Genomic DNA, 99363 nt, shown 5'->3' on the forward strand with positions numbered 1-99363 from the left:
TGAGCTAACCAGTTCTAAAGAGATTGATCTAAAAGCTGGTGGTTCACAGCTAAAAGTGAATAAAGACGGCGTATTTATCACTACGGGTGACTATTTCAAGGTAAAGAGTGGGCAGAATGTGTTTATGAGTGGGGCACAGGTTAAAGCTGAAATTCCCTTATTCCCAACTTCTTGTGCTGTGAATACATTTACCAATAAGTGGGATATGTATGAACTTTTTTATGAACATGATTTGTCAAAAGTGGAATACAAGATAATTAGTAAGAAAAATAATACTTATATTTCAGCAAGTTTAGATGAAAATGGCAGAACTCAACGTGTTTCTAAAAACGATAACGAAGATTACGATATTTTGATTGGAATAGATGATGACTGGACCGTTTCTTTAGATAATGAAACTGAAAACGAGGATTTTCAATATATTTGCAATTGTGGCATGCATGATGATCATGAGAAGGAGATTTAGTAATGGATTGTTTAGCCAATATTAAGTTTTTAGATGCGTTTGATCAACCTATCAATGGATTAGTTCACCAACTCTGGGTTGGCTCATCACTTATATCTGACTATGTCACTCCCGAGAGCGGTGAATCGGTCTGGATTAAGCCATAATCAAAAGTTAAGAGTTTATGATCGTCAAGTAAAAACTATTGCTATAACATCTCAAACAGAGAAAAAACCTGCAACACAACCAAAGGTAAACCAAGAAGCTTCTAAAAATAAAGAAAATACGCCCGTTGCTAAAGTTGAATCTTCTGTTGCAGTCAAAGCAGATAAATTATTGCCAGAGGCGTGTGGTGGAGAAAAACATTACAAAAGGGCGTTAGCCAGGATAGAGGAACTTCATCCAGTTTATCAGCCTTATGTGATTAAGTTGATTAATACAGGTTATCAAAAACTGGGTATTTGTTGGACAATTACAGATGGTTATCGTAGTCCAGAAGCGCAAGGTGCTTTATCTGGTGGTGTAACTAACGCAGGGCCATTGCAAAGTTATCATCAATATGGGTTGGCTATTGATATTTGGTCAGTTAGGGACGGAGAAATTGTTGCATACAATCCAAGTTTAAATAAAAATGCACGTGAAAAACTAGCTAATGAAGATCATAGAAAGTTAGGACCCATTGGAGAGCAACTTGGTCTTGAATGGGGTGGTCATTGGACATCTTTTCAAGATTATCCACATTTTGAAATTCATCCGAATGGCAAAAAATGGCGTGATTTAAAACCTCAGCTTATAAAACTAGGCATAACTAACTATAAAAAAATAACCTTTTAATTAAGATAACTAAGGATTTTTTAATGCGACTAAATAAATTTTTTTTAATACTTTTTTTATCGTTGATTTCAGCATATTGCTATTCAAAAATTATTATTAAAAATGATATTAATCAATACACGGGGCAACAAATAGAAAAAAAATTTGAAAAAATTCAAAATTTTATTACGGAATTTGAAATAGAAAATGGTGGTCCAGTTTTTGAAGATATTATTAACATATATAAAATTGATAAAAGTTCATGTGTTATTGTTTCTCAAATAGATGGTGACTCTGGCATGTACGGTATGGAACGAATTATCTATTTTAGTAATTCAAAAATTTCAAAAAGTTATCAATTAGATTACAGTTATACTTTTTTAAATAGCGAAGGTACGAAAAAATCGACTATATTAAATTATAAAAAACCTATAAATAATAACAGGACTAGAAATGAAATAAATACAGATTTTAAAAAGTATTTTATAAGGTTGAATACAGATACGTTAAATCGGTGTTCATCAGGTATCAAAATGGCAGGATCAAATAATTTACCAATTAAAATATTTGAATTGAGTTTAACTGGTGAAGTGAATGCTACTCAAGGTGGAAGATTGGAATTGTTAAAAGCAAGAAATTATTGCATATTGGAAGTGAAGTTGTTTGGTGAAATGGGACAAGAGAAATATGCGTTTAGATTTAATAACAAAGGTTTAATCAATACTAGGAACGTTGCATACACCTATCCAATGAGTATTTATGAGCTGAAGCCTGATACTAAGTTTAGATTAGATTTTGATAAAACATACAAAGCAAATGAAAATAAAGAGTTACTTTCAGAGTTTCATCTTTATAAAAAAAGAATACCTAAATCAATTTTAGAAAAGGATTGTCAATGAAATTTTTGAAAAAAAGTAATAATATTTACTATTGGTTTAGTAGTATCAAGTTGTGGTTTCTCTAAAGAAAATAATAAAAATCTTGATATCGAAAATAAGAGCATTTTTAATGGTATTGTTACACGAGAAAAAGTTTTAAAGTGTAAATTTGAACAAGGATATATTGATTTTTGCTCTGATAATTATTTAAAACTTTATAATAATGCATTGAGTAAGAAAGTAAACTTTTCTCAAAATAAGGTTGCTTTAGTAATTGATGAAAAAAGAGATACTGAAAAAGGTATACCTAGGAAAGTTAAATACTTTGTTGTGCTGGATCCGACGACAAAAAAAGTATATCCATTAGAGCAATCTGTTGGTTATTTTGTTAATGATAACCTGAATCGCGGATAAGAAATTGACTTGAAAAAAGAAGACTAGAGCCATCAGCTGAGTTACTACACAAAACTCACAGCATCAGTAAATTCGGCTAACACAGAATTTTTGAATGTTCTCATATATATAACTGTATGTATTAGTTCAGATCTAATCTGACATAGGTCTTGAAAAAGAAGAAGTTACCGATTTTGATTAAAGGTGTCGAATCTCAATCAATAAAGGTAACTTCTCATGTTGCATACTAACAATCAAATCATTAAACACAAAGTGGGTCTACTCAATCTGGCAGAAGAACTTCAGAATGTATCGAAAGCCTGTAAGGTGATGGGCGTTTCCAGAGATACCTTTTATCGCTATCAGGAACTCGCCAGTACAGGTAATGTTGATGCCTTAATCAATCGGAGTCGTAGGACTCCCAATCTCAAGAATCGTGTTGATGAGCAAACAGAACAAGCTGTCATTGATTATGCAATCGCTTATCCAGCTTATGGTCAGCATCGCACCAGCAATGAATTACGACAGGTTGGTATCTTTGTATCTGGTAGTGGTGTGCGTTCTATCTGGCTTCGGCATAATCTGGAGAACTTTAAAAAGCGTTTAAGGGCATTGGAATAGAAGATCGCTCGTGAAGGTATCCAACTCAATGACCATCAAATAGCAGCCCTTGAGCGTAAGCATGAAGATGATGTGGCTTGTGGTGAAATTGAAACTCATCACCCAGGGTATCTTGGCGCACAGGACACGTTCTATGTCGGCAATCTTAAAGGTGTTGGGCGTATCTACCAACAAACCTTTATTGATACCTACAGTAAGGTGGTTCACTGCAAGCTCTACACCACAAAAACACCGATCACTGCTGCTGATCTGCTTAATGATCGGGTTCTGCCATTTTATGCCCAGCATGGTTTACCAATGCTGAGAATCCTGACAGATAGAGGTACGGAATACTGCGGTAAGGTGGAACACCATGACTATGAGCTTTATTTGGCATTGAACGATATTGATCACACAAAGACCAAAGCGGCATCGCCACAAACAAATGGTATCTGCGAACGGTTCCATAAGACGATTTTACAGGAGTTTTATCAAATCACGTTCCGTAAGAAGTTATATGATTCACTTGAAACATTGCAGACGGATCTGGACGAATGGCTGGTATTTTATAATACTGGTCGGACCCATCAAGACAAAGTGTGCAACGGCAGAACGCCAATCGAAACATTACTTGATGGAAAACTCATTTGGGCTGAAAAGAATTTAGCTCAAATTTAACCTGACAGCCTGGATCAAATATCGGTAACTGTCAGATCAGGTTTGAACTACTACACTGTACAATTTTTTTTTTGCAAAAAGTCTATTGTTTGATTAACTATTTTTCTTATGTTCTTAATTCAAACTCCGCCTCACACCAGCCCTTGTCTAGGATCTATTAACCCGCAGTTTCAATAAAAAAACGCAGAATAATCTGCGTTTTTAAATCTATTGTTTTAAAGACTCAATTAATAGTCAAAACTAAAATGCTCTGATTCTAAAGAAGTCAAAGTACGAGATGGTGTTACCATCGACTCGGCATGACCTTGTGCACGTGGCAACAAACGATCAAAGTAGAAATCAGCAACTTTAATTTTGGCTTTATAGAATTCAGGTGTTTCCTTACCATCACCAGCTTCTAATCTTTCAGATGCAATCACAGCCTGTTGAGCCCAGAAATAAGCCATCATGGCATAACCAGAGAACATTAAATAATCGACTGAAGCAGAAGAAACGATGTCACGGTCTTTACGTGCAGCTAGCATGATGCGGACAGTTAAAGTATTCCATTGCGCACAGATTTTGGTGAGATCCCATGCAAAACGACGTAGATATTTATTACGTGCATGACGACCACAGAATTTCAAAATCTCAGCAGTATAGTCACGCACGACTTTACCTTTAGAAGATAACAACACTTTACGACCAATTAAATCGAGTGCTTGTACACCAGTAGTACCTTCATAAAGGGTAGAAATACGCGCATCACGTGCGATTTGTTCCATGCCCCATTCACGGATATAACCGTGACCACCATATACTTGCATACCATGATTAGCAGCTTCTAAACCAAGCTCAGTCAAGAAACCTTTTAAAATCGGGGTAAAGAAGCCAAGTTTGTCGTCATAGTCTTCAAATTTAGCTTGGTCACCTGTAATTAATGCATCAGTCATTTTATCTGCAAGCTGTGCTGCATGATAAATCATTGAACGACCACCTTCAGCAATTGCTTTTTGGGTGAGTAACATACGACGTACATCGGCATGGTGAATGATTGCATCAGCCACTTTGTCTGGATCTTTTTTACCTGAAAGTGCGCGCATAGACATACGGTCTTTTGCATACGGTAGCGCACCTTGGAAAGAAAGTTCAGCATGAGCGATACCTTGAACAGCTGTACCAATACGAGCTGTATTCATGAAGGTAAACATTGCATGTAAACCTTTATTCACTTCACCGATCAGGTAGCCTGTTGCACCATCAAAGTTAAGCACTGCTGTCGCAGAAGCTTTAATCCCCATTTTGTGTTCAATTGAACCACACACGACCCCGTTACGCTCACCTACACCGCCATCGGCAGTAGGGAGAAATTTAGGTACAATAAACAATGAAATACCACGTGTACCAGCAGGTGCATCTGGAAGACGAGCCAATACAATATGAATGATATTATCAGTTAAGTCATGCTCACCAGCAGAAATAAAGATTTTGGTGCCAGAGATTTTATATGTGCCGTCTGCCTGTGGTTCTGCTTTAGCTTTAACTTGTCCCAAATCTGTACCACATTGTGGTTCAGTTAAACACATGGTGCCAGACCAAGTACCTTCAACTAGTTTTGGCATGTAAGTGGCTTTTTGCTCATCTGTACCAAATTGCATGATGGTGTTCATACAGCCCATGCTCAGACCTGGATACATCGTAAATGACCAGTTCGCAGTTCCCATCATTTCAGATTTGATCAGATTCAATGACATTGGCAGACCTTGACCACCAAACTCTTCTGGATAAGACAAACCTTGCCAGCCGCCTTGTACGAACTGATCGTAAGCTTCTTTGAAGCCTTTTGGTGTTTTTACTTCACCATTGTCAAAATGACAGCCTTCTTCATCTCCAGATTGGTTCAGTGGAGAAAGTACGTTTTCACAATAGTCGGCTGCACCTTCCAAAATCATGTCTACAGTATCAGCATCGGCATTTTCACCGTTGGATAATGTTTTGTAATGAGAAGCATAGTCAAATACTTCATTCATCAAGAAGCGAATGTCACGGAGCGGGGCTTTATACGCTGGCATAGTCTTTAATCCTAATTTAAAAATAGTTTTGGATTATCTGTATCGATGTTAGGGATTATTCCTACTCATCTTTAAAAATACATTGATACTCGGTTATGAAAAAAATGTCAGAAAAGCGAATTTTGAAGAATCGGCATAGAGCAAAGCAACGGTGAACTGCTAAAGTTTAGAGGCATTGTTTCGATCTAAAAACAATCCGATTAAACTCGTAACTATAACTATATTAAAGGTGTAAAGCGTGAAGGTACGTTTAAAATATTTAACATATTGTTTATTTGGTTTAAGTTTTTCAGAGTCTACACTATATGTCAGTAAAACCAATTCATTGAATCGGGTCATTACAAAATGAGTCTTATTTAATTGTAAAATGAGTCGGTTAAAGTATTTTTACGATCATAAGGAATAACGACCGTAACTACTTGATACTTCCTTAAGCATAAGTGAAGCAGTAACAGCAATCCGTTTGCTGTCACTGCTTTCTAGCTTAAAGAAAATCTTTAAGTTCTGGTTTGACACCATGCCAAATGGCAAAAGATTCTACAGCCTGTCCGACAAGCATGCCAAAACCTTCAGTGGTTGGTACACCACGGGCTTTGGCTTGCTCAATAAATGTAGATGGTTTGCCGTATGCCATTTCGTAGGCATGATGAAATTTGAGTTCAGGCGGTAAAATGATGGCTTCACCACTTAAGCTGGCAGATGTTGCATTGATGACCAAATCATACTCACCCGATAGTTTTGCCAGTTCAACGATGTCCAATTCTGCTTCAGGCACAGCATGTTTTAAGTCATCAATCAGTTGTTCTGCGCGTACTAAAGTTCGATTAGCAACAGTAATATGTTTTGCACCTGCCTTAACCAAGGGATAAATTACGCCACGTGTTGCGCCACCAGCGCCGAGTATTAAAATTCTCGTATTTTTGAGTGACCAATTCAGCGCTAAAATGGCATCGACCAGACCTTGCCCATCAGTATTGTCACCATATAACTGACCGTCTTTTTGCCATAATGTATTGACTGCTTTGGCAATCTGCGCACGTTCGGTGAGGACATCACACAAAGCATAGGCTTGCTCTTTAAAGGGGACAGTCACATTCATACCTGACCCGCCCTGTGCAAAAAATTCTGTCACACTTGATTCAAAACCATCTAGCGGAGCCAGTCGCTTTTGATAACTCAATTCAATCCCTAATTTTTCAGCAAAAGCATAATGTAACTCTGGAGAACGTGATTGCTCAATCGGATTGCCAATCACTGCAAATAGTCCAGCCATTACTCACATCCATTCATATAAAAAATGGCATCACTATACGCTAAAAACTGCTGCAAAATAAATCATCTATGCAACGCAATGTTTGAAATTGATTTTATAGATGAGTTTGTAGCTTTATGGTGTGTTTGTGTTTCTCATGATTGCCTAATTGTTTTTATGTGATCAAAATGTAAGCGCGAATTAGTAATTCTTCTTATAAATAACTGATTTAATTTTAAGTCGTAACACAACAAAAATGGAGAACAATAATGACATCAAATTTCAACCCGCTAGAGCTCCTAGCGGAAAGAGTGACGCCGCTTGTCGTTGATCAGACGCAACTCGAAATCGATATAGATAAGAAATCCTCATTACTTAAACAGTTTTACCCCATTGTTCTATCTTTATTCCATAAATTTCCTGATCGACTCAAAGGTATATTACATGGCAGTCAAGCACCTTTGCAGGAGTTATTAGGCAATCATCAAGGTGTATTAAATGAAATGCTCAATGCATTTTCCAAACATCATAGTCTGCAACCTGCCACAATCGAGTCTCTTTTTAATCATGCGATTCCGCTAAGTGCAAGAGCATTAAAAGAGGAAGTAGGTGAGGAAAATATCGTTTCTTATATCGGATCTTATCTCCCTCAAATTGCGAGTCAGCTTCCTGCTTGGGCAGCACCGATTTTATCGGGTTTAGGTTTGGGGAGTTTGCTCCATGGCACAACAACGAATCAGTCTTTAAAAGCTGCACCTGCGGATACGGGTGGCGGTTTTAAAAAGTTTCTGCCGTGGTTGGCTTTAATTATTTTGGCTTTACTGCTGCTGTTTTTTTGGCGCTCTTGCCAGAAACAGACGCCTGCGACCAATAGCGTGGCAGAACCTGCCGCAACTTCCGAAGTAGCAAATACTGCTGCTGCAACTCCAGCATCTTTAAGTCTGACTTCTGGTACGGGTAATCAGGTACTAGGTTGTCAGTCAAATGTGGGAGACAGTGGTCTTGCATCTGTTCTACAGGCTGGAATAGCCAAAGTCTTTGGTACAGGTGTAAATTGTAATATTGCCACAGATTCAGCCTATGCCACACAGTTACCAGCGCAGGAGAAACTGGATGCCATTTTAAATCTGGTGAAAGAAGTTCCGAATGCAAGCATTGAGTGGGTGGGTGATCAGTTAACTGTGAATGCACCAGATGCAAATGCTCTAAAAGGTTTGATTGAAAAAATTAAAGCATTGGCGCCTGAATTAAATGTCGTTTCAGCAGCTCCTTTAAATGTTGAGCAGTCTGTAAATAACAGTATTGATGCGAGTACTCAAGCTTTAACAGGATTAAATGAATCCTCAAGTCCAGAGCAAATTGTACGTGCCTTAAATATGCAGATTATTAATTTTGCTAGCGGTTCTGCAACTATTCCAGATGCCAATAAAGCCGTGTTGGATCAGGCTGCTGCATTGTTGCAAAAAGTTCCAAACCTTGCATTAAATGTGGAAGGCTATACCGATTCTACTGGGAATGCAGATGCCAATAAAACACTCTCACAAAAACGGGCGCAAGCTGTAGTGGATTATTTAACTGGAAAAGGCGTAAATAGTTCAAGTTTGAAAGCAGTAGGCTATGGTTCTGAAAACCCAGTAGCGGATAATGAAACTGAACAGGGTAAATTCCGTAATCGCCGTATTGAGTTTAAATTAGCAGGTTCTTAATTTAAATCATGCTTGATGTAATGTATGAAAGTCGTCTGAATTAGGCGGCTTTCTTTTTTTATTAGGGCATTTAAAAAAGAGATAAAGAAGTGGGCAAGATTTTGTATGTATATAGGTGAATATGTCTACAATTAAGGGTTACAGATAGACTCAATTTCTTCAATAAAGAAAATAACAGCGGCCAGAAATAAGCCAATAGCAGCAAGCACAGTCACAGAGATAGAAATACTGTCTGAATAGACATTTTCATATTCGATAGTAACCCCAGAAGAAATTACTACAGTAGCGATCAAGGTGTATAAAACCAACATGCGATGGTTTTCTATAATATTAAGCATAATTTGCCTTTGTATCTTTTCTACATTAGATCAGAACAATATTAAATCAATATGACAAACAGTGGCAGCTTTACTGTGTGACTATCTTTTTCAATTTTGTAATGACATGAGCTTTCATGTATAAGCAGCATAATACATAACACGAAACATACAAGAGACGAATTAATAATAAATAGTCTCATTTGCAAGTGAATATTACAATTCGGTTAGCCAATCGTGAGGTTTTAGATAATAATCAGTGAGTTGCTTTTCTATTGAGTTTTCATCCCATTCTGGGCGATAAGACCATGCTGCCAGATTGGGTAGGCTAACCAAAATAGACTCAATCCGCCCGCCCGTTTGTAAACCAAATAAAGTGCCGCGGTCATATACAAGATTGTATTCTACATAGCGACCACGTCGATATAACTGAAACTCGCGCTGCGCTTCGGTATAAGGCTGTTCACGATGCTTTTCAAAAATTGGGATAATTGCCTCTAGATAACCATTGCCCACCGCTTTAATGTAATCAAAACAGGTGTCAAAGTCCCATCGATTTAAGTCATCAAAAAATAAACCACCAATGCCACGTTGTTCATCACGATGCTTCAAATAAAAATAATCATCGCACCATTTTTTATGTTCAGCATAAACCTTTTCACCAAAAGGTTGGCACAAATCAAAAGCAGTTTGATGCCAATGTTTAATGTCATCATGGTCTGGATAAAAAGGGGTTAAATCAAAACCACCACCAAACCACCAGATGGGTTCCTGACCTTCAGGTTCAGCCACGAATAAACGGACATTGGCGTGTGAGGTAGGAATGTTTGGGTTTTTAGGATGAATCACCAATGAAACACCAAGTGCTTGAGCTTTAGCACCAGCAATATTTGGATGACGTTGTGTTGCCGATGCAGGAAGTTGACGAATATCAATATGCGAAAACATGACTCCGCCTTTTTCAATCACTTCGCCATCCTGTAGAACACGCGAGCGCCCACCGCCACCTTCTGCACGTTGCCAGTCATCAATCATGAATTGTGCAGAGCCGCCCCCTAGTTGTTCTTGTTGTTCTAAGGCAGCACAAATTCGTGCTTGTAAATCGAGTAAGAACTCACGTACTTGTTGAATATCAGCCGAAGTCGGACGCTGCATAATGAGCCTCAAATAAATCTTGTTTTGTTTAAATTAAGCATAAAGAAATAGCAGGAATAAGTAAAAAAGGATTTTATTAAGCACATTAATAAAACCCTTTTTCATTCAAAAATAATCATGAATTCACTTTAGAAATCATCTTTTTTATAGAGATGATCCATACGTTCACGTTTAGTTTTCAAGTAATGCTCATTAAATGGGTTGCGGCCGACTGTTAACGGAACGCGCTCAACCACATTAATTCCAAGATCAGTCAGGGCTTTTAATTTAAGCGGATTATTTGTGACCAGTTTGACTTCTCTGACCTGTAAATGATCTAGCATAATGGTACACATATCATAGTGACGTGCATCAGCAGGAAGATTCAATAAAAGGTTGGCATCGACTGTGTCATGTCCCTGATCTTGTAGGGCATAAGCACGAATTTTATTGGTCAGTCCAATGCCGCGACCTTCCTGACGCAAATATAAAATGACACCTTTACCTGTATCGTTAATCAACTGCTGCGTGGCTTGTAACTGTGGTCCACAATCACATTTTAATGATCCAAATGCATCGCCTGTTAGGCATTCTGAATGAATACGAACCAGTACGGGTTCATTCGGCGCGATCTCTAAACCTTTGGATAATGCGACGTGTTCCTCACCTGTTTTAGGGTCTTGAAACACAGAAATATTGAAGTCACCAAACTTGGTCGGGAGCTTTGACGTTGCGACAAATTCGATAGCCACTAATTACATATCTCATCAGGAAAACGGCTAAAGTATAGCGTACTGGTTATATATTGGTAGAATTGAACTGCTGAATTTATGCATAATAATTTCTTTTTTGTATAATGCACACGATAATAGTTGATAAACAGTAAGATTATTCTGGATAATCTAGCCAACCACGCCGCAGAGAAAATCCTCCCTGCGACCTTGTTAGACATGTGGCTGATTGAAGGTGACTTTAATTCGATACGATTATGATGTTGTTCATCATATCGAATCCCATTTACCCAGCTTAGGATTTGCCAGGCTTAAGAAGGCTTTGCCACATATGTTGTATACCGAAATACCAACTCAACGCCCTGTTACGCCATTGTTAGATGAAATTGATCATCCAAAACAATTACGTCAGCTCGAGCAAGGCCAATTGTCTCAAGTGGCTGATGAGTTGCGTCAGTTTATTTTATATGCGGCAGGACAAAGTGGTGGACACTTTGGCGCAAATCTAGGCGTGATTGAGCTTACCGTTGCGCTTCATTATAGTTTTAATACCCCACACGATCGTTTAATTTGGGATGTGGGTCATCAGGCCTATCCGCACAAAGCATTAACAGGTCGACGTGAACAACTCATCACCATTCGGGCGCAAAATGGTTTAGCTGCATTTCCTGCGCGTGAAGAATCAGTATTTGACACTTTTGGTGTTGGGCACTCTTCGACTGCAATTTCGGCAGGTTTGGGAATGTCTTTAGCACGTCGCTATCAAAAAGACCCATGTGAGGTTGTCTGTATTGTTGGTGATGGAGCCATGACCGCTGGCATGGCTTTTGAAGCCATGAATGATGCAGTGGCGCATGATGCTGATCTTATTGTCGTTCTAAATGACAACGACATGTCTATTTCCTGTAGTACAGGTGGCTTTGCCAAACATTTAGCTGCCATTTGGGAACATGGTCACTCAGTCAACATTAATGATAGCGGTGAGGCGTATATTCAGCCACATCCGCAATGGACTTATAATTCACGGTTACATCAGTCTGCTACCGATGCTGCAGATAATTTGTTCAAGGCAATTGGTTTCGATTATTTCGGCCCTTTTGATGGTCATGATGTCGAGCAACTGGCTTATGTTTTTAATGCGTTGAAAAAACGTAAAGGGCCACGTTTGGTTCATGTTTATACTAAAAAAGGCAAGGGGTTTCAGCCTGCCGAGGCCGATCCAATTACCTACCATGCAATTACCAAAATCTCACCTGTTGCAACGGCTCCAATTGTAAAAGCGCCTCCAAAATATTCTGATGTATTTGGTCAATGGCTATGTGACGAAGCAGCACAGGATCATCGTTTATTAGCGATTACCCCTGCGATGTGTGAAGGTTCAGGTATGGTGAAATTTGCCAAACAGTACCCAGATCGCTTCTTTGATGTTGCCATCGCTGAGCAACATGCAGTCACTTTGGCTGCGGGAATGGCGTGTGAAGGGCTAAAACCTGTCGTGGCAATTTATTCAACCTTTTTGCAACGTGGTTATGATCAATTTATTCATGATGTAGCCTTACAGAATCTGGATGTGACTTTTGGTATTGATCGTGCGGGGTTAGTGGGTGAAGATGGTCCGACCCATGCAGGGGCTTATGATTATGCCTATATGCGTACCGTGCCAAATATCGTGATCATGGCGCCTAAAGACGAAAATGAATGTCGTCAAATGTTGCATACCGCGTATTTACACGTAGGGCCTGCTGCTGTGCGTTATCCGCGCGGTAATGGAATAGGTGTCGATATTCAGCAAAAACTCACTGCAATGGAAATTGGTAAAGCTGAAATTGTGGGTGAATACAACGCTGGATATGATGAACAAATTAGCATTTTGGCTTTTGGTAGTCGAGTAACCGCTGCAATAGTTGCTGCTGAGCAATTGAGCAAAACGCATGATATTGGGGTGCGTGTTGTGAATATGCGCTATGTGAAACCATTAGATGAGCAAATTATTCGTGATTTAGCCATTAACACTGCTTTATTTGTTACGGTTGAAGAACATGCGGTCATGGCGGGTGCAGGTAGTGCGGTGAATGAGTTTTTGGTTAAGGCACAAATTCTTAAACCTACACTCAATTTGGGTTTACCCGACAGCTTTATGGCACAAGCAACTCATGCACAAATGTTGCATAGTTGTGGACTAGATGCTGAAGGAATCCAAAAATCCATTGAAAAAGTATGGTTAAAGCTTGTACAACCTGTCTAAATGCCTCAGTTAAAAAAAAACTAACATTTTTTACCTAAAAGCGCGTCAATTTGATAGAATTGCCGCGCTTTTATGCATTATTCTTTGTCAAAATCTTCAAATTTGTAGTGGGTGTTCAATGGAACCTATGGTGGTTATGGCTGCGCGTGCAGCTCAGTTAGTTGGTCAAGAGCTTTTAAAAGCACATCAAAATCGTCATAAACTCGATCTACAAGTTGAAGAAAAAGGCATCGAAGGCCCAGTGACGCGTGTTGACCGTTACTTAGAACAACTTACAATAGATACTTTGAAAAAAAGTTATAAAAATCATAGCTTTTTGGGTGAAGAATTTGGCTTGCAAGAAGGCAAAGGTCATGACGCTGATTGGTGCTGGGTGATTGATCCTCTAGATGGGACACAAAACTTTATCAATGGTTTTCCGCATTTTTGTATTTCCATCGCTGTACAGCATAAAGGCATCACTCAACACGGTGTAATTTACGATCCAGTTCGCGATGAATTATTTTCATCGAGTCGTGGTCGTGGTTCGGTCATGAATCAGCGTCGTATCCGTGTCAATGTCCGTGACCATCTGGAAAATACTTTTTTAGCCGTGGGTCATCCATATCGTGCCATGCGTAACGGCGAAATTGTGTCTTATGCAGAGCAACACTTTGCATCACTCTTGGCTGTCACAAAAGCAGGCGCGCATATTCGTCGTGCAGGTTCTGCTGCATTAGATTTGGCTTATGTTGCTGCGGGTCGTTTTGATGGATTCTTTGAAGTTGGTTTAAAACCGTGGGATATTGCAGCGGGTGAGTTGATTATCAAAGAAGCAGGCGGTGTTGTTGTAGATGCTCGTGGTGGCAATGATTCAATGGAAAATGGTCAGGTTCTGGCATCTTCATTAAAAATGTTAAAACCATTGATGCAAACAGTTGTTCCTGCTTGGGGCGAAATGGCTAAGTAAGTCAAACAGATCAGTAAAAAAGCTCTCATGAAAATTTGAGGGCTTTTTTTTACAATAAGAGAAATTTCTACAATAAGAGAAATAGAAATTAAAGTCATGATGATTTATTTGATTGGTCTAGACAAATTCGGAAAATGAGAATGAACTTGTAAAATTATCTTTACTTATATTGAGCCATATTAGGTCGAAAAATATTATAAAATTTAGATATATCATGATGTTATGTTTTGTGTTTCTGCTTTAATAGTTTTGCAAATGTTATCGATTAGTGTACTTTTATGCAAAAATAATCAAAAACCTATTAAAAAAGGTGACTTTTAAAAACTTTCTGCTATACTCTCGCCACGCACTTAAATTTCCGTTCATTACCTGAACATTCTGTTCTATTCATTGTATGCGCACGCCGTCCATAGAGAGGACCATTCATTGCGCCCAAATCGCTCAGCGATTCTTCAGGTTCCGGCCGTAATCATGCGTGCGTATAGTCTACATCGTCGTTATTCGGATTGCTGTTGAATGTTAACTCATTCAGCCTAAGATGCCGTGCCGCCTTTTGTCGATGTCCATATTTGTATTTATTAAAATGGAGCACCCATCAGGGTGAAACTCTCTATGAGCAAAAATTTTGCCGATTTCTCTCTACATGAATCTTTACAACAAGCACTACAGGATCTAGGTTTTACTAGCCCAACACCTGTACAAGAACAAGCGATTCCTGCTGCTTTAGAAGGTAAAGACCTCCTTGTTTCAAGCCAGACTGGTTCTGGTAAAACTGCTGCATTCTTATTGCCGACATTACATTCTCTTGCTGGACAAGATACTTTCCTTCCTTTTAAAGAACGTATGAAAGCGGTAACGCAACCAAATATTTTGGTGATTTCACCAACGCGTGAATTGGCTCAACAAGTGAGTCAAGATGCGATTGCACTTGTACGTCACATGAAAGGTGTTCGTATTGCTGCCATTATGGGCGGTATGCCATTTGCAAAACAAATTCAACAATTAAAAGGCGCACAAGTTGTTGTTGCAACTCCGGGTCGTTTGTTGGACTTGGTTAATCGTCGTCAAATCAAATTAGACAAAGTGGATGCTTTGATTGTTGATGAAGCAGACCGTATGCTTGATCTTGGTTTCTCAGAAGATCTTGAAGCAATCAGCGAGTTAGCAGCAAACCGTAAGCAAACTTTGATGTTCTCTGCAACATTTGCAGATCGTATCATTCGTCTTGCAGAATGCATGATGCAAGATCCAATGCGTATTGCGATTGAAACTGGTCATTCAACCAATACTGACATTACCCAGACTTTACACTGGACTGATGGTTTTGAGCATAAGAAAAAACTGCTGACTCACTGGTTAAGTGATGAAAGCATGGATCAAGCGGTTGTTTTCGCAAGTACTCAAGAAGACACAGATATGCTAGCTGAAGAACTTGCAGAAGCAGGTCACTCAGTTGTAGCACTTCATGGTGCTATGCCACAAACAGTACGTAACCGTCGTTTACGTAGCATTCGTGAAGGTAAAGCTAAAATTTTAGTTGCAACTGATGTTGCTGCGCGTGGTTTAGATGTACCGACTATTTCTCACGTGATTAACTTTGGTTTGCCAATGAAACACGAAGACTATGTACACCGTATTGGTCGTACAGGTCGTGCTGGTCGTACAGGTCAGGCAATTACTTTGGCAACTTATCGTGAGCGCGGTAAAATTCGTGCCCTTGAAGATTATTTAGAAGCGCGTTTAAGTGTTTCTGAAATTGAAGGTTTAGAGCCTTCTCCACCTCCAGCACGTTCAGGTCGTGATGGTGGCGGTCGTGGTCGCGGTGGTAATGGCGGTGGTCGTCGTGAAGGTGGTCGCGGTGGTTTTGGTGGCGGTCGTCGTTTTGAAGGCGAAAGCAACTTTAAACGTCGTGAAGGTGGTCGTGATGATCGTCCACGCCGTAGCTTTGATGATAAGCCACGTGGTGAGCGTCCTGCATTTGCTGGTGAAGATCGTCCGCGTCGCGAGTTTAATTCAGACCGTCCGCGTCGTGAAGGTGGTTTTGAAGACCGTCCAAAACGTAGCTTTGGTGGTGAAGATCGTCCACGTCGCGAGTTCAACTCAGATCGTCCACGTCGTGAAGGTAGTTTCGAAGACCGTCCAAAACGTAGCTTCGGTGGTGAAGATCGTCCGCGTCGCGAGTTCAACTCAGATCGTCCACGTCGTGAAGGTGGTTTCAATGATAAACCGCGTTTCGACTCAAATGATGACAACCGTGGTAATCGCGTAGATTACAAACCACGTCGTGAGGGTGGTTTCGGTGATCGTCCAAAACGTGATTTTGGTGATCGTCCTGCACCACGTCGTGAAGGTGGTTTTGGTGACCGTCCACAACGTTCATTCACTGAAGACCGTCCAAAGCGTAGCTTTGGTGGTGAAGATCGTCCAAAACGTACTTTTGGTGGTGAAGACCGTCCGAAGCGCTTTGGTGATGATCGCCCACGTCGCGGTGTAAATGAAGAAAGCTTTGGTCGTGACCGTTCGCGTAAAAATGACCGTTAAGATTTAACTGTCTTATCGCTTTAAAAAAGCCGATACTTTTCAAGTATCGGCTTTTTCTTGTAATAAAACTATCAAAAACTATATAATGTGAGAACTGAGTCAGGTTTTTGTTGTAAGTATGAAAGAAAGAAAAAATTTTAATGTCAGGCTTCTATTAAATTTACGTCACTTTAATTTGCGTCAATTAGGGGCAGCACTTGTAATTGGTAATGCGTTATATTTTTCTTATAGTACTTACTTTCATCATGATATTTCTTCCGAAACTTTTGCAATACCGCATGACCAAAGTGATAACATTCAATTGATTAAGTAATTGGTCGTTTCATTGTTAAATAACAAGAATTACCTAAACATTCAATGCTATATTATGCAAGCTTAAAAATATGCAGGAACATATACTGCTATGAATAATCCAATACTCTCGACGGCTCAGGCACTCATAGAAGTGAAAAATCTGGGTTTCAATCGAGGGGAACGTATCATCTATGAAAATGTTGATTTAACCATTCGACGTGGTCAAATTACAGGCATTATGGGCCCATCTGGAACAGGAAAAACAACACTATTACGTCTGATTGGTGGTCAATTGACCCCAGATCGTGGCGAAGTTTTACTGGATGGTAAAGATATTGCCAGCATGTCACGTCAGGAATTATTTGCTGCGCGGGCACGTATGGGGATGTTGTTTCAAAGCGGTGCTTTGTTTACCGATATGTCTGTGTATGAAAACGTTGCATTTCCAATTCGTGCGCATACAGATTTGCCTGAACATTTGATTGCAGAGTTGGTCGGACTTAAATTAGAGTCAGTTGGTTTGCGTGGTACAGAACATTTAATGCCAAGTGAACTTTCAGGCGGGATGAACCGCCGAGTTGCATTGGCTCGTGCTATTGCCCTTGATCCTGATTTGATTATGTATGATGAACCTTTTGCTGGACAAGATCCGATTGTAAAGGGTGTGCTGACTCGTTTGATCCGTTCACTGCGTGAAGCACTTGATCTAACTACAATTATTGTCTCTCATGATGTCGCTGAAACACTGGAAATTTCAGATTATATTTATGTAATTGCAGAAGGCAAAATTCAGGGTGAAGGCACACCTGCCCAATTACAGGCTTCAGCTTCACCCTTTGTAAAACAATTTTTGACAGGTTCCCCTGAAGGGCCGGTTGAATATCAATTTAGTCATCAAGCATATTTAAATAACGAGGTACATCCATGAATGCGATTGCCTGGTTAGGTCGAGTTGTAATTGAGCGGATGCGTGGAATTGGTGAAGCAACTGTAATGTTGCTGCAAATTATCTTTTCTTTACCTTCTGCGGGTGGTTTTAGCCGATTCGTATATCAAATGTACCGTGTCGGTGTAATGTCCTTATTAATCATTTCAGTATCTGGATTATTTATTGGGGCAGTTCTTGGTTTGCAGATGTATAACATTCTGGTGACCTTTGGTAGTGAAGCAATGTTGGGTACAGCAATTGCGTTGACCTTATTGCGTGAGCTAGCGCCAGTTGTGGCAGCTTTGTTATTTGCTGGTCGTGCTGGTTCTGCACTAACCGCTGAAATTGGATTAATGAAAGCGACTGAACAACTTTCCAGTATGGAAATGATTGGGGTTGACCCATTAAAACGTGTGGTTTCTCCAAGATTGTGGGCGGGTATTGTCAGTTTACCCATGCTCTCGATTATTTTTGCTGCAATTGGTATTTTTGGCGGTAAAATTGTGGGCGTTGATTTTCTGGGGGCTGATGATGGCTCATTCTGGAGTGGCATGCAAAACTCGATTCAGTTTATGCATGACATCTTTAATGGAACAGTAATTAAAAGTATTGTATTTGCCCTGATTTGTACATGGATTGCGGTTTATCAGGGCTATGCCTGTGAACCGACTTCAGAAGGTATTGCGACATCAACCACTCGTACAGTGGTGTATTCATCGCTGTGTGTTTTAGGTTTTGATTTTGTGTTGACTGCGGTCATGTTCGGAGGTGTTTAATGAAATCACGTACTAGTGAGCTGGCCGTAGGGATTTTTGTCATTATCTTTGGCGTGGCTTTGTTTTTTTTGGCGATGAAAGTCAGTGGCCTTGTCGGTACAAATTTAAATGACAGTTATCACATGACAGCACGTTTTGATAACGTGAACGGTCTTAAGCCACGCGCCAAAGTCACCATGAGTGGTGTTACAGTGGGGCGGGTTGAGTCGATTACGCTTGATCCAGTTACACGGTTGGCAACAGTCAATTTTGATCTTGATGGAAAGTTGACTTCATTTAATGCCGAACAGTTAAAAGCAGTTCAGCAAAATGCATTGGATGAATTACGTTACAGTTCTGACTACACGCAGGCAAATGCTGTGCAACAAAAAGAAATGGAACAGAAACTGATTGCCAACATGAAATCCATCACCAATATCGATGAAGATGCTTATATAATGATAGCTACCAATGGTCTTTTGGGTGAAAAGTATCTCAAAATTGTACCAGGCGGTGGATTTAACTATTTAAAACGTGATGAAACCATCACCAATACTCAAGGTACAATGGATCTTGAGGATCTGATTAGCAAGTTCATTACTGGTGGTGCCAATAAATCATCATCGGGTAGCCCGGCAGAAGACTCGGCATCACAGCCGCAGGCAGCTACATCTAACAGTGCCGAACCTTCTTTTGTTGAGTAATTTTTAAGGAGCGATTCTTGTGAAGACGTTGTTCAAACAAACCCTAACGGCAAGTGTATTATCAACTTTACTTGCTGGCACTGCATTTGCTGCGCCTGCGGAAGCGCCTCCTGCGTTTATCAAACGTGTTGCTGATAATTTTATTTCGCGTTTACAAGCAGACCACGCTAAGTTGCAGAGCAATCCTACTGCTGTAAAAGCGATTGTACGTCAGAACCTTGATCCCTATATCGATTCACAAGCGTTTACTCGTATCGTGATGGGAACTTATGCGACTAATCAAAACAGTACAGCGGCACAACGTGCGCAGTTTGAAAAGAACTTTCGCGAAACTTTGATTGAAAACTATGGCACAGCGTTTGCAAAATACAGCAATCAAAGCTATACCATGCGTCCTTATAAAGAAACTGGTAGCCGTAATCCTGTGGTAACCATTGATTTCAATAACAAAGGCGAAAAGATCCCTGTTTCTTTCCAATTAAGTGATGCGGGAAGCCAATGGAAAATCCGTAATATTAATGTTTCGGGTATCGATTTAGGCTTACAGTTCCGTAATCAGTTTGCGTCAACAGTGCAGCGTAATGGTGGTAATCTGGATAAAGCGATTGCCAACTTTAAACCAGACGCTGATGCGGCTGTAAACAAGAAATAAGTGAAGGTTTATTGTGATTGAAATCGTCGATCAGCAATTGGTGCTGTCAGGAAAGATTGATTTTGAAAATGCACAAACTGTTTATCAAGATGGTTTGCGTTTGATTCAACAACATCAACAATTTCCTGTGGTGGTAAATTTAAGCCAATTACAGCACGGCAGTACCTTGGCATTGGCGGTTTTAGTGCAATGGTTAAGAAAAACACCTAATGCGCAAGGATTACATTTTCAGGACGTCCCTGAAAAAATGATGAAAATTATCCAGTCTTGCCATTTACAGGATGATTTGACACTGCTTCGCAGCTAGTTAAATTTTAATAAGAAAAGCACCAAAATTGGTGCTTTTCTTAGCTCTAAAATATTTAAACCCACTTCTTCCAGCGGAAATAAATCATTGGTCCAACAAAGGAAACGAAGATAATAATCGCAACGGTTAAAAAACTCATCGAACCATGTGCAAAGGGCAATTCTTGCGTGTTCATACCATAGATACTTGCGACCAGCATAGGTGGTGCAAGCATACTTGGTAAAATGGAGAATCGACGAATGGTATCATTCTGTTCGGTGTTAATAAATCCAGACGTGGTATCAAGTAAGAAACGAACTTTTTGGAAAAGAAAAGCATCGTGTTCTACTAGTGAGCGGACATCTTCACTTAATTCTCGAATATCCGCATCGTAAATATGACTGCCTAAAGCACGTGGACGAGATAAAAAAGTCAGGACACGACGTAAATCAATCAAACAAAGTTGAGCTTTACCTAGTACATCTTCTTGTTGTGCCAAACGAGTAATCATGTCATCCAGATCTAAAATCTTTTCACGATGATGATTGTTGAGGACTTCGGTTGAGTATTTTTCCAAATCCTTGTGGATATCTTCAAGGATATCCGCAAGCTCATCGAGTTTCGCTTCGAGTAAACCGAGTAAGATCCAAGTTGGATCTTTATAATCCATGTCATAGTCATTGCGTCGTGCACGAGCACGAAAAGCACGAAAAGCGACGAGTTTTTCACCGCGCATGGTAAATAATCGATCTTTATGTAAAATAAAAGCGACCGTTTGGACTGTAGCTAAGATATGACTGGTATCTTCATTATCGCCATCGACCTGATAATTTTTATTTTTCGTTAAAAAATAGGTGCTGATATGCAAAATTCCATCATCATCGCGGTAAAATCGAGCAGAGGATGAAATGTCTTCTAATGACTTGAGGGTAGGTAAATTTCGGTCATAAGCATCAATGACCCATTGTTGCTCTTCTTGAGAGGGCGCAATTAAATCGATCCACACCAGATCTTGATGTAGATCAAACCCACCATTGATGGTTGCATCTTCAAGGCTACCGCGCTCTGTGGCGTAAAAGGCTTCAAGCATAATGTCTTTTCTCCCTTGCGCAGTATGGATAATTTTGATGGGTGTATTTTAGACAAGGATTCACTTAAAAACACTCATTGTTATCGTTTTTTCTGAAAAAATCTCGCTTAAGCTTATATTGTAAGCATGACAGCTTAAAAACATGGTTAAAAGTTTTATGAATTCAATCTGTATTTTTTGTGGTTCAGCCGTTGGCACAGATCCTTTATTTTTACAAGCAGCCCAACTAACGGGTCAAACTATTGCTAAACAAGGCAAAACGCTGGTGTATGGTGGTGGACGTTCTGGTCTAATGGGAGTAGTTGCCGATAGTGCCTTACAGGCGGGAGGGCGTGTTGTTGGTGTGATTCCTACAGCTCTTGTTGATCGTGAATTGGCACATCCTCATCTGACCGAATTGCATATTGTCAAAAATATGCATGAGCGCAAAACCAAAATGGCAGATTTAGCGGATGGCTTTATTGCATTACCAGGTGGTGCGGGCACACTGGAAGAAATTTTTGAACAATGGACATGGTCGCAGTTGGGTATTCATCAAAAACCATGTGCATTTTTAAATATTCAAGGTTTCTATGATGATTTACTTAAAATGATTCAGACAACGGCAGATAAAGGTTTTACTCAGGCGCGATTTGTAGAAAAATTGATTGCGTCGGATCAGATTGATGTGATTTTAAATACATTTGAGCATTATCGACCTGCTGCGCCGAAGTGGGGGACACAGGCTGAAGTCCATCCTTAACGCTGAGACATCATTGTGAGAAAAGTTGATGTGAAGAAAATTACAGTTGCTGCCGCGATTATTTTAAATGATGCACATGAGCTATTGGTGGTGCGTAAGAAAAATACCCAAGTTTTTATGCAAGTAGGTGGCAAGCTAGAACTAAATGAACCACCTGAGCAGGCGATTGAAAGAGAAATAAAGGAGGAGATTGGCTGTGATATTCAGATTGATCAATTTGTGGGTCGATTTGAAACAGCAACCGCCAATGAGCCTGATCATCAACTGATTAGCTATGTTTATTTGGCACAGTTAAAGCAAGTGCCACACATTGCTGCTGAAATTGCTGAAATGAAATGGGTGTCACTGGATGATCGTGTTACTTCGCTTGCCCCTTTAACACGTGAAGTGGTTATGCCGTGGTGTCGAGATTATTTACAGGTTTAGATGCTTTATCTGTTACAGCCGCAATGCAACATGCATAGATCTGCTGGCAGCCTAATAATTGCAATGCTTGATGCAAAGCATAAATTGAGCTGCCAGTCGTGACGACATCATCGATGATCAAGACTTTTCTGTAGCGAATTTTGGGTTTTTCTAACAGTACAAACTGTTGCTCAATGCCTTGAATTCGTTCAAGCCGATTGAGTCCCTTTTGAGAGTGTTGTTCTAGTCGATGAATAGGCTGCCAAATAGGAACATTTAGCTTTTTTGCAAGTTGTTGTGCCAAAAGCAAGGACTGATTGTAACCTCGTTCAATTAAGCGTGCGTCTGAAATCGGCATTGGGACAATAGCTTGAACTTTAGGATGCTTAATCTGAGCAAGTAATTGATCTAATAAAGGCTGATGATGTAATTTCTGTTTATATTTAAACTGCTGCAAAATACGATCAATTGGATAATGATAATAACAAGCCGCCATGATCTGTAATTCGTGTCGATTGATCGGTTGCTTAAGCCAAGGTAATTGCAGCCAGCAACTTTTACACAGCACATAATGTTTTAAACGCGGACTGGATTCACATAGACGACAAGGGAGTATTTTTTGTCCGAATTGTTGTAACGTTGCTTTAAAATAATCAAACATAGGCATAACGCGGAGCCTCTGGTAGCCAACGTTTAAGTAAAGCATCGGCCTGCTTTGGATAGTTTTTTAAAACTTGTTCGGCAACATAATGTGCCTGTGTCAGCAAATGATCATCGCGTTCCAGACGAGCTACTCGAAATCCCATATCACCCGTTTGTTTGGTGCCCAATAGTTCCCCTGGACCGCGAATTTCCAGATCTTTTTCAGCAATCACAAAACCATCATTACTTTCTCTTAAAATGGATAAGCGTTCATGTCCATTTTGTGAGAGGGGCGATTTATACAATAGCGCACAAAAACTGGCAGTTGCGCCTCGCCCGACGCGACCACGTAATTGATGGAGTTGGGAGAGTCCAAGCCGTTCAGCATTTTCAATCACCATAATAGAAGCATTTGGGACATCCACCCCGACTTCAATGACTGTGGTGGCAATGAGTAGTTGCAATTGATTGTCTTTAAATGCCTGCATGACATTTTGCTTTTCATCTGCTTTCATTTTGCCATGCACTAGACCGATATTCAGTTCAGGAAAGCGTTCTTTCATTTCCTGATACGTTGCTTCAGCTGCTTGAGCATCAAGGGTTTCCGATTGCTCGACCAGTGTACATACCCAATAGGCTTGTTTACCTTCACGACAATTACTGGCAATACGATTTAAAACCTGTTCACGTCGATCAAGTGGAACGGTGACAGTCTGAATAGGAGTACGTCCCGGCGGAAGCTCATCGATAATAGAGGTGTCCAGATCCCCATAGGCACTCATTGCCAGTGTACGGGGAATAGGAGTTGCCGTCATCACCAACTGGTGTGGCGTAAGTTGATCACTTCCTTTATTGCGCAGAGCCAGACGTTGATCGACCCCAAACCGATGTTGTTCATCAATAATCACCAGCCCCAATTTGGCAAATTCAACATTGTCCTGAAACAGGGCGTGTGTTCCAATCACCAATTGTGCTTCGCCAGTTTTAATACTTAGTTCTGCCTGTGAGCGGGCTTTACCTTTTTGTTTTCCAGATAGCCATGCGACTCGAATACCTAACGGTTCAAACCAGCGTTTAAAATTTAAATAATGTTGCTCGGCCAAAATTTCAGTCGGTGCCATCAGCGCAACTTGCCATTGGGCTTCTAAAGTATGGCAAGCTGCAAGCGCAGCAACCAGCGTTTTACCTGCACCAACATCGCCCTGTACCAAGCGTAACATGGGTTTGTTTTGCTTAAGATCGGTGACAATTTCTTTGGACACTCGTTTTTGTGCCTGTGTCATTTCGAAGGGTAATCCTGCAAGCAGTGCTTTTGCCAACGTTTGACTAGGACTAAAATGAGGTGAGGCAATCTGTCGGATATAAGCTCGTCGCGTCAATAGACTCACCTGATGAGCAACCAGTTCTTCAAAAATCAGACGTTGCTGTGCAGGATGAGAACCTTGAGCCAGTTGTTGCATATTGGCATCGACAGGCGGTTCGTGAATATAGAGCAAAGCCTGTTTAAGCGCATAACCATTGGTGTATTGTTCAGGTAATAATTCAGGCAGATGATCACTGTATTGTTTGAGTGCCTGTTTAACGTATTCACGTAACTTCGGTTGAGTTAAACCTTCGGTACTGGGGTAAATCGCAGTGAGCTGAGTCTTGGGTAAAGCAGTGTGTTCTGTCACCAGTTGTATTTCAGGATGATACATCTCCAGACCGCGCGCACCAACCCGTACTTCACCAAAGATTCGTAAACGATGACCCGCTTTTAATTTATCGGTTAGGTTTTTATAAATATGATAAAAGCGTAAGGTAACTTTGCCTGTATCGTCCTGAAGTAAAGCTGCTAGAGACTTGCGTTTTCCAGGTGGAAAATCGAGTGATTTGACTTCGCCTTCGAGCAAATAACTACGGCCAACCACCAGTTGGTTCATGGGAATGACCGTGCTACGATCTTCATAATCACGGGGCAGGTGAAAAAGTAGATCATCCGTGGTGAAAATATTGAGTTTTTCCAAAAGTGCAGCGGCAGCACCGCCTACACCCTGTAACTGCTGGACTGAAGTCATATCTCTCCAAGTCAGGACCCACTAAATCAGGATCATGCATGCATATTTTATTTATTGGCTATGGTAAAACATCTCAACGCGTTGCCCAATATCTATTTCAACAGAACTCGAATCAACAGCAATATCAAATTACCACAATTAGCCGTAGCCCGAAAACAGATGTGTACGCGAATCACCTCATTCAAGATGTGCATGATCTTCATCTGGACAGTCTTGCACCAGTTGATTTGGTCTATGTGGCTTTGACCCCTTCAGAAAGTAGTGTAGAAGCTTATCGGCAGATTTATGTAGATTCGGTTGAACCAATCGTTCATGCATTAAAATCGCATCCTGTGCAAAGAATTATGGTGCTGTCATCTACGCGAGTATATGGTGAAAATCAGGGCGAGCGGGTAGATGATGAGTCGCCCGTTCAACCCGTAGATGAGCAAGGACAAATCTTGCGTGATATGGAATTAAAATGGCTGGCAGCATATCCGAAACAGGCAGTGATTATTCGACCTTCTGGGATCTATGGACAATCTGTTGCGCGCTTGATAAAAATGGCACAAAACACCAGCAGCTATCCAAAGATTCATTATAGCAACCGCATTCATATTGATGATCTGGCAAGATTTTTAGCGTATTTATCGACATTAAAAGATGTTGATTCATCTTATATCGTGACCAATAATCAACCTTTAGCTTTACATGAAATTATCCTGTGGTTTCAGCAACAATTAGATTTACCGCAGTTGCAACTTAATAGTCAGCAAATCTCAGGAAAACGGTTGTATGCGACACGTATGCAGCAAACGGGTTTTCAATTACAGCATCCAGTTTGCTTTAATGACTATATAATTCGTTTGCAATCACATGGTCAAAACTCATAATTTAATTAAACTAAAAAGTATGGGCAAATATATAAATAAATTAAATTGATAAATAGTAGATCGGGGAATATGTTTAAAAACGCATTGGGAAGTCTGCTCCTGCTTACTTTTGTGCAGCAGGTGAAGGCCGCAGACATGACATGGTGTGTGTATGATCCCGTTGGCGCGCAAGGGGATATTACACGGCGTATAAAAGATATTACGCTTTATGCACAACGTGATCAGGTCAATGTGCAATTGAAAATTTATAAGCATGAAACAGATGCAATTGTACAATTTGATCAAAAAAAATGTTCGGGTCTGGTCGCAACCAATTTTCATACCCGAAATTATAATTCATTTATGGGAAGTACTTCGGGCGTTGGATTTATTACAAATAATAAGACTGCGCAACATTTTATTCAGTTGTTAAATCAATCTGCATTACGTCCAGCGATGCAACAAGGTGAATATGAAGTGATTGGGTTCATTCCTTTAGGAATGGCTTATATGATGCTTAAATCACCAACGATTTATAAAGTGACAGATTTAAAAAATAAACGTATTGGCGTGTTGGCTGAAATTCCGCCACAAAGCGCTTTGGTGCGTAGTGTCCGTGCTCAACCTGTCGTATTAAATTTTGATAATGCGATAGATATTTTTAAAAATAATCAGGTGGATATTTTACCTATTCCAATTTATAGCCTGCTACCTTATAACCTTAAAAGAGATTTTGGCGAATCGACGCGAGTCATCAATTTTCCAGTGGTATATGCAGGTTTAAATATTGTGATTCGTTCTAGCGAATACCCAACAGGATTTGGGGTAACTGTACGCAACTGGTTTGCAGGACAGGCAAGTGTCTTAATTGGGCAAGTGTTGCGTTGGGAAAATCGTTTGCCCGCTTATTATTGGATGGATGTTTCTGCATCGGAGAAACAGGCTTATGAGTTAGTCATCGCCAAAATACGAAATCAATATTCCCAGAATTTTTTCTATGATCCACGCTTTGTCAAACTGATTAAAAAATTACGCTGTAAGGATGAACCACAATATTTTGAGTGTCAGATGTGGTAAATAAAAATGGCAACCGAAGTTGCCATTTTTATATCTAAAGAGACCGTTTAAGATTTTTTGCGTTTTAAACGACGTTTTGCCTGCTGCGATGCAACTGCGTCCAGTGCTGCTTTAAGTTCGTCATCGTTAAAGGTTGTAATATGTTGCAACATTTGCAAAGTTGCTTCATCCAATACCAGTTTAGCGCCTTCAGCCATATTGCTAAAGTTGCGTTCAAATTCAATCGCACCTTGCTCATTGGTACAGATATAACCTTGTTGGGTTAGAACTTTAATAAAGCTCTGGAACAAAGATTTATCAAAAAATTCAGGTGAATTAAACTCATATAGTACAGAGAGACGCTGTCCAAGCAAATGGCTCAAATCTTCGACTTGTCTTACCGAAATATTGCCTGAGCCACGTTGTGCTATTAATGCCAAAGTCATGTAATAGCGTTCCAGACTTTGCTTGACTGGAGCCGCTAAGATCACCAATTGGTTATGATCTTCTGAATTCGGTGCAGGGCTAATCAAGTCACCTTCGCTATCTTGTTCAATGAGTTTTGCATTGACTAAAGCTTCAGCGTATTGGTGAATATATTGTTCCAGTTGTTCAGGTTTCCATTTTAGGAATAATTCAGCCTGTAAAAATGGATACAACGTTTTAATCACATTGATTAAATTTTTCTGACTGATTTTGCCATTATGCTCAACCAATGCTGCAATCAACGAAGGGAGAACAAAAGCGTGCAAAATATTATTGCGGAAGTAAGTTAGCAATACTGCCTGATTATCTTCAATGGCAATAATGTCTCCCAATACATGCTGAACGCGCTTAATCAGTTTAAGTTTTAGACCATAAGCAATGATTTCTTTACCAGACAAAGGCGTAACTTGAGTGCGCTCATCATAAGGAAGCGTAGTGACAAGATTGCGATACGCATCAAGTTGTTTAATGCAAAGTTCTTCATCTAGGGTGTGTTTTGGAGTTGCCAGTAAAATCAGAGACAGCAATGAAACTGGGTTGATTACTACGGCACGGTTGATATTTTCTAAGATAGCGTGCGCTGAACTGTTGATTGCATCTGAAACCTGCGGTGGGATTGGATCATCATTTTTTTCAATTTTGATCTGATCTGCACCATGCGCCTTAAGTAAATCATCCAGAAAAACAGGTTCACCAAAGTTGACATGTACTTTGCCAAAGATACGCTCAATTTTGCGTAAAGTTTTGACAATTCCAAAGACTGATTCTGCTTCTTTTGGTTTGCCCTGCATTTCACCAACATAGGTTGAACCTTCCATTAAACGTTCATAACCAATATAGGTCGGAACGAAAACGATCGGTTTGGCACGTCCACGCAAATGACTATGTACGGTCATGGCAAGCATGCCTGTTTTAGGCGGAAGTAATCGACCAGTACGGGAACGTCCACCTTCAATAAAGTATTCAAGTGGCGTATTACGAGAAAGAATGCTGTATAGATATTCCTTAAAGACTGATGTGTACAGACCATTTCCACGGAATGAACGGCGAATGAAGAACGCGCCACCACCACGTAATAATTGACCGACAAATGGCAGGTTTAAATTATCTCCAGCAGCAATGTATGGCACCATTAAACCACGACGATAAATCACATAAGACAGCAGTAAATAATCGATATGGCTACGGTGACAAGGCGTATAAATGATTTCATAGTCCTTGGCCAGTTCACGCACCGTACTAAAATTATGTACGTCTACACCATCATAAAGCTGTGTCCAAAGCCGAGTCAGTGCCATATCCGCAAAACGAACAGCGGAATAGGAATAATCTGAAACAATTTCATTTAAATAACCAATCGCACGGCGTTCGGCTTCCAACATACTCACTTTGCCACGAATGCTTTCTCGGCGAATTGCATCTTGTACATCACGTGATTTGATCAAAGATTCCATCACGTTACGACGATCTGATAAATCTGGGCCGAGAACGACTTCACGCTGACCATCCAGATAATCATTCAAAGTACTGACAATATAAGTCGCAGAAGAAAGATTTGGATAATGTGTCGTTGCATAATTGACCAATTGACGCAAAGACTGCGGTTCATGAAATTCGACATAGGTTTGACGACCATGTAAGCCAATATTCATTAACTGTTTTACTTTACCAGGTGTCGCCCAAGTATCGGTAAATAACAGTTTAAACCATGAATCTTCCTTATCAGGAGAACGTCCCCATAGTACAGTGACTGGCACCAACTCAATATCGTAGTCTGGATGTTTGTCCAAAAACTCAATCAACCGAAGCAATCGCGGTGGAAACGCGTGTGGTGGCGGATTGAGTAAATTCTTTTCATCATGATGTTGTAAGAATAAAACCGACGCTTTTTCCTTATAGTCTTCTATCACCAATGGATCTAAAGCAGGCTTTAAATGTAAGCGACGTGTTTCACCATCAATGACCAAAGCATTGCTACGTGAATAATTCTGTAATACATAGCAGACGACTTTTTTCTGTGCAGGATGTTCTGCGGTCTGGATGTCAGTCGGTTCAGAAGGGACTTCCCCAAGAACATGCGGTGTTACCACGAGGTCAAGTAACTTACTCGACAGTCGTCGATACATCTGACCGAAGCCACTCTTGGCCATAACAACTCCTACTCAAACAAAAATGTTCCGACCAAAAAGGGCAGGAACTGCTTTAGTGAAATGATGCGAAAAACAATGGGCTATTTTCTGATAAATTACATGGACTGCGCTAGTGTTTATCGTTAAAAAACGTATTTTAAATACGAATAACAATGCTAAAGTGTGACATGCTAGTCAACTAATCTTTATGGTTACACTCTGAATTTATGGAAAAATACAGTATATCTGTTTTATAGTTTACAGATGTATTGTTTTTAAATCGCCGACACTTTAAAGGTATCTCATGAATGCATTAACTCAGGAACTTGTCGAGCTTTTATCTCTTGAAAAGCTTGAAGATCATTTATACCGCGGTATAAGCCGAAATTTGGTTGGTAAGCGCGTATTTGGTGGGCAAGTTCTGGGGCAGGCTTTACGTGCTGCATCATATACCACAGATCGTCCTGCTCATTCACTGCATGCTTACTTTTTATATGGCGGCGATGTAAATGCACCCATTATTTATGAAGTCGATCCTTTAAGAGACGGTCGTAGTTTCTCTAGTCGTCAGGTTCGTGCTATTCAGCATGGTCGAACGATTTTTTCTGCGATGGTATCATTTGCCGATCAAGAGGAAGGTTTGAATTATCAGCCTGAAGTGCCAGACTATCCCGCGCCTGAACAACTAAAGTCGGAAAATGAATTGAAAGAAGGTCTGGTAAGCTTTATTCCTGAAAATGTGCGGGCAAGTTTCATGCGCGAACGACACATTGAAATTCGCCCCATTGATCCTGTTAATCCATTTCAGCCCCAACCACAAGCACCAAGAAATGCCCATTATTTGCGGACACATGATCGTATTCCTGCAAAATTAGATGATATTGCATTACACCAAGCGATTGTGGCGTTCTATTCCGATTTTACTTTAATGACCACTTCCTTAAAACCGCATGGTTTAAGTTATTTATCTCCAAGTTTGCAATGTGCCAGTATAGATCATGCGATTTATTTTCATCGTCCAGTGCGCGCAGATGAATGGATGCTCTACGATATGGATGCAACCGTTACTTCTAACTCTCGTGGTCTAAATTTTGGGCGTATGTGGCAAAACGGTCAGCTCGTATGTAGCACCGTTCAGGAGGGTCTTATACGGCTTCGCGAAATTGAAACACAATAGATCAATTTGACTCCAATAAAGCCTCATTCTGAACTGCACCCCGAAAGTTGGACACTTTTAGTCTAATTTGAAGGGTGCTTTTTATTTTTATATCAGAAGATATGCTAAAAAATATTCGATTCTGTGGGGCGTGCATGTCATAGTAATTCCAAAGAATGACTTAAATTTAGATGGTATGAGCTTAAATACACAGATTTTAATTGCAGCTATTTTGGGTATAGCTTTCGGATTTTTATTAAACCTGTATCCCGACACTGCCTTTTTTCATCAAAGCATATATGGTCTTGGTATAATCAGTAGCATATTTATTGGGTTACTTAAAATGTTATTGGTACCCCTTATCTTTTCTTCAATTGTGGTGGGGGTTTCCAATTTACAGGCCAGTGGCCAGTTTGGTCGTGTCTGGAAAATTACAGCCTTATGTTGTTTGACTACAACCACATTGGCTTTGATTTTAGGAATTAGCTGTGCGCACTTATTTGGTGTAGGCAAGGGTATGGATATTGCTATATTTAGTGAGGCAATGAGCCAGCATCAAGCCCCAGCTACTTTATCGCCATCCACTTTTCTTACTAATTTTATTCAAAATACGCTCATTAATCCTTTTAAAGCCTTTAGTGATGGTAACGTCTTGGCTGTTGTGGTATTTGCCCTGTTTATTGGGGCTGCGTTAATTAAAGGCGGAGAGCGATTTCAGTCTGTACGTGTGCTCAGTCTACAGTTTTTTGACATTATGATGCTGTTGGTTGGTTGGGTCATGAAACTGGCTCCTCTAGGAATTTTGGCTTTACTGGCAAAATTGATTGCAACGGAAGACATCAAAATACTCAATAGTTTGGCCGAGTTTGCTTTAGTCGTTACGGGCACAACTATTTTTCATGGTGCTGTCGTTTTGCCTTTATTGCTCTGGATTTTTGGGAAAATGAATCCAGTTACTTTTTTTAAAGGGACACGTTTAGCGCTTATTACGGCTTTTGCTACCAGTTCCAGTTCAGCCACCATGCCATTAAGTATGAAATGTGCTCAGGAAAATTTAAAAGTTCGACCACAAACGGCTGGATTTGTTATCCCTCTTGGTACGCAATTAAACATGGATGGCACAGCACTTTACGAAGCAGCAGCAGCTTTATTTATTGCTAATCTGGTTGGTATGGATTTAACGCTTATGCAGCAATTGATTGTTTGTTTAACGGCTATGATCGCGTCATTAGGAGCACCGGGTATTCCAAGTGCAGGAATGGTGACGATGATTATGGTCTTACAATCTGTTGGACTTCCTGCGGAAGCTATTGCAATTTTGCTGCCGATTGATCGTATTTTAGATACAGTACGTACAGTAGTAAATGTACAAGGCGATATGATGATTAGCGTGGTGGTAGATCGTTATGCCAAAGGCGATAATATTGAATCTTCTTAAAAATTAGCATAGAAGCTTTAAAAATAAAAAAACAGAAGGCATCTTCTGTTTTTTTATGATTTATAGGTTTAAGCAGCTGCTAATACCGCTCGTTTTGCTGCTGGTGATTGGTCTAAATAACGAACAGCATCTTCCGTACTACCTTCTTTTACAGGGTCATACCACGGCATGAGATAATCGATTTGCTGAATGACAAGCCAGATTGGACTCGGTAAAATTTGGTTGTCTTTACGACCGTGTTTATACCACTCTAGCCAGATCCACGGACGCAATATACTTGGCTTATGTTCAGCAAAGCGTGGATCCTGTTTCATGATATGTGCTGCGCCATCAACCCATAAACCAAGTACCCCAACGATAACGGCGACGCTTAAATAATAACGCGCAATATAACCACCACCTAAATGACGATATAAATCAAAGGCGACGGTACGATGTTCAATTTCTTCTGCACCATGCCATTTAACCAAATCGACCATTTCAGGATCTGCACCGAGTTCCTGCCATTTTTGATTATAGAGCGCGTATTTGCCCAAAACACACGTCATGTGCTCAACGGTTGCAATCACACCTAACCGAAATAAATCCCATTGGTGTTGCAGAATTTTAGGAACTTCCATATCCAGTGGTTTATCTGCCAACAGTTTGGTAAATAGAAAATTCATAATTTCCAGATTACGCTGAATATCGATGTTACGTGCCGACAAATATTCTTTATTGGCTGATGTATGGGCATTAGCATGCATCGCTTCCTGACGAATAAAAGCCTGTACATCCTGTTTGAGTTTTTCATCGGTAATTTGCGGCAAGACTTTGTTATAAAGGCGGCAAAACCAAAACTCACCCGCAGGTAAAATATTGTTAATTTCATTAATAAAATAACTGGCAAAGGGTTGCTCTGGAATCCAGTCAACAGGGGTTTCTTTCCAATCGAATTTTACTTTACGTGGCTGAATACGATAGTGGATAGAAGAGCCAGGTAATTTGCGCTTAAAAAATGAAATAATACTCATGTCCTTACCTTTATTCGTTCTTATCGAACTTTTGCTGGTTTTTTCAGAGTATAAAAAATGCCCCTGTATTTTGCTTTGCAATAAGGGACATTCAGTTATCAATAGGTGATGATATGATATAAAAAGATGTGATTTATTCTTCTTTTAGCACTAAATCTGGTTCATCCTCATCATCAATTGTTGCTTCTGGGATCTGACTTAAATCGAACTCAGGTTCATGCTCTAGCGTATAATTTAAGCGACCTGCCATGATGCTGGCTAACTCTTCAAGTCCTTGTCTATTGAGCGATGAAAACAATTGAATGGAAAAATTGAGTTTCATTTTCTTAAGGCTTTGTTTGACTTCAAGCAGTACTTTGTTGGCTGGGCCACGATTCATTTTATCTGCTTTAGTCAACAAAATATGCACAAACAATTTACGTGAATGCGCCCATTCCAGCATCATGGTATCGAAATGCTGCAAAGGATGACGAATATCCATCAACAGGACTAAACCTTGTAAGCTTTGACGATGAATCAGATAGTTTTCCAACTCTTTTTGCCAAACGCGTTTCATTTCTTCAGGGACAGCCGCATAACCATAACCTGGTAAATCTACCAAACGCTGATCAGGATTCCCCAAACTAAAGAAGTTAATCATTTGGGTGCGTCCTGGCTTTTTAGAAGCACGCGCCAGTTGTTTTTGATTGGTTAAGGTGTTAATTGCACTTGACTTGCCTGCATTGGAACGCCCTGCAAATGCAATTTCGTAACCCGTATCTTCTACGCAAAGTGCAAGCTTGGGCGCACTCATTAAAAATTCAGCTTTGCGTAGCCAATTGAGTGCTTTTACTGAATATTCAGTAATTGCAGGATCCGCCGTTTTCTCATAGCTAATTTTTTGTTTAGGCGCGAGTCGGGCTTTGGTATCTTTGGATTTCGCATAGCGATGCATAGAGATTAACTTTTACAATCAAAATATATTTAAAACACATTATAAAGGATGAGAGCAATTCACGCGAATTTTAAGATCATTAGAATCATATTAAGAAAGAATAGAAACAAAATTAATGGGAGAATGCTTTGAAGCAGAGGGAGGGGCAGCCAACACATCGGCCAGCGTGTATTGATCAAGTGCCAGATAAAAACTTTCTAATGCCTGATCCAAAATACCTTTTAATCCACAGTGCGCGCGCAATACGCAGGGTGGCGTGTTGCACTCTACAATCTGATGGTCACCCTGTAGGATTCGTACAATTTTACCCAATGTCAGTTCAAGCGCTTTGGGATTTAAACGAAGTCCACCGCCTTTTCCCCGTGTGGTGATGATCCATTCCTGTTTTGCCATGAAATGAACAATTTTGACCAAATGATTTTGAGAAACATGCAAATCCCGTGCGATTTCTGCAATGGTATATGGCATTTCACTTGGGCGTGAAATGTACATTAATATACGCAAGGCATAATCGGTAAATTTATTGAGTTGCATGTTTAGCTAAGTACCAGAAATCCATGAAGATCATATTAGCTTGAAAGTTTCCCGAAGGAAACTCCCGAGCTTAATGGCTTAAAAGGGATGACTAAATGACGTAAATAGCGTAACAAAACTAAGCTTAACCTTTAAGTGGAGCGGATACTGCAACCTCGTCGCCCACTTGATAATTGCTTAATAAAATATTTGCTACATCATATTCAGTGTGTTCGGGCTGTGATTTAACCAAAAAGCCATACTGAGCTTTATCTTGATTTGAACTAAAGCTAAATTGTTGAGGCTGATCAATGCCTTTGGCTGGAACATGGACTTTGACCGAAATATATTCGCCTGCATTTGCAGCGGGAATCGCTTGCTGATCGGCTGCGGAAATGCTGAATAATTTACCCTCTGCTTGTTCTTCGATCGACACAATTTTAAAATTACGCCAACCTGCCCAACCACCATTTTGTGCAGCCAATTGATCATATTTTTGCTTTTCAACACCAATCAAAATTCCAGCTAACTGTAAGTAAGCCTGTTTCCAAGCTTCAATCAACTCAGATTCAAATGGAACATTGAGTACCTCACTAATAGAATGCAGTAGGTTTTCGCCCACAATAGAATATTGTTCAGGTTGAATATCTAAACTGACGTGCTTAGTCGTGATGTGCTCAACTGCTTTTGCCAATTTTTCAGGCTGTTCAATATTTTCTGCATACGCTAAAACTGCTGCGGCTAAGGCGCGTGGTTGACGACCTGTCGCTTGATGATCCAGATTAAATACATTTTTTAGTTCAGGATGGTTGTCTAGCATACGTTTATAAAAGTAACTGGTGAGGGCGACACCGTGTTCACGCAAAACAGGCACTGTTGATTTTACAAGTTCAATTTGTTGTGGAGTCATGGCTAGAGCTTCTATCTGGCTATATAAGATGTATTTAAAATACATCTTATAAAATGTATTTGCAATATATCTTCTAATAAAAGACTTGTTTTTATTAAGGGTTTAAATAGATCGTGTTTTTAGAATTAATTGATTTTTTGAAAGAGTAACCACAACTATTTGTTTTTAATAAATATAAAAAATAACTTATTTTTTTGCTTGGATAAAGTTATCGATATAGTAAAAGAATATTAAATGTTTTTGAGTCAGTGACGACCTACGTTGTTTCTGGACAAAATAGGCAAAACTATACTGCGGTGAAAGCCGCTAAAATTTATTGAACCTAATCGGGCAACCTCCGTGTCACCCGTAATTAAGGCAGTTAGAACAAATTAAAAATTTTACGAAAAAATTTCAAAATTACGTTTACTTAACGTTTCCCAAACAAGGAACCTAGTAAGCCACGTACCAGTTTTTGTCCCGTTGGGCCACCCAGTGTTCGTGCAGCACTTTTCGCGAAAGTTCCAAATACATCTTGAGTGAGTTTGTCACGATCACGCTGAGCTTTTTCATCTGCCTTTTGCTGTTCTCGTGCTAAACGTTCCTGTTCTTTAGCTTGCTGCTTTGCATCAGCTTCCTGTTGTTTGGCTTGTTGCGCTGCATTTTCTTGTGCTTGCTGTTGGGCTGTACTTTCAGACACCTTGCGTTGCAACATTTCATAAGCACTATCTCGATCCACAACTTTCTCATATACTCCAGCTACAATACTTTGCGACATCAATGCCTTGCGTTCGTCAGCGCTGAGTGGGCTAAATGCAGAGTAGGGGGGCATAATCCAGCCACGTTCAACAATTTGTGGAGTTCCTTGTTCATCCAGAAAACTAATTAATGCTTCACCAACCGCGAGTTCGGTAATCGCTTGATCAACTTTAAATTCAGGATTGGCACGGAAAGTATCGGCAGCAGTTTTTACAGCTTTTTGATCTTTTGGAGTAAACGCACGCAATGCATGCTGAACTCGATTTCCCAATTGGCCTAACACATTTTCTGGGATATCTAATGGGTTTTGACTAATAAAATAAATTCCCACACCTTTGGAGCGAATCAAACGTACCACTTGTTCAATTTTTTGTTGTAAGGCGGGGCTAGAATTATCAAACAGTAAATGGGCTTCATCAAAGAAAAACACCAGTTTCGGTTTATCCAGATCTCCAACCTCTGGTAATTGCTCAAATAATTCTGAAAGCATCCATAGTAAAAAGGTGGCGTACAACTTCGGTGTATTCATTAATTTATCGGCAGCGAGTAAATTGATGTAACCATGACCATTGCTATCTGTTTGTATAAAATCCAGAATATTTAAACTTGGTTCACCAAAAAATTGTTCACCACCTTGATCGCCCAATGCCAGCAAATTTCGCTGAATTGCGCCTAAACTTGCAGGTGATAAATTTCCATAATCTGCTTTTAAGTCAGTTGCATTGTCACTGACATAACTCAGCATTGCTTTTAAATCTTTAAAATCAACTAATAATAAACCCTGATCATCAGCAATACGAAAGACAGCAGAAAGTACACCTTCTTGCGTATCATTCAAATTCAGCATTTGCGCCAGTAGCAATGGCCCGATCTCGGATACAGTGGTACGAATAGGATGACCTTGTTCAGCAAATAAATCCCAAAAAATGGTAGGGGATGCTGCAAAAGAAATACTGTCTATACCTAGTGATTTTAAACGTTCATCAAACTTTGGATTGTCACTACCTGCTTTCGCAATACTGGAAACGTCACCTTTGGCATCGGCTAAAAATACGGGAACCCCAATACGAGAAAAATTTTCAGCCATAACTTTTAAGGTTATCGTTTTACCTGTTCCCGTTGCGCCCGCAATCAAACCGTGACGGTTAGCAAATTCAGAATGTAAAACAATATCTTGATTGATATCTGTTGTTTTTTTTGCAATAACAATTGGTTTGCCCATATTTTTTCCTGTTCTTATCACTATTTAAGTTGTTTAAGTGCATTTTGAATATCTTGTATTAAATCTTGTGCTGATTCTAGTCCTATACAAAAGCGAACCAGTAAACCCTGTTGTAAATGTGTATTTGGCAATACTCGCATATGTTTTAAATCATAAAGCATGACCAAACTCATTGGTCCGCCCCAACTAAAACCAAGCTTAAATAAAGTTAAGGCATCACAAAATCGACGAATCGCATGCATATCATATTTGGAATTAAAAATAACACTCACCAGTCCAGCGCTTTTCCCATCGATGCAAATTTCTTTCCAATACTCATGTCCAGGACTATTCGGATCAGTTGGATGCAAGACTTGTGTAAACTCAGATTGTTGTTTAAGCCACTCTAATAACACTTTTGCACTTTCGGCTTGTTGTTGATAGCGTAAATACATATGTGGCAGGCTGCGGATAATTTGAGCACTATCATCACCTGAAACACAAATTCCTTGCGTCGCATGCATTTTAAAAAGTTGATGATGAAGTGTCTGATCCTGAGTGATTACACTACCCATCAATATGTCACCGCCACCACTTGGATACTTGGTCAAAGCATGTACGGTGATGTCAATCGTCAAGTGTTCGTCAGAAAAATCAAAAGCATTAAATGCCAGTCCTGCACCCCATGTATTGTCCAATGCGGTTAATACGCTGGCTTGTTGCGCTTTTTTCACCAGATTTTTAAGATCAGGAAATTCTAAGGTGACCGAGCCTGCGGCTTCAAGCCAAATCAGTTTGGTTTTTGCAGAAGGAGTAAATGAGTCTGCATCAATGGGATTATAAACTTTGACGATGATGCCGTAGCGTTGTTGCAGATTTCTGAGATGTTCCATGTTCGGTCCATAAATGTTGTCAGGAACCCAAACTTCATCTCCTTGACTTAAAAAAGTCGAATTAACCAAATTAATGGCAGATAAGCCACTTGGTGCGAGCAGGCAGTATTTTCCCCCTTCTAGTTGCGCTAGTTGGTCGCCTAGGGTGTATGTGGTAGGAGTCCCATGTGTGCCATAACTATAATCATAGGCATCTGTCCAATGCCGATCAAAAAGGTGCGCTGTCGATTGAAATATAATCGTGGATGCACGAAACAAGGGAGGCTGAACGGTATGAATGTATTGGGGAGCCTTCCTTATGGCATGAATTAATAAGGTTGGAGAGGTTTTATTGTCTGTCATCATACATGTCATCGGATGGATTTAAGCTTAGATTAAAAAATATAAATCCATTCCGCTAGTTTTTGTGCTCTTTTGTGAGTATTTCTTTATTTCAAACTAACTTCTCTAAAGTTGGCTTCATTTTTGCTATGACTTAGCTAATACCAACAACAATATAGGTTCTAAGTGCATGAAGCCGCATTTAAAAGTGCATTATTTTCAGCATATTGCTGGTGAAGGGTTCGGAAGTTGTTATGATTTTTTGAAAACACATCAAGCAAAAATTACTGCGACTGAATTTTTTGCATTACCTGTTGACTTAACACTTGAAATAGAAGCATTGCCCCGAATAGAAGATGTAGATCTACTTATCATTATGGGAGGCACCATGAGTGTTAATGATGAGGCTAACTATCCGTGGTTAAAAATTGAAAAACGCTGGATTCGCCGATATCTTGCCTCGGGTAAACCCGCAATTGGATTATGTTTGGGGGGGCAATTGATCGCCAATGCGTTGGGAGCTGCTGTGAGTAGAAATACATTTCAAGAGTTGGGATGGACAACGGTGCATCGTGTGCCAACATTACCAACACACTGTTTCCCTTTGCCGTCTTCTTTTCATGTCATGCAGTGGCATAGTGAAACCTTTGAAATTCCAAAGGGTGCGATTCATTTAGCAGAAAACGAAGTCTGTCGTAATCAAATGTATCAAATTGGGCAAAATGTTTTGGGTTTTCAGTTTCATCCAGAAATCACGCCTAAAGCACTAGAATTATTTTTAGAAAATGACGATGAAGTTGCGATTTTTCATGGTGAATATGTTCAGCAACCTAACCAATTAAAAAAATCCAGTCAGTCAAAATTTATAGAAGGTAACCAATTACTCAATCAGGCAATTGAATATGTACTGAAAGCATCTTAATTAAATGAAAATAAAGGAGAGCTAAGAATAAAATAGGGATATTTTACGATTCATCAACAAATAGAATTGCATAAGACTTAGACAGTCGCTATAATGGGCGACCCTCAAATTGTGAGGTCATTTACTGCAAAGAGTGTAGTAAATGCATGACAGTCGCGGCATCGATCGTGACCTTAGTGATTTTCACTGCCTTTGACACTTACCAATAGGTGAGGTGCGTCAAGGGTGATTCTTTATATATTTTGGCTTGGAGTTTACTGGTATGTCTAACCAGAGAATCCGTATCCGTCTTAAGTCTTTTGATCATCGTCTGATTGATCAATCTTCTCAAGAGATCGTAGAAACCGCTAAGCGTACTGGCGCACAAGTGTGTGGTCCAATCCCGATGCCTACTCGCATCGAACGCTTCAACGTTCTTACTTCACCGCACGTAAACAAAGATGCGCGTGATCAGTACGAAATCCGCACCTACAAACGTTTGATCGATATCGTTCAACCAACAGATAAAACTGTTGATGCATTGATGAAATTGGATCTTGCAGCTGGTGTTGATGTTCAGATCGCATTGGGTTAAGGCTTTCGGGTTAATTAGTGCCTGGCATTAATTAAGCTGCTTTTTTAGAGGTTACACACATGGCTATTGGTTTAGTCGGCCGCAAGTGCGGTATGACCCGTATCTTTACAGATGCCGGCGTCTCTGTGCCTGTTACAGTGATTGAGGTTGATCCTAACCGTATCACTCAAATTAAAACGCTTGAAACTGATGGTTATCAAGCTGTTCAAGTTACTACTGGTGAACGTCGTGAATCTCGCGTAACCAATGCTCAGAAAGGCCATTTCGCGAAAGCGGGTGTAGCTGCTGGTCGTTTGGTTAAAGAGTTTCGCGTGACTGAAGCTGAGCTTGAAGGCCGTGAAGTTGGCGGTAGTATTGGTGTTGATTTGTTCACAGTGGGTCAAGTTGTTGACGTAACTGGTCAATCAAAAGGTAAAGGTTTCCAAGGTGGTGTTAAACGTTGGAACTTCCGTACCCAAGACGCTACTCATGGTAACTCGGTTTCTCACCGTGTTTTAGGTTCTACAGGTCAAAACCAAACTCCTGGGCGCGTGTTCAAAGGCAAAAAAATGGCCGGTCACTTAGGTGATGAACGCGTAACAGTACAAGGTCTTGAAATTGTATCTATCGACGCAGAGCGTTCAGTTCTCGTTGTTAAAGGTGCGATTCCTGGTGCTACTGGTGGCGACGTTATCGTTCGTCCTACGATCAAGGCCTGAGGGGAAATAACGTGAATTTAAAAACTGTTTCCGGCTCTGCTGTTGAGTTGTCTGAAGTTGCTTTTGGACGTGAGTTTAACGAAGCTCTTGTACATCAAGTGGTTACAGCTTATTTAGCTGGCGGCCGTCAAGGTACTCGTGCTCAAAAATCACGTGCTGAAGTATCTGGTGGCGGTAAAAAGCCATTCCGTCAAAAAGGTACTGGTCGCGCTCGTGCTGGTTCTATTCGTAGCCCAATCTGGGTTGGCGGTGGTAAAACATTTGCTGCTCGTCCACAAGACTGGTCTCAAAAAGTAAACCGCAAAATGTACCGCGGTGCAATGCAATGTATCCTAGCTGAACTTGTTCGTCAGGATCGTCTTGTATTGGTTGAAGAGTTTGCTGTTGCAGCTCCTAAAACTAAAGAATTGCTTGCAAAACTTAACGACTTGAATGCAGCTCGTGCACTTATCGTGACTGATGCTGTAGATGAGAACTTATATCTTGCTGCACGTAACCTTCCACACGTTGATGTGGTAGATGCTGCTGCAATCGATCCTGTTAGCTTGATCGCGTTTGATAAAGTTGTCATGTCTGTAGCTGCTGCTAAGAAAATTGAGGTAGAACTCGGATGAACAACGAACGTATCTATCAAGTCCTAAAAGGACCGGTCTTCTCAGAAAAGGCACAAGTTTTAGGTGATACTGCTGGTGTTCAAGTATTTAAAGTTGATATCAATGCAACTAAGCTTGAAGTTAAAAAAGCAGTAGAACAACTATTTGGTGTAGAAGTTGTTAAAGTTAACACAACTATTACTAAAGGTAAGACTAAGCGCTTTGGTAAAACATTAGGACGTCGTTCTGATGTTAAAAAAGCATACGTCACCCTGAAAGCTGGCCAAGATGTTGAAATGGCTGACTTGGGCGATACCGCTGAAAGCGCAGCGGAATAAGGACGAAAATTATGCCGATTCAAAAATGTAAGCCAACGTCTCCAGGACGTCGCTTTGTAGAGAAAGTGGTTCATGACCATCTTCACAAAGGCGCGCCTTATGCACCGTTGGTTGAAGCTAAAAAACGTACTGGTGGTCGTAATAACAACGGTCACATTACGACTCGTCACGTTGGTGGTGGACATAAACAAAACTACCGTATCGTTGACTTTAAACGTAACAAAGATAGCGTTCCTGCAACTGTAGAACGCATTGAGTACGATCCTAACCGTACAGCGCATATTGCTTTGTTGAAATATGCTGACGGTGAGCGTCGTTATATCATTGCGCCTAAAGGTTTGCGTGCGGGTGATAAAGTTCAATCTGGTAACGATGCTCCAATTCGTCCAGGTAACTGCTTGCCACTTCGTAATATGCCTATTGGTTCTACACTACATAACGTTGAACTTAAAATCGGTAAAGGTGCTCAAATTGCACGTTCTGCTGGTACATCAGTTCAGTTGTTAGGTCGTGATGGTTCTTACGCAATCATTCGTCTACGTTCAGGCGAGATGCGTAAAGTACATGTTGAATGCCGTGCTGTTATTGGTGAAGTTTCTAACCAAGAAAGCAACCTTCGTTCATTGGGTAAAGCTGGTGCTGCGCGCTGGCGTGGTGTTCGTCCTACCGTTCGTGGTATGGCGATGAACCCAGTTGACCACCCACACGGTGGTGGTGAAGGGCGTAATAAAGGTATCCAACCTGTAAGCCCATGGGGTCAAAAAGCGAAAGGGTACAAGACTCGTACCAATAAGCGTACGACTAAGATGATTATCCGCGATCGTCGCGTCAAGTAAAGGAATCTGACTAATGCCTCGTTCATTAAAAAAAGGTCCATTCGTCGACGCGCATTTGTTCGCTAAGGTTGAAGCTGCTGTTGCTGCTAATAACCGTAAGCCGATCAAAACTTGGTCTCGTCGCTCAATGATTCTTCCAGATTTTGTTGGTTTAACAATTTCTGTTCACAATGGTCGTAACCATGTTCCAGTTATTATCACTGAGCATATGGTTGGTCATAAACTCGGTGAATTCGCGCCAACTCGTACCTATCGTGGTCACGGTGTTGACAAGAAATCTAAACGTTAATGGGTGTCATGATGGAAGTAACTGCTAAATTACGCGGTGCCGCTATCTCGGCACAAAAAGCACGTTTGGTTGCAGATCTAATCCGTGGCAAGTCTGTTGCTCACGCGCTTAATATCTTAAACTTCAGCAATAAAAAAGCTGCCGTTTTAGTGAAAAAAGCTTTGGAATCTGCAATTGCAAATGCTGAACACAATAACAGTTTAGATGTAGACGACCTTAAAGTTTCTACGATTTACGTTGATGAAGGCGTTAGCCTGAAACGTATTATGCCACGTGCTAAAGGCCGTGCAGATCGTATTACTAAGCGTACTTGTCACATCACCGTTAAGGTAGGGGTTTGATATGGGTCAGAAGGTTCATCCAATCGGTATCCGCCTAGGTGTTGTGAAACGTCATAACGCTAACTGGTATGCGAGTCCGAAACAATACGCTGAATATTTGCTTAAAGATCTTCAAGTTCGTGAGTTTTTAACTAAAAAACTTAAGAGCGCGATGGTCAGCAACATTCTTATCGAACGTCCGACAGGTGCTGCTAAAGTAACAATTAGCACAGCTCGTCCTGGTATCGTTATCGGTAAAAAAGGCGAAGACATTGAAAAATTACAGCGCGAACTTACCAATATTATGGGTGTTCCTGCGCAAGTAAGCATCAACGAAATCGATCGCCCAGACTTAGATGCGCGTTTAGTTGCTGAAGCAATCGCTTCTCAATTAGAAAAGCGTGTAATGTTCCGTCGTGCTATGAAGCGTGCGGTTCAAAACACAATGCGTGCTGGTGCTAAAGGTATCAAAGTTGAAGTTTCAGGCCGTTTAGGTGGTGCAGAGATTGCGCGTACTGAGTGGTATCGTGAAGGTCGTGTACCTTTGCATACGCTTCGTGCAGACATCGACTATGCTACTATGCGTGCAGAAACGACTTACGGTACGATTGGTGTTAAAGTCTGGATTTTCCGTGGTGAGATTTTAGGTGGCATGAAACAAGTCATGAACCCTGCTCCTGCTGAAGATCGTCCAGCTAAACGCGGTCGTGGTCGTGGTGAAGGTCAAGAACAGCGTCGTGGACGTCGTAATGACCGTGCTGCTGACAAGGGAGAATAATCCATGTTGCAACCTAAACGTACCAAATTCCGTAAAATGCACAAAGGCCGTAACACTGGTCTAGCGCATCGTGGTAGTACAGTATCATTTGGTTCGATTGCGATTAAAGCGACTGAACGTGGTCGTATGACTGCGCGTCAGATCGAAGCTGCGCGTCGTACTATTAGCCGTCGTATTAAGCGTGGTGGTAAAATCTTCATCCGTGTATTCCCTGACAAACCAATTACCGAAAAACCATTAGAAGTTCGTATGGGTAACGGTAAAGGTAATGTGGAATACTGGGTTTGTGAGATCAAGCCAGGTAAGATCCTGTACGAAATTGAAGGTGTGAACGATGAATTAGCAACTGAAGCTTTCAAGCTTGCTGCTGCTAAACTTCCGTTTAAAACCACTATCGTGACTCGGACGGTAATGTAATGAAAACTAAAGATCTACGTGAAAAATCGGTAGAAGAGTTGAAGGCGTTGCTTGATGAGCAACAGCTTAACCAATTCCGTCTTCGTATGGCTAAAGCGACTGGTCAATTGGGTAAATCGCACGAAGTGCAAATTGCTCGTAAAACTATCGCTCGTATCAAGACACTCCTTACCGAAAAACAGGGGAACGGACAATGAGTGAAAAAACAGTCCGCACGTTAACCGGCAAAGTTGTAAGCGACAAAATGGACAAGTCTATTGTTGTACTTATTGAACGCCGCGTTCAACACCCGTTGTATGGCAAATCAATCCGCCGTTCAACTAAATTACACGCTCATGATGAGAACAACGTTGCTAAACTTGGCGACCTAGTGACCATTAAAGAAAGCCGCCCAATTTCTAAAACTAAAGCTTGGACTTTAGTGGAAGTAGTTGAAGTAGCTGCTGAGTAATTACGTTCTTGTTGCATCATCGGTCAATTTCGAGTACTCTTTGAGCCTTTCGAAATTGCGACCGGTGTTGCTCGGTTTTGGAGTAGGGCAATGATTCAAACCGAAAGTATGCTCGACGTAGCAGACAATAGTGGTGCACGCCGCGTACAATGTATTAAAGTACTAGGTGGTTCACATCGTCGTTATGCTTCTGTTGGCGACATTATTAAAGTTACTGTTAAAGAAGCAATTCCACGTGGCCGTGTTAAAAAGGGCGACGTGATGAATGCTGTTGTGGTACGTACTAAGTTTGGTATTCGTCGTCCAGACGGTTCTGTGATCCGTTTTGATGACAATGCAGCTGTATTGTTAAACAACAATAAAGCTCCGATTGCCACTCGTATTTTCGGACCAGTGACTCGTGAACTTCGTACTGAACAGTTCATGAAAATCATTTCATTGGCTCCTGAAGTTCTATAAGAGGCAATCATGGCTAAGATTAAAAAAGGCGATACGGTTATCGTGATCGCAGGTAAAGAAAAAGGCAAACAGGGTACTGTTCTGTCTGTTTCTGAAGACCGTGTTAAGGTTGAAGGCCTTAACTTAGTGAAGAAGCATCAAAAGCCGAACCGTGTAACTGGCGCTGAAGGCGGCATTGTTACTCAGGAAGCTTCGCTTCATATCTCAAACGTGGCAATTTTAAATGCTACAACCCAAAAGGCTGATCGTGTTGGTTACCAGATTGACGAAAATGGCGTGAAAACTCGCGTTTATAAGTCAAATGGTGAATCAGTGGCGACAGCGAAGTAATAGGTTGATACGGCAATGGCCAGACTTAAAACACGTTACAACGAAGAACTTAAAGCTAAGTTACAACAGGATCTTAGCATTAAGAATGTAATGGAGATTCCTCGCATTACAAAAATCACCCTTAACATGGGTGTAGGCGCAGCTGCAACTGATAAGAAATTATTAGATGGCGCTGTTGCTGATATGACTTTAATTGCTGGTCAAAAGCCAGTAGTTACGCTTGCGCGTAAATCAATCGCTGGTTTTAAAATCCGTGATGGTTGGCCAATTGGTTGTAAAGTGACCTTGCGTGGCGAGCAAATGTACGAATTTTTGGATCGTTTGATCTCAATCGCAATCCCGCGTATCCGTGACTTCCGTGGTTTCTCAGCGAAATCTTTTGACGGTCGCGGTAATTACTCGATGGGTTTGAAAGAGCAAATCGTTTTCCCTGAAATCGATTTTGACAAGATTGATCGTATTCGTGGTATGGATATTACTATTACTACGACTGCTCGCACCGATGACGAAGGCCGTGCGCTTATGCGTGCATTCGGCTTCCCGTTCAAATAAGAGGTCGATATGGCTAAGAAAAGTATGGTTAATCGCGAGTTGAAACGCGAAAAAACAGTTGCTAAATACGCTGCAAAACGTGCTGAATTAAAAGCAATTATTGCCAACGTAAATGCAAGTGATGAAGAGCGTTTTCAAGCGACATTAAAGTTACAGGCATTGCCACGTAACGCATCTCCAGTACGTCTTCGTAACCGTTGTGGTTTAACAGGTCGTCCTCATGGTTACTTCCGTAAGTTCGGTCTAAGCCGTAACAAATTACGTGACACAGTAATGCAGGGTGATGTACCTGGCGTTGTTAAGGCAAGCTGGTAAGGAGCAACTAAATGAGTATGCAAGATACCGTTGCCGACATGCTAACACGTGTTCGTAACGCACAAATGGCAAAGAAACAATCAGTTTCTATGCCGTCTTCTAAGTTGAAAGTTGCAATTGCCAACGTTCTTCAACAAGAAGGTTATATTTCAAACGTAGAAGTTGCTCAAGAAGAAGCAAAAGCTACTTTGACTATTACGTTAAAATATTTTGAAGGCAAACCAGTTATCGAAACTGTGAAGCGTGTAAGCCGTCCAGGTTTACGCCAATATCGCGGTAAAGATAAACTTCCAAGCGTTAAGCAAGGTTTGGGTATTGCAATTGTTTCTACAAGCAAAGGCATCATGACTGATCGCGCTGCACGTGCTGCAGGCGTCGGTGGTGAAGTTATTGCTTTTGTTTCTTAATAGGTGATTCCTCATGTCTCGTGTGGCTAAAGCCCCAGTAACTGTACCTAACGGTGTAACAGTTACTCAGAACGGCCGGCAGGTCGAAGTGAAAGGCACTAAAGGTACATTGTCTTTCAACCTGCATGCGCTGGTCGAGCTAAAACAGGAAGAAGGTAAACTTCAACTAGCTCCTGCTAAAGAGTCGAAAGACGCTTGGATGCAAGCTGGTACTGCTCGCGCTGTGCTTAACAACCTTGTAAAAGGCGTAAGTGAAGGCTTCGAACGTAAGTTGCAACTTATTGGTGTTGGTTATAAAGCTGCGGTTAAAGGTACAGTTGTAAACCTTAACCTAGGTTTTTCTCACCCAATCGATTACAACCTTCCTGAAGGCGTAACTGCTGAAACTCCAACTGCAACTGAAATTATTTTGAAGTCAGCAGATAAGCAGTTACTTGGTCAAGTTGCTTCTGAAATCCGTGGTTATCGTCCGCCAGAGCCGTATAAAGGTAAAGGTGTTCGTTACTCGAACGAAGTTGTTCTTCGTAAAGAAGCTAAGAAGAAATAAGGCGCGAGGTTCTTATGAACGAAAAGAAACAATCCCGTTTGCGTCGTGCGAAAAGCACACGCTTGCACATTCGTGCATTGGGTGCGACTCGCCTGTGTGTAAACCGCACACCGCGTCACATCTATGCTCAAGTGATTTCCGCAGATGGTGGCAAAGTATTAGCGCAAGCTTCTACTTTGGATGCATCTTTACGTAGCGGTTCAACTGGTAACGTAGACGCAGCTACTAAAGTAGGTGCTTTAATCGCAGAGCGTGCGAAAGCTGCTGGTGTAACTAAAGTTGCATTTGACCGTTCTGGTTTTAAATATCATGGTCGTATCAAAGCCTTGGCTGATGCTGCTCGTGAAAACGGCTTGGAGTTCTAATCATGGCTAAAGTTGAACAAAACGAAGGTCTTGTTGAAAAGCTGGTTGCCGTTGACCGTGTAGCCAAAGTTGTTAAGGGTGGTCGTATCTTCTCTTTCACAGCATTGACAGTTGTGGGCGATGGTAATGGTCGTGTAGGTTTCGGTCGTGGTAAAGCTCGTGAAGTTCCAGCTGCTATTTCTAAAGCACTTGAAGCTGCTCGTCGTAACATGATTACTGTAGACCTTGCTGGTACTACTTTACAACACCCTGTGAATGCTCGTCATGGTGCAAGCCGTGTATACATGCAACCTGCTTCTGAAGGTACTGGCGTAATTGCTGGTGGTGCTATGCGTGCCGTTTTGGAAGCTGCTGGTGTACATAACGTACTTGCTAAATGTTATGGTTCTACGAATGCTGCGAACGTTGTAAACGCGACTTTTAAAGGTTTGCGTGATATGACTTCTCCTGAGAAAGTTGCTGCAAAACGTGGTCTTTCAGTAGAACAAATTCAAGGGTAATCAATCATGAAAACGATTAAAGTTACCCAGACTAAATCTGCTTCGCATCGTTTGAAAAATCACAAACTTTGCCTTCAAGGTTTAGGTCTGCGTCGTATTGGTCATACTGTAGAAGTGCAAGACACGCCTTCTAACCGTGGTATGATCAACAAAGTCTACTATATGGTTAGTGTAGAGGAATAAGCCATGACTCTGCGTTTAAATGAACTTTCACCTGCTGAAGGTGCAAAGCGTGAAAATCGTCGCTTGGGTCGTGGTATCGGTTCTGGCGTTGGTAAAACAGGTGGCCGCGGTGTTAAAGGCCAAAAATCACGTAAAAGTGGTGGCGTTCGTCCAGGCTTTGAAGGCGGTCAAACTGCGATTTATCGTCGTTTGCCTAAATTCGGCTTCACTAGCCAAATCGCATTGAAAACTGCGGAAGTACGCTTGTCTGAACTTGCTAAAGTTGAAGGTGACATTGTTTCACTAGAAACTTTAAAAGCTGCGAACGTTGTTCGTCGTGACCAAGTTCGTGCACGTGTTGTTCTTTCTGGTGAAGTAACTCGCGCGTTTACAGTGCAAGGTGTTGCTTTGACTAAAGGCGCTAAGGCTGCAATTGAAGCAGCTGGCGGTAAAGTCGAGGAGTAATACCGAGTGGCTATGTCTCCTAGTTCTTCAGGTCATGTCAACATGATGAAAGGACAACCGTTTCATGTGAAATATCGTGAAATTATTCGCCGATTAATGTTCTTGGTTGGTGCATTGTTGGTCTTTCGACTAGGAGCGCATATTCCGTTGCCGGGTATTGATAATGTAGCGCTAGCCCGTTTTTTTAAAGCCAATGAAGGAACATTCTTGGGTTTATTTAATATGTTCTCTGGCGGTGCATTAGAACGTATGTCAATTCTGGCATTGGGTATTATGCCGTACATTTCTGCATCGATCATCGTGCAGTTGATGTCAACGGTTGTTCCTTCGCTAGAAGCTTTGAAGAAAGAAGGCGAGCAAGGCAAACGTAAAATCAATCAATATACACGTTACGGCACCTTATTTCTTGCTTTAGTGCAGGGGGTAGGGATGTGTGCAGGCTTGATTAGTCAGGGTATTACCTTGACTTCAGGTCTGGCATTTTATGTTCCGGCAGTGGCTTCATTAGTTGCTGGGACTATGTTTTTGATGTGGCTTGGAGAGCAAATTACCGAACGTGGTATTGGTAATGGTATCTCTATGATTATTTTTGCAGGGATTGTCGCTGGATTACCAAATCAGGTGATTCAAGGTTTTACCTCTGTACAAAATGGTCAGGGCAGTTTAATTGGAATGGCTGTATTTGCTTTATTATCACTTGCAGTACTTGCTGCGATTGTTTTTATTGAAAAAGCACAGCGTCGAATTCCAGTGAACTATGCACAAAAGCAGCAAGGCCGTCGCGTATTTACTGCACAGCAAACGCATTTGCCATTAAAAATCAATATGGCGGGTGTAATTCCGGCAATTTTCGCTAGCTCACTGTTGTTATTTCCAGCGAGTTTAGGTCAATGGCTAGGAAGTGCTGATCCAAATGCAGGGATTGTAAAACGTGCTCTGCAAGATTTGGCACTCGTGTTATCGCCTGGACAGCCGTTATATCTCATGCTTTTCGGTACGTTGATTATTTTCTTCTGTTATTTCTATACAGCGCTGGTTTTCAGCCCAAAAGAAGTGTCAGAAAATTTAAAACGTAGCGGTGCATATGTACCTGGTATACGCCCAGGTGAGCAAACGGCTCGTTATTTGGATCATATTCTTAATCGTTTGACTTTTATTGGCGCGATTTATATTACTGTTGTGTGTTTAATGCCAATGATTCTGCAAAGTTCATTTGGAATTCCATTTCATCTCGGTGGTACATCGTTGTTAATTGTTGTCGTTGTTGTGATGGATTTTATGGCGCAGCTTCAAGCTCACCTAACTTCGCATCAGTATGACAATCAAACGTTAATGAGAAAAACGACTGCTCATCCTAAGGGATAAGCGCACTTAGAGGTTTCATCATGAAAGTACAAGCTTCTGTAAAGAAAATTTGTGGTAGCTGTAAAGTTATCCGTCGTAATGGGGTTATTCGCGTGATTTGCAGCGCAGAACCTCGTCATAAGCAGCGTCAAGGTTAATCTGATCAAGACCTGTTGATTTCAGTAGGCGAATTAGGTTAATATCCGCCCCTCAAAGTTTTTTTGTGGGGCGGTTGATTTATCTACTGCCTTTTTGGAGAAAAGTGAATGGCTCGTATTGCCGGTGTAAACATTCCGGATAACAAGCATGCTGTTATCTCACTTACTTATATTTTTGGTATTGGTCGCCACACATCTAAGAATATCTTAGCTGCTGTAGGTATTGCACCAACAACAAAAATCCGTGAGTTGGATGATGCTCAGCTTGATGCGATTCGCGCAGAAGTTGCCAAGGTTCCGACCGAAGGTGATTTACGTCGTGAAATTTCCATGAACATTAAACGTTTAATGGATTTGGGCTGCTACCGCGGTCTTCGTCATCGTCGCAGCTTGCCTGTCCGTGGACAACGCACCAAAACTAACGCACGTACCCGTAAAGGTCCGCGCAAACCGATTAAAAAGTAAGATTTCTGGAAGCTAAAAGATGGCTAAAGATACTCGCACACGCAAGAAGGTCACTCGTACCGTCTCTGAAGGTGTTGCACACATTCACGCGTCTTTTAATAACACCATTGTTACGATTACCGATCGTCAAGGTAATGCATTGGCTTGGGCCACCTCAGGTGGACAAGGCTTCCGTGGTTCACGTAAATCAACTCCGTTTGCTGCTCAGGTAGCTGCTGAAGTTGCTGGTAAAGCAGCTTTGGATTACGGTTTGAAAAACCTAGACGTCCTTGTAAAAGGTCCTGGTCCAGGTCGTGAGTCTGCGGTTCGTGCATTAGGCGCAGTGGGTTATAAGATCAACAGCATTACCGATGTGACTCCAATCCCTCACAACGGTTGCCGTCCACCTAAAAAACGTCGCGTGTAAGGAGAAACATTCATGGCTCGTTATATTGGTCCAAAATGCAAACTCTCTCGCCGCGAAGGGACAGACCTGCAATTAAAATCTGGCGTTAAACCGTTTGACGTCAAAACTAAAAAACATGCTAAAGCGCCTGGTCAACATGGCCAAGCTCGCGGTAAGCAATCTGAGTATTCACTACAATTACGTGAAAAACAAAAAGTACGTCGTATGTACGGAGTTTTAGAGCGTCAATTTAGTAATTACTATAAAGAAGCTGCTCGTGTAAAAGGTGCAACAGGTGAAAACTTGTTGAAATTGCTTGAAAGCCGCCTTGATAACGTAGTTTATCGCATGGGTTTTGGTTCTACACGTGCAGAAGCTCGTCAGCTCGTATCTCACCGTTCTATTACTTTAAATGGCCGTCGTGTTAACATTGCGTCTATTCAAGTAAAAGCGGGTGATGTGATTGCAGTACATGAAGGTGCTAAACAACAATTACGTATCAAAAACGCAATTGAATTAGCTGCTCAACGTGGTATTCCTGCTTGGATGGAAGTTGATCATTCTAAGTTTGAAGGTACGTTCAAAGCTGCACCAGATCGTTCTGATCTACCTGCTGAAATCAACGAAAGCTTGATTGTAGAATTGTATTCTAAATAATCCTTGAGGTAGCAATAAATGACGCGTACTGCAAACGAGTTTCTAACTCCGCAAGCGATCAAGGTCGAAGCGGTGAGCGGGACCTCGGCAAAAGTGATTCTGGAACCTTTAGAGCGTGGTTTTGGCCATACTCTAGGTAATGCTTTACGTCGCATTCTATTGTCTTCTTTGCCTGGCGCTGCTGTGGTTGAAGTAGAAATAGAAGGCGTCGAGCACGAGTACAGTACTTTAGAAGGCTTGCAGCAGGACATCGTCGAGCTCTTGCTGAACCTAAAAGGATTGTCTATTAAGCTGTTCGATCAAAATGAAGCATATTTAACATTGGAAAAACAAGGTCCTGGCGATATTACTGCCGCGGATCTTCGTTTGCCTCATAATGTTGAAGTGGTTAACTCAGAGCATTTGATCGGCACATTGAGTGCTTCAGGTTCAATTAAAATGCGCCTGAAAGTTTCTCAAGGTCGTGGTTATGAGACATCTGACTCACGTTTCCCTGAAGGTGAAACGCGTCCTGTAGGTCGTCTACAGTTAGATGCATCTTATAGCCCAATTAAACGTGTTTCTTATACCGTTGAAAATGCGCGTGTAGAACAACGTACTGACCTTGATAAACTGGTCATTGATCTTGAAACCAATGGTACTGTTGATCCTGAAGAAGCAATCCGCAAAGCGGCAACAATCTTGCAACAACAAATTGCAATTTTTGTTGATCTTCAGAAAGATCAAGCTCCAGTGGCTCAAGAACCTCGTGAAGAAGTTGACCCAATCTTGCTTCGTCCAGTAGATGATCTAGAGCTTACTGTTCGTTCTGCTAACTGTTTGAAGGCAGAAAATATTTACTACATTGGTGATCTTGTTCAACGTACTGAAGTTGAGTTGTTAAAAACTCCTAACTTAGGTAAAAAATCGTTGACTGAGATTAAAGATGTTTTAGCTTCGAAAGGCTTGCAACTCGGCATGCGTTTAGAAAACTGGCCACCTGCTAGTTTACGCATGGACGATCGTTTTGCCTATCGTAGCCGTTAATTAAGTAGGACTATCACCATGCGTCATCGTAATAGTGGTGTGAAATTAGGCCGTACAAGCAGCCATCGTAAAGCGATGTTTCAAAACTTGGCGAATTCTTTGTTTGAACATGAGTTGATTAAAACAACTGTGCCTAAAGCAAAAGAATTACGTCGTGTTGCTGAGCCTTTAATCACTCTAGCAAAAAACGATACAGTAGCAAACCGTCGTTTGGCGTTTGCTCGTACTCGTTCAGCTGCAACTGTAGGTAAGTTATTTACCGTACTTGGCCCTCGTTACAAAGAACGTAACGGCGGTTATCTACGTGTTCTTAAAGCGGGCTTTCGTGCTGGTGATGCAGCGCCAATGGCTTACGTTGAACTCGTAGACCGTGAAGTTAACACTTCAGCAGAATAAGATCATTATTCAAAAAAAAGATCGGTTATATACCGATCTTTTTTTATGCAAATTTTAAAAGTTGTCCTCAAGTGATAAGAAAATGTGATAAATGGGGTAAACTTGACATTGCACATTGTCAAATTTGTGTTTTAATAAACTAGAATAGTTCTCAAGGTTATAAAAACAACATGGAAAAAATCGTTGATGTATTAATTGTAGGTGCAGGAATTTCTGGTATTGGAATCGCAGCGCATCTTTCAAAAAATTCTCCACAGCGTCAATTTGAAATTATTGAACGTCGTGAAAGTATTGGTGGAACTTGGGATTTATTTCGTTACCCTGGCATTCGATCTGACTCCGATATGTCGACTTTTGGTTTTAATTTTAAACCATGGCGTAGTGCAAATGTTCTTGCTGCTGGCCCTGCCATCAAAGGGTATTTAAATGAAGTGGTTGATGAATTCAATTTAAAAGAGAAAATCCATTTTAATCATCGAGTTCTTTCTGCAAATTATGATACTGCCAAGAAGAAATGGATTGTAGAAATTGAAGATGCTAGCCAGAAAAAGCAGACTTGGGTTGCAAACTTTGTTGTAGGGTGTACTGGTTATTATAATTACGATCAAGGTTATCAACCTGATTATCCAGGTAAAAATGATTTTAAAGGTCAATTTATTAATCCGCAATTTTGGCCTGAAAAATTGGATTATTCGGGTAAAAAGGTAGTCATTATTGGTAGTGGTGCGACGGCTATTACCCTTGTTCCTGCAATGGCAAAAGGTGGAGCTGGGCATGTCACGATGTTACAACGCTCTCCGACTTATATCGCTTCTATTCCTTCAATCGATTTTGTTTATGACAAAATGCGTAAGCTTTTACCAGAAGATGTGGCATATAAATTAACACGTGCGCGAAATATAGGTGTGCAGCGTGGGATTTACGCATTATCTCAGAAGCAGCCTCAATTGGTTCGCAAGCTACTTCTAAAATCGATCGAAATGCAGCTTAAAGGTAAAGTGGATATGAAACACTTTACACCAAGTTATAATCCTTGGGATCAGCGTCTATGTGTAGTGCCTGATGGTGATTTATTTAAGATTTTGCGTTCTGGAAAAGCCAGCGTTGAAACGGATCAGATAGAAAAAATTACTGAAACAGGGATTCAGCTAAAATCAGGTAAACATCTTGAAGCTGATATTATTGTTTCAGCAACAGGTTTAGAAATCCAGATTTTGGGTGGTATTAAAGGTACTATCGATGGTCAACATTTAGATACCTCAAAAACAATGCTGTATCAGGGTGTGATGGTCAGTGATGTGCCAAATATGGCGATGATTATTGGTTATATTAATGCATCGTGGACACTGAAAGTTGATGTGGCTGCAGATTATATTTGTCGCTTACTTAATTACATGGATAAAAATGGCTACGATGAAGTGATTCCTGAAGGGGATCAAACTGAATTAATGGATGATACCGTAATGGGTAGTTTAACCTCAGGTTATATTGCTCGTGCCGCCAATGTAATGCCAAAACAAGGTAAGCATGCACCTTGGAAAGTGACTAATAACTATCTGGCAGATCGGAAGGCATTAAAAAATGCACGTTTTGATGATGGTGTTTTAAAGTTTCATAAAGTAGATGCAAGCGTTGAGCGTAAATCTAAGCCAAAATTAGTTTCATAATCTCGATATATAAATCAGAAAAGGAGCTTAAATAAGCTCCTTTTTTTATGCAATTAAGAAAATTCGTGAAAGATCAGAGTGTCCGGGAAATCAATTCTTTCATAATTTCATTAGTCCCTGCATATATACGATTTGCTCGATTATCAATGTATGCACGAGCAATTGGATATTCCATCATATAGCCATAGCCACCATGAAGTTGTAAACAATCATCCACGACTTTGGAGAACATGTCTGAAATTTTATATTTGGCTGCTGCGGCTGCATCTATTCCTAAACGTTCTTCGAGTTGAAATTGCATACAGCGATCTAAATAAGTTCTGCAAAAGTCGATTTCAGTACGAAGTTCAGCGAGTTTGAACCGTGTATTTTGGAAGCTTCCAATTGGCTTACCAAAAGCTTTACGATCTTTGGTGTATTGAACTGTATGAGCAAAAGCAGCTTCAGCACCTGCCTGACAGATAATTGCGACTAACATACGCTCCCAAGCTAATTCTTTCATGAGCATCATGAAGCCCATACCTTCTATACCCAGTAAATTTTCTTTAGGAACACGAACATTATCAAAGAATAATTCGCAAGTGTCCTGACCTTTCATCCCAATTTTATTGAGCGGTTTACCTTTACTAAAACCAACGCGATCTGCTTCAACAATGATTAAAGATAAATTGGCTGAACCCTTTTCATTATTTCCTGTTTTACACACCACAATAGCCATATCGCATAAATAGCCATTGGTGATAAAAATTTTAGAGCCATTGATGACATATTCATCGTCATCTAAAACAGCAGAAGTACGCACAGCTTGCAAGTCTGAACCTGTTCCAGGTTCGGTCATCGCAATAGCTGTAACGGTCTCACCTTTTGCCATTTTTGGCAGCCACTTCTGTTTTTGTTGTTCATTACCAAAATTATTAATATAGTTGGCGACAATATCCGAATGTAATGAAAAGCCAGTACTAGAGTCCATTGCATAAGCTTGTTCTTCAATGAGAATCATACTGTATAAACGATCAACCCCAGAACCACCATATTGTTCAGGCATCGTGGTACATAACAATCCCAAATCACCTGCCTTGTTCCATAAATCACGGTCAACATGTTGCTGTTCTTCATATTTTTCGATATTGGGAACAACTTCCTTTTCATAAAATTTACGCACGGTTTCACGGAAGGCTTCATGCTCTTCATTAAAAAGATTACGTTCAAGCATATTAGGAATTGGACGAATCGCACCAGATTGCATTGTTGTTGTATCCTTGCAGTTTGTTTTATCAGCAGAAAGTAAAAATCATCTAGCTTGTTCAGACAATGGGATGAATGCTCAAAAGTTAGATTGTCATGATGGATTTAGTCATTCGGGCAAATCAATTAACCACAAGCCTATGCTGATCGGTTAAACTAGCTAAGTTTTTTACCAACTTGGGGAAACGAATGTCTGAAGAAATCACACTCGAAGAACGCAAGGTAATTTATCGTGCGCGACGCGGCCTTAAAGAAATTGATGTTTATTTTGATCCTTATGTCCGAAATCATTACTTGATCGCTGAACCAGCAGAAAAAGCACTTTTTGCTGAATTAGTCGATCAGGAAGATCCAGATTTACTGGATTGGTTTATGGAAGTATCAGAGCCACCGAAGCCAGAGCTTAAAAATTTTATTTTGAAGCTTAAGCATTACGTGCATGGTTAATCATCAATTTCAACTGAAACGCAGCTTGCTTGCCCTGTTGTTTCAGTTGGGAATGTTGTTATTGATCGGAATCATCTGGTTTCAGCTTTTTCCTTTTTATATTTTTTTGATCGGATTATTTTTGGCAATTCTTGCCTATATCGTGTATTTAAATCGCCCGAAGATGCTGGCTCTGGCTTACCTTGATCAAGATGTTTGGTCAATTAAGTGGAAAAATCAGTCCAAGATTGAACACCTAAAGTTTTACAAACTAGTGGATCATCACATTTATATGGTTCTCTATTTTCATCAAAATAATCGTTCACAAATAATTTGGCGTGATCAAGTCGATCTAAATCAATGGAAGCAACTCAAAGTTATGGCAAAATTACTATAATTGTTAAACAATCATAAAACGTTTTATAATTAAAAAAATATTAAAAATCATATTTTTATAGAAAATAAAATAAAAAATTAATTACATTGTCCGATTAAATCATTGAAAAAATCTTTAAATAACGCATTGTCAGACAATTTTATATTTGTGCAAAAATTACATCGGTTAAAGTATAAACACCAACGTAAAGTGTGAAGGAGGTCAGAAATGATCGATATTCCAACGTGGTTGTTTCCAGTCATTGCTTTTGTTTTGGCAGTGATTATAGGACGAGCAGGAACTTTACTCAGGGATTATATTGAACACCATCAATAATTAAGAGTACAACCCATTCTCCAGTTAACAAGTAGCATGTGCTGAACCGTCGCAATGCTACTTTTTTTTGCCTAAAATTTGTATAAACACAAGAAAAAAGCCAATCTTTTCATTATTTATTTATGTCATATTACGTGATTAATATTAGAGTAATTGCTCTTTTATTCGCCTTGTGCATCTGATAAGGTACAACGCAAAGGAAAAATAAAATGATTTCGAGGGATAGAAAATGCCAAAAATATTCAAAATAGGTCAGGGTTTGGCTGTTGCGGTTCTTGCCTCATCTGTATTGTCTGGATGTTCCTATGTGGTTAAATCGGGTGCCAATGTTGCCTTGAGTTTTAGTGAAAATCATATTGTTCCACCTATTTTGGCAATGGGTGATGTGGATATGATCTGTAATTCTGGAAATGCATTAACTCCAGCAATTATGGCGACTAAAGATATGGGGGCTGACCCAACTAATATGGCAGTATTATTGTACGCTGGTGCAGGTATGTGTGCTGAGAATCAGGCATTAGAAGGTGAATTACGTTATTTGCGTGCTTCTAAAGCTGGGCAGGTAACGGAAGCCCAAGATGCACGCATTGAACAAAAACGTTGGGCTGCAATTGCTGCACAGCGTCAATATAATGCTTACCAATTATTTGCACAGCGTTGGGAAAGTAAATATAAATATCATTTAGGCGAATCTTGTCCAAAAATGCGTAGCGACAAGGATCAACTGACTTATATGCTTGGATTGTTAAGTGGTTTGCAGGCTGTAACCAATGACATCAATTCTGGTGGTGATGTCAATGTACCTAAAGATATTGCAGGAATTGTTGAACGTAGTATGGCTTGTTTGGACAACACCAAATTTTGGGGTGTACCAAATGCGACTCGTGCTGTAATCTGGACTTTATTGCCAGGTGCAGATGAGGGTAAACCTGATCCTTATGTGACTTTAAAACAATCCATGCAAATTGGTGAACAAAAAGGGGTGAGATTACCTCACGCGTTATATGCGGTTGCAGCGCAAGCCAGTGGCGATGATAATAAAATTCGTGATGCACTCAGATCGTATGCTGAGTCACGTGGTGATGATAAGCCAGTCAATCCAAACTTCAGATTATTTGATGCAATGGCAGGTGTGATGATTCGCGGTATTTCTGACCGTTACTGGACAGAACATACTGGTGTACGTACTGGTGATGATGGTATGACGACATTCTGGGATGAAAGTGGTAAAACCTCTTCAGAACTGGAAGATTTATTTAATGATGGTGGTGCAGGTAGTACAGATGGCGCAGACACGCAAGCAAGCCCTGCGGAGGAAAAGCCAGCAAAATAAAACAATGAAGTAAAAATGCTGTAAATCTGAAAATGGACATTTTGACTGATATTGGAGGGGATGAGGTGGTTGAAAAACACCTTATCCCTTTTTGTACATGTAAATGGAGCGCATAGCATGAAAGATGAAGATCTCATTAAAAAAGTGATTTTTATTGCTGTATGTATTTCCATTTCTGCATGTTTACAGGTGTTTTCTGATGTTTTCATCTATTGGCGGCCAGTGCTATTAACAGAATTCTGGCGATTATGGACGGCACATTGGGTGCATGTTGGTTGGATGCATTTTTTACTGAATATGTTAGCTTTTGCCTGTTTGCCTTTTATTTTTCCACATGCCAGAACACGGCATATGGCGTTATTGCTTATGGTTGTATCGCCATTTATCAGTCTCATGTTTTATTTCTTTATGCCGAATATTGAAGCTTATGCTGGTCTTTCAGGGGTATTGCATGGCATGTATGTTGCTGTTGCGATCGTGTATTTAAAATATCCTAAAGAACGTAATTTCGCTATTTTGGTTCTAGTGCTGATCGTCATTAAAATTATTTGGGAAAATACGTGGGGCAATAGTCGTACAGCTCAATTGATTGGTAGCCCAGTTCTGGTCGAAGCACATTGGTTGGGTGTATTTGGCGGGGTGCTGACAGGATGTGCCTATTTATTCAAACAAAAGCTAAAATGCGAGAAAGTTGACAAAATAAACCGCTAAAAATTGTGATCAAGCCATTCTTTAATTGAAAGGTATGTTGCAAATTTAAACAATGGAAAAGGACTGCAATGGGGATGGAATAGCCCATTGTCACGGAGAGATCACTTGAAACTATCGCTGGTTTCGAGGGATGCTGCAAAAAACTGGAAAAAACATGCAAGAAAATCAAGAAAATAGATCTGGCTTGGGTTTCCTGAGTTATATTTGGAATGAATGGATTTCAACATACGTCATCCTCCTTATGTTATTGCTGACACTGATTATTGGAACAGGTGAAATGATCCATGGTCAGATGTTACGTATGGGTGAACGTTTATATGGTGATCCTGCAATCGGGATGCAATATTCTTTTTTACGTGCTGAACCGCAAAAACCAGAATGTGAACGCAATCCAAATATTGACGCACAAGTTCAGCAGCAAATGCAGGCCAATAAACATGATGAGTTTGCTGACTTTTTTGGTGCAGCATCTGAATCGGATGTTCGTGCTTCATTGTTAGCAGCACAACAGCTTTGTGAAGAAAAACATCAGTTTTACGATAAGGCCATGAAGCATATCGAGTCGCATCCATCGCTTCGAGCTTACCGTACGATGGAAACGACTTTCTTTGGTATTTTTAAATTTGGTACAGAAAATCGTACGATTTTCTTACTTATTATGGTGTTCTTTGCTGCAATTACTGCCAGCTTGAAAATCCATCATATTGGTCTACGTAGCCCTAAAACCCGAATCGATTTTCGAGTCTATTCTGTGGCAATGGTTTTAGGTAATGCATTATTAACTGCCTCTACGGTTAGTCAATATCGCTCCCTGATGAATTCGGGTGTGGCATTGACGACTGAAACACTGGTTATTGCATGGTTGTGGATGGGCTTATTTGGTGTTTTGACCCTCATTAGTTTGTATCAATTATTCAGAATTCCAAAAACAGCACAGCCTGGAGGGAATTTTGGCTTAGCTTTGCTGAGTGTGCCTTTATACGCTTTTATGTCCATTTTGACAGGTATTGCATTTACCTTCTTTATGGATTACCCAATGGGGCAAGGGATTTATTTGAGTATTCTGGTGGAGTTCTCTGGAATCTTCTTGAATCTGGCGTTATTTATCTGGGCGGGTATGTTATTGACTCAGACGCGTGTCATGGATTTGTTCCTAAACATTTTGCGTCCCTGGAACCTTGCCCCTGAAACCCTAACTTGGCTAATTCTCTTGGCAGCAGCAATTCCTACGGCTTATACAGGTGCCTCGGGTATTTTCGTGATCGCGGCTGGTGCGATTATCTACAAAGAAGTCTGGAATTCGGGTGCTCGTCGTCAATATGCTCTGGCCGTTTCTGCAATGTCCGGTTCTTTAGGTGTGGTAATTCGCCCATGTCTACTGGTGGTTCTGATTGCAATGCTAGATAGCCGTCATGTAACGTCTGACGAGTTGTTTGATCATGGCTTCTATGTATTCTGGTTAACGGCATTTATTTTCTTGGGTGTATCATTACTGCTAGCTGAAACTAAATTCCGTGTGAATTCTCCTAAAGTTGCGATTCCAGGGATGCTACGTGCTTTTGTACCTGTGATTCCTTATATCGTGATTACGGCTGTGGTATTGGCGTTCTACAAATATGGTCTAGATACCAGTATGAACGAATTTACTGCACCTGTTATTTTACCATTGGTGTTAATCGCAATTATCCTGTTTGATAAGTTGCGTAAAGAACCTGAACTCATACCTCAAGTACAGGCGCATGAGTCTTTAGTTAAACAACATGAACAAGATTCGCCATATTTGCGTGAACACGGGGCGCAGAGTAATCAATATCGTCGTGGTTTCTTTGGTTCAATGCACTTTGCCACAGCAGAAACTGTAGGGCATATTGGTGCGTTAATTATTCTGATGGCACTTTCTGCAAGTGTTGGTGGTTTGATTGAACGTACCGAAATTGTGGAATATTTACCTACGCATTTAGGTAGCATTTATATTTCACTGTTCTTTATTGCGATGCTTTTAGCATTGATTGGTATGTGTACCGATCCATTTGGTGCGGTTATTCTGGTTGCCGCAACTATTGCACCAGTGGCTTACGAAAATGGTATTCATCCGATTCACTTCTGGATGATTGTACTGGTTGCATTTGAGTTGGGTTATGTCACCCCACCTGTGGCACTGAATCACTTGTTGACGAGGTTGTCAGTAGGTGATGAAGAAGTGGCGGCAGCAGATCGTGAAGCCAAAGAAAAATACACCAGTTTCTACTATCGTTATGAACGGTGGTTACTACCAATTATGGTGTTATTCCCAGCTTTAATGATTGTAACCTTTGCTCCATATATCTTTAAAATGTTTGGTTGGTATCATTAATTACAGTTAAAACTGATCGAAGGCAATAAAGCACCTACGGGTGCTTTATGTTTTTAAGCGTTGTTGTACCAATGGACTACAAAGAAAAATAGCGAAAAAAATAAAGATAAAACCAATAAGACTGTATGTATCAGGAAGTTCTCGCCAAAATAAATAGCCCCAAATTCCTGCAAAAACAATCGCGATATAATTGACTGGGCCAATTTGTCCTGCGGGGGCGAGCTTATATGCATTTGACATAAAAAGCTGGCTGATATTGGCTAAAAGCCCTGCACTGATTAGTAAGCCAAGTTCTTTAAATGTATAAGAGCGCCACATCCAGAACATGGGAATAGCGGAGAGCAGTGTTCCAAATAAACAAAAATAAAAAACAATACGTTCTGGTGGCTCAGTCGAGGTGAGTGCTCGTACAGTAACAAATGCCATAGCTGCCAGAAAACCTGCGCTTAATCCAATGACAGAAAGCTGATTGAAAATTCCCTGATCTGGTTTGGCTATAAAAATTACTCCAATTAATCCAAGAAAAGCAGCGATCAACATAGAATGCGTGACTTTTTCTTTAAGAAATAACCATGCAATCAATGGAATAAAAATAGGCGATGAATAGGTAAATACCATCGCATTGGACAGTTTTAGATGAGCAATAGCATAGAAGAAACCATACATTGCGGTTAGACCCACGATACTACGCCATGTATGCATCCAGAGTTTTTCAGTTTTAAAGAAACTGATACCTTGTCTAAAAATAAAAGGTAAAAAGATAAATAGACCAACCATATTGCGAAAAAAAACAATACTGGCGTTGTCTACAGTTTGAGAAGCTAGGCGTATTAAGACACCCATAAAAGAAAATAACAAAGCTGAGACTGTTAAAAAGCCAAGTGCTTTTAATAAGTCTCGCTGTGGTAAGGCGGAATGCATGAGCAAGTATGTGGAGTATGACGTGAAAACGGATTGTAGCAGAAAAAAGTGATGATCTTTTTTGAGCAAATATAATAGCTCACTGGACTTTGGGTCTAAAAAGTCCAGCCTCTATAAAAAGCGATTATTTTTGTTCACCAATTTGAGCTTCAAGTAACTTGATTTGTTCCTCTTTTAGCTTAATCAGTGTATCTGCATCCTGATGTTGAGCTTTGAGCGTAGTTTGCTGATCTTTTAGCTGAACTTGAATATCATCAAGTTTGGCAACCTCTTCTTTAGCAAGCGAAGGGTTATTTGGTACAGGTGTTTTTAAAATAGTTTCATCAATAAGTGTATTTGATGAGGGTTCGCTTGTTGCGGATTCATTAGGTACACTATTTTGCGTAGGTTCCTGTTTGTGTGGTTCAGATGGTGCTTGAACAGGCTGAGATTTAGTTTGTACAGTTGTGTTCTTGTTTTCAGCAAAAAACCATTGCGCAGCTAAAAATAGCAACACAATAATGCTGATTCCCCCAATGATAAGCCATAACAACCGAGAGTTATGGCGTTGTTCTAACGTCATTTCTTAAACCTTTTTATTTCGAACGACGTGGTTTGAATTGTATCACTCCGACTTCATCTGCAATGGCTGGAATATCGGGTTCTTCAACATGAGTAGGACGATTTTCATTATAGTCACACTCGATACATTCAATCCATTCGTCGTCGTTTGTGGTTAGCATGACAATTCGATCTGTGGCACCACATTTAGGGCATTTAGCACCTGCAATAAACCGACGTTTCATTTTGTCACTTCCTAACCACATACGAACAATTTTGACGCTTAGTTTAAGCCGTTTTATGGTCGTTCGTCCAACCCTGATGACGTAATAATGCATCAATTTTTGGTTCACGACCTCGGAAGTTGACAAACGCCTCTAAAGCAGTATCTTTCCCTCCTACTGCGAGAATGGCCTGACGGAACTCATGACCTGTTTTTGTATTAAAAATACCTTCTGCTTCAAAGCGGTCAAAGGCATCACTGGCAAGCACTTCAGCCCATTTGTAAGAGTAATATCCTGCTGCATAACCGCCTGCAAAAATATGACTAAAACTGTTTTGGAAACGGTTATATGAAGTGGTTGGCAATACTGAAAATTGACTGCGAATCTCATCCAAAACGGACTGAATTTGTGTGCTGTTTAATGCAGGATTTTTGGAATGAATGGTTAAATCGAACAAAGCAAATTCAATCTGTCTAAGGGTCTGCATTCCAGACTGAAAAAAGCGAGCATTTAACAATGCGCTCAGTAATTCTTCAGGTAATGCCTGTTTAGTTTCGATATGTTCGCTGAGAACATCTAGACTTTCTTTATCCCACGTCCAAAACTCCATAAACTGACTTGGCAGCTCTACTGCATCCCATGCTACCCCATGTGTTCCTGCAACAGAGATATTATCGACTTCGGTCAACATATGATGCAAACCATGACCAAACTCATGAAATAAGGTATTGACTTCATCGTGCGTCAACAATGCGGGTTGATGACCAACGGGTGGAGTAAAGTTACAGACCATATAGCAAATTGGCTTTTGTAGCCCTTGTGTCGTTTGCATACGAGAACGGAAACCGCTCATCCATGCGCCACCACGTTTACCATTACGTGCGTATAGATCAAAATAAAATCCAGCAATGACTTTTCCTTGATCTTCGAGTTCATAATAATGAACATCTGGATGCCAGACAGGAGCCTCACGCTCAACAATCTGAACTCCATATAAGCGGTTTACGATCTGAAATAACCCTTGAATAATTTTGGGCGCAGGGAAATAAGGCTTTAGGGTTTCCTGAGATAAATTAAACTGCTGTTGTTTAAGTTTTTCTGAATAATAACCACTATCCCATGGTTGTAATTGTTCAATGCCATCCTGTTGGGCAATGGCTTTGAGTTCTGCAACTTCTTTAAGCGCAGGAGTGCGGGCATGTTGAGCGAGATCAACCAAAAAGTCATGAACCGTTTGAACATCAGGTGCCATTTTGCTTGCTAGCGAATATTCGGCAAAGTCATGAAAACCAAGTAATACCGCCATTTCCTGACGTAGTTTTAGGATTTCTTCCATCACCGTAGTATTATCAAACTCTTTATGATCGGATTGGTCTGATGCTCGAGTGGTATAAGCCTTATACAGTTCTTCACGCAAACTGCGATCATCTGCATAAGTCATAATCGCTAAGTAAGCAGGCATATCTAGCGTTGCCACAGGTTGATCCAGTTCACGCTGCTGACCATATTGTTTTAACAACTCAATACTACTTTGCGATAAGCCTTTGAGCTGACCTTCATTTAAAGGTTTAAAATAAGCCTGAGTTGCATCCAACACATGATTTGAAAAATCAGAAGAGAGTTGCGATAAACGTGCTGAAATTTCCGCATAACGTTTTTTGGCTTCACCCTCAAGTGCGACTCCAGACAATTTGAAATCACGTAGTGCCAGACGAATAGCACTTTGTTGTGCAGGGCTTAAACTGGAAAAGTTTGTGCTGTCATGAATGTGCTGATAGGTTTGATAAAGCGCCGTATGTTGCCCCAATTGCGTATAGTATTCACTTAAAGCGGGGAGTAATGACTGATACACTTCACGGGTTTGCGTGTTATTCATGACAGCATTTAGATGTGACAAGACTCCCCAAGATTCGCTCATATTATTTTCAAGCTCATCCATTTGTTCTAGCACATGTACCTGCGCTGAAAATTCTACTGGGGCTTGTTCTAATGTATTTAAAAACTGTTGACCCTGCGTAATATTTTTTTCGATCTCTTGTTTTAGATTATCCAGTTGGATGTGATCAAACTGAGGAACGGGAAGGGTTGCTTGCTGTAAGGTCATTGTCTTTGCCATATTTTTTTAAACTTATGACTAGATGTAAGGGTTCAGAGCGATGAAATCAAGTTTGTTATCATTTTAAATAACATTTTCGCTCATTGAATATAACGACTATTTCTTTGCTTGCGCATAAAAAAAGAGCACCGAATGAAGTGCTCTTTTTAAAAGTCTGTATGCTTATTCCTGTTTTGGTTTGGCATTTGACTTTTTGCGTTTAGGTTTACTTTTTTTCTTTGGTTTTTCAGGTTTAGCAGCAACAGCTCCAACTGGTTTTTTACCTGTTTTCTTGCCATAAGAACTTGGTTTGCTTTTCGATTTCTCTTTTTTACGAGCAGACTGTTCTTTTGAGTCAACTGACTCAGCTTGAGAACTAAACACTTGTTCAGTTGCTTGTGTTTTATTAGTTCGTGGCGCACGGCTACGAATGATTCGACCTGCATGGGTAATTTGCTGAATCAGTTCAAAATCAATCTTACGGTCTTCAAGATTAACCGCAGCGACCTTGATCTTGACTTCATCACCAAGACCAAAAACTTGTCCACGGTTTTGCCCAACCAGTGTTTGGCTTGCTGAATCAAACAAGAAGAAGTCGTCGCCTAAATGACTGACATGAATCATACCGTCTACATATAAGTCTTTGAGCGTTACAAACAGCCCAAACTCGATGACAGCACTAATAGTACCAATGAATTCTTCACCTAAATGCTGCTGCATATAGTGACATTTCAGCCATGAAGTTACGCTACGAGACGCTTCATCTGCACGGCGTTCAGTTTTGGAAAACTGTTCACCTGCGTCATCAAGTGCTGCACCAGAAAGAGGATAAGGTTTTTGCTGTAAATGAGCCTTAATCGAGCGATGCAACAATAAATCAGGATAACGACGAATTGGCGAAGTAAAATGCGTATAGGCTTCATAAGCCAAACCGTAGTGTCCTGCATTTTTTGCACCATAATACGCTTGCATCATAGAGCGTAATAACACCGCATGAATACTTGGTGCATCGATACGGTCTTTGGTTGCTTCAATCACACGTTGATAATCTGCCTGTGTTGGCTGATCAGGGAACGGCAAACCTAGTAATTTAACAAAATCTTTGACTTTCTGAATGCGTGAAAATTCAGGTGCTTCATGAACGCGATAAAGCATAGGAATATCATGTTCTAATGCATATTCGGCTGCTGCAACATTGGCAAGCAACATACATTCTTCAATCAGCTTGTGTGCTTCGTTGCGTGTCCGTGGCAAAATTTCCTTAATCCCACCCAACTCATCAAAAGTCATATAGGTTTCAACAGTTTCAAACTCCATCGCATGACGTTTTGCACGTAGCTCTTTAAGCGTTTGATAAAGTTGGAACAATGTATTTAAGGATTTTTGAATCGATTTATCAGCAGGAATTGCGTCAGTTTTACCTTCAAAATATTGACCGACCTGTGTATAGGTCAGACGTGCCTTAGAATGCATCACAGATGGATAAAACTCATAGCTCATCACACGACCTGCACGAGAGAGTTTTAAATCACAGACCATACATAAACGATCGACATGCGGATTTAACGAACATAATCCATTAGATAAAGCTTCAGGCAACATCGGTAACACAAAATGAGGGAAATACACGGAGGTACCGCGCTCTTGTGCTTCATCGTCCAGAGGCTTGCCAAGACGGACATAATGACTTACGTCGGCAATTGCGACCACTACACGATAACCACCGCCTGTACGTTTTTCGGCATAGACAGCATCATCAAAATCACGTGCATCTTCACCATCGATCGTGACGAGTGGCAAGTCACGCAAATCGATACGATCTTCGATATCTTTTTTAGAAGGTTCTTTAAAACTTTCAGCTTCCTCGACGACTTCATTCGGAAACTCGTAAGGTAGCCCATATTCTAAAATGGTCTGTGGAATAATAATTTCTGTATCGGCTTTATCAGCCATCGATTGAATCACATGACCTGTTGCAAATTCTTCACGAGTTGGGTAGTCATCTATTTCAATGCGCAGATAATCACCTACTTTGGCATTGGCATGCTCAATCAATTCTTTTTCTAAAGGAATCGGTTGATGCGCATTGGGTGCAGCAGGTTGAATATGAAATTCACCCTCATGTTCAGCAACTTTACCAATAAGCTGTTTGACACGACGTTGTAAAACTTCAGTAATAAAGCCCCAACCTTTACCCTTACGATCTATTGAAGTTTGACGGACTTTAACGCGATCACCATTAAACACAAGGCGTAATTCACGCTCAGGTAATAGAAGATCATTTTGCCCATCAATATGTGCAGAACCTAACCCTTTATTATTAATATAAACTGTTGCTTCAAAGGTAGGCTCATCACCAATCGGCTGAAATTTAAAACCATCTTTGCCAATTTGACCATCACGTACCATGGCACTCAAACGATGGCTTAAGGCATCAATACTTTTTTGATCTTTTATTTCAAAATGATCAACCAATTCGGCGTGCGAAAGGGGCGTGTCGCTTTGCTCCAATGTATTTAAAATAAGAGTACGGCTAGGAATAGGATTTTCGTAACGCTCAGATTCCGCTTTTGCTTCAGGGTCGACCCAGTTTTTCATAATGTCTTTTGGCTTCATATTTGAAGATAAGTTTAGCATAGGTTATGCAGGAAGATTCTGCATCATCATAATTACAAGATTATGTTATCTCTAATTGAATAGGTATAGTGCAAAGATAGTCATTATATTAACAAGCTGTAAATGCTAAATAATTCGCGCTGCTGCAATTTTGTTTAAAAAATAGATGATTGGATAAAAAACTAAGAAAATTTAGATGTGATCACTTGCAGTTCACAGGCTAAGTTTGTATTATGGCGGCTCGTTACGGTGAGATGGGTGAGTGGCTTAAACCACATCCCTGCTAAGGATGCGTACGGGTAACTGTACCGAGGGTTCGAATCCCTCTCTCACCGCCACTTTACTTAATGCGCTCATAGCTCAGCTGGATAGAGCACTTGGCTACGAACTAAGGGGTCGGGAGTTCGAATCTCTCTGAGCGCACCAAGTAAATCATGCAAAAGTAACGAACGCCAGATAAATGGCAAACAAGTAAATGCGCTCATAGCTCAGCTGGATAGAGCACTTGGCTACGAACTAAGGGGTCGGGAGTTCGAATCTCTCTGAGCGCACCAACTTGAACAATTAACCGCTTAAATGCGGTTTTTTTGTTTTATAATATCGATAAAATTTATCTATTTTGATTTTATGTCATTGATTAAACCTATCTTAATTGTCTTGTCTATCTCTATTCTGAGTTTGATTGCGTATAAAATTTGGCAGCCTTCGCAAGCCCAATATGAAGATTATCGCGCACTATTATGCTTAGTGATTCAGAAAGATGATTTAATAGAAAAAGATCAGATTTTCACTGAAATGGAAAAAGTGCAAAAACATTCTTATCCAGATTACGCATTGCATAAGCCAACTTTTAAAGCACGGTTTGCGCGTAAGGTCTTTTCACAGTTTCAAGGTTTAAAACAAGTAGATCAACAACAGGCCCGAAAATCTTTAAAGGATTGTGAGAATTTACTTTCTTGGTAAATGGCTTGGGATTTTACTCTTTAAGACGATACAATTAAAAAAATGATTCTTTAAAATGTGGAAAATAAAAAAATGACAGTTCCCGTTTTGCACACAATTATGATATATGCCAAAGATATGCATCGTCTTGCACATTTCTATAAAACTTATTTTTCATTTGAAGGGGATTGTGAAATTAAGGATGGATTGATTGAATTACATTCAGCAGATAATGGTTTGATCATTTTGATCCATCAGGCTGCGAAAAGTATTAAAATGGGGCAGGCAAATATAAAATTAGTTTTTTCAGTTGAAAATGTAGATTTGTTTAAGCAAAACTGTTTATCCAATGGATTGTTTTTTGGAGTAACGCATCAGGCGAATGGTTATCAATTTGCAAATGTGAAAGATCCAGAAGGAAATTCTGTTTCTATTTCTAGTCGTTCATATCAATCATCGTAAAACCGCATCATAATGCTTTAAAAAGATAAAACCTATCTGCTTAAATTTTATGCATTAAATGTCGAATTTTTAAAACATATATATATTTATACGGCAAACGGATACACCATTTATCTTAATTACGCATTTCATACATATGATGCGTGTATAAATCGTTGTATTATCAATAATAATACATAATTATAGGTAGGTTGTTACAAACTATAGCAGTTGTTTTAAGCTTTATTTAAAAACCTAACATAGATCATAACTGAGACTTAAAATGATTGAAGCAAAACTGCCTGAAAATGAATTAGGACGGATGAATGCCTTAACTGAGTATCAGATTTTGGATACGATGGCTGAACAATGTCTGGATGATCTTGTCTTGTTGGCGTCAAAAATTTGTGAGGCACCAGTTTCTATTATAAGTTTGATCGATGAAAATCGCAGTTGGTTTAAATCTTCTTATGGTGTACCGCGTGGAGAAGTTGAGCGGAAATACAGTATTTGTAGTCATGCGATTTTGCAACAAGATATCTTTATTATAGAAGATACTTTGCTCGATGAAAGATTTCATGATAATCCAACAGTAAGAAGTGATCTCGAGATTCGTTTTTATGCAGGCGCGCCATTAAAAACCTGCGATGGTTTTAATCTGGGTACCTTGTGTATTCTTGATTCTAAACCACGTCAATTAACTTCTGATCAGTGTCAGGCGCTTGCTGTTTTGGCAGCACAAGTCGTCCAACAGTTTGAACTGCGTAAATCCAATTTTGAAATACAACAAAAAAACAAAGAATTAGAATACTTAAATGCAAGTAAAGATAAGTTTTTTTCCATTATTGCTCATGACCTACGAGCACCATTTCATGGCATATTAGGCTTCTCCGATGTGTTAGAAACAGAAATTGAAACACTGGATGAACAGGGCATTCGTGATATTGCTGGTTATTTGCGATGTACAGCCCAAGCGACTTTTAAGCTTCTGGAAAATTTATTGCAGTGGGCGATGTCTGAAGGTGGTGCAATTGTTTATAACCCGCAATCTGTCAATATGGCAGAACTGATGTCAGATGTTTGTGAAATTCTTCAGGCAGTTGCACAGAAAAAAAGTATTCAGATCGAATGTAATATCGAAAAGGATTTACATTGCTTTGTCGATTTAAACATGATGCTTTCGGTATTTCAGAATCTTATTTCAAATGCACTCAAATTTACACCGAATGGTGGTCAAATCTATATATCAGCCTTAATGCAAAATGGACAAGTCGAAATTACCGTCCGTGACACAGGCGTTGGTATGTCAGATGAATCTTTTCAAAACTTTAACCAGAGAAAGCAGATTCGCAGCGAAAAAGGTACGGATGGCGAAAAAGGATCTGGTTTAGGACTATTGTTGTGTTTACAGTTTATTGAAAAAAATCATGGAAATGTGCAAGTGACAACGCAAAAAGGCGAAGGAACCATATTTACAATTTATTTGCCCATCGATCAAACTCATATTCCAACCATGAATCATGAACTCAGAATGATAGGATAATCTTTCATCTGTATAAATTTTAAAACAATGCCTAATAACTAAACGTTTGGTGACAGTTTTGTGAAAAAAGACTTATCAATGCAGAAAAAACGCGTATAATGCGCTCCATCAAGTACGCGCTCATAGCTCAGCTGGATAGAGCACTTGGCTACGAACTAAGGGGTCGGGAGTTCGAATCTCTCTGAGCGCACCAACTTGAACTCGATATGAGTTAAATTAAACCACTTTTAAGTGGTTTTTTTGTGCCTATCATAAATGGCATTTCTTACAAAATTATTTCATTTTCTCTTTAATTTTTAGACTAAAGACAGCATTGCCACCCGCTGCGGGTAACATATCGTGATAAGGCAAGCTACGCATTGCGCGTAATAAAAAAGGCGCTTTTTCATCAATTTTGGCAGCACTGGTCATTTTAAATAGTGTGCCATTATTATTCTGTGGTAGTAATTGCATCCCTCCTTTGACAAAGCGTAGATCACCACCAACGGCATTATATTGTGACTGATTGGAGTCGATATGGTTAAAACGCATTTTAAAATCAAATGGAATATTAATAACACCTAATCCTACCGAAACCCGAAAATTAGCATCCTGTAATTGGGGGGCAGGAGAACTCAATTCCACTTTTTTGATTTGTCTTGGAAATAAGCTTTGAAAAGACACAGGATTGAGCCAGTTTTGCAGTTGTTGAGGAGTTTTTGCGTAATACTGATATGTTGTGGTGAAGCGCATTGTTTCGCGCCCATGAGGATAAGGTACAGTAGATAGTGGTTGAATAAAAGAAACTGGATATCCAGTACTTCGGCTTATTTCACTTATTTTTCTAATTTGATTGCTTGTAAGTTGTAATGGCGGTAATTGACTCGCATCAAGTGCCGTAGTCTGAGTTTTTGTCCATTTACGTTGTAAAGACTCAAGTATAAAAGCATTACTGCCAATCGGGATACCGAGTTTTGCATCAGGCACGGCAGACAAAATCTTGCGAAGTAAAAAACCATTAATCTGATTCAGGTCGCCCCATTGCGTCAAGGTAATGAGCGTTTTTTGTGGGCCTAAACTAAACCATTCAAATTTTCCTAAGCCATAGGGTACAGGTGCATCGGTAATCAAACTGGCAATACTGTTATTTCCTATTTGATGTTGCATGGAAATATCTTCATTAAAATTGAGAACTGGAATGGGGGTAGGAATTTGAATTTTATATTTTACCCGCGTGGTATTACCGCTTTTTTCTTCAATTTTCGCAGATTTTAACGTGGGGAATAGACCAACATAATGATTGTAATCGGTTAATACTTTGGCAACCTCCTGTGTGCTGACAGGCACAATAATGGCTGCACTGACAAACTGGACGGTCGGTTGTGGGTTTTTCTTTTGGGTGGGTACATTGGTTTTGGTATAGGGTTGTGCATAAATTAGAATATTATTTTGAGTCAGATCCGCCAGTTGTTGGGGGTTCTGTTGAAATAATGCCAGACTACTCGGAATGTTTTCACTCCATGTGACAAATTGGGCAGAACTGATGCTGCTATAACTCAAAAGACTAAAAAAAATGCCGCATCCATAGGCAAAGCGTTGCATAGCATCCTCGAAACTTATCGTTGTTTTGATTGAGTCTTAAGTGTTTAAAACGTTTTAGCTTCAAAAAAAAGCCATTTTATGTAAATACTGATCAATGTCAGTCGTATTAAATTCTTAATCAAATGTGATCAAGCGCTAAATAAAATAGTCGATCTGGTGTAGTATTTTGAAGGTAATTCATCGCTTATGTTGAACATTTTATGTCAGAACTGAAACCCGCTATTTCATTGCGTTATCAACTTAATTTAGAAGAATCTCAAGATGGCTTTGCACTTGCGACGTTTGGAAAAAAACAATTAACTCGCTTTATTACGCCCGTGATTAGTATTGCGATTATCATTTGGGGCTTCTATTTAGGCTTTGATGGTATTGGCCGTTATTATGTCGCATTGGGTGCATTTTTTCTGGTGATGCAGATTTTAATGCGTTACTGGTTTTTACCCATGATGTTTAAACGTCAGTTTGTAAAATATCAGTTTGGTAAAAGTGAACAGGGCATAGATTTGTATCAGGATCGTATGGAACTTTATGCGACTGGCCGAAAACAACAATTCACGTATAGTGAGGTTGTCAATTTTGCCAAAGGTAAATTGACCTATATGATTGAACTGAAAAATCGCACCGTGGTTATTGTGCCAAAACGCGCCTTTAGCGACAGTACGCAACAAACTCAGTTTGAAAATACCTTTAAAAAATAATCAACACGCAACGCCAGTAAAGGGAAGTCTTATGAACGCACGACCATCAAAAATTATTTGTGTGGGTAGAAGTTATGCCGAGCATGCCAAAGAACTTGGCAATGCCATTCCCGATCGTCCTGTTCTATTTATTAAGCCACCAAGTAGCTTGATTGGCTTGCAGGATGGAATTGAATGGAATCCAGCAAATGGAAGTTGTCATTTTGAGTGTGAATTGACTTTGAGAATTGATCAGCCACTCAAGAATGAAACTGATCCAGAAAAAGCATTGGCTGCGATTGGTGCTATAACGATTGGTCTGGATTTAACTTTGCGGGATTTACAAACTGAGCTAAAAAATAAAGGTCAGCCGTGGGAGCGAGCTAAAGCTTTTGATGGTGCATGTGTATTGGCAGATTGGGTCGATGTCAGTGAAATTGAAGACTGGAAACATGTGACCTATCGTTTTTATATTAATGATGCAGTTCGCCAACAGGGTGATACAGCCTATTTACTATTAAGTATTGGCGAATATTTGTGTGATATGAGTCAAGCATTTACGATTGAAGCAGGGGATGTCGTCATGACTGGAACACCCGCAGGCGTAGGGCCGCTAGAACGTGGTGATCAGCTCAAAATGGTGCTCAATGGTAAAACTCAACAATTTGTTTGGGAAACCTTTGTTAAAGCTTAATTTTGCTGTGATGAAGAAAGCCTGCAATATTCAGCAGGCTTTTTATTACTTAAAGATAATTTGAAATCTCAATCAGGTTGTGATCTGGGTCGCGAATATAGACCGATAAAATAGCACCCATTGCACCTGTACGCTGAATTGGACCTTGTTCAATATTAATATGCAGTTGTTTTAGCTGTTGAATGATGTGTTCTATCGGTGTTTCGCTGATAAAGCAAAGATCGGCAGAACCTTGGGTTGGGAAAGCGGCTTTCGGTTCAAATTCATGCCCTGCTTGGTGTAGATTGATTTTTTGAGAACCAAACTTAAGCGCTTTACGATTTTCCCCAAACTCAATCACTTCAAAATTTAACACTTGCTGATAAAAGTTACAGGTCGCTTCAATATCTGCAACAGTCAGCACTAAATGATCCAGATGAGAAATTCGCATAATGTGATCTCCATTTTTTTCAAATCATTTATTTGATGCTGCTTGCAAAGGTTTTGGCGCGGTCATCACGATAAAAATTGCCACAGCAACGAGTGCCAGTGTCAGATATACAACAGCATGCCAACCGCCGTATTGCCAGAACCATCCCCCTACAGAACCAATGATGCTTGAACCCAAATAATAAAATAACAAATACAGTGCAGTTGCATGCCCTTTGGCCTGTTTTGCTTCCAGTCCAACGTTGCTGCTGGCAATAGCATGTGCAATAAAATACCCCGTGGTAATGGCTGCAATTCCAATAATAATCGCAAATAAACCAGAGTTCAGGGTGAGCAGAATTCCCGCCAACATAAAACCAAAACCCATCAACATTGCCATTTTTCTGCCAAATTTGTCGACCAGAGAACCTGCAAGCGATGAGGAAATCATCCCTAAACTATAAGACAAAAAGATGAGACTGATCTGGGTTTGACTGAGTTGATAAGGTGTAGCAGCCAAGCGAAAAGTGACATAGTTAAATAAGGTGACAAAAATACTGGTAATGAGAAAACCGATCGCATAAATACGAACCAGTCGAGGATTTTTTAAATGATTTTTCCAAGCAGATAAATGAAACTGAAGCTGTATCCCTTTTTGTGCAATAAAATTTTGAGATTTAGGCAGTAACCATAAGAATCCTAAAGCGCAGATCAGGCAGATTACACCTAATACACCCAGTGCAACACGCCATGAGAAATATTGTGTCAGCAAACCCATTCCAACACGACCCATCATGCCGCCAAACGCAGTTCCTGCAATATATAGCCCCATGGTTTTACCCAAATGAGCTGGATGAATTTCCTCAGCAATCCATGCCATTGCAACGGCTGGAACGCCTCCGATCACAAAACCTTGTACCGCACGGGCAATAAGTAAAATATGCCAATTGGGTGCAAAGCCACACAAAATGTTCAGCAGTGCGGCTAACCCCATCGAAACGAACATTAGACCTTTGCGACCTAAAGCCTGAGAAAAAGCACTGGACAATAAAATGGAAATTGCCAGTAATCCAGTGGTCAGTGACAAGGCAAGCGCACTGGTACCTGGACTGATATGGAATGTATGGGTAAATTCGGGCAACAGAGGTTGCACACAGTAAATCATGGAAAAACTTGCAAAACCGAGTAAGAAAAGTGCAAGTCCTGCCTTTAGGTAAGCAGATGTGCCACGGCTAATCCAATGTTCAGTATTGGCCTTATGAATAATTTGAGGTGAATCAATATCGCGTTCAGACTCGCTTACTGTTGAAGGAATCGTCATGAAATAAACCAAAGTTTTTTAAAAAAAAGAAGAGAGTTTGTTGGCAGTGCTTGCCTAGCTGCCAACATGGTTAGATTAGCAATCTGAGTGTTATTTGTCTAATATATATTAATATCAATCACTATATGTTTTATATATGGAACTCCGTCATATTCGTTATTTTTTGGTGGTTGCAGAAGAAAAAAGTTTTACTCGAGCAGCACAGCGTCTTGGAATAAGTCAGCCACCCTTAAGCATGCAAATCAAAAATCTGGAAGATGAGATTGGAACAGAGTTATTTTATCGTTCATCACATGGAGCGGAATTGACCGCAGCAGGGCAGGTTTTTCTAAATTCGGTACAGCCGATTCAACAGCGAGTGGATGATGCTGTGAGTTTGGCTCAGCAAATGGCGAACGGTGAACTAGGGCAATTACGTCTGGGTTTCACTGGAACTGCAATGCTTAATCCAGTCTTACCTCATAGTATTCGTTTGTTTCAGCAGCAATACCCTAAAGTCCAACTTCGTTTAGAAGAAGGAAATTCTTTGGTTTTAATTGATCGATTGCTGAATGATCAGCTTGATATTGCTTTAATTCGTCCACCACACCATGTGCCTATAGATATTCATATTCAGACTTTAATGTACGAGCCGCTAGTTGTAGTGATGCCTTTAGAACATGTGATTGATCAGCAACAGGAAATACAGCTTAAATTGTTAAAAGATGAAAATTTTATTATGGCTGCACATTCGGTAAGTGCAGGTTTGCATGATGCTGTACTGGATGCATGCCGTAGTCATGGACTTGAACCCAAAATTGGACAAAGTGCCCCACAAATTGTATCGATTGTTTCACTCGTGGCCGCAAACTTGGGTGTGTCATTGGTGCCAGCCTCCGCCATGCAATTAGGCATTAAAGGCGTACAGTATTTACAAGTGGCTGAACCTAAACCCGTAGTTGGTTTCTCTCTTGCTTATCGACGAAATACGCATGCCCAAGCTGCAATTAACTTTTCTAGCCTTATTCAGTCTTTACTGAAAAACGATTGAATGCATTTACCATGCAGAAAATGTTTTTCTAAATTGATCGGGGGTAAGGCCCATCCAACGTTTAAATAGATTAATAAAAGCTGTCGCACTGGCATAACCTAAATCTAACGCGATACTTTCTACCGTATGACCTTGTTCAAGTAAGGGTAATGCCTGCATGACGCGTAATCGTTGTCTCCATTCATGTAATGACATGCCAAGTTCACTTTGACTATAGCGTGCCAACGTTCGTTCACTGGTATTAACCAGTTGCGCCAATTCTGCCAACGAACGGTGATCTGAAGGATTTTGTTTTAAATGTTCGAGTATCGCTTGCAACAATGGATGTGACGTTGTAGGTAGATAACTTCCTACGATTTGAGCACGTTGAAGTTGATCTAATAACACATACAATAACCGTAAATGTTCATCTGGGCTTGTCTGTGCCACTACATTATTTTTAAGGTGTTCCATAATTGCAGGAACCAGTGCCGAACTAAGAAGAATTCCTGCATGTTTTGGCATTTGCTGACATAAAGATTCATGAATATACACCGTACAATGTGTCACTTTTGTCCGATTCAGTCCGCTATGTTTTAAATGCGGTGGTAGCCATAAACCATAAGGTGGCGGGGTTAAATAATGAATTGAATCGACATTTACCTCCAAAACACCATGATAAGCGTAAATAAATTCTCCCCATGCGTGTTCATGTTGCGGATAAATGGTTTCGGCAGGTGCATCCCTAACCTGACACCAGAGCGGTGCGGGAATGTTATTACAGGCTGGGATTTCCAGAAAATTACGAACGAGATGAGCTGTTTTTTTCATATTATTATTTTAAATGAAATGCCTGTATTTGATGATAAGTTGTCTGATTTGAACTATATCATTTAAATAGGTCAGCGCTATAGTCCATTTTCATTGATTGAATAAAGGAATATACGGTGGATGATCGGAAGGCGTTAGATGCACGTGCATCTGGTCTAATGGTCGTGCTATGCATGATCTGGGGCTTACAGCAGGTTATTTTAAAAATGGCTGCTCCCGATATTTCACCCATCATGCAAATCGCATTACGTTCAGGTTTGGCGGCAATATTAGTCTTGCCACTTTTGTACCGCGAAAAAAAATTACAACTCTTGGCGCAACCTTATTTGCGCTCAGGTTTATTGGTGGCTTTTTTCTTTGCGCTTGAGTTCTTTTTATTAGCTGAAGCCATTCGGCATACCTATGCTTCGCATACGGTAGTTTTACTGTATACCGCTCCAATTTTTGTTGCATTGGGTTTGCACTGGAAATTGCCCGCAGAACGATTAAATTCACTGCAATGGCTTGGCATTGGTATTGCTTTTTTAGGCGTGATCCTTACTTTCATTCGACCACAGACCGTGCAAGGCATCGATACACATTCTATATTGTGGGGCGACTGTTTAGCACTTATGGCTGCAATCGCATGGGCTGCGACGACCATTTCGATTCGTTTAACTTCTCTATCTCAAGCACCCGCTGCACAAACCATGTTTTATCAAATGTTTGGTGGTTTTGTATTACTCATGATTGTGGCATGGATCACAGGTCAAACTCAGATTCATTTTACTCCATTGGCAATGGGGAGTCTGGTCTTTCATACATTCGTCGTTTCTTTTGCAAGTTTTCTAGTGTGGTTTTGGTTATTAAGGACTTACTTGGCATCGCGTTTAGGGGTATTTTCATTCCTTACCCCAATTTTTGGGATGGGATTTGGTGTTTATCTGCTCAATGAAAAACTGGAACTGAATTTCTTGATTGGAACGGCTTTGGTGTTGCTTGGTGTGATTGTGGTCAGTCTGCCAGGTTGGATACAATCGAACAGGCTTAAAATCTAAATTATGAAGATACCGCTTTTAAATCAAACGATATCTTCAAATTATTATTTATCTTCAAAAATGGTCGAGAGTGGAATGGCAAGCTTTGCAGCTAGATAATCATCAGATTCAATCAATGCAGGTCCTAGTTTTTGCATCCATTCATCATCTGGATGGATATTTCCAACATCCTGACGGCGTGGCAATGGAAAAGGTAGTGCTGTGAAAAATGACCAGAAGTCGACTTGTGATAAATTTCTGACCAAGACATACTCATCTTTATCGGTACGTTTGATCAAGTTCTGCTTTTCTAACATTTCTACATAACCTGGCCAACGTCCGATTTCACCACGGCCCATGATATCTAATGCTTCAAGATCTGTGACACTTTCACCTAGTTTCTGTTTTTTATAAAATAGTTCTAGTACATCGAGTAACATGAGAACAGGGTGACGTGTCTGGGTTTTTTCTGAATGAAATGCAGTCAGTGCATAACTCACTTCAACACCCAACAACACAATATTCCAAGATAGAAAAATCCATAACAGAAAAATAGGAATCGCGGCAAAAGCACCATAAACCAGTTCATAACTGGTAAAGTTTGCCATTACAAAACTAAAAATATTTTTGAGTAATTCAAATAGCGTCGCGCTAAAACATGCAGCGATGGAGGCCGCATATAATGGGACTGTACGATTAGGAATCGTCCAATATAAAAAGAAAAAACCTACGATGGTTAATGCAAACGAGATTAGCCACAATATAAATGAGCCGTTTAGTTCATAACCTGCAAAGTTATTACTCAGAATACTCATAGATGCGACCGTTGAAGACAGTACAAAAGCACTGCCTAAAATAATTGGCCCAAGTGAGATAATCGTCCAGTAACGCATAAACCCGATGATGCCACCACGTGTTTCACGTACCCGCCAAATGCGGTTAAATGCCGTTTCAATAGTACTTAACATCATGACCGTAGTCACAAATAGAAATAAAACACCAATTACGGTCAGATTGCTCGATTTCTCGGTAAACGAATTTAAAATACGGTCAAATGCAATGGTACTTTTGGGCAGAAAATTACTGTAAATGAGCTGCTGTAATTGTTGTCTAGCAGGTTCAAGTGCTTTAATGGAGGAGATAATCACCAAAAAAACCGTCAACATAGGAACCACTGCAAACAACGTGGTATAGGTCAAAGCCCCAGCATGTTCACGACAACGATCTGACTCGAAACGACGCAGCACAAACAGTATAAACTGAAACCATGTTTTATCGTAAAAAGGTAACTTTTTCAAAAAATTCAGCATAAAAATAAAGTCTCATTTTTTTGATCTTTTTAGGTTTTCCATGTAAAGCTTACCCAAAAAAAGGGGGAAATATCGTATAGTTTTGTTTTTAACAAAACTTTTTAAAAATATGCAACCTTATATTCTTGTCCTTTATTATAGTAAATATGGCTCAACTAAACAGATGGCACATCTCATTGCCAATGGAATTGAAGCGACAGGCATTCACGTTAAAATTAGAACTGTTCCGCAACTGTCCACTGTGGTAACTGAAGCACAACCCAGTATTCCTCAGGAAGGGGATATTTATTGTAGTTTAGATGACTTGGCCAATTGTTCAGGTTTGGCGCTAGGTTCACCAACCCGTTTTGGGAATATGGCCAGTGAGATGAAATATTTTTGGGATCAAAGCACGAGCCTCTGGCTCAATGGCGCATTGCACGGAAAACCTGCTTGTGTGTTTACCGCATCAGGTTCTATGCACGGTGGGCAGGAAAGTACTTTGCTGACGATGTTGCCACCATTGTTTCATCACGGTATGTTAATTTTGGGCTTACCTAATTCGATTGCCGCGCTTTCTAATACTAAAACAGGTGGTACACCTTATGGCGCAAGTCATGTCAGTGGTCCAAGACATGATCAGGAATTGAGTCAGGATGAAAAAAACCTGTGTGAAGCACTGGGTAAGCGTTTGGCAGAAGTCGCGCTTAAATTACTTTAAAATAAAATAGCGATTGGAAAATCATAATCCAATCGCTATGATGCCAAGTTACTAAGCTCAAGCGATTCATATTTAAGCATTAAAATTTTAAACTTAATGTTTAAATCGATAGCCACATTTACGGCATTTGTAATCTTGAAAAATATTTTTATCGATGACCACGCCTGCTTTTTTCCCAAAACGGTTACCTAAAAAGCCGCCAGTAATACCGACACTAATTGCCCCAACAAATGTTCCTACAGTACCACCTACAATAACACCCAACGGTCCAGCAACGGTTCCTATTGCTGCGCCAATCGATGCGCCTGAGGCTGCACCACCCACAGTTCCTGCGGCTGCGCCTGCTGAGGTTAACAGCACACCACCTGCTTTTTGTAAGGTTTGTTCATGATTACGTTTTTCAAGATCAGTTGAACCACATTTGGGACAAACCACAGTTGTTTCTATTTCCGTTTCTTTTTGCGCTTTACCCATGTAATGCAATATCCTATTTTTCTTAAAATCATTTTAGCTGAATCGAAGCAAAATAGTTTAGCGCAGTTGTAAATGAGGCGATGAAAATAGCAGAAAAAAGCAGTATTTGCCTAAACCAAGTCGCTACTCAGGTTTGCCAGACATAAAAAAGCGCCGAAGCGCTCTTGAATGTAACTCAGGATCACGCGATTGAATTACTCTTTAACAAAAGAAACTTTACCATCTGTTAAGGATTTAACGCGTGCTAAAGATTCAACGCGATAACCTTTTTCGATCAATAAGTCGCGACCAGACTGAAACGATTTTTCAATGACAATTCCAACGCCTACAATTTCGGCCTGCGCTTGGTGAATCAAATCAATCAAACCTAAAGCAGCTTGACCATTTGCCAAAAAGTCATCAATCACTAAAGCTTTATCGCTTGAGTTGATGTGTTTATTCGAAATGGCAATGGTACTTTCAGTTTGTTTAGTAAATGAAAATACTTTGGCGCGGTACAAGTCATCTTTCAAGGTAAGTGATTGATACTTACGAGCAAAGATAACAGGAACACCTAGTTCAAGGCCTGTCATAATGGCAGGAGCAATCCCTGATGCTTCAATGGTAATAATCTTGGTGATGCCTGCATCTTTGAAGCGAGCAGCAAACTCTTTACCAATTTTCTGCATCAGTACAGGGTCAATTTGGTGATTTAAGAAAGCGTCGACTTTCAAAACTTGATCAGATAGAACGATACCTTCTGTTAAGATTTTCTGTTCTAGTGCATGCACGGGAGAATCCTCTAGGGCGGATGCCTTTTCAGCAAAAGCGTATTTTAAAAAGCATCCAAAAAAATGCAAGCCAAAATCGACAATTCTTAGTTAGTTTTACCAGAATAACCTGTTAAGAGCAGCCCATAAGAGGTTTTCTCATCGACATGACTCACTTTGACTGGTAAATAATCCAGTTTAGGGGCTAACCAAAACGTGGTATTACGACCTGGTTTGTTGTCATATTGAATAATGACTTTAATGGTACTGAATGTACCGTATGGTGTTTTCACATTCTCTGTCCCTTGTTTTACAAAGCGACGGATATCAATTCCTTTGGCATCTGCAATAGGGTATGTTGATTTGATTCCTGCACCTTTCAAATCCTCACGAATTTGTAACTCGGCATTTAATTCATCCAATACACCAGACTTCCATGCAAATGATCGTTTTTTATCATCTTTTTGGGTACTAATGGTTTTGCTTGATGGGTTGAAATTGATACTCATACTGTTGTTGTGCACCAAAACTTTGCTGCTACGATTAAACTGCTGAGAGGTGATTTGACCATTATTAAAGCTAAATTTACTAATTTCACTTGCAGAAGCAATCATGCCTGCTTTGGCAGAAAAATCGTAAGTCCAGTTATTGCCTTGTTGGCTTAAGGTTCGTGTTCCTGAACCCATATTTTTTCCATTATAGGAAAATTGATAATTGGCCTTAAAAGGACTCATGGCGAGTGCATGACTAGAAAAACCTGTAAATAACAGGGCAGTAGTCAGGCTGGCTGCCAAAGTCATGGTTTTCGTTACATGAAGTGCCATAAGAAAATTCCTAATGTCATAAATGAAATATTGAAAGTGTTTTCAATCATTACAGATAGTATTACATTTCGTGATGAAGAAAAATGCAGTATTTCAGTGAGCATTGTTTCATTGTGTTGATATTTAATGTCTTTATGAATGCTTTGTTTCTCAGCTTATTCATTTTTTTGGCGTATAGGGGTGACGGTAGTTTCTGCTAGCTCTAATTCTTCTTCTGCTAAATCATCGCGGTCTCTGGACTTACTAAATAGGGCCATTAAATTAACATTCCCTAATACGACCAGTTCTGCTTCTTTAAGCTGTGCATGATTTACATGAACTTTGGAAAGTGCATCGACCACACTGCGACTTTTGCCTAGCCAGCGATTTAAATCTAAAAATAAAAGCTCATCTTTGACTTTAACTACCTCGAAACGTTCAAGAATCGGGCCGAGTGGATCTTTGTGCAATATTTTGTGATAGAAAAACACATAAGCATTGAAGCCTATTTTCTGTAAGGTATTTTTAAATTTGGCTTCAACAACCTGTGTATCACTAATTTGTTCGAAAACCAGAAGTTGAATATCTTTATTCAGTTCCATCTGAATCAGTTTTAAATCTACTGAAAGCGTAGTATTTAAACCTTTAAAATTTAAGGTTGCATATAGGCGTAGCCAGCCATCGTAGACATCTGCATGTAAATCATCCAGAAAGCTGAGATTGTCAGTCACATAGCGCTTAAAAGTTGCATTTAAAAATACTTGCGAAACTGGAATTTCACGTTCTTCTACAATAAATTCTTCGGCTTTTTCGTAAGCTCGACGCAAGTGTTTAGAAATCGATGACAGTAATGTTGGCATAAAGGCTGTCCAGAAAATAGCTGTTTTGGTCGATTGCAAAATTACAATCTTTTTTAAAACATAAAAAAAATAAGTTTATTTGTTGCAGTTTAGCAAAATTAATTGCTACATTTTTAAAACTTCAAACCTTGTTGTTATTGGCTTTGAAGTAGGTCACGCTTTTATTTAAAAATGAATAATGGTTTTATTTTATCCTGTTTTCACAGGTGGGGATGCAACATTTTGTTAGTTGAACACAATGTTTAAAAAAAATGTAGGATATTTTCCAGTGATTCGACACTGGTGGCAGGATTTTATTTTATTGGCTGCAATTGCAATCGCAATCGTGCTACATATTTTCGTTTTGCTGATTCATTTTGCGATGCCAGCGCCATCGGATACAGCGACCAAAGAAATTGCTGTGACCATTCGACCAAGCCCCGATAAAGTTGAGCATGCTGATTTTCTGGCGCAGTCAGATCAAAAGGGCTCTGGCAAATTCCATGATTCTCACCGAATGTCGAGTGATATGCCTAAAGCCATGCCTGATCAGAGTTCAGGTGAGTCACCAACACAAACCCTTGACCATATTCAGCAACAACGTGAGCTAAAATTTGAAGAAAAAGTGCTGATGACTGTTTTGAGCTGGCAAAAACAAGCCGAAGAAAATCAACGGAAAAAAGCACAAGATGATTTACAAAGTCAGTTTCAGGCTAAAGCAGCAATGGTTGCTAGTATTGAAGCGCAATACTTACAACGTCAGCAAAACTTTAGTCGTCAGCAACGGATTAAAACAGTAGATGGTATTCAAGCCAAGCAAGATGCATCAGCAGCCTATTTAAATAAATTTCGTGAAAAAGTAGAGTTGTATGGTAACCGTTATTATCCTGATGAAGCGAAACGTCAAAATTTAGCAGGTGAAGTTCGATTAATGGTCGTGCTAAATGCACAAGGAGGCATTCGTGCCATTCGTTTAATCGAGAGTTCTGGGCATCCGATGTTAGATGAAGCTGCCAAATCATCGGTACGCCGTGGCGCACCTTTTGGTCGTTTTGATGCTTCAATGAAGGAGATTTCTGAACTGCGGATTATCCGAACATGGAAATTTAACCCTGCACAGGCAGAGTTTGAGGTTCATTGATTTAAATAATTTCGATCAAAATTTTATATAAGCAAAATTTATAAGTTTAATTTGCAATTATTAATTGTATTGATGTTAAAAATGATTATCATTTAATCTTATTTTAAGATAGGTATTTTTTTCCTTTTCCCTCATTGAGCTTTTTTAGCTTTCAAGTTTTATAAGGATTTTTTTACATGTGTTCTCATGTCGTTGGGGCTTTTAAAACACGTCCTCTTGTATTCGCAATGAGCATGATATCATCGTCATTGATCTATGCTGAAGATATCAAAACTGATCAAGTGCAATTGGATAAAATTACCCTTCAGGCTGAGGATGCGACTGGTGTTACCGAGGGAAGTGAGAGCTATACAGCTAAAAGTACAAATACGTCAACTAAATTGAATTTATCTATTAGAGAGACTCCTCAAACAGTCAAAGTTTATACCCGTGAATATTTAGATGATCGTGGAATCGATTCCTTTCAACAACTACTCGATAATATTACAGGTGTTTCTACAACACGGACAGATGAGAGACAAAGAGCTTATGCTCGTGGATTCTAGCTAGATTATTATCTGATTGATGGAATGCCAAGTACTTTGACTTTGGGTGATGGAGATCCTGATTTAAGTATTTTCGATCGAGTGGAAGTTGTAAAAGGTGCAAATGGTTTAATGACCGGCGCAGGGAATCCTGCAATCGGTCTGAATATGATTCGTAAGCATGCGAATGCGAAAGAACTTACAGCGGATGTGACTGCAACAGCAGGTTCTTGGAATACTTTTGAAAGTACAGCAGATATTTCTACATCACTGAATACGGATGGCTCATTAAGAGGAAGAGTGTTTTTAAAAAATTCCCATGAAGACTCATTTATGGATCATTATGAGCGGGAACGCAGAATTGCGTATGGTGCTATCGATTATGATTTAACTGATAAAACAACATTATCATTTGCTGCTTCTTACCAAGAGCTTGAAAGAAATGGCGTGCGTTGGGGAGGAGTGCCAGCATTCTATACAGATGGATCAAGAACAAATTTTAGTCGTTCTTTAGCCGTTAGCTCAGATTGGACATTTTGGAATGTCGATACAACTTCATTCTTTGCTGGTTTAAAGCAAAATTTATTTAATGATGTAAATTTAAATATTAATTACTCTTTCCGCCGTGACAAAGTAGATGATTTAATTTTTTACACAGCTGGTGCTGTTGATAAAGCAACTAATACAATTGATATCTCCAATGCTTCTGTATATAGAAGTGCCGATACAACTGATGAAAATAATGTAGATGTCTATATTTCTGCACCTTTTACTTTTGCAAATAGACAACACGAAATTGTACTTGGAGGGTCTTGGAATAAAAATGAAGTAAAGGAAAATAAATCTGGTGGAACTTTTGTCAGTAGTAATCCTGCGCTCACTAAACAAAATAATATTGCATTGTTAGGCACGGATGTACTTGATTTCAATAATATGAATACTCATCTTATTGGAAGTTTAGCGATGAATCAGAATGGTGTTCTAAATTATACAGAGCAATCTTCCGCATACATTTCTGGAAAGTTCCATTTGTTAGATCCGCTACATGCGGTAGCTGGTGTAAGACTTTCAGACTGGAAATATGAATCTGAAAATGGTGTTGGTAATCGTAATTTTAATAATGAAGTTACACCATACTTTGGTTTAGTATATGATTTTGCTAAAGATTACTCTTGGTATGCAAGTTATACTAGTATCTTTAAACCTCAAAATAATAAAAAAGAAGATGGCAGTTATTTAGATCCTAAAGTGGGTAAGAGCTATGAAACAGGAATAAAAGGTGAGTTCTTCGATCGTCGACTGAATGCGGCTTTATCGGTATTCCGCATTGAAATGGATAATGTCGCAGAACTTCTACTTGATGAAAATGGTGGAAATGTGCATGTCCAAGGTTCAACTGATAATGCTTACTATGGTGTCGATGGTGTAGTTAGTAAGGGGGTCGAGCTGAATGTCGATGGAGAAATTAATCAGAATTGGGGTGTTAGTTTTGGTGTAGCAAATTTTGAAGCAAAAGATCAGGATGGTGAGAAAGTAAATACCACCAATTCGCGTACAACAGCTGACCTTTTCTTGAAATATAAAAATGATTCATGGTTTGGGGGTGTTGGTCTAAATTATTACAGTCATATTTATACGGGTACAGGTAGTAAACGTATTGATCGTGATGATTTATATTTAACAAGTGCAATGTTTGGATATAAATTTGATCATAATCTCAGCGCACAAATTAATGTGAACAACATATTTGATAAAAAATATTACTCTGGGATTGGTGCAAACTCAATGGCTTGGGGTGATCCACGTAATGCAGTTTTAACATTAAAATATAGCTTCTAAATCATATCTAAAAATGACCACAGATGTGGTCATTTTATTTTCGGTATTTTTAAGCTACCGTTCCAAATACGGATTTTCTAATCCCAGTTTAGCTAAAATTTCAATTTCTAGCGCTTCCATTTCTTCTGCATCTTCCTCGCTGAGTTCATGATCATAACCGAGCAAATGCAAAGTACCATGAACCAGCATATGCATAAAATGCTCATGCGCTATTTTATGTTGTTCAATGGCTTCTTGTAGCACAACAGGAATACAAATCACCAAGTCGCCTAAAGGTTGAGCATCTAGTAAAGGCAAGACCTCTTCAGGGATATCACTCGGAAAAGACAACACATTGGTTGGTTTATCTTTGCCACGATATTCCAGATTCAAACGATGGCTTTCATCGTTGTCGACACAGGCAATCCCAATTTCACAATCATTTTCAATATCGATGTGACGTAAAGTGGTTTCAATGGCTTTTTTAAGTTGAACACGCTTCAAGACCAAATCAGGAGATTTAAATTCCTGTTGCAAGCTAAGATTAAGTTTCAAACCCGATCCTTCATAAAAATAGGGGATGCATGGCAATCCCCTGATTTTGTAAGTTTATAGACAACGCGATGAATAGATTAGACCTCTTGATGTTGGGCATCTGCCGCTGCATCATGCTCATTCATTAATGCTTCTTGCCGTGCCTTTCGTTCAGCACGTGCTTCGGCACTTAAGCGATTTTGTTCAGAGTCCCAACCTTCATAGGCTTCAACAATTTTCTGAACCAGTTGATGACGAACCACATCACGAGAATGAAAACGGGTAATGTGAATTTCCTTAATTGGCTCTAAAACTCGTAAAGCATGAGCTAAACCAGATTGTTGTCCACGCGGTAAATCCACCTGAGTAATATCACCTGTGATCACGGCACGTGAACCAAAACCTAAACGGGTCAAAAACATTTTCATCTGTTCAGGCGTAGTATTTTGTGCTTCATCAAGAATAACAAAAGAGTGGTTCAAAGTACGACCACGCATATATGCAAGTGGTGCAACTTCAATCACCTGACGTTCAATCAGTTTTGCAACTTTTTCAAAGCCTAACATTTCATATAGAGCATCATAAAGTGGACGCAAATATGGGTCGATTTTCTGCGTTAAATCACCTGGCAAGAAACCTAGTTTTTCACCCGCCTCAACCGCAGGTCGTACCAGTAAAATCCGCTGAATCTCGTTGCGTTCCAACATATCTACTGCTGCGGCAACCGCCAGATAAGTTTTACCTGTACCAGCAGGCCCTATTCCAAACGAGATATCACTTTGCAAAATACGCTGCACATAGCGTTTTTGGTTAGTGCCACGTGGATTAATGCGACCTTTGGGGGTTTGTAGCCAGACATTATCTAAACCTGTATGTTCCTGTTCGGAATCATCCATCAGTTCACGATCGGTCTGGCTGCCTTGAATCATTAAGTGCAGAATATCTGCACTAATCTGACTGGAAATTTCGGATTCATCATAAAGACGCTGGAGCAGAGACTCTGCTCTTTCGACTGCATCAATGTCACCATCGATGTAAAATGCGTCACCACGATGAGTTATTTGCACATCTAAACGCTGTTCAATCTGCTTCAAGTGACCGTTATATGCACCTAACATGCTTTTTAAACGGGTCATTGAAACGCCGGGAAAATTAACGGTACGTCGAATCGCTGCAGTCAAAGAGGAATCCTTTTTGTCGCCTTGTTCTAATACCCTTACATTACGCCACGTCAGGCTCAAGATTCAAGAGTTCACCATAAACTAAATTCAAAGTTTTTATCTCGGTCACCTCAATCTCCGCGAAGCGTCCCACCCATGAAGCATCTCCGACAAATGTAACCAGTCGTGTATTGTCGGCTGTCCCGACCAAAAGATCTGGATTTTTCTCGGAAACGTTCTCAACCAATACGCGTTGGATTGTACCTAACATAGCATCAGTTTTACGAATACTAGATTGCTTGATCCAGTGTTGGACTTTGGCTAAACGTTCTTTTTTTACAGTTTCTGATGTTGTATCTTCCAGTTCTGCCGCAGGCGTACCGGGACGTTTTGAATAGACAAAACTATAAGAATGATCAAAATCTAAATCTTTAATAAATTGATAGGTTTCTTCAAAATTCTCGTCTGTTTCCCCTGGGAATCCAATAATAAAATCACTGGATAAATGCATATCTGGGCGAATTTTACGCAACTTGGCAATCTTCTCGATATAGACATCGATGGTATGATTGCGTTTCATTGCTTGTAACACGGCATTAGAGCCACTTTGTACAGGCAAATGTAGATGCGATACCATTTGAGGTAAATCACGATAGCACTGAATCAAATCATCAGAAAATTCAAGTGGATGTGAGGTAGTGTAACGTAACCGCCCGATGCCCGGGATCTCTGAAACGAGTCGCAATAATTCTGGGAAAGTACAAATATTACCTTCGAAGGTTTCACCACGATAACCGTTGACGTTTTGACCTAATAATGAAATTTCGCGAACGCCTTTTTCAGCTAAACCTGCAATTTCAGCCAAAACATCATCCAATGGACGTGATACTTCTTCACCGCGTGTGTAAGGCACTACGCAGAATGAGCAGTATTTTGAACAACCTTCCATAATCGAAACAAATGCTTTAAAGCCTTCGACACGTGGTTCAGGTAAGAAATCAAATTTTTCAATATCTGGAAAAGAAATATCAACCAGTTTGATTTTATCTTTTTTGGGTTTCTCAATCTGATCTTGATGTTGATCCAGCATTTGCGGTAAACGGTGCAGCGTTTGCGGGCCAAATACCATATCGACATAAGGTGCGCGTTTTTGAATGTTATCGCCTTCCTGAGACGCGACACAGCCCCCAACCCCAATAATCAGGTCGGGATTTTGTTCTTTTAGTTTGCGCCAGCGACCTAATTCACTAAATACTTTCTCTTGAGCCTTTTCACGAATAGAACATGTATTCATTAGCAGAATATCAGCTTCTTTCGGATCACTGGTCAAGATGTAGCCGTGAGAATCACCTAAAAGATCTGCCATACGATGACTGTCATACTCATTCATCTGACACCCTTGAGTTTCAATATACAATTTCTTGATTGAAACATCATGAGTGTGCGCTGGCTGGGTGACAGTGTTTTCTGAGGCAGCTTTGGCACCATTTGGAATGAAGGTTTGAACCGTCATGTAGGCTCCTAAACAAATTATAACGATGTATTGGGATTCGACCCAATGAAAGCGCGCAATTGTAGCAGTATTTAGCTTAAAGATCGCAAAATAAATACAAGGCAAACTATATAGAATATAAAATTACGACCAATGCTAATTAAAAACAAAAAAACCAGAGTGAATATTGTTGATTTTTCAATTAAAAAAATGTGAATATTACTGTTGGTGAATCAGCGGGTTACATAACACAACAGTAGTAAGCGTAAAGAATAATTACACTAGCAGGCCGCAAAGGTTGTTGGGGTTTAAAAAAGCATCTATGGCATGGAAAAAAAAGAGTAAATTTTCAGTGGCAATTTTTTTAAAAAATAAATGGATCTATACCAGTGCTATAAGTATTTTGACATCACTTACGGGTTCTGTGGTTTTTGCTGCTGAAGAACAATTTAACGATGCATTACGTGCAGCCAATGCGGGTGATTTAACCACGTTAGATCAATACCAGTTTTCCATGCAAAATGATGTTTTAGGCTATTATCCAGAATACTGGAAGCTTAATAACGACTTGGGTTTGCAGCCTTCCGCCTCCATTATCAATTTTGCCAGACGTTACCCCAACTCTGCGATGGCTGAAAAACTATCGGCTGATTATGTCGAAGAAAAAGTCAAGCAAGGGGATTTAGCTGGTGCACAGCCTCTACTGCCTTATGTCACCAACCCAGACCGTGCCGAAAGCTGTGCTGTCGCACAAGTTCGCGCAAGTTCGGGTGATCCGCTTGTTTTTGCCGAATATAAAGATGTCTGGCTCACCACTAATACGCAGCCAGACTCATGTAATGGACTGGGACGCATGATGCAATCTAGTCCATTAATGTCTGCGCAAGATAAACAACAACGCCTTTGGGGACAGTTGCGAGCAGGGCAGTCTGGGCTCGCTTTATCTACCGCACAAACTTTAGGCATTAGTCTGTCACTGGCACAGTTGAATCAGATTCAGTCCAATCCGTTGAACTATTTATGGTCTGCCCCTAAAGCTTCACAGGCGGATTATGCTTATTTGATCTTTGCTTTAGGTCGTTTGGCAGATAGTGATTTAACCTCTGCTTTGTCCAATGTAAAGCGTGTAGCTGAAGGCACGCCGTCTGATGTTCAAAAATATTTATATCGTACGGTTGGGTATATCGGCGGTACCACAGTGATGAAAAATAACTTTAATCGCGAAGTTTTAAATAGCTTTGATTTAAGTTATGGCTATCCTTTAAGTCCAGAAGAGGCAGAAGTCTACGCTCGTCAAGCCGTTCGATTTGGTTCGTGGGAAAGCGTGATTCGTGCCATCGATGGCATGTCGGTGAGTCAAAAGCAGGAAGATCGATGGCAATATTGGTTAGCACGTGCTTTAGAACAACGTACTGATCGTCAGGCGAAACAGCAGGCTCAGCAGATTTATCAAAAACTGGCCCGATCTGGTGATGACTATCATAATCTACTAGCCCGTGATCATTTGGGGCAAAAATACAATGATATTCCTGCATATACACAAGCCACCAATAATGATTTACAACGATTAAGTCAAGATATTCATTTTCGACGTGCTTTTACTTTGCGCAATGTCAATGCACCTGATAATTACGTTAATCGTGAATGGAACTGGGCAGTACGGCAAGCGTATTTGAAACAGGATGATGGATTATTGCTAGCTGCTGCACAACGTGCAAATGAGATGGGCTGGTATGATCGTGCAATTTATGCAGCGGATCGTACTGTCAATAAACATAATTATTCCTATCGTTATGTGATGCCCCATAAAGTTACGGTCGTGAATCATAGTCAAAATGCAGGAATTGATCCTGCGTGGGCTTATGGGTTGATGCGTCAGGAAAGTCGCTTTGTAACCTCTGCACGTTCGCATGTTGGAGCTGGTGGGCTCATGCAAATTATGCCAGATACAGCAAAACTTGTAGCCAGACAAATGGGGGAAACCTATAACCCTGCTGCACTGAGTGATATGAATACCAATGTGCGTTATGGGACATTTTATTTGTCCATGATTCAAGGGCAGTTAAGCAGTAATCCAGTACTGGCAACCGCAGGTTATAACGCAGGGCCAAACCGTGCGCGTCGTTGGCAGCCAGATTTTCAGCCATTGGCAGCAGATCAATATACAGAAAGTATTCCGTTACTTGAGACTCGGGATTATGTTAAAAATGTGATGACCAATGCTGCTCACTATGGTGTTCTATTGGGGCGGGGACCTCAATCAATTGAGCAACGAATGCTTCCGATTCCTGTTCGCAGTACACCTTAAAATAAGAGTTGGCTTTTTATGATAACGGTTAAGTTTTTAGTTCGATGAAGAAGAAAAATTTTAGAGACCATTATTTTTCATGGTTGACGGGATGTGTGCTATGGGTAAATTTTTATTTATTTGCTCCAAACTTACATGCCGAAGCACCACGCTTACAAGGTTATGTCATGCAAGTCCAGATGACACCTGCGGTGTGTGCACTGGACTCTGCTCGGCAAAAACAGCGTAAGTGTTTGGAGGGGTATTCTTTAACCATTACAGGATTACTGCCCGAAACCACACATCCAAGTTGTGAGACCACATCTCCTCCGACTTTGTCACCTTTACAAGCTAAAGTTGTGGCACGCGTCATGCCTGATGAAAATGCTCGTGCACAATTGTGGCGTAGTATAGGCGGTTGTATTCCCATGTCTGCTAGTCAGTATTTTCGCATGATTATTAATTATGCAGAACGCTTAAAAATTCCAGCTGACCTTACCAGTGGAGTAAATAAAGAAATTCAGAAAAATAACCTACAACAGCAATTTATCCGTCTTAATCCAACTTTACCTGCCAACGGCATTCGTTTTAGTTGCCAAGCCTCACGTTCAGAGCTAATTCTGACTGAAGTTCAGGTCTGTTATCAGGTCAATGGAACATATAAACAGTGCTCCAGCCATGTAGTTTCCAATTGTCCAAATGAGTTCACAATTAAAGGTAGTTACTAATCACTTGGTCGCAGTTGATTTGTATTTTCTATCAGACTTTTGTTGAAATTCATTCTCTTTTAAATGCATCTGTTGCTGGTTTGGAGTACAATCTTTGCCGTTTATGATTATTAGATTAAATGGCGTGGCTGTTTAATCATCTTAACGATCCTCAATTGGAGATAATTACATGAAGCAACCCGTTCGTGTTGCCGTTACTGGCGCTGCAGGTCAAATTGGTTATAGCTTGTTATTCCGTATCGCAAGCGGTGAGATGTTAGGCAAAGATCAACCAGTGATTTTGCAATTGCTTGAAATCCCAGTTGAGAAAGCTCAACAAGCGCTTAAAGGCGTAATGATGGAACTTGACGACTGTGCTTTCCCATTGTTGGCTGGCATGATCGGTACTGATGATCCTAAAGTTGCATTTAAAGATGCAGACTATGCATTGTTAGTCGGTTCTCGTCCACGTGGTCCTGGTATGGAGCGTGCTGACTTGTTGAAAGTAAACGGTGAAATCTTCATTGGTCAAGGTCAAGCACTTAATGAAGTGGCGAGCCGTGACGTAAAAGTTTTGGTTGTCGGTAACCCTGCAAATACCAATGCTTACATCGCGATGAAATCTGCTCCGGATCTTCCAGCGAAAAACTTTACTGCAATGTTGCGTCTTGACCACAACCGTGCTTTGACTCAAATTGCGCAAAAAGCAGGCGTTGCTGTAGCTGACATTAAAAACCTTACAGTTTGGGGTAACCATTCTCCAACCATGTATGCGGACTACCGTTTTGCAACTGCAAATGGCGTAAACTTAAAAGACAAAATCAATGATGCTGACTGGAATGCTAAAGTATTCCTTCCAACTGTTGGTAAACGTGGCGCTGCGATCATCGAAGCGCGTGGTTTGTCTTCTGCTGCTTCTGCTGCAAATGCTGCAATCGACCATATGCGTGATTGGGCTTTGGGTACAAATGGCGAATGGGTGACTATGGGTATTCCTTCTGACGGTTCTTATGGTATCCCAGAAGGCGTGATGTATGGTGTGCCTGTGACTTGTGAAAATGGCGAATACAAACGTGTTGAAGGTCTTGAAATTGACGAATTCAGCCGTGAGCGTATGGACAAAACACTTCAAGAACTTGAAGAAGAACGTGCTGCAATTGCAGACATGTTGAAATAATTAAAACCGATTTTTAGTCGTAAAAAGGCACTTCTTCATGGAGTGCTTTTTTTATTGGCAGATTCACTACAGCATGATGATTTAAAAAAAATAACAAGAAAATTAAGTAGATTCAGATGACAAAACTCTGCATTGTGGTTAACGTGAAGATTAACTTAGGTCAATGTTGATTGATGGAGAATAACAATGTTTGAACAACAACCCACTTTAGAATTACTGTTTGAGCAGCTTGGATTGGATGCCAGTGAAAACGCGATAGATCAATTCATTAAAGGACATCAGTTATCGGCAGATGTTGAATTGCATGAAGCAGAATTTTGGAGTGAAGGTCAACGCCAATTTTTACAAAGCCATATTGATAAAGATGATGACTGGGCGATTGTCATAGATGAACTCAATCAACAGCTCCATATCGATAGTAATCCTAAAGCCTAGGCTTTAGGATCCATAATTAAATTTAATGTTTTTTTGAACGAATCAGCGTTTTAAACCAGTCGTGTTGATGCAATGCAGCAAAAGCGGAATGATATTGCATCAACTCCAGATCAAACTCAGCACACTGAGTGTATTTTTCTAGCCAATGGCGAGTCAGTGCATATTCTGCTTTAACTGAGGAAGCATAAGCCAGAAAAAACAACACATCGCCATGCTGTAAATGCGCCAAAGGTTTTAAAATTTGCTGGGTAATCGTCGCAAATTTCACCTCGTGGTTTAGCTCATAGTACATCATGTAGGCTTTAGCCAATTGCAAAGATAAGTCAATGTAAAGCGACATGGGGATCTCATCGAATTCAATACGTGATGTCTCTAAGATTGCAATCGCTTCATGTAAAAAATGCACACGTTCTTGACGGTTACGACTGATCTCAACCAGTTGTAATCGTAAATCCCCACGTTCCAGTGCAAGTTCAGGTGTATTGGCGGCAAGGTAGCGTTGATCTGTCTCACCGATGCGCTCAACAATCATTTTGCTTGTATCTAGCATGTGGGTCATCCTCTTGGTTTATCGTCATTATATGAGGCTATTTCATCATTTTAAAAGTAGGTAATGTTGAAACGCAGTGTTGCAACTTTAATCTAGTGCGGATGAATTATTCAGACGACCATATAGAATTGCCACTGCGTAGCCATGCCGTAATTGAAAGTCTCTGGCGTTTGGAACTCAATACTTCGTGTAATAAATCACTTTGAAAGATCACCATACGATTAGGTTCAGGCTCAATGATATGCCATTGTTCATTTTTATCTTGTAAGCGTAGTTGACCGCCCCAATCTGCCTGCCATTCTGGATGCAAATAATATACTATTGAAATCATACGGTCGTTTTTTTTCTGAGGATTATCGCGATGTAACGCATAAAATTCCCCTGAGTTATAGCAAGCAAAATGTGCTTCAACAGTTTGTATTCCAAGAAAAAAAGTCTGATTAAATAGCTTTGAAAAATTCTCAAGTAAGTCTATATGCCGTTGTGCAATGATCAATTTGTCGTCTATCCAAAGGATGTGATCACTACGAATTTTGCTGACCACACCATTTTGAATAGCAGCTTCACGGAACTGGTTTAAATGAGAAAGACATTCTCCGAGCAGTTCAGTCATGAAACGTTCGGGATGTATTTGATTGATAATGGCAAAACCCTGCTGGTCTAAATCATCCAGAATTTGTTCGATGTCATGCTGAATAGACTCAAAAATTTGCTGCATATTGCCTCTAAATAATCTAATAAACACATCAAAAAAACAGTTAAGCATGTGCTTTAGCTATTCTAAAACAACTGATCCACACGTAACTGCTTTTTTTCATGTTAAAATACACCTTAATCTGAGGAATAAATGTAAAAATGAATTACCGTCACCATTTCCATGCGGGCAACTTTGCTGATGTCATGAAGCATGTGCTTTTGCTTCAACTATTAACGCGCTTAAACGCGAAAGATAAGCCTTATCGTTATATTGATACGCATGGTGGTGCGGGAAAATATGATTTATCTCTTGCGCCTGCACAGAAATCAGGTGAATTTTTAACAGGTATTCATCGTCTGGTTCAACTGGGTGATATGGAAAAACGTCAGGCTCCAGAAGGCGTACAACAATACTTAAAACTTGTTGAAAATATTCGCGCGGAACAAGGCAAAGGAACTTATCCTGGATCGCCGTGGTTTGCGTTACAGGCCATGCGTGAGATTGATAAGGCGACAGTTTTTGAAATGCAGCGCGATGTCTTTCAGCAACTACGCCATAATATTCGAGATAAACGTATGGGCTTGCATGAGCGTGACGCTTATGAAGGTTTGTTGGGTGTCATTCCTCCAAAAGAAAAGCGTGGTCTGGTCATGATCGATCCACCTTACGAGTTAGAACGTAAGGATTTTCCACAATTGGTTGAACTCCTACAAAATGCCTATAAAAAATGGCCGACAGGGGTTTTTGCTGTGTGGTATCCAATTAAGGATCGCCCGATGATTGAGCGCTTTGAAAAGAAAATGATCAAAACGGGCATTCGCCGTCAGCTTATTTGTGAAATTTGTGTTTGGCCTGATGATACGCCAGTGGGTTTAAATGGTTGTGGTTTATTGGTAATTAATCCACCATGGCAATTTTCTGAAGATGCCGATCAGGCTTTACAATGGTTATTTCCACATTTGCGAATGCAGGAAAATGGTGGACATGCCGCAGTTCGTTGGCTTGTAGGTGAATAAACTCGCCGTTCAAAGCATATTGAGATTAACAACAATGACAAACATACAAAAGCCAAACAACGATTCAACTCAGAATGATCATCCTTTTGATGGCATTACCTTTGAGGTGGTTGAAGAAGAACAGACACAGGAAGGCCAGAAAGTTAAACGTCGTGGTATTTATTTGTGGCCAAATTTGATCACGACGGCTGCCTTGCTTTCAGGTTTTTATTCGATTACAGCCAGTATGAATGGTGAGTTTTTACAAGCTATTTATGCAATTTTTCTTGCCGCTTTGCTAGATGGGTTAGATGGTCGTGTCGCGCGAGCAATTGGTGCGCAAAGTGCGTTTGGTGAGCAATACGACTCATTATCTGACTTGTTGGCTTTTGGTGTTGCACCTGCAATTTTAATGTATAGCTGGAGCTTACATGATTTGGGGCGTATTGGTTTGGCTTGCTGTTTTATTTATACGGCCTGCGCAGCTTTTCGCTTAGCACGTTTCAATGTGCAAATTGGTGTGGTTGATAAACGCTACTTTATTGGAATTGCCAGTCCATTAGCTGCGATATTAGTGATTACCCTGATTTGGGTTAGCCGAGATTATCCTTTTGTATTTGATATTCGTGATGTCAAAGTTCAAATCGCTTACGCTATTTATATGGTGATTGTAGCTATATTGATGATCTCTAACATTAAATATTATTCTTTTAAACAAATGGATCGTAAACGTGTGCCATTTGTGGTGATGTTGCCTGTAGTTTTGATTTTTGCTGCAATTACTTACAACATTCCAATGGGAATTCTAATTGTATCTATTATTTATGCGATATCAGGTTTTGTGACCACCTTGTTCGCACGAAAACAAAGCCATATTATAAAGACATAATACTCATGAGTGAGGTTCGGTATGCAAATGTTGATGAGTTCGCTAGAACAGTCTACGCGCCTGAACCTCAAACTCAGTCCAACTTCTTTATTGTCTTACCATCCGCCAAAAGGACGGTTCAAAGTCGTTTATCATGGGCTGATCTTACCGAATCTGCCTGCACCACTTCATTTTCTGAATGTAATTACCTTAATCGGTCAACCTAAAATTCCGCTATTTTATAATCCGAGTCTTATCCAAGATAAAGCATCAAATACAGCGAGCGTGATGGTGGCAATCAGCCCACATCAGACTGGATATCTTAAAAACTATCGACTCAATCAGCAGTGTAAAATTGATCCTTGTCACTACAAATTTGATCAAATCGATCAGTTCAATGGATTTTTTCCAAATTTTGAAATCCAACGCAGAGATCATGAACTAGAATTAGATCTTAAAATTCAAACAACACAAAATATTACCCACTTTGTTCCATTAAAATGGAATTTATTGGAGCATTGGTCAATTTTGTGCCACTGCGAAGGACGTCTAAAATACCAAAACCAACATTATGAAATTAGCGGAATGGGAAGCTTTGACTATGCTCGCGCTGCAAATATTCCTTATTTACCTTTGGCATTTTATACCCATCAAGTCATTAATCTGAATGAAACCGTACAAGTGATTCTGAGCCAGGTACGTAATCAATGGAATCAGATTATTTTTTCCAAGTTTTATTTGCGCTGTATAAATGGGGAAAAACTATTTGCCGATAAAAAAGTTTACTTTCATGTTCATCGGGTTTTTCCAAAAATAACTACTCCAAATCGTCGCCAAATGTATCTTCCTCGAGAATTTTCTTGGTATATAGAAGAAAATGGACACGCTATTTTTGAAATGAAAGCGCAAAGTCGTGGCGATTTTAAATTTGGAGTTGGGGCGGGATATGCAGGAAGTTTTCGATATCGGGCGCGCTTTCGCAATCAAGATTTTGAAGGAGAAAGTGGTTATTGCGAATATATCGATATTCGGCCTTTAAACTGGCAAGAAAAAAGCCAAACACAAATCCTTGCGGATGAATTTCTTCAAATACAGCCTTGTTTACTCAAAAAACAACCAAA

The 99363-nt window shown here is 40.1% G+C and carries 103 protein-coding genes, 4 tRNA genes and 3 pseudogenes; 75 read left to right on the top strand and 35 right to left on the bottom strand.

What is annotated here, in order from left to right; translation table 11 throughout:
* Positions 1-55 precede the first annotated feature (55 nt).
* From A7A69_RS15950 to A7A69_RS15970, 4 genes and pseudogenes are all read left to right on the top strand, one after another.
* On the top strand, positions 56-466 hold the full coding sequence (locus A7A69_RS15950) for a hypothetical protein (RefSeq protein ID WP_338325140.1): 411 nt from the start codon (positions 56-58) through the stop codon (positions 464-466).
* Positions 467-544: 78 nt separating this feature from the next.
* Positions 545-1279, top strand: coding sequence for a M15 family metallopeptidase (locus A7A69_RS15955; RefSeq protein ID WP_241675282.1), 735 nt, complete (start codon positions 545-547; stop codon positions 1277-1279).
* Between the two features lie 23 nt (positions 1280-1302).
* On the top strand, positions 1303-2157 hold the full coding sequence (locus A7A69_RS15960) for a hypothetical protein (RefSeq protein WP_152878598.1): 855 nt from the start codon (positions 1303-1305) through the stop codon (positions 2155-2157).
* 609 nt (positions 2158-2766) lie between these two features.
* Positions 2767-3807 (top strand): annotated as a pseudogene (locus tag A7A69_RS15970) (IS481 family transposase).
* 227 nt (positions 3808-4034) lie between these two features.
* Here the strand turns inward: A7A69_RS15970 and A7A69_RS15975 are convergent.
* Positions 4035-5858, bottom strand: coding sequence for an acyl-CoA dehydrogenase C-terminal domain-containing protein (locus A7A69_RS15975; protein ID WP_120370495.1), 1824 nt, complete (start codon positions 5856-5858; stop codon positions 4035-4037).
* Between the two features lie 484 nt (positions 5859-6342).
* Entirely contained in the window at positions 6343-7131 is a 789-nt protein-coding gene (gene aroE / locus A7A69_RS15980; RefSeq protein ID WP_152878599.1) for a shikimate dehydrogenase, read from the bottom strand.
* Positions 7132-7379: 248 nt separating this feature from the next.
* On the opposite strand from aroE, the gene A7A69_RS15985 reads away from it, so the two are divergent.
* The gene (locus A7A69_RS15985; protein WP_152878600.1) at positions 7380-8816 is read left to right on the top strand and encodes an OmpA family protein; all 1437 of its coding nucleotides are present in this window, start codon (positions 7380-7382) and stop codon (positions 8814-8816) included.
* 131 nt (positions 8817-8947) lie between these two features.
* On the opposite strand, the gene A7A69_RS15990 is transcribed toward A7A69_RS15985, so the two are convergent.
* The 3 genes from A7A69_RS15990 to ribA form a co-directional block, all read right to left on the bottom strand.
* Entirely contained in the window at positions 8948-9127 is a 180-nt protein-coding gene (locus A7A69_RS15990; protein WP_241675283.1) for a hypothetical protein, read from the bottom strand.
* Positions 9128-9349: 222 nt separating this feature from the next.
* Positions 9350-10288: an oxygen-dependent coproporphyrinogen oxidase gene (gene hemF, locus A7A69_RS15995; RefSeq protein WP_152878601.1), complete on the bottom strand. Its 939-nt coding sequence runs from the start codon at positions 10286-10288 to the stop codon at positions 9350-9352.
* A 128-nt stretch (positions 10289-10416) separates the two neighbouring features.
* Positions 10417-11019: a GTP cyclohydrolase II gene (gene ribA, locus A7A69_RS16000; RefSeq protein WP_120370490.1), complete on the bottom strand. Its 603-nt coding sequence runs from the start codon at positions 11017-11019 to the stop codon at positions 10417-10419.
* Positions 11020-11329: 310 nt separating this feature from the next.
* On the opposite strand from ribA, the gene dxs reads away from it, so the two are divergent.
* The 8 genes from dxs to A7A69_RS16045 all read left to right on the top strand — a co-directional run bounded on the left by dxs (position 11330) and on the right by A7A69_RS16045 (position 20373).
* A complete protein-coding gene (gene dxs / locus A7A69_RS16005; protein WP_151982332.1) occupies positions 11330-13243 on the top strand; it encodes a 1-deoxy-D-xylulose-5-phosphate synthase in 1914 nt (637 codons plus the stop codon).
* Positions 13244-13361: 118 nt separating this feature from the next.
* Positions 13362-14192 (top strand): inositol monophosphatase family protein, encoded by an 831-nt coding sequence (locus A7A69_RS16010; RefSeq protein ID WP_152878602.1) that lies wholly within the window; start codon positions 13362-13364, stop codon positions 14190-14192.
* A gap of 612 nt (positions 14193-14804) precedes the next feature.
* Entirely contained in the window at positions 14805-16733 is a 1929-nt protein-coding gene (locus A7A69_RS16015; RefSeq protein WP_152878603.1) for a DEAD/DEAH box helicase, read from the top strand.
* A gap of 403 nt (positions 16734-17136) precedes the next feature.
* On the top strand, positions 17137-17955 hold the full coding sequence (locus A7A69_RS16025; protein ID WP_151982334.1) for an ABC transporter ATP-binding protein: 819 nt from the start codon (positions 17137-17139) through the stop codon (positions 17953-17955).
* Positions 17952-18731 carry a lipid asymmetry maintenance ABC transporter permease subunit MlaE gene (gene mlaE, locus A7A69_RS16030; protein WP_120370483.1) on the top strand — a complete coding sequence of 260 codons (780 nt, stop codon included), beginning with the start codon at positions 17952-17954 and terminating at the stop codon, positions 18729-18731. Before A7A69_RS16025 ends, mlaE begins: the two co-directional genes overlap by 4 nt.
* Complete coding sequence (gene mlaD, locus A7A69_RS16035) at positions 18731-19414, top strand: outer membrane lipid asymmetry maintenance protein MlaD (RefSeq protein ID WP_152878605.1); 684 nt, start codon at positions 18731-18733, stop codon at positions 19412-19414. Before mlaE ends, mlaD begins: the two co-directional genes overlap by 1 nt.
* A 19-nt stretch (positions 19415-19433) precedes the next feature.
* On the top strand, positions 19434-20066 hold the full coding sequence (locus A7A69_RS16040) for an MlaC/ttg2D family ABC transporter substrate-binding protein (RefSeq protein ID WP_120370481.1): 633 nt from the start codon (positions 19434-19436) through the stop codon (positions 20064-20066).
* Positions 20067-20079: 13 nt separating this feature from the next.
* Positions 20080-20373, top strand: a complete 294-nt coding sequence (locus A7A69_RS16045; RefSeq protein WP_120370480.1) for an STAS domain-containing protein — start codon at positions 20080-20082, stop codon at positions 20371-20373.
* A 55-nt stretch (positions 20374-20428) separates the two neighbouring features.
* Here A7A69_RS16045 and A7A69_RS16050 read toward each other — a convergent pair whose 3' ends face one another.
* A complete protein-coding gene (locus A7A69_RS16050; protein ID WP_120370479.1) occupies positions 20429-21442 on the bottom strand; it encodes a CorA family divalent cation transporter in 1014 nt (337 codons plus the stop codon).
* 157 nt (positions 21443-21599) lie between these two features.
* On the opposite strand from A7A69_RS16050, the gene A7A69_RS16055 reads away from it, so the two are divergent.
* The gene (locus A7A69_RS16055; protein WP_120370478.1) at positions 21600-22184 is read left to right on the top strand and encodes an LOG family protein; all 585 of its coding nucleotides are present in this window, start codon (positions 21600-21602) and stop codon (positions 22182-22184) included.
* 30 nt (positions 22185-22214) lie between these two features.
* Entirely contained in the window at positions 22215-22610 is a 396-nt protein-coding gene (locus tag A7A69_RS16060; protein WP_187349252.1) for an NUDIX domain-containing protein, read from the top strand.
* Here A7A69_RS16060 and A7A69_RS16065 read toward each other — a convergent pair.
* Together A7A69_RS16065 and recG are read right to left on the bottom strand one after the other, a co-directional pair.
* The gene (locus A7A69_RS16065; protein WP_152878606.1) at positions 22576-23256 is read right to left on the bottom strand and encodes a ComF family protein; all 681 of its coding nucleotides are present in this window, start codon (positions 23254-23256) and stop codon (positions 22576-22578) included. The two genes, A7A69_RS16060 and A7A69_RS16065, sit on opposite strands and share 35 nt — an antisense overlap.
* The gene (gene recG, locus A7A69_RS16070; RefSeq protein WP_152878607.1) at positions 23243-25288 is read right to left on the bottom strand and encodes an ATP-dependent DNA helicase RecG; all 2046 of its coding nucleotides are present in this window, start codon (positions 25286-25288) and stop codon (positions 23243-23245) included. The genes A7A69_RS16065 and recG overlap by 14 nt, the downstream gene beginning before the upstream one ends.
* Positions 25289-25326: 38 nt before the next feature.
* Between recG and A7A69_RS16075 the strand changes: the two genes are divergently transcribed.
* Together A7A69_RS16075 and A7A69_RS16080 are read left to right on the top strand one after the other, a co-directional pair.
* Positions 25327-26160: an NAD-dependent epimerase/dehydratase family protein gene (locus A7A69_RS16075; protein WP_152878608.1), complete on the top strand. Its 834-nt coding sequence runs from the start codon at positions 25327-25329 to the stop codon at positions 26158-26160.
* Between the two features lie 69 nt (positions 26161-26229).
* Complete coding sequence (locus A7A69_RS16080; RefSeq protein ID WP_152878609.1) at positions 26230-27216, top strand: putative solute-binding protein; 987 nt, start codon at positions 26230-26232, stop codon at positions 27214-27216.
* Positions 27217-27263: 47 nt separating this feature from the next.
* Here the strand turns inward: A7A69_RS16080 and plsB are convergent, their stop codons facing one another.
* On the bottom strand, positions 27264-29831 hold the full coding sequence (plsB, locus tag A7A69_RS16085) for a glycerol-3-phosphate 1-O-acyltransferase PlsB (protein ID WP_120370473.1): 2568 nt from the start codon (positions 29829-29831) through the stop codon (positions 27264-27266).
* Between the two features lie 283 nt (positions 29832-30114).
* On the opposite strand from plsB, the gene A7A69_RS16090 reads away from it, so the two are divergent.
* Both A7A69_RS16090 and A7A69_RS16095 read left to right on the top strand, forming a co-directional pair.
* Positions 30115-30987, top strand: a complete 873-nt coding sequence (locus A7A69_RS16090) for an acyl-CoA thioesterase (protein ID WP_120370472.1) — start codon at positions 30115-30117, stop codon at positions 30985-30987.
* A 175-nt stretch (positions 30988-31162) separates the two neighbouring features.
* The gene (locus tag A7A69_RS16095; RefSeq protein ID WP_152878640.1) at positions 31163-32404 is read left to right on the top strand and encodes a dicarboxylate/amino acid:cation symporter; all 1242 of its coding nucleotides are present in this window, start codon (positions 31163-31165) and stop codon (positions 32402-32404) included.
* 68 nt (positions 32405-32472) lie between these two features.
* Here the strand turns inward: A7A69_RS16095 and A7A69_RS16100 are convergent, their stop codons facing one another.
* From A7A69_RS16100 to A7A69_RS16125, 6 genes are all read right to left on the bottom strand, one after another.
* Positions 32473-33417 (bottom strand): metal-dependent hydrolase, encoded by a 945-nt coding sequence (locus A7A69_RS16100; protein WP_151981251.1) that lies wholly within the window; start codon positions 33415-33417, stop codon positions 32473-32475.
* A 133-nt stretch (positions 33418-33550) separates the two neighbouring features.
* A complete protein-coding gene (gene yihA / locus A7A69_RS16105) occupies positions 33551-34351 on the bottom strand; it encodes a ribosome biogenesis GTP-binding protein YihA/YsxC (RefSeq protein WP_120370469.1) in 801 nt (266 codons plus the stop codon).
* Positions 34352-34441: 90 nt separating this feature from the next.
* A complete protein-coding gene (locus A7A69_RS16110; protein WP_152878610.1) occupies positions 34442-34885 on the bottom strand; it encodes an RrF2 family transcriptional regulator in 444 nt (147 codons plus the stop codon).
* 124 nt (positions 34886-35009) lie between these two features.
* Positions 35010-35774 (bottom strand): globin domain-containing protein, encoded by a 765-nt coding sequence (locus A7A69_RS16115; RefSeq protein WP_151981254.1) that lies wholly within the window; start codon positions 35772-35774, stop codon positions 35010-35012.
* Positions 35775-36183: 409 nt separating this feature from the next.
* Positions 36184-37734, bottom strand: coding sequence for a helicase HerA-like domain-containing protein (locus A7A69_RS16120; RefSeq protein WP_152878611.1), 1551 nt, complete (start codon positions 37732-37734; stop codon positions 36184-36186).
* A gap of 20 nt (positions 37735-37754) precedes the next feature.
* A complete protein-coding gene (locus A7A69_RS16125) occupies positions 37755-38948 on the bottom strand; it encodes a PLP-dependent transferase (protein WP_152878612.1) in 1194 nt (397 codons plus the stop codon).
* 169 nt (positions 38949-39117) lie between these two features.
* On the opposite strand from A7A69_RS16125, the gene A7A69_RS16130 reads away from it, so the two are divergent.
* The 30 genes and pseudogenes from A7A69_RS16130 (at position 39118) to A7A69_RS16275 (ending at position 55343) form a co-directional block, all read left to right on the top strand.
* Positions 39118-39849, top strand: a complete 732-nt coding sequence (locus tag A7A69_RS16130; RefSeq protein WP_120370465.1) for a type 1 glutamine amidotransferase — start codon at positions 39118-39120, stop codon at positions 39847-39849.
* Positions 39850-40111: 262 nt separating this feature from the next.
* Positions 40112-40423, top strand: a complete 312-nt coding sequence (rpsJ, locus tag A7A69_RS16135; RefSeq protein WP_004725677.1) for a 30S ribosomal protein S10 — start codon at positions 40112-40114, stop codon at positions 40421-40423.
* 59 nt (positions 40424-40482) lie between these two features.
* Positions 40483-41121, top strand: coding sequence for a 50S ribosomal protein L3 (rplC, locus tag A7A69_RS16140; RefSeq protein ID WP_120370464.1), 639 nt, complete (start codon positions 40483-40485; stop codon positions 41119-41121).
* Between the two features lie 11 nt (positions 41122-41132).
* Positions 41133-41735: a 50S ribosomal protein L4 gene (rplD, locus tag A7A69_RS16145; RefSeq protein ID WP_004985328.1), complete on the top strand. Its 603-nt coding sequence runs from the start codon at positions 41133-41135 to the stop codon at positions 41733-41735.
* A complete protein-coding gene (gene rplW, locus A7A69_RS16150; RefSeq protein WP_004985330.1) occupies positions 41732-42052 on the top strand; it encodes a 50S ribosomal protein L23 in 321 nt (106 codons plus the stop codon). The genes rplD and rplW overlap by 4 nt, the downstream gene beginning before the upstream one ends.
* Before the next feature lie 11 nt (positions 42053-42063).
* Complete coding sequence (gene rplB, locus A7A69_RS16155; RefSeq protein WP_120370463.1) at positions 42064-42888, top strand: 50S ribosomal protein L2; 825 nt, start codon at positions 42064-42066, stop codon at positions 42886-42888.
* A gap of 13 nt (positions 42889-42901) precedes the next feature.
* Positions 42902-43177, top strand: a complete 276-nt coding sequence (gene rpsS / locus A7A69_RS16160; protein ID WP_004985338.1) for a 30S ribosomal protein S19 — start codon at positions 42902-42904, stop codon at positions 43175-43177.
* Between the two features lie 11 nt (positions 43178-43188).
* Positions 43189-43518 (top strand): 50S ribosomal protein L22, encoded by a 330-nt coding sequence (gene rplV, locus A7A69_RS16165; RefSeq protein WP_004639524.1) that lies wholly within the window; start codon positions 43189-43191, stop codon positions 43516-43518.
* Between the two features lies 1 nt (position 43519).
* Positions 43520-44339: pseudogene (rpsC, locus tag A7A69_RS16170) on the top strand (30S ribosomal protein S3).
* Positions 44279-44692 carry a 50S ribosomal protein L16 gene (gene rplP / locus A7A69_RS16175; protein ID WP_004985344.1) on the top strand — a complete coding sequence of 138 codons (414 nt, stop codon included), beginning with the start codon at positions 44279-44281 and terminating at the stop codon, positions 44690-44692. The pseudogene rpsC and the gene rplP overlap by 61 nt, the downstream one beginning before the upstream one ends.
* The gene (gene rpmC, locus A7A69_RS16180; protein WP_000849927.1) at positions 44692-44889 is read left to right on the top strand and encodes a 50S ribosomal protein L29; all 198 of its coding nucleotides are present in this window, start codon (positions 44692-44694) and stop codon (positions 44887-44889) included. The genes rplP and rpmC overlap by 1 nt, the downstream gene beginning before the upstream one ends.
* The gene (gene rpsQ, locus A7A69_RS16185) at positions 44886-45143 is read left to right on the top strand and encodes a 30S ribosomal protein S17 (protein ID WP_004924117.1); all 258 of its coding nucleotides are present in this window, start codon (positions 44886-44888) and stop codon (positions 45141-45143) included. Before rpmC ends, rpsQ begins: the two co-directional genes overlap by 4 nt.
* A gap of 90 nt (positions 45144-45233) precedes the next feature.
* Complete coding sequence (gene rplN / locus A7A69_RS16190; RefSeq protein ID WP_004924120.1) at positions 45234-45602, top strand: 50S ribosomal protein L14; 369 nt, start codon at positions 45234-45236, stop codon at positions 45600-45602.
* A 9-nt stretch (positions 45603-45611) separates the two neighbouring features.
* Positions 45612-45932, top strand: a complete 321-nt coding sequence (rplX, locus tag A7A69_RS16195; RefSeq protein ID WP_004985347.1) for a 50S ribosomal protein L24 — start codon at positions 45612-45614, stop codon at positions 45930-45932.
* Positions 45933-45947: 15 nt separating this feature from the next.
* On the top strand, positions 45948-46484 hold the full coding sequence (gene rplE, locus A7A69_RS16200; RefSeq protein WP_120370461.1) for a 50S ribosomal protein L5: 537 nt from the start codon (positions 45948-45950) through the stop codon (positions 46482-46484).
* Positions 46485-46493: 9 nt separating this feature from the next.
* Positions 46494-46799 (top strand): 30S ribosomal protein S14, encoded by a 306-nt coding sequence (gene rpsN / locus A7A69_RS16205; RefSeq protein WP_120370460.1) that lies wholly within the window; start codon positions 46494-46496, stop codon positions 46797-46799.
* 11 nt (positions 46800-46810) lie between these two features.
* Positions 46811-47206, top strand: a complete 396-nt coding sequence (rpsH, locus tag A7A69_RS16210; protein WP_120370459.1) for a 30S ribosomal protein S8 — start codon at positions 46811-46813, stop codon at positions 47204-47206.
* A gap of 13 nt (positions 47207-47219) precedes the next feature.
* Positions 47220-47753 (top strand): 50S ribosomal protein L6, encoded by a 534-nt coding sequence (rplF, locus tag A7A69_RS16215; RefSeq protein WP_120370458.1) that lies wholly within the window; start codon positions 47220-47222, stop codon positions 47751-47753.
* Positions 47754-47767: 14 nt separating this feature from the next.
* Positions 47768-48118, top strand: coding sequence for a 50S ribosomal protein L18 (gene rplR / locus A7A69_RS16220; protein WP_004869518.1), 351 nt, complete (start codon positions 47768-47770; stop codon positions 48116-48118).
* A gap of 2 nt (positions 48119-48120) precedes the next feature.
* Positions 48121-48618 carry a 30S ribosomal protein S5 gene (gene rpsE, locus A7A69_RS16225; RefSeq protein WP_004657688.1) on the top strand — a complete coding sequence of 166 codons (498 nt, stop codon included), beginning with the start codon at positions 48121-48123 and terminating at the stop codon, positions 48616-48618.
* Between the two features lie 6 nt (positions 48619-48624).
* Positions 48625-48801 carry a 50S ribosomal protein L30 gene (gene rpmD / locus A7A69_RS16230; protein WP_004985357.1) on the top strand — a complete coding sequence of 59 codons (177 nt, stop codon included), beginning with the start codon at positions 48625-48627 and terminating at the stop codon, positions 48799-48801.
* A gap of 3 nt (positions 48802-48804) precedes the next feature.
* Complete coding sequence (gene rplO / locus A7A69_RS16235) at positions 48805-49245, top strand: 50S ribosomal protein L15 (RefSeq protein WP_120370457.1); 441 nt, start codon at positions 48805-48807, stop codon at positions 49243-49245.
* A 45-nt stretch (positions 49246-49290) separates the two neighbouring features.
* On the top strand, positions 49291-50610 hold the full coding sequence (gene secY, locus A7A69_RS16240; RefSeq protein ID WP_171406783.1) for a preprotein translocase subunit SecY: 1320 nt from the start codon (positions 49291-49293) through the stop codon (positions 50608-50610).
* A gap of 20 nt (positions 50611-50630) precedes the next feature.
* Positions 50631-50747, top strand: a complete 117-nt coding sequence (gene rpmJ / locus A7A69_RS16245; protein WP_000867907.1) for a 50S ribosomal protein L36 — start codon at positions 50631-50633, stop codon at positions 50745-50747.
* 108 nt (positions 50748-50855) lie between these two features.
* A complete protein-coding gene (gene rpsM, locus A7A69_RS16250) occupies positions 50856-51212 on the top strand; it encodes a 30S ribosomal protein S13 (RefSeq protein ID WP_004985363.1) in 357 nt (118 codons plus the stop codon).
* Between the two features lie 19 nt (positions 51213-51231).
* Complete coding sequence (rpsK, locus tag A7A69_RS16255; protein WP_001040166.1) at positions 51232-51618, top strand: 30S ribosomal protein S11; 387 nt, start codon at positions 51232-51234, stop codon at positions 51616-51618.
* A 12-nt stretch (positions 51619-51630) separates the two neighbouring features.
* A complete protein-coding gene (rpsD, locus tag A7A69_RS16260; RefSeq protein ID WP_004985367.1) occupies positions 51631-52254 on the top strand; it encodes a 30S ribosomal protein S4 in 624 nt (207 codons plus the stop codon).
* 18 nt (positions 52255-52272) lie between these two features.
* A complete protein-coding gene (locus tag A7A69_RS16265) occupies positions 52273-53280 on the top strand; it encodes a DNA-directed RNA polymerase subunit alpha (protein WP_120370455.1) in 1008 nt (335 codons plus the stop codon).
* Positions 53281-53298: 18 nt separating this feature from the next.
* A complete protein-coding gene (gene rplQ, locus A7A69_RS16270) occupies positions 53299-53676 on the top strand; it encodes a 50S ribosomal protein L17 (RefSeq protein ID WP_004924167.1) in 378 nt (125 codons plus the stop codon).
* A 170-nt stretch (positions 53677-53846) separates the two neighbouring features.
* A complete protein-coding gene (locus A7A69_RS16275; protein ID WP_120370454.1) occupies positions 53847-55343 on the top strand; it encodes a flavin-containing monooxygenase in 1497 nt (498 codons plus the stop codon).
* 73 nt (positions 55344-55416) lie between these two features.
* Here the strand turns inward: A7A69_RS16275 and A7A69_RS16280 are convergent, their stop codons facing one another.
* Complete coding sequence (locus tag A7A69_RS16280) at positions 55417-56589, bottom strand: acyl-CoA dehydrogenase family protein (RefSeq protein ID WP_152878614.1); 1173 nt, start codon at positions 56587-56589, stop codon at positions 55417-55419.
* A gap of 188 nt (positions 56590-56777) precedes the next feature.
* Here A7A69_RS16280 and A7A69_RS16285 point away from each other — a divergent pair, with 188 nt between their 5' ends.
* The 5 genes from A7A69_RS16285 to A7A69_RS16305 all read left to right on the top strand — a co-directional run bounded on the left by A7A69_RS16285 (position 56778) and on the right by A7A69_RS16305 (position 62123).
* Positions 56778-57035, top strand: a complete 258-nt coding sequence (locus A7A69_RS16285) for an FAD assembly factor SdhE (protein WP_152878615.1) — start codon at positions 56778-56780, stop codon at positions 57033-57035.
* Positions 57028-57411 carry a hypothetical protein gene (locus tag A7A69_RS16935; protein WP_241675284.1) on the top strand — a complete coding sequence of 128 codons (384 nt, stop codon included), beginning with the start codon at positions 57028-57030 and terminating at the stop codon, positions 57409-57411. The genes A7A69_RS16285 and A7A69_RS16935 overlap by 8 nt, the downstream gene beginning before the upstream one ends.
* Before the next feature lie 544 nt (positions 57412-57955).
* Positions 57956-59059, top strand: a complete 1104-nt coding sequence (locus A7A69_RS16295) for a hypothetical protein (protein ID WP_120370451.1) — start codon at positions 57956-57958, stop codon at positions 59057-59059.
* Between the two features lie 117 nt (positions 59060-59176).
* Complete coding sequence (gene rrtA, locus A7A69_RS16300; RefSeq protein ID WP_152878616.1) at positions 59177-59770, top strand: rhombosortase; 594 nt, start codon at positions 59177-59179, stop codon at positions 59768-59770.
* Between the two features lie 154 nt (positions 59771-59924).
* On the top strand, positions 59925-62123 hold the full coding sequence (locus A7A69_RS16305) for a TRAP transporter large permease subunit (RefSeq protein WP_120370501.1): 2199 nt from the start codon (positions 59925-59927) through the stop codon (positions 62121-62123).
* A 45-nt stretch (positions 62124-62168) separates the two neighbouring features.
* Here A7A69_RS16305 and A7A69_RS16310 read toward each other — a convergent pair whose 3' ends face one another.
* From A7A69_RS16310 to rnr, 5 genes are all read right to left on the bottom strand, one after another.
* The gene (locus A7A69_RS16310; RefSeq protein WP_152878617.1) at positions 62169-63044 is read right to left on the bottom strand and encodes a DMT family transporter; all 876 of its coding nucleotides are present in this window, start codon (positions 63042-63044) and stop codon (positions 62169-62171) included.
* A 124-nt stretch (positions 63045-63168) separates the two neighbouring features.
* Entirely contained in the window at positions 63169-63606 is a 438-nt protein-coding gene (locus tag A7A69_RS16315) for a hypothetical protein (RefSeq protein WP_152878618.1), read from the bottom strand.
* Positions 63607-63619: 13 nt separating this feature from the next.
* A complete protein-coding gene (locus tag A7A69_RS16320; protein WP_120370447.1) occupies positions 63620-63829 on the bottom strand; it encodes a YheV family putative zinc ribbon protein in 210 nt (69 codons plus the stop codon).
* A gap of 43 nt (positions 63830-63872) precedes the next feature.
* On the bottom strand, positions 63873-65912 hold the full coding sequence (locus tag A7A69_RS16325; protein ID WP_152878619.1) for a M3 family metallopeptidase: 2040 nt from the start codon (positions 65910-65912) through the stop codon (positions 63873-63875).
* 174 nt (positions 65913-66086) lie between these two features.
* The gene (gene rnr, locus A7A69_RS16330) at positions 66087-68504 is read right to left on the bottom strand and encodes a ribonuclease R (RefSeq protein ID WP_338325141.1); all 2418 of its coding nucleotides are present in this window, start codon (positions 68502-68504) and stop codon (positions 66087-66089) included.
* Between the two features lie 263 nt (positions 68505-68767).
* Between rnr and A7A69_RS16335 the strand changes: the two genes are divergently transcribed.
* The 7 genes from A7A69_RS16335 (at position 68768) to A7A69_RS16365 (ending at position 71638) form a co-directional block, all read left to right on the top strand.
* Positions 68768-68857, top strand: a tRNA-Ser gene (locus A7A69_RS16335).
* 11 nt (positions 68858-68868) lie between these two features.
* Positions 68869-68945 (top strand) — tRNA-Arg (locus tag A7A69_RS16340).
* Positions 68946-68996: 51 nt separating this feature from the next.
* Positions 68997-69073 (top strand) — tRNA-Arg (locus A7A69_RS16345).
* 73 nt (positions 69074-69146) lie between these two features.
* Positions 69147-69482 (top strand): hypothetical protein, encoded by a 336-nt coding sequence (locus tag A7A69_RS16350; protein ID WP_120370445.1) that lies wholly within the window; start codon positions 69147-69149, stop codon positions 69480-69482.
* Between the two features lie 57 nt (positions 69483-69539).
* Positions 69540-69923, top strand: a complete 384-nt coding sequence (locus A7A69_RS16355; protein WP_206669021.1) for a VOC family protein — start codon at positions 69540-69542, stop codon at positions 69921-69923.
* A 262-nt stretch (positions 69924-70185) separates the two neighbouring features.
* Entirely contained in the window at positions 70186-71445 is a 1260-nt protein-coding gene (locus A7A69_RS16360) for a GAF domain-containing sensor histidine kinase (protein WP_152878620.1), read from the top strand.
* A gap of 116 nt (positions 71446-71561) precedes the next feature.
* Positions 71562-71638: transfer RNA gene (locus A7A69_RS16365), tRNA-Arg, on the top strand.
* Positions 71639-71718: 80 nt separating this feature from the next.
* On the opposite strand, the gene A7A69_RS16370 is transcribed toward A7A69_RS16365, so the two are convergent.
* The gene (locus tag A7A69_RS16370; protein ID WP_152878621.1) at positions 71719-73026 is read right to left on the bottom strand and encodes an SRPBCC family protein; all 1308 of its coding nucleotides are present in this window, start codon (positions 73024-73026) and stop codon (positions 71719-71721) included.
* Between the two features lie 200 nt (positions 73027-73226).
* Between A7A69_RS16370 and A7A69_RS16375 the strand changes: the two genes are divergently transcribed.
* Positions 73227-73724 carry a YcxB family protein gene (locus A7A69_RS16375; RefSeq protein WP_120370441.1) on the top strand — a complete coding sequence of 166 codons (498 nt, stop codon included), beginning with the start codon at positions 73227-73229 and terminating at the stop codon, positions 73722-73724.
* Positions 73725-73755: 31 nt separating this feature from the next.
* The gene (locus A7A69_RS16380; protein WP_120370440.1) at positions 73756-74397 is read left to right on the top strand and encodes a fumarylacetoacetate hydrolase family protein; all 642 of its coding nucleotides are present in this window, start codon (positions 73756-73758) and stop codon (positions 74395-74397) included.
* A gap of 49 nt (positions 74398-74446) precedes the next feature.
* Here A7A69_RS16380 and A7A69_RS16385 read toward each other — a convergent pair whose 3' ends face one another.
* Together A7A69_RS16385 and A7A69_RS16390 are read right to left on the bottom strand one after the other, a co-directional pair.
* Entirely contained in the window at positions 74447-74827 is a 381-nt protein-coding gene (locus tag A7A69_RS16385) for a VOC family protein (RefSeq protein WP_152878622.1), read from the bottom strand.
* Positions 74828-74851: 24 nt separating this feature from the next.
* Positions 74852-76126, bottom strand: a complete 1275-nt coding sequence (locus tag A7A69_RS16390; protein ID WP_152878623.1) for an MFS transporter — start codon at positions 76124-76126, stop codon at positions 74852-74854.
* 136 nt (positions 76127-76262) lie between these two features.
* Here A7A69_RS16390 and A7A69_RS16395 point away from each other — a divergent pair, with 136 nt between their 5' ends.
* A complete protein-coding gene (locus A7A69_RS16395; protein WP_152878624.1) occupies positions 76263-77156 on the top strand; it encodes a LysR family transcriptional regulator in 894 nt (297 codons plus the stop codon).
* A 6-nt stretch (positions 77157-77162) separates the two neighbouring features.
* On the opposite strand, the gene A7A69_RS16400 is transcribed toward A7A69_RS16395, so the two are convergent.
* Entirely contained in the window at positions 77163-77966 is an 804-nt protein-coding gene (locus A7A69_RS16400; protein WP_152878625.1) for an AraC family transcriptional regulator, read from the bottom strand.
* Positions 77967-78082: 116 nt separating this feature from the next.
* Here A7A69_RS16400 and A7A69_RS16405 point away from each other — a divergent pair, with 116 nt between their 5' ends.
* Positions 78083-79003 (top strand): EamA family transporter, encoded by a 921-nt coding sequence (locus A7A69_RS16405; RefSeq protein ID WP_187349250.1) that lies wholly within the window; start codon positions 78083-78085, stop codon positions 79001-79003.
* Between the two features lie 44 nt (positions 79004-79047).
* Here the strand turns inward: A7A69_RS16405 and A7A69_RS16410 are convergent, their stop codons facing one another.
* Positions 79048-80292, bottom strand: coding sequence for a YihY family inner membrane protein (locus A7A69_RS16410; RefSeq protein ID WP_120370434.1), 1245 nt, complete (start codon positions 80290-80292; stop codon positions 79048-79050).
* A gap of 109 nt (positions 80293-80401) precedes the next feature.
* Here A7A69_RS16410 and wrbA point away from each other — a divergent pair, with 109 nt between their 5' ends.
* Complete coding sequence (gene wrbA / locus A7A69_RS16415) at positions 80402-80992, top strand: NAD(P)H:quinone oxidoreductase (RefSeq protein WP_152878626.1); 591 nt, start codon at positions 80402-80404, stop codon at positions 80990-80992.
* 93 nt (positions 80993-81085) lie between these two features.
* Here the strand turns inward: wrbA and A7A69_RS16420 are convergent, their stop codons facing one another.
* The 4 genes from A7A69_RS16420 to A7A69_RS16435 form a co-directional block, all read right to left on the bottom strand.
* The gene (locus A7A69_RS16420; RefSeq protein WP_120370433.1) at positions 81086-81466 is read right to left on the bottom strand and encodes a hypothetical protein; all 381 of its coding nucleotides are present in this window, start codon (positions 81464-81466) and stop codon (positions 81086-81088) included.
* A gap of 194 nt (positions 81467-81660) precedes the next feature.
* Entirely contained in the window at positions 81661-82236 is a 576-nt protein-coding gene (locus A7A69_RS16425) for a xanthine phosphoribosyltransferase (protein ID WP_120370432.1), read from the bottom strand.
* A gap of 86 nt (positions 82237-82322) precedes the next feature.
* Positions 82323-83039 (bottom strand): DUF3108 domain-containing protein, encoded by a 717-nt coding sequence (locus A7A69_RS16430; protein WP_151981272.1) that lies wholly within the window; start codon positions 83037-83039, stop codon positions 82323-82325.
* Between the two features lie 155 nt (positions 83040-83194).
* Complete coding sequence (locus tag A7A69_RS16435; RefSeq protein WP_152878628.1) at positions 83195-83878, bottom strand: hypothetical protein; 684 nt, start codon at positions 83876-83878, stop codon at positions 83195-83197.
* A gap of 238 nt (positions 83879-84116) precedes the next feature.
* Here A7A69_RS16435 and A7A69_RS16440 point away from each other — a divergent pair, with 238 nt between their 5' ends.
* Positions 84117-84998: an energy transducer TonB gene (locus A7A69_RS16440; protein ID WP_152878629.1), complete on the top strand. Its 882-nt coding sequence runs from the start codon at positions 84117-84119 to the stop codon at positions 84996-84998.
* A 176-nt stretch (positions 84999-85174) separates the two neighbouring features.
* Positions 85175-87361 (top strand): annotated as a pseudogene (locus A7A69_RS16445) (TonB-dependent siderophore receptor).
* Between the two features lie 54 nt (positions 87362-87415).
* Here A7A69_RS16445 and ybeY read toward each other — a convergent pair.
* From ybeY to miaB, 3 genes are all read right to left on the bottom strand, one after another.
* Positions 87416-87895, bottom strand: coding sequence for an rRNA maturation RNase YbeY (gene ybeY / locus A7A69_RS16450; RefSeq protein WP_152878630.1), 480 nt, complete (start codon positions 87893-87895; stop codon positions 87416-87418).
* A gap of 77 nt (positions 87896-87972) precedes the next feature.
* Entirely contained in the window at positions 87973-89055 is a 1083-nt protein-coding gene (locus A7A69_RS16455) for a PhoH family protein (protein ID WP_120370426.1), read from the bottom strand.
* Positions 89056-89095: 40 nt separating this feature from the next.
* The gene (gene miaB / locus A7A69_RS16460; protein WP_151981276.1) at positions 89096-90547 is read right to left on the bottom strand and encodes a tRNA (N6-isopentenyl adenosine(37)-C2)-methylthiotransferase MiaB; all 1452 of its coding nucleotides are present in this window, start codon (positions 90545-90547) and stop codon (positions 89096-89098) included.
* A 301-nt stretch (positions 90548-90848) separates the two neighbouring features.
* On the opposite strand from miaB, the gene A7A69_RS16465 reads away from it, so the two are divergent.
* The 4 genes from A7A69_RS16465 to A7A69_RS16480 all read left to right on the top strand — a co-directional run bounded on the left by A7A69_RS16465 (position 90849) and on the right by A7A69_RS16480 (position 95132).
* Complete coding sequence (locus tag A7A69_RS16465) at positions 90849-92834, top strand: lytic transglycosylase domain-containing protein (protein ID WP_152878631.1); 1986 nt, start codon at positions 90849-90851, stop codon at positions 92832-92834.
* A 44-nt stretch (positions 92835-92878) separates the two neighbouring features.
* Positions 92879-93541, top strand: coding sequence for a ribonuclease T2 family protein (locus tag A7A69_RS16470; protein ID WP_152878632.1), 663 nt, complete (start codon positions 92879-92881; stop codon positions 93539-93541).
* 169 nt (positions 93542-93710) lie between these two features.
* Complete coding sequence (locus A7A69_RS16475) at positions 93711-94697, top strand: malate dehydrogenase (protein ID WP_152878633.1); 987 nt, start codon at positions 93711-93713, stop codon at positions 94695-94697.
* Positions 94698-94883: 186 nt separating this feature from the next.
* Positions 94884-95132, top strand: coding sequence for a DUF2789 family protein (locus A7A69_RS16480; RefSeq protein ID WP_151981278.1), 249 nt, complete (start codon positions 94884-94886; stop codon positions 95130-95132).
* Positions 95133-95154: 22 nt separating this feature from the next.
* Here A7A69_RS16480 and A7A69_RS16485 read toward each other — a convergent pair whose 3' ends face one another.
* Together A7A69_RS16485 and A7A69_RS16490 are read right to left on the bottom strand one after the other, a co-directional pair.
* Entirely contained in the window at positions 95155-95682 is a 528-nt protein-coding gene (locus tag A7A69_RS16485; protein ID WP_152878634.1) for a hypothetical protein, read from the bottom strand.
* Between the two features lie 106 nt (positions 95683-95788).
* Positions 95789-96400 carry a 2OG-Fe(II) oxygenase gene (locus tag A7A69_RS16490; RefSeq protein WP_152878635.1) on the bottom strand — a complete coding sequence of 204 codons (612 nt, stop codon included), beginning with the start codon at positions 96398-96400 and terminating at the stop codon, positions 95789-95791.
* Positions 96401-96537: 137 nt separating this feature from the next.
* On the opposite strand from A7A69_RS16490, the gene A7A69_RS16495 reads away from it, so the two are divergent.
* The 3 genes from A7A69_RS16495 to A7A69_RS16505 all read left to right on the top strand — a co-directional run.
* Positions 96538-97395, top strand: coding sequence for a 23S rRNA (adenine(2030)-N(6))-methyltransferase RlmJ (locus A7A69_RS16495; RefSeq protein WP_120370418.1), 858 nt, complete (start codon positions 96538-96540; stop codon positions 97393-97395).
* Between the two features lie 34 nt (positions 97396-97429).
* Positions 97430-98263 (top strand): CDP-diacylglycerol--serine O-phosphatidyltransferase, encoded by an 834-nt coding sequence (pssA, locus tag A7A69_RS16500; RefSeq protein ID WP_120370417.1) that lies wholly within the window; start codon positions 97430-97432, stop codon positions 98261-98263.
* A 21-nt stretch (positions 98264-98284) separates the two neighbouring features.
* A partial coding sequence (locus A7A69_RS16505; protein WP_152878636.1) for a DUF6670 family protein occupies positions 98285-99363 on the top strand: 1079 nt, incomplete at its 3' end.

Origin of the sequence: Acinetobacter guerrae, from assembly GCF_009372255.1 — a bacterium.
GTDB classification, from domain to species: Bacteria; Pseudomonadota; Gammaproteobacteria; order Pseudomonadales; family Moraxellaceae; genus Acinetobacter; species Acinetobacter guerrae.

Excerpts from the sequence above, each read along its gene's own strand:
- A7A69_RS15960 (WP_152878598.1), top strand. The coding sequence starts at position 1,303 with ATGCGACTAAATAAATTTTTTTTAATACTTTTTTTATCGTTGATTTCA.
- A7A69_RS15975 (WP_120370495.1), bottom strand. The coding sequence starts at position 5,858 with ATGCCAGCGTATAAAGCCCCGCTCCGTGACATTCGCTTCTTGATGAAT.
- aroE (WP_152878599.1), bottom strand. The coding sequence starts at position 7,131 with ATGGCTGGACTATTTGCAGTGATTGGCAATCCGATTGAGCAATCACGT.
- A7A69_RS15985 (WP_152878600.1), top strand. The coding sequence starts at position 7,380 with ATGACATCAAATTTCAACCCGCTAGAGCTCCTAGCGGAAAGAGTGACG.
- A7A69_RS15990 (WP_241675283.1), bottom strand. The coding sequence starts at position 9,127 with ATGTTGGTTTTATACACCTTGATCGCTACTGTAGTAATTTCTTCTGGG.
- hemF (WP_152878601.1), bottom strand. The coding sequence starts at position 10,288 with ATGCAGCGTCCGACTTCGGCTGATATTCAACAAGTACGTGAGTTCTTA.
- dxs (WP_151982332.1), top strand. The coding sequence starts at position 11,330 with ATGTTGTATACCGAAATACCAACTCAACGCCCTGTTACGCCATTGTTA.
- A7A69_RS16010 (WP_152878602.1), top strand. The coding sequence starts at position 13,362 with ATGGAACCTATGGTGGTTATGGCTGCGCGTGCAGCTCAGTTAGTTGGT.
- A7A69_RS16015 (WP_152878603.1), top strand. The coding sequence starts at position 14,805 with ATGAGCAAAAATTTTGCCGATTTCTCTCTACATGAATCTTTACAACAA.
- A7A69_RS16025 (WP_151982334.1), top strand. The coding sequence starts at position 17,137 with ATGAATAATCCAATACTCTCGACGGCTCAGGCACTCATAGAAGTGAAA.
- mlaE (WP_120370483.1), top strand. The coding sequence starts at position 17,952 with ATGAATGCGATTGCCTGGTTAGGTCGAGTTGTAATTGAGCGGATGCGT.
- mlaD (WP_152878605.1), top strand. The coding sequence starts at position 18,731 with ATGAAATCACGTACTAGTGAGCTGGCCGTAGGGATTTTTGTCATTATC.
- A7A69_RS16050 (WP_120370479.1), bottom strand. The coding sequence starts at position 21,442 with ATGCTTGAAGCCTTTTACGCCACAGAGCGCGGTAGCCTTGAAGATGCA.
- A7A69_RS16055 (WP_120370478.1), top strand. The coding sequence starts at position 21,600 with ATGAATTCAATCTGTATTTTTTGTGGTTCAGCCGTTGGCACAGATCCT.
- A7A69_RS16065 (WP_152878606.1), bottom strand. The coding sequence starts at position 23,256 with ATGCCTATGTTTGATTATTTTAAAGCAACGTTACAACAATTCGGACAA.
- recG (WP_152878607.1), bottom strand. The coding sequence starts at position 25,288 with ATGACTTCAGTCCAGCAGTTACAGGGTGTAGGCGGTGCTGCCGCTGCA.
- A7A69_RS16075 (WP_152878608.1), top strand. The coding sequence starts at position 25,327 with ATGCATATTTTATTTATTGGCTATGGTAAAACATCTCAACGCGTTGCC.
- A7A69_RS16080 (WP_152878609.1), top strand. The coding sequence starts at position 26,230 with ATGTTTAAAAACGCATTGGGAAGTCTGCTCCTGCTTACTTTTGTGCAG.
- plsB (WP_120370473.1), bottom strand. The coding sequence starts at position 29,831 with ATGGCCAAGAGTGGCTTCGGTCAGATGTATCGACGACTGTCGAGTAAG.
- A7A69_RS16090 (WP_120370472.1), top strand. The coding sequence starts at position 30,115 with ATGAATGCATTAACTCAGGAACTTGTCGAGCTTTTATCTCTTGAAAAG.
- A7A69_RS16095 (WP_152878640.1), top strand. The coding sequence starts at position 31,163 with ATGAGCTTAAATACACAGATTTTAATTGCAGCTATTTTGGGTATAGCT.
- A7A69_RS16100 (WP_151981251.1), bottom strand. The coding sequence starts at position 33,417 with ATGAGTATTATTTCATTTTTTAAGCGCAAATTACCTGGCTCTTCTATC.
- yihA (WP_120370469.1), bottom strand. The coding sequence starts at position 34,351 with ATGCATCGCTATGCGAAATCCAAAGATACCAAAGCCCGACTCGCGCCT.
- A7A69_RS16110 (WP_152878610.1), bottom strand. The coding sequence starts at position 34,885 with ATGCAACTCAATAAATTTACCGATTATGCCTTGCGTATATTAATGTAC.
- A7A69_RS16115 (WP_151981254.1), bottom strand. The coding sequence starts at position 35,774 with ATGACTCCACAACAAATTGAACTTGTAAAATCAACAGTGCCTGTTTTG.
- A7A69_RS16120 (WP_152878611.1), bottom strand. The coding sequence starts at position 37,734 with ATGGGCAAACCAATTGTTATTGCAAAAAAAACAACAGATATCAATCAA.
- A7A69_RS16125 (WP_152878612.1), bottom strand. The coding sequence starts at position 38,948 with ATGACAGACAATAAAACCTCTCCAACCTTATTAATTCATGCCATAAGG.
- A7A69_RS16130 (WP_120370465.1), top strand. The coding sequence starts at position 39,118 with ATGAAGCCGCATTTAAAAGTGCATTATTTTCAGCATATTGCTGGTGAA.
- rpsJ (WP_004725677.1), top strand. The coding sequence starts at position 40,112 with ATGTCTAACCAGAGAATCCGTATCCGTCTTAAGTCTTTTGATCATCGT.
- rplC (WP_120370464.1), top strand. The coding sequence starts at position 40,483 with ATGGCTATTGGTTTAGTCGGCCGCAAGTGCGGTATGACCCGTATCTTT.
- rplW (WP_004985330.1), top strand. The coding sequence starts at position 41,732 with ATGAACAACGAACGTATCTATCAAGTCCTAAAAGGACCGGTCTTCTCA.
- rplB (WP_120370463.1), top strand. The coding sequence starts at position 42,064 with ATGCCGATTCAAAAATGTAAGCCAACGTCTCCAGGACGTCGCTTTGTA.
- rpsS (WP_004985338.1), top strand. The coding sequence starts at position 42,902 with ATGCCTCGTTCATTAAAAAAAGGTCCATTCGTCGACGCGCATTTGTTC.
- rplV (WP_004639524.1), top strand. The coding sequence starts at position 43,189 with ATGGAAGTAACTGCTAAATTACGCGGTGCCGCTATCTCGGCACAAAAA.
- rplP (WP_004985344.1), top strand. The coding sequence starts at position 44,279 with ATGTTGCAACCTAAACGTACCAAATTCCGTAAAATGCACAAAGGCCGT.
- rpmC (WP_000849927.1), top strand. The coding sequence starts at position 44,692 with ATGAAAACTAAAGATCTACGTGAAAAATCGGTAGAAGAGTTGAAGGCG.
- rpsQ (WP_004924117.1), top strand. The coding sequence starts at position 44,886 with ATGAGTGAAAAAACAGTCCGCACGTTAACCGGCAAAGTTGTAAGCGAC.
- rplN (WP_004924120.1), top strand. The coding sequence starts at position 45,234 with ATGATTCAAACCGAAAGTATGCTCGACGTAGCAGACAATAGTGGTGCA.
- rplX (WP_004985347.1), top strand. The coding sequence starts at position 45,612 with ATGGCTAAGATTAAAAAAGGCGATACGGTTATCGTGATCGCAGGTAAA.
- rplE (WP_120370461.1), top strand. The coding sequence starts at position 45,948 with ATGGCCAGACTTAAAACACGTTACAACGAAGAACTTAAAGCTAAGTTA.
- rpsN (WP_120370460.1), top strand. The coding sequence starts at position 46,494 with ATGGCTAAGAAAAGTATGGTTAATCGCGAGTTGAAACGCGAAAAAACA.
- rpsH (WP_120370459.1), top strand. The coding sequence starts at position 46,811 with ATGAGTATGCAAGATACCGTTGCCGACATGCTAACACGTGTTCGTAAC.
- rplF (WP_120370458.1), top strand. The coding sequence starts at position 47,220 with ATGTCTCGTGTGGCTAAAGCCCCAGTAACTGTACCTAACGGTGTAACA.
- rplR (WP_004869518.1), top strand. The coding sequence starts at position 47,768 with ATGAACGAAAAGAAACAATCCCGTTTGCGTCGTGCGAAAAGCACACGC.
- rpsE (WP_004657688.1), top strand. The coding sequence starts at position 48,121 with ATGGCTAAAGTTGAACAAAACGAAGGTCTTGTTGAAAAGCTGGTTGCC.
- rpmD (WP_004985357.1), top strand. The coding sequence starts at position 48,625 with ATGAAAACGATTAAAGTTACCCAGACTAAATCTGCTTCGCATCGTTTG.
- rplO (WP_120370457.1), top strand. The coding sequence starts at position 48,805 with ATGACTCTGCGTTTAAATGAACTTTCACCTGCTGAAGGTGCAAAGCGT.
- secY (WP_171406783.1), top strand. The coding sequence starts at position 49,291 with ATGAAAGGACAACCGTTTCATGTGAAATATCGTGAAATTATTCGCCGA.
- rpmJ (WP_000867907.1), top strand. The coding sequence starts at position 50,631 with ATGAAAGTACAAGCTTCTGTAAAGAAAATTTGTGGTAGCTGTAAAGTT.
- rpsM (WP_004985363.1), top strand. The coding sequence starts at position 50,856 with ATGGCTCGTATTGCCGGTGTAAACATTCCGGATAACAAGCATGCTGTT.
- rpsK (WP_001040166.1), top strand. The coding sequence starts at position 51,232 with ATGGCTAAAGATACTCGCACACGCAAGAAGGTCACTCGTACCGTCTCT.
- rpsD (WP_004985367.1), top strand. The coding sequence starts at position 51,631 with ATGGCTCGTTATATTGGTCCAAAATGCAAACTCTCTCGCCGCGAAGGG.
- A7A69_RS16265 (WP_120370455.1), top strand. The coding sequence starts at position 52,273 with ATGACGCGTACTGCAAACGAGTTTCTAACTCCGCAAGCGATCAAGGTC.
- rplQ (WP_004924167.1), top strand. The coding sequence starts at position 53,299 with ATGCGTCATCGTAATAGTGGTGTGAAATTAGGCCGTACAAGCAGCCAT.
- A7A69_RS16275 (WP_120370454.1), top strand. The coding sequence starts at position 53,847 with ATGGAAAAAATCGTTGATGTATTAATTGTAGGTGCAGGAATTTCTGGT.
- A7A69_RS16280 (WP_152878614.1), bottom strand. The coding sequence starts at position 56,589 with ATGCAATCTGGTGCGATTCGTCCAATTCCTAATATGCTTGAACGTAAT.
- A7A69_RS16285 (WP_152878615.1), top strand. The coding sequence starts at position 56,778 with ATGTCTGAAGAAATCACACTCGAAGAACGCAAGGTAATTTATCGTGCG.
- A7A69_RS16935 (WP_241675284.1), top strand. The coding sequence starts at position 57,028 with ATGGTTAATCATCAATTTCAACTGAAACGCAGCTTGCTTGCCCTGTTG.
- A7A69_RS16295 (WP_120370451.1), top strand. The coding sequence starts at position 57,956 with ATGCCAAAAATATTCAAAATAGGTCAGGGTTTGGCTGTTGCGGTTCTT.
- rrtA (WP_152878616.1), top strand. The coding sequence starts at position 59,177 with ATGAAAGATGAAGATCTCATTAAAAAAGTGATTTTTATTGCTGTATGT.
- A7A69_RS16305 (WP_120370501.1), top strand. The coding sequence starts at position 59,925 with ATGCAAGAAAATCAAGAAAATAGATCTGGCTTGGGTTTCCTGAGTTAT.
- A7A69_RS16310 (WP_152878617.1), bottom strand. The coding sequence starts at position 63,044 with ATGCATTCCGCCTTACCACAGCGAGACTTATTAAAAGCACTTGGCTTT.
- A7A69_RS16315 (WP_152878618.1), bottom strand. The coding sequence starts at position 63,606 with ATGACGTTAGAACAACGCCATAACTCTCGGTTGTTATGGCTTATCATT.
- A7A69_RS16320 (WP_120370447.1), bottom strand. The coding sequence starts at position 63,829 with ATGAAACGTCGGTTTATTGCAGGTGCTAAATGCCCTAAATGTGGTGCC.
- A7A69_RS16325 (WP_152878619.1), bottom strand. The coding sequence starts at position 65,912 with ATGACCTTACAGCAAGCAACCCTTCCCGTTCCTCAGTTTGATCACATC.
- A7A69_RS16350 (WP_120370445.1), top strand. The coding sequence starts at position 69,147 with ATGTCATTGATTAAACCTATCTTAATTGTCTTGTCTATCTCTATTCTG.
- A7A69_RS16360 (WP_152878620.1), top strand. The coding sequence starts at position 70,186 with ATGATTGAAGCAAAACTGCCTGAAAATGAATTAGGACGGATGAATGCC.
- A7A69_RS16370 (WP_152878621.1), bottom strand. The coding sequence starts at position 73,026 with ATGCAACGCTTTGCCTATGGATGCGGCATTTTTTTTAGTCTTTTGAGT.
- A7A69_RS16375 (WP_120370441.1), top strand. The coding sequence starts at position 73,227 with ATGTCAGAACTGAAACCCGCTATTTCATTGCGTTATCAACTTAATTTA.
- A7A69_RS16380 (WP_120370440.1), top strand. The coding sequence starts at position 73,756 with ATGAACGCACGACCATCAAAAATTATTTGTGTGGGTAGAAGTTATGCC.
- A7A69_RS16385 (WP_152878622.1), bottom strand. The coding sequence starts at position 74,827 with ATGCGAATTTCTCATCTGGATCATTTAGTGCTGACTGTTGCAGATATT.
- A7A69_RS16390 (WP_152878623.1), bottom strand. The coding sequence starts at position 76,126 with ATGACGATTCCTTCAACAGTAAGCGAGTCTGAACGCGATATTGATTCA.
- A7A69_RS16395 (WP_152878624.1), top strand. The coding sequence starts at position 76,263 with ATGGAACTCCGTCATATTCGTTATTTTTTGGTGGTTGCAGAAGAAAAA.
- A7A69_RS16400 (WP_152878625.1), bottom strand. The coding sequence starts at position 77,966 with ATGAAAAAAACAGCTCATCTCGTTCGTAATTTTCTGGAAATCCCAGCC.
- A7A69_RS16410 (WP_120370434.1), bottom strand. The coding sequence starts at position 80,292 with ATGCTGAATTTTTTGAAAAAGTTACCTTTTTACGATAAAACATGGTTT.
- wrbA (WP_152878626.1), top strand. The coding sequence starts at position 80,402 with ATGCAACCTTATATTCTTGTCCTTTATTATAGTAAATATGGCTCAACT.
- A7A69_RS16420 (WP_120370433.1), bottom strand. The coding sequence starts at position 81,466 with ATGGGTAAAGCGCAAAAAGAAACGGAAATAGAAACAACTGTGGTTTGT.
- A7A69_RS16430 (WP_151981272.1), bottom strand. The coding sequence starts at position 83,039 with ATGGCACTTCATGTAACGAAAACCATGACTTTGGCAGCCAGCCTGACT.
- A7A69_RS16435 (WP_152878628.1), bottom strand. The coding sequence starts at position 83,878 with ATGCCAACATTACTGTCATCGATTTCTAAACACTTGCGTCGAGCTTAC.
- A7A69_RS16440 (WP_152878629.1), top strand. The coding sequence starts at position 84,117 with ATGTTTAAAAAAAATGTAGGATATTTTCCAGTGATTCGACACTGGTGG.
- miaB (WP_151981276.1), bottom strand. The coding sequence starts at position 90,547 with ATGACGGTTCAAACCTTCATTCCAAATGGTGCCAAAGCTGCCTCAGAA.
- A7A69_RS16465 (WP_152878631.1), top strand. The coding sequence starts at position 90,849 with ATGGCATGGAAAAAAAAGAGTAAATTTTCAGTGGCAATTTTTTTAAAA.
- A7A69_RS16470 (WP_152878632.1), top strand. The coding sequence starts at position 92,879 with ATGAAGAAGAAAAATTTTAGAGACCATTATTTTTCATGGTTGACGGGA.
- A7A69_RS16475 (WP_152878633.1), top strand. The coding sequence starts at position 93,711 with ATGAAGCAACCCGTTCGTGTTGCCGTTACTGGCGCTGCAGGTCAAATT.
- A7A69_RS16480 (WP_151981278.1), top strand. The coding sequence starts at position 94,884 with ATGTTTGAACAACAACCCACTTTAGAATTACTGTTTGAGCAGCTTGGA.
- A7A69_RS16485 (WP_152878634.1), bottom strand. The coding sequence starts at position 95,682 with ATGCTAGATACAAGCAAAATGATTGTTGAGCGCATCGGTGAGACAGAT.
- A7A69_RS16490 (WP_152878635.1), bottom strand. The coding sequence starts at position 96,400 with ATGCAGCAAATTTTTGAGTCTATTCAGCATGACATCGAACAAATTCTG.
- A7A69_RS16495 (WP_120370418.1), top strand. The coding sequence starts at position 96,538 with ATGAATTACCGTCACCATTTCCATGCGGGCAACTTTGCTGATGTCATG.
- pssA (WP_120370417.1), top strand. The coding sequence starts at position 97,430 with ATGACAAACATACAAAAGCCAAACAACGATTCAACTCAGAATGATCAT.